The sequence below is a fragment of the Pseudomonas sp. DCB_BI genome (assembly GCF_026240995.1).
Classification (GTDB): Bacteria; Pseudomonadota; Gammaproteobacteria; order Pseudomonadales; family Pseudomonadaceae; genus Aquipseudomonas.
In genome coordinates this window covers 1-113,602 of sequence record NZ_JAPFCG010000003.1, presented here as the reverse complement: position 1 = coordinate 113,602, position 113,602 = coordinate 1, and the positions used below count along the sequence as shown (strand labels likewise).

The 113,602-nt window shown below is 62.9% G+C and carries 101 protein-coding genes, 1 other RNA gene and 1 pseudogene (1 of these 103 cut by a window edge); 44 read left to right on the top strand and 59 right to left on the bottom strand.

The window, feature by feature from the left end:
- Positions 1-455, bottom strand: partial view of an aspartate aminotransferase family protein gene (locus OO258_RS04500; RefSeq protein ID WP_266028999.1) — the start only. 907 nt of this gene lie to the left of the window's left edge; 455 of the gene's 1,362 nt are visible here — the first part of the coding sequence; the start codon lies at positions 453-455; its stop codon lies beyond the left edge, outside the window.
- A 46-nt stretch (positions 456-501) separates the two neighbouring features.
- Positions 502-1,860 carry a glutamine synthetase family protein gene (locus OO258_RS04495; RefSeq protein ID WP_009681719.1) on the bottom strand — a complete coding sequence of 453 codons (1,359 nt, stop codon included), beginning with the start codon at positions 1,858-1,860 and terminating at the stop codon, positions 502-504.
- Between the two features lie 573 nt (positions 1,861-2,433).
- Here OO258_RS04495 and OO258_RS04490 point away from each other — a divergent pair.
- Positions 2,434-3,810, top strand: coding sequence for a glutamine synthetase family protein (locus OO258_RS04490; protein WP_014592784.1), 1,377 nt, complete (start codon positions 2,434-2,436; stop codon positions 3,808-3,810).
- 152 nt (positions 3,811-3,962) lie between these two features.
- Here the strand turns inward: OO258_RS04490 and argA are convergent, their stop codons facing one another.
- Together argA and argE are read right to left on the bottom strand one after the other, a co-directional pair.
- Positions 3,963-5,261, bottom strand: a complete 1,299-nt coding sequence (gene argA / locus OO258_RS04485; RefSeq protein WP_110743333.1) for an amino-acid N-acetyltransferase — start codon at positions 5,259-5,261, stop codon at positions 3,963-3,965.
- Between the two features lie 124 nt (positions 5,262-5,385).
- The gene (argE, locus tag OO258_RS04480) at positions 5,386-6,528 is read right to left on the bottom strand and encodes an acetylornithine deacetylase (RefSeq protein ID WP_266028998.1); all 1,143 of its coding nucleotides are present in this window, start codon (positions 6,526-6,528) and stop codon (positions 5,386-5,388) included.
- Positions 6,529-6,672: 144 nt separating this feature from the next.
- Between argE and OO258_RS04475 the strand changes: the two genes are divergently transcribed.
- Positions 6,673-8,040 (top strand): CYTH domain-containing protein, encoded by a 1,368-nt coding sequence (locus OO258_RS04475; protein WP_266028997.1) that lies wholly within the window; start codon positions 6,673-6,675, stop codon positions 8,038-8,040.
- Between the two features lie 94 nt (positions 8,041-8,134).
- Here the strand turns inward: OO258_RS04475 and OO258_RS04470 are convergent, their stop codons facing one another.
- Positions 8,135-8,605: an Lrp/AsnC family transcriptional regulator gene (locus OO258_RS04470; RefSeq protein ID WP_110743336.1), complete on the bottom strand. Its 471-nt coding sequence runs from the start codon at positions 8,603-8,605 to the stop codon at positions 8,135-8,137.
- Positions 8,606-8,731: 126 nt separating this feature from the next.
- Here OO258_RS04470 and OO258_RS04465 point away from each other — a divergent pair, with 126 nt between their 5' ends.
- From OO258_RS04465 to OO258_RS04455, 3 genes are all read left to right on the top strand, one after another.
- On the top strand, positions 8,732-9,037 hold the full coding sequence (locus tag OO258_RS04465; protein WP_266028996.1) for a hypothetical protein: 306 nt from the start codon (positions 8,732-8,734) through the stop codon (positions 9,035-9,037).
- A 121-nt stretch (positions 9,038-9,158) separates the two neighbouring features.
- Entirely contained in the window at positions 9,159-10,832 is a 1,674-nt protein-coding gene (locus OO258_RS04460; protein ID WP_266028995.1) for a GspE/PulE family protein, read from the top strand.
- A gap of 87 nt (positions 10,833-10,919) precedes the next feature.
- Positions 10,920-11,234, top strand: coding sequence for a DUF2388 domain-containing protein (locus OO258_RS04455; RefSeq protein ID WP_266028994.1), 315 nt, complete (start codon positions 10,920-10,922; stop codon positions 11,232-11,234).
- A gap of 57 nt (positions 11,235-11,291) precedes the next feature.
- Here OO258_RS04455 and gcvP read toward each other — a convergent pair whose 3' ends face one another.
- The 10 genes from gcvP to OO258_RS04405 all read right to left on the bottom strand — a co-directional run bounded on the left by gcvP (position 11,292) and on the right by OO258_RS04405 (position 23,697).
- Entirely contained in the window at positions 11,292-14,165 is a 2,874-nt protein-coding gene (gene gcvP / locus OO258_RS04450) for an aminomethyl-transferring glycine dehydrogenase (protein WP_266028993.1), read from the bottom strand.
- A 175-nt stretch (positions 14,166-14,340) separates the two neighbouring features.
- The gene (gcvH, locus tag OO258_RS04445) at positions 14,341-14,724 is read right to left on the bottom strand and encodes a glycine cleavage system protein GcvH (RefSeq protein WP_266028992.1); all 384 of its coding nucleotides are present in this window, start codon (positions 14,722-14,724) and stop codon (positions 14,341-14,343) included.
- Between the two features lie 51 nt (positions 14,725-14,775).
- Positions 14,776-15,858, bottom strand: coding sequence for a glycine cleavage system aminomethyltransferase GcvT (gene gcvT, locus OO258_RS04440; RefSeq protein ID WP_266028991.1), 1,083 nt, complete (start codon positions 15,856-15,858; stop codon positions 14,776-14,778).
- 124 nt (positions 15,859-15,982) lie between these two features.
- Positions 15,983-17,563: an ABC transporter permease gene (locus OO258_RS04435; protein ID WP_266029112.1), complete on the bottom strand. Its 1,581-nt coding sequence runs from the start codon at positions 17,561-17,563 to the stop codon at positions 15,983-15,985.
- A gap of 203 nt (positions 17,564-17,766) precedes the next feature.
- Positions 17,767-18,768 (bottom strand): extracellular solute-binding protein, encoded by a 1,002-nt coding sequence (locus OO258_RS04430; RefSeq protein WP_110743343.1) that lies wholly within the window; start codon positions 18,766-18,768, stop codon positions 17,767-17,769.
- A 116-nt stretch (positions 18,769-18,884) separates the two neighbouring features.
- Positions 18,885-20,102: a 2-octaprenyl-3-methyl-6-methoxy-1,4-benzoquinol hydroxylase gene (locus OO258_RS04425; RefSeq protein WP_266029111.1), complete on the bottom strand. Its 1,218-nt coding sequence runs from the start codon at positions 20,100-20,102 to the stop codon at positions 18,885-18,887.
- A 9-nt stretch (positions 20,103-20,111) separates the two neighbouring features.
- Positions 20,112-20,594, bottom strand: coding sequence for a DUF4442 domain-containing protein (locus OO258_RS04420; protein ID WP_110743345.1), 483 nt, complete (start codon positions 20,592-20,594; stop codon positions 20,112-20,114).
- On the bottom strand, positions 20,591-21,790 hold the full coding sequence (gene ubiH / locus OO258_RS04415; RefSeq protein ID WP_266028990.1) for a 2-octaprenyl-6-methoxyphenyl hydroxylase: 1,200 nt from the start codon (positions 21,788-21,790) through the stop codon (positions 20,591-20,593). Before ubiH ends, OO258_RS04420 begins: the two co-directional genes overlap by 4 nt.
- Complete coding sequence (pepP, locus tag OO258_RS04410; protein ID WP_266028989.1) at positions 21,787-23,121, bottom strand: Xaa-Pro aminopeptidase; 1,335 nt, start codon at positions 23,119-23,121, stop codon at positions 21,787-21,789. Before pepP ends, ubiH begins: the two co-directional genes overlap by 4 nt.
- Positions 23,122-23,142: 21 nt before the next feature.
- Positions 23,143-23,697 (bottom strand): YecA family protein, encoded by a 555-nt coding sequence (locus tag OO258_RS04405; protein ID WP_266028988.1) that lies wholly within the window; start codon positions 23,695-23,697, stop codon positions 23,143-23,145.
- A 180-nt stretch (positions 23,698-23,877) separates the two neighbouring features.
- Here OO258_RS04405 and OO258_RS04400 point away from each other — a divergent pair, with 180 nt between their 5' ends.
- The 4 genes from OO258_RS04400 to OO258_RS04385 all read left to right on the top strand — a co-directional run bounded on the left by OO258_RS04400 (position 23,878) and on the right by OO258_RS04385 (position 25,262).
- Positions 23,878-24,060: a TIGR02449 family protein gene (locus OO258_RS04400; RefSeq protein ID WP_029886233.1), complete on the top strand. Its 183-nt coding sequence runs from the start codon at positions 23,878-23,880 to the stop codon at positions 24,058-24,060.
- Positions 24,057-24,377, top strand: a complete 321-nt coding sequence (locus OO258_RS04395; protein ID WP_266028987.1) for a cell division protein ZapA — start codon at positions 24,057-24,059, stop codon at positions 24,375-24,377. The genes OO258_RS04400 and OO258_RS04395 overlap by 4 nt, the downstream gene beginning before the upstream one ends.
- Before the next feature lie 17 nt (positions 24,378-24,394).
- Positions 24,395-24,574: non-coding RNA, 6S RNA (gene ssrS / locus OO258_RS04390), on the top strand.
- Positions 24,575-24,653: 79 nt separating this feature from the next.
- Positions 24,654-25,262, top strand: a complete 609-nt coding sequence (locus tag OO258_RS04385; protein ID WP_110743596.1) for a 5-formyltetrahydrofolate cyclo-ligase — start codon at positions 24,654-24,656, stop codon at positions 25,260-25,262.
- 18 nt (positions 25,263-25,280) lie between these two features.
- On the opposite strand, the gene OO258_RS04380 is transcribed toward OO258_RS04385, so the two are convergent.
- The gene (locus tag OO258_RS04380; protein WP_177410703.1) at positions 25,281-25,433 is read right to left on the bottom strand and encodes a hypothetical protein; all 153 of its coding nucleotides are present in this window, start codon (positions 25,431-25,433) and stop codon (positions 25,281-25,283) included.
- 179 nt (positions 25,434-25,612) lie between these two features.
- On the opposite strand from OO258_RS04380, the gene OO258_RS04375 reads away from it, so the two are divergent.
- Positions 25,613-26,065, top strand: coding sequence for an EVE domain-containing protein (locus OO258_RS04375; RefSeq protein WP_110743350.1), 453 nt, complete (start codon positions 25,613-25,615; stop codon positions 26,063-26,065).
- A 98-nt stretch (positions 26,066-26,163) separates the two neighbouring features.
- Here OO258_RS04375 and OO258_RS04370 read toward each other — a convergent pair whose 3' ends face one another.
- Complete coding sequence (locus OO258_RS04370) at positions 26,164-26,568, bottom strand: flagellar basal body-associated protein FliL (RefSeq protein ID WP_016712618.1); 405 nt, start codon at positions 26,566-26,568, stop codon at positions 26,164-26,166.
- Positions 26,569-26,725: 157 nt separating this feature from the next.
- Here OO258_RS04370 and OO258_RS04365 point away from each other — a divergent pair, with 157 nt between their 5' ends.
- Positions 26,726-27,703 carry an NADPH:quinone oxidoreductase family protein gene (locus tag OO258_RS04365; RefSeq protein WP_266028986.1) on the top strand — a complete coding sequence of 326 codons (978 nt, stop codon included), beginning with the start codon at positions 26,726-26,728 and terminating at the stop codon, positions 27,701-27,703.
- 80 nt (positions 27,704-27,783) lie between these two features.
- Here the strand turns inward: OO258_RS04365 and OO258_RS04360 are convergent, their stop codons facing one another.
- The 5 genes from OO258_RS04360 to trxA form a co-directional block, all read right to left on the bottom strand.
- Positions 27,784-28,434 carry a gamma-glutamylcyclotransferase gene (locus OO258_RS04360; protein ID WP_266028985.1) on the bottom strand — a complete coding sequence of 217 codons (651 nt, stop codon included), beginning with the start codon at positions 28,432-28,434 and terminating at the stop codon, positions 27,784-27,786.
- Positions 28,435-28,680: 246 nt separating this feature from the next.
- Complete coding sequence (locus tag OO258_RS04355) at positions 28,681-29,649, bottom strand: CDP-6-deoxy-delta-3,4-glucoseen reductase (RefSeq protein WP_266028984.1); 969 nt, start codon at positions 29,647-29,649, stop codon at positions 28,681-28,683.
- Positions 29,649-31,115 carry a 4-hydroxy-3-polyprenylbenzoate decarboxylase gene (ubiD, locus tag OO258_RS04350; RefSeq protein ID WP_016489755.1) on the bottom strand — a complete coding sequence of 489 codons (1,467 nt, stop codon included), beginning with the start codon at positions 31,113-31,115 and terminating at the stop codon, positions 29,649-29,651. The genes OO258_RS04355 and ubiD overlap by 1 nt, the downstream gene beginning before the upstream one ends.
- Positions 31,116-31,273: 158 nt before the next feature.
- Positions 31,274-32,533 (bottom strand): transcription termination factor Rho, encoded by a 1,260-nt coding sequence (gene rho / locus OO258_RS04345; protein ID WP_003253661.1) that lies wholly within the window; start codon positions 32,531-32,533, stop codon positions 31,274-31,276.
- Positions 32,534-32,906: 373 nt separating this feature from the next.
- Positions 32,907-33,236: a thioredoxin TrxA gene (gene trxA / locus OO258_RS04340; protein WP_054894093.1), complete on the bottom strand. Its 330-nt coding sequence runs from the start codon at positions 33,234-33,236 to the stop codon at positions 32,907-32,909.
- A 244-nt stretch (positions 33,237-33,480) separates the two neighbouring features.
- On the opposite strand from trxA, the gene ppx reads away from it, so the two are divergent.
- Positions 33,481-34,983: an exopolyphosphatase gene (gene ppx / locus OO258_RS04335; RefSeq protein ID WP_266028983.1), complete on the top strand. Its 1,503-nt coding sequence runs from the start codon at positions 33,481-33,483 to the stop codon at positions 34,981-34,983.
- Here the strand turns inward: ppx and ppk1 are convergent.
- Positions 34,970-37,225 (bottom strand): polyphosphate kinase 1, encoded by a 2,256-nt coding sequence (gene ppk1 / locus OO258_RS04330; RefSeq protein ID WP_266028982.1) that lies wholly within the window; start codon positions 37,223-37,225, stop codon positions 34,970-34,972. The genes ppx and ppk1 overlap by 14 nt on opposite strands.
- Positions 37,226-37,438: 213 nt before the next feature.
- Between ppk1 and OO258_RS04325 the strand changes: the two genes are divergently transcribed.
- Together OO258_RS04325 and elbB are read left to right on the top strand one after the other, a co-directional pair.
- Positions 37,439-38,041, top strand: a complete 603-nt coding sequence (locus tag OO258_RS04325; protein ID WP_266028981.1) for a DedA family protein — start codon at positions 37,439-37,441, stop codon at positions 38,039-38,041.
- Between the two features lie 263 nt (positions 38,042-38,304).
- Positions 38,305-38,973, top strand: coding sequence for an isoprenoid biosynthesis glyoxalase ElbB (elbB, locus tag OO258_RS04320; protein WP_266028980.1), 669 nt, complete (start codon positions 38,305-38,307; stop codon positions 38,971-38,973).
- A 27-nt stretch (positions 38,974-39,000) separates the two neighbouring features.
- Here the strand turns inward: elbB and OO258_RS04315 are convergent, their stop codons facing one another.
- A complete protein-coding gene (locus OO258_RS04315; protein WP_266028979.1) occupies positions 39,001-39,453 on the bottom strand; it encodes a YaiI/YqxD family protein in 453 nt (150 codons plus the stop codon).
- Positions 39,454-39,623: 170 nt separating this feature from the next.
- Between OO258_RS04315 and OO258_RS04310 the strand changes: the two genes are divergently transcribed.
- The gene (locus OO258_RS04310) at positions 39,624-42,473 is read left to right on the top strand and encodes a class I adenylate cyclase (RefSeq protein WP_266028978.1); all 2,850 of its coding nucleotides are present in this window, start codon (positions 39,624-39,626) and stop codon (positions 42,471-42,473) included.
- A gap of 71 nt (positions 42,474-42,544) precedes the next feature.
- On the opposite strand, the gene rnk is transcribed toward OO258_RS04310, so the two are convergent.
- From rnk to cyaY, 3 genes are all read right to left on the bottom strand, one after another.
- Positions 42,545-42,955, bottom strand: coding sequence for a nucleoside diphosphate kinase regulator (gene rnk / locus OO258_RS04305; protein WP_110743360.1), 411 nt, complete (start codon positions 42,953-42,955; stop codon positions 42,545-42,547).
- Positions 42,956-43,110: 155 nt separating this feature from the next.
- A complete protein-coding gene (locus OO258_RS04300) occupies positions 43,111-43,326 on the bottom strand; it encodes a DUF1289 domain-containing protein (RefSeq protein ID WP_266028977.1) in 216 nt (71 codons plus the stop codon).
- A gap of 1 nt (position 43,327) precedes the next feature.
- A complete protein-coding gene (gene cyaY, locus OO258_RS04295; RefSeq protein WP_110743362.1) occupies positions 43,328-43,660 on the bottom strand; it encodes an iron donor protein CyaY in 333 nt (110 codons plus the stop codon).
- 239 nt (positions 43,661-43,899) lie between these two features.
- On the opposite strand from cyaY, the gene lptM reads away from it, so the two are divergent.
- The 6 genes from lptM to OO258_RS04265 are packed head-to-tail and all read left to right on the top strand — an operon-like array spanning position 43,900 to position 48,520.
- Positions 43,900-44,112 carry an LPS translocon maturation chaperone LptM gene (gene lptM, locus OO258_RS04290; RefSeq protein ID WP_110743363.1) on the top strand — a complete coding sequence of 71 codons (213 nt, stop codon included), beginning with the start codon at positions 43,900-43,902 and terminating at the stop codon, positions 44,110-44,112.
- Positions 44,113-44,122: 10 nt separating this feature from the next.
- Positions 44,123-45,370: a diaminopimelate decarboxylase gene (gene lysA / locus OO258_RS04285; RefSeq protein ID WP_266028976.1), complete on the top strand. Its 1,248-nt coding sequence runs from the start codon at positions 44,123-44,125 to the stop codon at positions 45,368-45,370.
- A 4-nt stretch (positions 45,371-45,374) separates the two neighbouring features.
- Positions 45,375-46,205, top strand: coding sequence for a diaminopimelate epimerase (dapF, locus tag OO258_RS04280; RefSeq protein ID WP_110743365.1), 831 nt, complete (start codon positions 45,375-45,377; stop codon positions 46,203-46,205).
- Between the two features lie 13 nt (positions 46,206-46,218).
- Positions 46,219-46,929: a DUF484 family protein gene (locus tag OO258_RS04275; RefSeq protein WP_110743366.1), complete on the top strand. Its 711-nt coding sequence runs from the start codon at positions 46,219-46,221 to the stop codon at positions 46,927-46,929.
- On the top strand, positions 46,929-47,828 hold the full coding sequence (gene xerC / locus OO258_RS04270) for a tyrosine recombinase XerC (protein WP_110743367.1): 900 nt from the start codon (positions 46,929-46,931) through the stop codon (positions 47,826-47,828). Before OO258_RS04275 ends, xerC begins: the two co-directional genes overlap by 1 nt.
- Positions 47,825-48,520: an HAD family hydrolase gene (locus OO258_RS04265; RefSeq protein ID WP_110743368.1), complete on the top strand. Its 696-nt coding sequence runs from the start codon at positions 47,825-47,827 to the stop codon at positions 48,518-48,520. The genes xerC and OO258_RS04265 overlap by 4 nt, the downstream gene beginning before the upstream one ends.
- Before the next feature lie 180 nt (positions 48,521-48,700).
- Here the strand turns inward: OO258_RS04265 and sutA are convergent, their stop codons facing one another.
- From sutA to glnK, 3 genes are all read right to left on the bottom strand, one after another.
- The gene (sutA, locus tag OO258_RS04260; RefSeq protein ID WP_110743369.1) at positions 48,701-49,030 is read right to left on the bottom strand and encodes a transcriptional regulator SutA; all 330 of its coding nucleotides are present in this window, start codon (positions 49,028-49,030) and stop codon (positions 48,701-48,703) included.
- A 429-nt stretch (positions 49,031-49,459) separates the two neighbouring features.
- Entirely contained in the window at positions 49,460-50,791 is a 1,332-nt protein-coding gene (locus tag OO258_RS04255; RefSeq protein ID WP_266028975.1) for an ammonium transporter, read from the bottom strand.
- Between the two features lie 46 nt (positions 50,792-50,837).
- Complete coding sequence (gene glnK, locus OO258_RS04250; protein WP_002555808.1) at positions 50,838-51,176, bottom strand: P-II family nitrogen regulator; 339 nt, start codon at positions 51,174-51,176, stop codon at positions 50,838-50,840.
- Positions 51,177-51,671: 495 nt separating this feature from the next.
- On the opposite strand from glnK, the gene OO258_RS04245 reads away from it, so the two are divergent.
- Both OO258_RS04245 and OO258_RS04240 read left to right on the top strand, forming a co-directional pair.
- Entirely contained in the window at positions 51,672-51,938 is a 267-nt protein-coding gene (locus OO258_RS04245) for an accessory factor UbiK family protein (RefSeq protein ID WP_110743371.1), read from the top strand.
- The gene (locus OO258_RS04240; protein ID WP_266028974.1) at positions 51,939-52,292 is read left to right on the top strand and encodes a gamma-glutamylcyclotransferase family protein; all 354 of its coding nucleotides are present in this window, start codon (positions 51,939-51,941) and stop codon (positions 52,290-52,292) included.
- Here the strand turns inward: OO258_RS04240 and OO258_RS04235 are convergent.
- Complete coding sequence (locus OO258_RS04235; RefSeq protein ID WP_266028973.1) at positions 52,246-54,321, bottom strand: DUF4034 domain-containing protein; 2,076 nt, start codon at positions 54,319-54,321, stop codon at positions 52,246-52,248. The two genes, OO258_RS04240 and OO258_RS04235, sit on opposite strands and share 47 nt — an antisense overlap.
- 257 nt (positions 54,322-54,578) lie before the next feature.
- Here OO258_RS04235 and OO258_RS04230 point away from each other — a divergent pair, with 257 nt between their 5' ends.
- Positions 54,579-56,069 carry a YifB family Mg chelatase-like AAA ATPase gene (locus OO258_RS04230; protein WP_110743376.1) on the top strand — a complete coding sequence of 497 codons (1,491 nt, stop codon included), beginning with the start codon at positions 54,579-54,581 and terminating at the stop codon, positions 56,067-56,069.
- A 28-nt stretch (positions 56,070-56,097) separates the two neighbouring features.
- On the opposite strand, the gene OO258_RS04225 is transcribed toward OO258_RS04230, so the two are convergent.
- Entirely contained in the window at positions 56,098-56,466 is a 369-nt protein-coding gene (locus tag OO258_RS04225; RefSeq protein WP_110743377.1) for a response regulator transcription factor, read from the bottom strand.
- Complete coding sequence (locus tag OO258_RS04220) at positions 56,463-57,455, bottom strand: response regulator (RefSeq protein ID WP_266028972.1); 993 nt, start codon at positions 57,453-57,455, stop codon at positions 56,463-56,465. The genes OO258_RS04225 and OO258_RS04220 overlap by 4 nt, the downstream gene beginning before the upstream one ends.
- A gap of 240 nt (positions 57,456-57,695) precedes the next feature.
- Here OO258_RS04220 and OO258_RS04215 point away from each other — a divergent pair, with 240 nt between their 5' ends.
- The gene (locus OO258_RS04215) at positions 57,696-62,735 is read left to right on the top strand and encodes an ATP-binding sensor histidine kinase (protein WP_266028971.1); all 5,040 of its coding nucleotides are present in this window, start codon (positions 57,696-57,698) and stop codon (positions 62,733-62,735) included.
- Positions 62,736-62,789: 54 nt separating this feature from the next.
- Here the strand turns inward: OO258_RS04215 and ycaC (OO258_RS04210) are convergent, their stop codons facing one another.
- Positions 62,790-63,416: an isochorismate family cysteine hydrolase YcaC gene (ycaC, locus tag OO258_RS04210; RefSeq protein WP_266028970.1), complete on the bottom strand. Its 627-nt coding sequence runs from the start codon at positions 63,414-63,416 to the stop codon at positions 62,790-62,792.
- A gap of 72 nt (positions 63,417-63,488) precedes the next feature.
- Positions 63,489-63,851 carry a helix-turn-helix domain-containing protein gene (locus OO258_RS04205; RefSeq protein ID WP_110743380.1) on the bottom strand — a complete coding sequence of 121 codons (363 nt, stop codon included), beginning with the start codon at positions 63,849-63,851 and terminating at the stop codon, positions 63,489-63,491.
- A 131-nt stretch (positions 63,852-63,982) separates the two neighbouring features.
- Between OO258_RS04205 and OO258_RS04200 the strand changes: the two genes are divergently transcribed.
- The 4 genes from OO258_RS04200 (at position 63,983) to OO258_RS04185 (ending at position 68,476) form a co-directional block, all read left to right on the top strand.
- Positions 63,983-64,969, top strand: a complete 987-nt coding sequence (locus OO258_RS04200) for a GlxA family transcriptional regulator (RefSeq protein WP_266028969.1) — start codon at positions 63,983-63,985, stop codon at positions 64,967-64,969.
- A 165-nt stretch (positions 64,970-65,134) separates the two neighbouring features.
- Positions 65,135-66,922: a monovalent cation:proton antiporter-2 (CPA2) family protein gene (locus OO258_RS04195; protein ID WP_266028968.1), complete on the top strand. Its 1,788-nt coding sequence runs from the start codon at positions 65,135-65,137 to the stop codon at positions 66,920-66,922.
- A 511-nt stretch (positions 66,923-67,433) separates the two neighbouring features.
- Positions 67,434-67,727: a hypothetical protein gene (locus tag OO258_RS04190; protein WP_266029110.1), complete on the top strand. Its 294-nt coding sequence runs from the start codon at positions 67,434-67,436 to the stop codon at positions 67,725-67,727.
- 170 nt (positions 67,728-67,897) lie between these two features.
- The gene (locus OO258_RS04185) at positions 67,898-68,476 is read left to right on the top strand and encodes a PBECR2 nuclease fold domain-containing protein (protein WP_143494077.1); all 579 of its coding nucleotides are present in this window, start codon (positions 67,898-67,900) and stop codon (positions 68,474-68,476) included.
- 195 nt (positions 68,477-68,671) lie between these two features.
- Here the strand turns inward: OO258_RS04185 and ycaC (OO258_RS04180) are convergent, their stop codons facing one another.
- Complete coding sequence (gene ycaC, locus OO258_RS04180) at positions 68,672-69,301, bottom strand: isochorismate family cysteine hydrolase YcaC (protein ID WP_012274792.1); 630 nt, start codon at positions 69,299-69,301, stop codon at positions 68,672-68,674.
- Between the two features lie 198 nt (positions 69,302-69,499).
- On the opposite strand from ycaC (OO258_RS04180), the gene OO258_RS04175 reads away from it, so the two are divergent.
- Together OO258_RS04175 and OO258_RS04170 are read left to right on the top strand one after the other, a co-directional pair.
- Positions 69,500-70,411: a LysR substrate-binding domain-containing protein gene (locus OO258_RS04175; protein WP_266028967.1), complete on the top strand. Its 912-nt coding sequence runs from the start codon at positions 69,500-69,502 to the stop codon at positions 70,409-70,411.
- 204 nt (positions 70,412-70,615) lie between these two features.
- A complete protein-coding gene (locus OO258_RS04170) occupies positions 70,616-71,878 on the top strand; it encodes an OprD family porin (RefSeq protein ID WP_266028966.1) in 1,263 nt (420 codons plus the stop codon).
- Between the two features lie 121 nt (positions 71,879-71,999).
- Here OO258_RS04170 and OO258_RS04165 read toward each other — a convergent pair whose 3' ends face one another.
- From OO258_RS04165 to ycaC (OO258_RS04150), 4 genes are all read right to left on the bottom strand, one after another.
- The gene (locus OO258_RS04165; protein WP_266029109.1) at positions 72,000-73,841 is read right to left on the bottom strand and encodes an amidohydrolase; all 1,842 of its coding nucleotides are present in this window, start codon (positions 73,839-73,841) and stop codon (positions 72,000-72,002) included.
- A 350-nt stretch (positions 73,842-74,191) separates the two neighbouring features.
- Positions 74,192-75,010 (bottom strand): alpha/beta fold hydrolase, encoded by an 819-nt coding sequence (locus tag OO258_RS04160; RefSeq protein ID WP_266028965.1) that lies wholly within the window; start codon positions 75,008-75,010, stop codon positions 74,192-74,194.
- Between the two features lie 40 nt (positions 75,011-75,050).
- A complete protein-coding gene (locus tag OO258_RS04155; protein WP_108191097.1) occupies positions 75,051-75,359 on the bottom strand; it encodes a hypothetical protein in 309 nt (102 codons plus the stop codon).
- A 117-nt stretch (positions 75,360-75,476) separates the two neighbouring features.
- Positions 75,477-76,106, bottom strand: a complete 630-nt coding sequence (gene ycaC / locus OO258_RS04150) for an isochorismate family cysteine hydrolase YcaC (RefSeq protein WP_110743392.1) — start codon at positions 76,104-76,106, stop codon at positions 75,477-75,479.
- A 321-nt stretch (positions 76,107-76,427) separates the two neighbouring features.
- Between ycaC (OO258_RS04150) and OO258_RS04145 the strand changes: the two genes are divergently transcribed.
- Positions 76,428-77,855: a mechanosensitive ion channel family protein gene (locus OO258_RS04145; RefSeq protein ID WP_266028964.1), complete on the top strand. Its 1,428-nt coding sequence runs from the start codon at positions 76,428-76,430 to the stop codon at positions 77,853-77,855.
- 108 nt (positions 77,856-77,963) lie between these two features.
- Here the strand turns inward: OO258_RS04145 and OO258_RS04140 are convergent, their stop codons facing one another.
- Both OO258_RS04140 and OO258_RS04135 read right to left on the bottom strand, forming a co-directional pair.
- The gene (locus OO258_RS04140) at positions 77,964-79,250 is read right to left on the bottom strand and encodes an NAD(P)/FAD-dependent oxidoreductase (RefSeq protein WP_266028963.1); all 1,287 of its coding nucleotides are present in this window, start codon (positions 79,248-79,250) and stop codon (positions 77,964-77,966) included.
- A gap of 174 nt (positions 79,251-79,424) precedes the next feature.
- Entirely contained in the window at positions 79,425-80,915 is a 1,491-nt protein-coding gene (locus OO258_RS04135; protein WP_016712672.1) for an aldehyde dehydrogenase family protein, read from the bottom strand.
- Between the two features lie 135 nt (positions 80,916-81,050).
- On the opposite strand from OO258_RS04135, the gene OO258_RS04130 reads away from it, so the two are divergent.
- On the top strand, positions 81,051-81,941 hold the full coding sequence (locus OO258_RS04130; RefSeq protein WP_110743396.1) for a LysR family transcriptional regulator: 891 nt from the start codon (positions 81,051-81,053) through the stop codon (positions 81,939-81,941).
- Between the two features lie 127 nt (positions 81,942-82,068).
- Positions 82,069-83,463 carry a VOC family protein gene (locus tag OO258_RS04125; protein ID WP_266028962.1) on the top strand — a complete coding sequence of 465 codons (1,395 nt, stop codon included), beginning with the start codon at positions 82,069-82,071 and terminating at the stop codon, positions 83,461-83,463.
- A 119-nt stretch (positions 83,464-83,582) separates the two neighbouring features.
- Here the strand turns inward: OO258_RS04125 and OO258_RS27575 are convergent, their stop codons facing one another.
- From OO258_RS27575 to OO258_RS04115, 3 genes and pseudogenes are all read right to left on the bottom strand, one after another.
- Positions 83,583-84,305: a methyl-accepting chemotaxis protein gene (locus OO258_RS27575; RefSeq protein ID WP_416309189.1), complete on the bottom strand. Its 723-nt coding sequence runs from the start codon at positions 84,303-84,305 to the stop codon at positions 83,583-83,585.
- A gap of 132 nt (positions 84,306-84,437) precedes the next feature.
- Positions 84,438-85,481: pseudogene (locus OO258_RS27570) on the bottom strand (Cache 3/Cache 2 fusion domain-containing protein); the annotation flags it as partial.
- A gap of 247 nt (positions 85,482-85,728) precedes the next feature.
- Positions 85,729-86,655, bottom strand: a complete 927-nt coding sequence (locus OO258_RS04115; protein WP_110743399.1) for a LysR substrate-binding domain-containing protein — start codon at positions 86,653-86,655, stop codon at positions 85,729-85,731.
- A gap of 157 nt (positions 86,656-86,812) precedes the next feature.
- Here OO258_RS04115 and OO258_RS04110 point away from each other — a divergent pair, with 157 nt between their 5' ends.
- The gene (locus OO258_RS04110; RefSeq protein WP_266028960.1) at positions 86,813-88,201 is read left to right on the top strand and encodes a NorM family multidrug efflux MATE transporter; all 1,389 of its coding nucleotides are present in this window, start codon (positions 86,813-86,815) and stop codon (positions 88,199-88,201) included.
- Positions 88,202-88,306: 105 nt separating this feature from the next.
- Here OO258_RS04110 and OO258_RS04105 read toward each other — a convergent pair whose 3' ends face one another.
- On the bottom strand, positions 88,307-89,971 hold the full coding sequence (locus OO258_RS04105; protein ID WP_266028959.1) for a putative bifunctional diguanylate cyclase/phosphodiesterase: 1,665 nt from the start codon (positions 89,969-89,971) through the stop codon (positions 88,307-88,309).
- A 297-nt stretch (positions 89,972-90,268) separates the two neighbouring features.
- Between OO258_RS04105 and rep the strand changes: the two genes are divergently transcribed.
- Together rep and OO258_RS04095 are read left to right on the top strand one after the other, a co-directional pair.
- Positions 90,269-92,278, top strand: coding sequence for a DNA helicase Rep (gene rep / locus OO258_RS04100; RefSeq protein ID WP_105947259.1), 2,010 nt, complete (start codon positions 90,269-90,271; stop codon positions 92,276-92,278).
- A gap of 64 nt (positions 92,279-92,342) precedes the next feature.
- Positions 92,343-92,915: a xanthine phosphoribosyltransferase gene (locus tag OO258_RS04095; RefSeq protein WP_266028958.1), complete on the top strand. Its 573-nt coding sequence runs from the start codon at positions 92,343-92,345 to the stop codon at positions 92,913-92,915.
- Between the two features lie 102 nt (positions 92,916-93,017).
- Here the strand turns inward: OO258_RS04095 and OO258_RS04090 are convergent, their stop codons facing one another.
- The 5 genes from OO258_RS04090 to dadA all read right to left on the bottom strand — a co-directional run bounded on the left by OO258_RS04090 (position 93,018) and on the right by dadA (position 98,843).
- The gene (locus tag OO258_RS04090) at positions 93,018-94,877 is read right to left on the bottom strand and encodes an acetyl-CoA hydrolase/transferase C-terminal domain-containing protein (protein ID WP_266028957.1); all 1,860 of its coding nucleotides are present in this window, start codon (positions 94,875-94,877) and stop codon (positions 93,018-93,020) included.
- A 226-nt stretch (positions 94,878-95,103) separates the two neighbouring features.
- Positions 95,104-95,508 (bottom strand): c-type cytochrome, encoded by a 405-nt coding sequence (locus tag OO258_RS04085; protein WP_110743601.1) that lies wholly within the window; start codon positions 95,506-95,508, stop codon positions 95,104-95,106.
- 154 nt (positions 95,509-95,662) lie between these two features.
- On the bottom strand, positions 95,663-96,211 hold the full coding sequence (locus OO258_RS04080; protein ID WP_110743402.1) for a cupin domain-containing protein: 549 nt from the start codon (positions 96,209-96,211) through the stop codon (positions 95,663-95,665).
- 107 nt (positions 96,212-96,318) lie between these two features.
- Entirely contained in the window at positions 96,319-97,392 is a 1,074-nt protein-coding gene (gene alr / locus OO258_RS04075; protein ID WP_266028956.1) for an alanine racemase, read from the bottom strand.
- A 146-nt stretch (positions 97,393-97,538) separates the two neighbouring features.
- Positions 97,539-98,843, bottom strand: a complete 1,305-nt coding sequence (dadA, locus tag OO258_RS04070; protein ID WP_003253522.1) for a D-amino acid dehydrogenase — start codon at positions 98,841-98,843, stop codon at positions 97,539-97,541.
- 156 nt (positions 98,844-98,999) lie between these two features.
- Between dadA and dadR the strand changes: the two genes are divergently transcribed.
- A complete protein-coding gene (gene dadR / locus OO258_RS04065; RefSeq protein WP_003258963.1) occupies positions 99,000-99,488 on the top strand; it encodes a transcriptional regulator DadR in 489 nt (162 codons plus the stop codon).
- A gap of 2 nt (positions 99,489-99,490) precedes the next feature.
- Here dadR and OO258_RS04060 read toward each other — a convergent pair whose 3' ends face one another.
- Positions 99,491-99,844: a YkgJ family cysteine cluster protein gene (locus OO258_RS04060; RefSeq protein WP_110743404.1), complete on the bottom strand. Its 354-nt coding sequence runs from the start codon at positions 99,842-99,844 to the stop codon at positions 99,491-99,493.
- A 195-nt stretch (positions 99,845-100,039) separates the two neighbouring features.
- On the opposite strand from OO258_RS04060, the gene OO258_RS04055 reads away from it, so the two are divergent.
- Positions 100,040-101,332 carry an NAD(P)/FAD-dependent oxidoreductase gene (locus OO258_RS04055; protein WP_266028955.1) on the top strand — a complete coding sequence of 431 codons (1,293 nt, stop codon included), beginning with the start codon at positions 100,040-100,042 and terminating at the stop codon, positions 101,330-101,332.
- Between the two features lie 281 nt (positions 101,333-101,613).
- On the opposite strand, the gene OO258_RS04050 is transcribed toward OO258_RS04055, so the two are convergent.
- The 3 genes from OO258_RS04050 to OO258_RS04040 all read right to left on the bottom strand — a co-directional run bounded on the left by OO258_RS04050 (position 101,614) and on the right by OO258_RS04040 (position 104,017).
- Complete coding sequence (locus OO258_RS04050) at positions 101,614-102,009, bottom strand: hypothetical protein (protein WP_266028954.1); 396 nt, start codon at positions 102,007-102,009, stop codon at positions 101,614-101,616.
- Positions 102,002-103,402: a PAAR domain-containing protein gene (locus OO258_RS04045; protein WP_266028953.1), complete on the bottom strand. Its 1,401-nt coding sequence runs from the start codon at positions 103,400-103,402 to the stop codon at positions 102,002-102,004. The genes OO258_RS04050 and OO258_RS04045 overlap by 8 nt, the downstream gene beginning before the upstream one ends.
- Before the next feature lie 384 nt (positions 103,403-103,786).
- Entirely contained in the window at positions 103,787-104,017 is a 231-nt protein-coding gene (locus OO258_RS04040; RefSeq protein ID WP_266028952.1) for a DUF1127 domain-containing protein, read from the bottom strand.
- Positions 104,018-104,195: 178 nt separating this feature from the next.
- Between OO258_RS04040 and OO258_RS04035 the strand changes: the two genes are divergently transcribed.
- Complete coding sequence (locus OO258_RS04035; RefSeq protein WP_266028951.1) at positions 104,196-105,626, top strand: PLP-dependent aminotransferase family protein; 1,431 nt, start codon at positions 104,196-104,198, stop codon at positions 105,624-105,626.
- Positions 105,627-105,686: 60 nt separating this feature from the next.
- Positions 105,687-107,237: a phospholipase D family protein gene (locus OO258_RS04030; RefSeq protein WP_266028950.1), complete on the top strand. Its 1,551-nt coding sequence runs from the start codon at positions 105,687-105,689 to the stop codon at positions 107,235-107,237.
- Positions 107,238-107,315: 78 nt separating this feature from the next.
- On the opposite strand, the gene OO258_RS04025 is transcribed toward OO258_RS04030, so the two are convergent.
- Complete coding sequence (locus OO258_RS04025) at positions 107,316-108,455, bottom strand: MFS transporter (RefSeq protein WP_266028949.1); 1,140 nt, start codon at positions 108,453-108,455, stop codon at positions 107,316-107,318.
- Between the two features lie 141 nt (positions 108,456-108,596).
- Positions 108,597-110,090, bottom strand: a complete 1,494-nt coding sequence (locus tag OO258_RS04020; protein ID WP_010955785.1) for an aldehyde dehydrogenase — start codon at positions 110,088-110,090, stop codon at positions 108,597-108,599.
- 196 nt (positions 110,091-110,286) lie between these two features.
- Here OO258_RS04020 and OO258_RS04015 point away from each other — a divergent pair, with 196 nt between their 5' ends.
- Both OO258_RS04015 and OO258_RS04010 read left to right on the top strand, forming a co-directional pair.
- Positions 110,287-110,646 (top strand): cupin domain-containing protein, encoded by a 360-nt coding sequence (locus OO258_RS04015; RefSeq protein ID WP_266028948.1) that lies wholly within the window; start codon positions 110,287-110,289, stop codon positions 110,644-110,646.
- Between the two features lie 83 nt (positions 110,647-110,729).
- A complete protein-coding gene (locus tag OO258_RS04010; protein WP_266028947.1) occupies positions 110,730-110,933 on the top strand; it encodes a hypothetical protein in 204 nt (67 codons plus the stop codon).
- Positions 110,934-110,999: 66 nt separating this feature from the next.
- On the opposite strand, the gene rpmG is transcribed toward OO258_RS04010, so the two are convergent.
- Together rpmG and rpmB are read right to left on the bottom strand one after the other, a co-directional pair.
- On the bottom strand, positions 111,000-111,155 hold the full coding sequence (gene rpmG, locus OO258_RS04005; protein WP_003253507.1) for a 50S ribosomal protein L33: 156 nt from the start codon (positions 111,153-111,155) through the stop codon (positions 111,000-111,002).
- Between the two features lie 11 nt (positions 111,156-111,166).
- Positions 111,167-111,403, bottom strand: coding sequence for a 50S ribosomal protein L28 (rpmB, locus tag OO258_RS04000; RefSeq protein WP_003253504.1), 237 nt, complete (start codon positions 111,401-111,403; stop codon positions 111,167-111,169).
- 362 nt (positions 111,404-111,765) lie between these two features.
- Between rpmB and OO258_RS03995 the strand changes: the two genes are divergently transcribed.
- Positions 111,766-113,373, top strand: a complete 1,608-nt coding sequence (locus OO258_RS03995; protein ID WP_266028946.1) for an ABC transporter substrate-binding protein — start codon at positions 111,766-111,768, stop codon at positions 113,371-113,373.
- The last annotated feature ends 229 nt before the right edge of the window (positions 113,374-113,602 follow it).

Here is a 113,602-nt window from a genome sequence, read left to right as displayed (position 1 = left end):
TTGACCCGGCTGATGATGGTCTGCTTGTGTGGCTTGCCCTTCAGCGCCCAGTAGTGGCGGACCATGCGCAGCACAGTGTCGTTGCCTTCGGAGCCAGAGCCGGTGAAGAACACATGGGTCATGCCTTCCGGCGCCACGTCTGTGATCGCCTTGGCCAGCTCCAGCGCTGGCGGGTGGGCGGTCTGGAAGAACAGGTTGTAGTACGGCAGCTCGCGCATCTGCTTTTCGGCCGCCTGTACCAGTTCCTCACGGCCGTAGCCGACCGCCACACACCACAGGCCGGCCATGCCGTCGAGAATCTTGTGCCCCTCGCTATCCCACAAATGCACACCCTGGGCCTTGGTGATGATGCGCGGCCCCTTCTCCTTCAGCTGCTTGTAATCACTGAAGGGTGCCAGGTGGTGCTCGCCGCTCAGGGTTTGCCATTCACGGGTTTGCGGGTTGATGACGCTCATGTGCCTCTCCATTTTCCGGCGGCCGCGCGGGCGGCCTCAGGGTTGATCAGACAGCGAACAGCAGGAACTCACGCTCCCAGGAGCTGATGACGCGTTTGAAGTTTTCGTGCTCGGCACGCTTGGTGGCGACGTAACCGGTAATGAATTTCTTGCCCAGGTACTGGACGAGCGCACGGCTGTTTTCCATGCGTTCCAAGGCATCTTCGATGGTCAGGGGCAGGCGCAGGTTGCGGCGTTCGTAACCACGACCCTGCACCGGCGCGCTGGCCTCGATGCCTTCGACCATGCCGATGTAGCCACACAGCAGGCTGGCGGCGATGGCCAGGTAAGGGTTGGCGTCGGCGCCCGGCAGGCGGTTCTCGACCCGGCGGCTTTGTGGGCCGGCATCCGGCACGCGCAGGCCGACGGTGCGGTTTTCTTCGCCCCACTCCACGTTCACCGGGGCCGAGGTGTCGGGCAGGAAGCGGCGGAACGAGTTGACGTTGGGGGCGAACAGCGGCAGGGCCTCGGGGATGAACTTCTGCAAGCCACCGATGTGGTGCAGGAACAGCTCGCTCATGCTGCCGTCTGCATTGCTGAAGATGTTCTTGCCGGTGGCCACGTCGACCACGCTCTGGTGCAGGTGCATGGCACTGCCCGGCTCGCCGGTCATCGGCTTGGCCATGAAGGTGGCGGCCACGTTGTGCTTGAGCGCTGCCTCGCGCATGGTGCGTTTGAACACCAGGATCTGGTCGGCCAGGTGCAGGGCGTCGCCGTGACGGAAGTTGATTTCCATCTGCGCCGTGCCGTCCTCATGGATCAGCGTGTCGAGGTCCAGCTGCTGCAGTTCGCACCAATCGTAGACATCTTCGAACAGCGGATCGAATTCGTTGGCAGCTTCGATCGAGAACGACTGGCGGCCGGTTTCCGGGCGGCCGGAGCGGCCTACCGGTGGCTGCAACGGGAAGTCCGGGTCTTCGCTGCGCTTGGTCAGGTAGAACTCCATCTCGGGCGCGACAATCGGCTGCCAGCCCTTGTCGGCGTAGAGTTTGAGGACTTTCTTCAACACGTTGCGCGGCGACAGCTCTACCGGGTTGCCTTTTTTGTCGTAGGTATCGTGGATCACCTGGGCCGTCGGCTCGATGGCCCACGGCACAAGGAACACGGCGTTCTCGTCGGGGCGACAGATCATGTCGATGTCGGCCGGATCGAGCAGTTCGTAATAGATGTCGTCGTCGACGTAGTCGCCAGTCACGGTCTGCAGCAGCACGCTCTCGGGCAGGCGCATGCCTTTTTCGGCGATGAATTTGTTGGTGGGCGAAATCTTGCCGCGCGTGATGCCGGTCAGGTCACTGATCATGCATTCGACTTCGGTGATCTTGTGCTCTTTCAACCAATCGGTGAGCTGGTCGAGGTTGTTACTCATAAATACCTCAGGAGGTAAGGTGGTCCGCGCCTTGATTCTGGATGGAGTAGATTGCTAAAGCAAAAACCCCCGCGCAGGCGGACACTGGATACACTGAAAACAAGCGTGTCCGTATGAGTTGGAAGGGCAGGAAAACGAAATCAAGGGCGGCATGCCGCTACGAGGACGGGTCCGAAGGCGCCAAGCGTCAATTATTGCGGCCAGGGCGGCCACGCCATTGACGAAGCTTGCAAAAACGAAAGAGGTACCCGTTGGCACTGCGCAGGCAGTGCTTTCAGGTCGCGGCAAGCGGACCATGTGACCCTCGTATTATTGTGTTCTGGGTTGAGACCGAGCTTAGCCTTGTTCATTTTTTTACACAACACCCGCGTAAAAAATAAAACACGGCGAGCTTGAGATAGCCCTTTACAAGAGAAATAGCGGATAATGGCATGCCCCGATATGCAGCAAATCTGCCGTAGATGTGCCATTTCAGGGCGTCATGGGGTTGGCTTGACATCAGTATGGCTTTTCGATTGACTGGTCCTGCAAGCCCCCCTTGATTGATATTTTTAACAACAAAGGTGTTGCATCATGTCGGTACCCCCGCGTGCCGTTCAGCTTAACGAAGCGAACGCGTTCCTTAAGGAACATCCTGAGGTTCTCTACGTTGACCTTCTGATTGCAGATATGAATGGTGTGGTGCGTGGTAAGCGCATTGAGCGCACCAGCCTCCACAAGGTTTACGAGAAAGGCATCAACCTGCCGGCCTCCCTTTTCGCCCTGGACATCAACGGTTCCACCGTCGAAAGCACCGGGCTGGGTCTGGATATCGGCGATGCTGATCGCATCTGCTATCCAATCCCCGACACGCTCTGTAACGAGCCGTGGCAAAAACGCCCTACCGCCCAGCTGCTGATGACCATGCACGAGCTGGAAGGCGAACCGTTCTTCGCCGACCCGCGCGAAGTACTGCGCCAGGTGGTGAGCAAGTTCACCGATATGGGCCTGACCATCTGTGCCGCATTCGAGCTGGAGTTCTACCTGATCGACCAGGAGAACGTGAATGGCCGCCCACAGCCACCGCGCTCGCCAATCTCGGGCAAGCGTCCGCAGTCGACTCAGGTGTACCTGATCGACGACCTCGACGAATATGCCGATTGCCTGCAGGACATCCTGGAAGGCGCGAAGGAACAAGGCATCCCGGCCGATGCCATCGTCAAGGAAAGCGCCCCGGCGCAGTTCGAAGTCAACCTGCACCACGTGGCCGACCCGCTCAAGGCCTGCGACTACGCGGTACTGCTCAAGCGCTTGATCAAGAACATTGCGTACGACCATGAAATGGACACCACCTTCATGGCCAAGCCCTACCCGGGCCAGGCGGGCAACGGCCTGCATGTACACATTTCCGTGCTGGACAAAGATGGCAACAACATCTTCACCAGCGAGGATCCCGAGCAGAACGCCGCGCTACGTCACGCTGTCGGCGGTGTGCTCGAGACCCTGCCCGCGTCCATGGCGTTCCTCTGCCCGAACGTCAACTCGTACCGCCGCTTTGGCGCGCAGTTCTACGTACCGAACGCGCCAAGCTGGGGCCTGGACAACCGCACCGTAGCGCTGCGCGTACCGACCGGCTCGGCCGATGCCGTGCGCATCGAGCACCGCGTCGCCGGTGCCGACGCCAACCCGTACCTGATGATGGCTGCCGTGCTGGCTGGCGTGCACCATGGCCTGACCAACAAGATCGAGCCAGGCGCGCCGATCGAAGGCAACTCGTACGAGCAGCTGGAGCAGAGCCTGCCGAACAACCTGCGCGATGCCCTGCGCGAGCTGGACGACAGCGAGATCCTCAACAAGTACATCGATCCGAAGTACATCGACATCTTCGTCGCGTGCAAGGAAAGCGAGCTGGAGGAGTTCGAGCACTCGATCTCCGACCTCGAGTACAACTGGTACCTGCATACCGTGTAAACAAAAACGCCGCCCCCATTGTGGGAGCGGCCTTGCGTCGCGATAGGGGTGCGAAGCGCCCCCAAGATTTGCGCATCAAGCTGATATTGTCGGGGCCGCTTTGCGGCCCTTTCGCGACGCAAGGCCGCTCCCACATGAGCTGCGGTACAGGCTTACAGGGGCTTCTCGAAAATCTTCGAATTGCGCTGATAGTTGTACAGCGAAGCCCGGGCCGCCGGCAGCCGCTCCACGCCACTCGGCGCAAAGCCACGTTCGCGGAACCAGTGAGCGGTACGCGTGGTAAGCACGAACAAGGTATTGAGGCCCATGTCCCGCGCCCGGCTCTCGATACGCTCCAGCAACTCGTCCCCACGCCCACCATGGCGGTATTCCGGGTTCACCGCCAGGCACGCCAGCTCCCCAGCCTCGGAATCGGCAATCGGGTACAACGCCGCACAGGCGATGATCATGCCTTCGCGCTCGACCACGCTGAACTGCTCGATCTCGCGCTCCAGTACCTCGCGCGAGCGACGTACCAGGATGCCCTGCTCTTCCAGTGGGCTGATCAGCTCCAGCAAGCCGCCTACGTCCTCGATGGTCGCCTCGCGCACCACTTCGAACTGCTCCTGTGACACCAGCGTACCGCCACCGCCTCGGGTGAACAGCTCGGTCAGCAGGGCGCCATCCTCGGCATAACTGACAATATGGCTACGCGCCACGCCGCCTTTGCAGGCTTCGGCGGCAGCATCCAGCAGTTCGCCCTGGTAATCGCTGCCCAAACGCTGCAGGTGCGGCGCTACCTGCTGCGGGCGCAGCTCGCGTACCAACTTGCCGTCGGCATCCAGCAGGCCCGGCTCGGCGCCGAACAGCAGCAACTTGTCGGCACCCAGCTCGATGGCAGCGCGGGTGGCAACGTCCTCGCAGGCCAAGTTGAAGATTTCACCCGTGGGCGAGTAGCCCAGCGGCGACAACAGCACGATGGACCGCTCGTCGAGCAGGCGGCTGATGCCCTTGCGGTCGACCCGGCGGACTTCGCCGGTGTGGTGGTAGTCCACCCCTTCGAGCACGCCGATCGGCCGTGCAGTGACGAGGTTGCCGGACGCCACGCGCAGGCGCGAGCCCTGCATCGGCGAAGCAGCGATGTCCATCGACAGGCGCGCCTCGATGGCCAGGCGCAGGGCGCCCACGGCGTCGATCACGCAGTCCAGCGTGGCCGCATCGGTAATGCGCAGGCCACGGTGGTAGTGCGGGGTCAGGCCGCGATCGGCTAGGCGGCTTTCGATCTGCGGGCGCGAGCCATGCACCAGCACCAGGCGTACGCCCAGGCTGTGCAGCAGCACCAGGTCGTGGACGATATTGCCGAAATTGGGGTGTTCCACCCCATCGCCAGGGAGCATGACCACGAAGGTGCAGTCGCGATGGGCATTGATGTACGGGGAGGCATGACGCAGCCAGTTAACGTAGTCGGGCATGACAGGGCCTGTGGATAAGTGGACGGAGAACGGCGATTCACGGGGCGTTCAGGATCATCGTCGGAACAGGCTTGCGGTCACGCGCGGTCTCCTCTAGGCAGGAACGAATCAGTTCGATTGACGTTTAGTGCAGGCAATAGTGCCGGATCAGGTCACGCAATAGACGCACGGTAGGCTCGATTCGTGACATTTCAAGGTATTCGCCAGGTTGGTGGGCACAGGCGATGTCGCCGGGGCCCAGCACGATGGTCTGGCAACCCAGCTGCTGAAGATAAGGCGCTTCGGTGCCGAACGCCACCGCTTCGGCGCGATGGCCGGTCAGGCGTTCCGCCACTTGTACCAGTTCGGCGTCAGCGTCCTGCTCGAACGGCGGCACTTCGGGGAACAGCGGCGCGTAGTCGATCCGCACCTCATGGCGCTCGGCCACCGGCACCAGCTTTTCGCGAATGGCCGCGCGCAGTTGCTCGACGTCCATGCCCGGCAGCGGTCGCAGGTCGAACTCCAGGGCGCACTGGCCGCAAATGCGGTTGGGGTTGTCGCCGCCGTGGATGCAGCCGAAGTTCATGGTCGGGGTCGGCACGGTGAACTGCGGGTTGCGATAGGTTTGCTGCCACTGCTGGCGCAAGCCCATCAGCTCGCCCATTACCGCGTGCATGGCCTCCAGGGCGCTGCGGCCCAGGCTTGGGTCCGACGAATGGCCGCTGCGCCCAAGGATGTCGATGCGATCCATGAGGATACCCTTGTGCATGCGGATCGGCCGCAGGCCGGTGGGCTCGCCGATCACCGCTGCACGGCCCAAGGGCTGACCAGCCTCAGCCAGGGCACGGGCGCCAGACATCGAGCTCTCTTCGTCGCAGGTGGCGAGGATCAGCAGCGGCTGCTTGAAATCGTGCTCCAGCAGCGGAATGACAGCTTCGATAACCAAGGCGAAGAAGCCTTTCATGTCGCAGCTGCCCAGGCCGACCCAGCGGCCATCGGCCTCGGTCAGCTTCAGCGGGTCGCTGCTCCACAGCTGTTCGTCGTAGGGTACCGTGTCGCTGTGCCCGGCCAGCACCAGGCCGCCTGGGCCTGTGCCACGGCTGGCCAGCAGGTTGAACTTGCCGGGGGTGACTTGCTGGATATCGCATTTGAAGCCCAGGTCACCCAGCCAGCTGGCCAGCAGGTCGATGACCTGCCGGTTGGACTGGTCCAACGCAGGCTGGGTGCAACTGACCGAAGGCGCAGCGATCAAGGCGGCAAACTGGTCTTTCAGCGTCGGCAACGGCATGCGCGTACTCCTCGGAAGCGTCACCCATCATAACAATGCCTATCGTTCGCAGGGCAAGCCCGCGAAGAAGGCACCAGGATCCAACAGTCGACAGCCGACTACTGTAAACTCCTTGCCAACCACGCCCCCTCCTTCGAGTCTGTGATGCACAAAGAAACCGAACTCAAGCTCCGCGCCAGCCGCGAGACCCTTGCCGCCCTGCGCGAGCACCCTCTGCTGAAAAAGCGCAACAAGTCCGGCTGGCAGACCCGCGAACTGACCAACCAGTACTTCGATACCCCTGAGCGTGAACTGTCCGCCGCGCGTGTGGCCCTGCGCCTGCGCCGCGATGGCGATGTGGTTATCCAGACCCTCAAGTGCCGCGGTCAGAGCGTGGCGGGGCTCTCCGAGCGCAACGAGTACGAGTGGAATCTCGACAAGGCCAAGCTCGACCTGAAAAAGCTCGACGCCACCTGCTGGCCTGAGCAATTGGCGGACCTGGACAAAAAGACCATCAAGCCACTGTTCACCACCGATTTCACCCGCGAGTTCGCTGAAATCGCCTGGGGCCGTGGCAAAAGCAAGGTAGTGATCGAGGCCGCACTGGACCAGGGCTTCGTGGTCGCCGGCAAGCGCAAGGAAGAAATCTGCGAGCTGGAGCTGGAACTGCGCGAAGGTGAGCCGCAGGCACTACTGGAACTGGCTGCCGAGCTGGCCGCCAGCCTGCCGCTGATGCCTTGCGACATCAGCAAGGCCGAGCGTGGCTACCGCCTGCTGGAGCCGGACAGCTACGAGCTGGGCCTGCCAGCCACCGAGCTGGAAGCCGAAATGGCCGTGGACGACGCCTACGCCGCACTGGCCTGGCAGCTGCTGGGCAGCAGCCAGCGCCTGGCCGAGCAATTTCGCCACAACGGCCACTGGCGCCTGCTTCAGGACTGGGTCGAGTGCTTGAGCGAGCTGCGTGCCCTCACCGCCAGCCTTGGCCAGGCCGCGCCGCGTGCCACTACCCGCGAACTGCGCAGCAGCCTGGACGCCCTGCTCGAAGACTGGCGCCCGCTGGTGCACGCTGGCAACGATGACGAAGACATCCGCCGCGCCGCGCCTGAGCAGTTTGCCGAAGAACTGGAAGACGTGCGCTGGGGCCAGTTCTCGCTGGAAACCTCGCGCTGGCTGCTGGCCCGTGCCTGGACCGTGGAGCGTAAAGGCCGTGGCGAACGCCAGGGCAAGGCGCAGCTGGCCAGCTGGATGGGGCACTTGCTGGGCGAAGAAGGCCGTGCGCTGAAGCTGCCGCTGTACACCCAACGCCCGGAAGACCTGGCCGAGCAGTTGCCGCGCCTCGAACAGCTGCTGGCCTGGCTGCATCATGCGCGCCAGGTGCTGGAAGCGCCGCAGATGGACCGCCTGTATGGCGACCTGAAGAAACTGCACGAGTTGGCCGAGCTGCCGATCAGCGATGAAGTCCTGGAAGCCCGCATCGAACAGGCTCGGGCAGTGGACCAGAGCCGCGGCTGGAAGCACCTGCTCAAGGCGTGATACCGCGTCGCCTGCTTCGCGGGTAACACGCTCCTACAAAGGGTTCGCGCCAGGCGTGAGGCCGGTGTAGAAGCGGGTTTACCCGCGAATGGCCTCACCGCGACAGCGGCAGGCTGGTGGTGGACTTGATTTCGGACAGCGCCACAATCGAGTTCACCTCCTGTATACCCGGCACGTTCGACAGCTTTTCAAAGAAGAAACGCTCGTAGGCTTCTATGTCCGACGTGACGATACGCAGCAAAAAATCCACTGCCCCCATCAGCACATAACACTCCAGCACCTCCGGAAAGCCGCGGATCGCCTCGGTAAACTCGGTAAAGTTGGAACGCCCATGGGCATTGAGCTTTACCTCGGCGAAAATCTGCGTGTTCAGGCCGACCTTCTTGCGGTCGAGCAAAGTCACCTGCCCACGAATTATCCCCTCCTCCTTCAAGCGCTGAATACGCCGCCAGCACGGCGATTGCGACAGCCCGACACGCTCGGCGATCTGGGCGCTGGACAGCGAAGCGTCCTCTTGCAGCAGTTCGAGAATCCGCCGGTCGTAAGCGTCCAGCTCGCTGTGCATTTTTAAGTCTCCATATCGGCTTATGTTGGATTAAATGATTCGCTATAAATCGAATATAACTAAATCATAGCGAAAAAATACCGCCCACAACGTGCAAGAATTTCTCCGACATTTGCGGAGACCATTATGAACGCACAGCCCCGTACCGACGCCTGGGCCGCCCACAACGCCCACAGCACCGTGCATTACCGCCTGCAAGCCGACGCAGAGCCCGACACCCTTTGTCGGGTGCTCAACCTGTTCGCCCTGCAGTTCCTCACGCCGCACAGCGTGCAGGTCAGCCAGCAGGATGACTGGCTGGATATCGAAGTGGGTGTCGGCGGCCTGAGCTGGCACCGGGCCGAGGTGATTGCGCAGAAACTCCGTAACCTGGTGTGTGTGGGCGAGGTGAGCCTGAACAACCTGCAACGTCTGGAGCTGGCAGTCGTATAAGCCTGCACCGGCCCTATCGCCGGCACAGGCACAGCAAAATCCCGAAACCCTTCGCGCATGATGATCCCGCCCCACGCGGCTAGCCTTGTTCAGCCCATCCCTACAGGCACGGACGCCAATCATGCACACCCCCGAGAACCCGGCACTCGACCTCAACCGCGTGCTCCAGGCCCTGCTCGCTGACCAATGCCTGCATGCCAACGACACCCTGAACGTGCTTGAACACGCCGCCGCCGACCCCACCCGCCACCCACTGGAACAAATCGCCGCCTGCAGCCTGGAAAACCGCCAGCACCCCGGCCAGCCGCTGGACCTCGATCACCTCTGCCAATGGCTGGCGAGCAAGGTTGGCCAACCCTACCTACGCATCGATCCCATCCAGCTCGACCTGCCCCAGGTCAGCGGCCTGATCTCTCCGGCCTTCGCCCAGCGCCACGGCATCCTTATCGTCGCCGCCGACGCCACTAGCGTTACCGTCGCCAGCGCTCAGCCCTATCAGGATGACTGGCAGGCTGACCTGGCCCGCAGCCTCGGCCGGCCAATCCGTCGCGTGCTGGCCAGCCCGTTGCAGATCCGCCAGTCAGGCCAGTCGTTCCAGCGCCTGGCCCAGTCGGTGAAAGGGGCGCAACACCAGCAAGCCGCCAGCCTGGGCGAACTTGAGCAATTGCTGGAGCTGGGCAAGCGCCAATCCGAGGCCAGCGCCGACGACGCCCACATCGTGCATATCGTCGACTGGCTGCTGCAGTACGCCATCGAACAACGCGCCAGCGATATTCACCTTGAACCCCGCCGCGACCAGGGTCAGCTGCGCTACCGCATCGACGGCCTGCTGCATAACGTGTACGCCTTCCCTGCCGGGGTCACCCTGGCGCTAGTCAGCCGCCTGAAGCACCTGGGTCGCATGGATGTGGCGGAAAAGCGCCGCCCACAGGACGGCCGGCTGCAAAGCCGACTGCCAGGCGGCGGTGAGGTGGAACTACGGCTATCGACCCTGCCAACCCCGTTTGGCGAGAAGCTGGTGCTGCGCCTGTTTGACCCGAACCAGCTGCAAGATGGCTTCGACCGCCTCGGCCTGCAAGGCCAGCAGCTGGCCCAGTGGCAAGCCCTGCTGCGCCAGCGCCAAGGGATCATCCTGGTCACTGGCCCAACCGGCTCCGGCAAGACCAGTACGCTGTATGCCAGCCTCAAGCTGCTGGCGACACCCCAAGTCAACCTGTGCACCATCGAGGATCCGATCGAACGCCTGGAACCGGCCTTCAACCAGTTGCAGGTCCAGCCAGCCTTGGACCTGGGCTTTGCCGACGGCGTGCGGGCCCTGCTGCGACAGGATCCGGACATCATCATGGTTGGCGAAATCCGCGATCGCGAAACTGCCTTGGTGGCGGTGCAGGCAGCCCTGACCGGGCACCTGGTGCTGTCCACTCTGCATACCAACGACGCCTGCGCGGCAATTACCCGCCTGCAAGAACTGGGTGTAGCCGATTACCTGATAAAGGCGACGCTGATCGCCGTGATGGCCCAGCGCTTGGTGCGCACCTTGTGCACGGATTGCCAAGTGACTGCATCGGGCAATTGCCGAACCTGCCGGGGCACCGGCTTTCACGGGCGTACGGGTTTGTTCGAACTGCTCGAGCCCAGTGACAACCTGCGTGCATTGATCGGCCCGAACGCCGACCTGAACCATCTACGGCGCCAGGCAGTGCTCGACGGCCTGGTTGATCTGCGCCGTTGCGGCGAAGCGAAAGTGGCCTGTGGGCAGACGCGTGAGGAGGAGGTGCTGCGCGTCTGTAGCTGACGAAAAGCCCACTGTATTCAGGAACTTGCCTCGTTGAAAAAGATCCAACCGCGCATCTTCAACCCTCACCCTTCGAGGTGTTTCAACATGCGTCTCAAAACCGCCATCGCCGCCGCTGCCTTGCTTTCGCTGCCTATAGGCTCGGCCATGGCCGATACCTTCTGGCGTAACGTAATGACCTCCGGTGCTACTACGGCATCGAGCTACCTGACCTCGCGGGATCACAAGCTGGTAGTGGCCGCGCAGGATGACGCCAGCAGCTTCGTCGCCAGTGAAGGCGCGATCCGTGGGCCGTTCCTGGAAGCAGCCATGCGCCAGGCCCGGGCCGAGCACCCAGGGCTGCAGGCTTCGGACATGGAATTGGCCAATGCCATCCTGGCCAAGAATGCAGTAGTCGAGTAACCGCCTTGCCTGCTTCGCGGGCCTCCCCCGCGAAGCAGGCGACACTAGTCTTCTGCCCTACCGGTAAGCGTCCACCGGTACACACGCACAGAACAGATTGCGGTCTCCATACACGTTGTCCACCCGGTTTACCGCCGGCCAGTACTTGTGCTGGCGGACATGGGCACTGGGCGCCACCGCCTGCTCCAGGCTATAGGGCCTGTCCCACACGCCCAGCACATCGGCCAAGGTATGCGGCGCATGCTTGAGCGGGTTGTTCTCCGCTGGCCAGTTACCCTCCTGCACCTCGGCAATCTCCGCACGAATCGCCAGCATCGCCTCGACAAAGCGGTCCAGCTCAGCCTTGGACTCACTCTCCGTCGGCTCCACCATCAGCGTACCCGGCACCGGAAACGACATGGTCGGCGCATGGAAGCCATAGTCCATCAGGCGCTTGGCCACGTCCTCCTCGCTGATACCGGTCAGCGCCTTCAACGGCCGCAGGTCGAGGATACACTCGTGCGCCACACGCTGGTTGCGCCCGCGGTAAAGCACCGGAAACGCGCCGCCCAGCTGGCTGGCCAAGTAGTTGGCTGACAGGATCGCCACCTCACTGGCGTCGGCCAGCTGCGGGCCCATCATGGCGATGTACATCCAGCTGATCGGCAGGATGCTCGCACTGCCCCAGGGTGCGGCACTGACCGCGCTGTTGTTCGGGTCCAGGCCGGGCACTGGTACTACCGGGTGGCTGGCGACGAACGGCTTGAGGTGCCCGCGAATGCCGATCGGCCCCATGCCCGGCCCTCCTCCGCCATGGGGGATGCAGAAGGTCTTGTGCAGGTTCATGTGTGAAACATCGGCGCCGATGTCCGCCGGCCGCGCCAGGCCCACCTGGGCATTGAGGTTGGCGCCGTCCATGTATACCTGGCCGCCGTGCTGATGCACCACTTCGCAAATTTCGCGAATGCCCTCTTCGTACACCCCGTGGGTCGAAGGGTAGGTGATCATCAGGCACGACAACCGCTCGCCGGCCGCGCTGGCCTTGGCTTTGAGATCGACCAGGTCGACGTTGCCGTCATTATCGCAATCGACGATCACCACCTCCATGCCGGCCATTTGCGCCGACGCCGGGTTGGTGCCGTGGGCCGACGACGGTATCAGGCACAACGTGCGCTGAGGCTGGTGGCGGCTGCGGTGATAACGGGTAATGGCCATCAGCCCGGCGTATTCGCCCTGGGCGCCAGAGTTGGGCTGCATGCAGATGGCATCGAAGCCGGTGATTGCGCACAGCCAGCTCTCAAGCTCGTCGATCATCGCCTTGTAGCCGATGGCCTGCCCCGCCGGGGAAAACGGGTGTAGCTGGGCAAACCCGGGCCAGGTGATCGGGATCATCTCGCTGGTGGCATTGAGCTTCATGGTGCACGAGCCCAGCGGAATCATCGATTGGTTCAGCGCCAGGTCCTTGTTCTCCAGCTGCTTGAGGTAGCGCAGCATCTCGGTTTCGCTGTGGTGCAGGTTGAACACCGGGTGAGCGAGGAACGGGGTACGCCGCACCAGGCTGGCGGGGATACCTTCGGGCATGGCCAACTGATCAAGGGCGGCAATCTCCTGGCCGTGATCCACCCCCAGGAAGATATCCAGCAGGCGCAACACCGTCTGTTCGTTGCAGGTTTCGTCCAGGCTAACGCCCAGGTGGCCGCGGCCCAGTATGCGCAGGTTGATCTGCGCGGCTTCAGCGCTTTCGATTATCGCGGCCTGGGCGCCACCGACATTCAGGGTGAGAGTGTCGAAGAAATGCTGGTTGAGGCGCTGGATGCCTTTGGCTTCCAGCCCGGCGGCCAGGATGAAGGTCAGCCGGTGCACGCGCTGGGCAATGCGTTGCAGGCCTTCCGGGCCGTGGTAGACGGCATAGAAGCCGGCGATGTTGGCCAGTAGCACCTGCGCCGTGCAGATGTTGGAGTTGGCCTTCTCGCGGCGGATATGCTGTTCGCGGGTCTGTAGGGCCATACGCAGCGCGGTGTTGCCACGGGCATCACGCGATACGCCGATGATGCGCCCGGGCATGGCCCGCTTGTAGTCGTCGCGACAGGCGAAATAGGCCGCGTGGGGGCCGCCGTAACCCATCGGCACCCCAAAGCGCTGGGTCGAGCCCAAGACCACATCGGCGCCCAGCTCACCAGGTGGCGCGAGCACCACCAGGCTCAACAAGTCGGCCGCCACGCAAGCCAGGGCCTGCTGGCTGTGCAACTGATCGATCAGCGGGCGCAGGTCGCGCACTTCCCCATGGGTATCGGGGTATTGCAGCAAGGCGCCGAACACCGAATGGCTGGCCAGGTTATCCACAGAGTCGACGATCAGCTCGAAGCCAAAGCCCTCTGCGCGGGTCCTGAGTACCGACAAGGTCTGTGGGTGGCAGTGCTCATCGGCGAAGAACGCATTGCTCTTGTTGCGTGCCACCCGCTTGGCCAGGGCCATGGCCTCGGCCGCGGCGGTGGCTTCATCGAGCAGCGAAGCATTGGCCAGCGCCAAACCAGTGAGGTCGATGACCATCTGCTGGAAGTTCAACAACGCCTCCAGCCGGCCTTGGGCAATTTCAGGCTGGTAGGGCGTGTACGCAGTGTACCAACCGGGGTTTTCCAGTACGTTGCGCAGGATGACCGTGGGGGTGATGGTGCCGTGGTAGCCCATGCCGATCAGGCTGGTCCAGACCTGGTTTTGCGCGGCGTAGCCAGCAAGCTTGGCCAAGGCAGCCTGCTCGTCCAGCGCCGGTGGCAGGTCGAGGGGGCGGTTGAGGCGGATGTCTGGCGGTACGGTCTGCTCGATCAGCTCATTGCGACTGGCGATGCCCAGCGCGTTGAGCATGGCTTGTTGCTCCGAGGCATCCGGACCTAAGTGGCGACGCAGGAACGGGTTGAGCTCTTGCAGTTGGTGCAGGGATGGCGACTGGGACATGACGACGCTCTCTTCCTGGAACAGCTCTCATGGAGACTTACAAGTCTAGGAAGGGATTGCCGATTGTGCGGGGAAACTTGTTTGCAGGCCTGGCCTCTTCGCGAGGCTGCCCGCCCCACAGGTTAATCACCCGCCAGCGGCGGGCACTATCGCTGTGGGAGCGGGCGATGAGGTCTTACTCGCCGATGGCGGCCTGATAGCCAGCAGCATCAAGCAGCTTGTCCAGCTCGGCAGGGTTGCTTGGCTTCAGCTTGAAGATCCACGCAGCGTAAGGTTCTTCGTTGAGCTGTTCCGGGCTATCGGCCAGTTCTTCGTTAACGGCGATCACTTCGCCACCCACCGGGGCGTAAATATCAGAAGCGGCCTTGACCGACTCCACCACACCCGCAGCGTCGCCAGCGCCAAACACTTTGCCGACTTCAGCCAGCTCTACGAACACCACGTCACCCAGGGCTTGCTGGGCGTGGTCGCTGATGCCCACGGTCACTGTACCGTCGGCTTCCAGGCGCGCCCACTCGTGGCTTTCGGCAAAACGCAGGTCGGCGGGGATATTGCTCATGTCTTGAATTCCTCGATTGGCTCAGCGGTACGCCCGCCGGTTAAAAATTGTTCAGATCAGGATCTTTCCGTGGCGCACGAAAGTCGGTTTGACTACCCGCACCGGGTACCACTTGCCGCGAATTTCCACCTCGGCCCGGTCACCGGTCGCCATGGGCACGCGCGCCAAGGCAATGGATTTGCTCAGCGTAGGCGAGAAACTACCACTGGTGATCTCCCCTTCGCCAATGCCGGATACACGCACGACCTGATGGGCACGCAGCACGCCGCGCTCTTCCAGCACCAGGCCGACCAGTTTTTCCTGCACACCCTGCTCGATTTCCTTCAGCAGGCCGGTGCGGCCGATGAAGTCACGCCCGGCCGGCTCCCAGGCGATGCTCCAGCCCAGGTTGGAGGTAAGGGGGGTGTGGGCTTCGTCGATGTCCTGGCCGTAGAGGTTCATGCCGGCTTCCAGGCGCAAGGTGTCACGGGCGCCAAGGCCGCTGGGGGCGATGCCCGCGCCGACCAGGTCGTTGAAAAAGGCCACGGCCTGCTCACCCGGGAAGATGATCTCCAGGCCGTCCTCGCCGGTATAACCGGTGCGGGCGATGAACCAGTCGCCGTCGGTAACGCCTTCAAAGGGGCGCAGTTCGCGGATCAACGCGGCGCGTGCGGGGCTGAGCAGGGCTGCAACTTTCTCGCGAGCGTATGGCCCCTGGATGGCAAGGATGGCCAGGTCGGGGCGGACCTGGAAGCCCACGTTAAAACTGGCACGCTGCAGTTGCAGCCAGTCGAGCACCCTGGCCCGGGTGGCGGCGTTGGTGACCAGGCGATAGCCGGATTCAGTACGATAGACGATCAGATCATCGATCACCCCGCCCAGTTCGTTCAGCAGCGGGCTGTACAGCGCCATGCCGGTGCCTTCGAGGCGTGCCACGTCATTGGCCAGCAGGCGCTGTAGCCAAACGGTAGCATCGGTGCCGTCGACATCGATCACGGTCATGTGGGAAACATCGAAGACGCCGCAGTCGCTGCGCACCTGATGGTGCTCCTCGACCTGCGAGCCGTAGTGCAGGGGCATGTCCCAGCCACCAAAATCGACCAGCTTGGCGCCTAGCGCCAGGTGCAGGTCATACAAAAGCGTGCGCTGTCCCATGGGTTTCTCCTTCCGGGCGTGGCGAAGCGGCGGTGGTCGATGACGTTGATCGTCAGCTCTTCTTGTTCAACACCCACCGCGCGAATGCCGCGCATTGTAGCCGCAAGGTCGCAAGCTGGCATCCTCAGTGACTGTGACCGGGTCGACGGGCCGAACGACGGATCAGGCCGATGACCGGCAGTAAGCCCACCAGCACCAAGGTCAGCGCCGGCAGCGAAGCACGCGCCCACTCGCCTTCGCTGGTCATCTCGAACACGCGCACGGCAAGGGTGTCCCAGCCGAACGGCCGCATCAGCAAGGTGGCCGGCATTTCCTTGAGGACGTCGACGAACACCAGCAAGGCGGCGCTAAGAACACCAGGTACCAGCAGCGGCAGATACACCTTGCAAAACAATCTCACGCCACCAACACCCAGGCTGCGCGAAGCCTCTGGCAATGACGGGCGGATGCGTTCCAGGCTGCTCTCCAGTGGCCCGTAAGCGACTGCGATGAAGCGCACCAGGTAGGCCAGCAGCAACGCCGACAGGCTACCCAGCAGCAACGGTTTGCCCGCCCCGCCCAGCCAGCCGGACAGTGGGATGACCAGGTTGTTGTCGAGGTAACTGAAGGCCAGCATGATCGACACCGCCAGCACCGAACCGGGCAAGGCATAACCCAGGTTGGCCATGCCTATCCCGGCGCGAATGGCGCCGGTCGGCGCCTGGCGCCGGGCAAAAGCCAGCAGCAGCGCCACACACACCGTAACCAGCGCAGCCATCCCGCCCAGGTACAAGGTGTGCAGCACCAAGCCGACGTAGCGCTCATCCAGGTCATGCCGCCCGCGCTGCCAGAACCACACCAGCAGCTGCAGCAGGGGTATCACGAAGGCGCAGGCGAACACCAGCAGGCACCAGCCGCTGGCCAACACCGCCTTGAGCCCGCGCAGGTGATAAAGCGCCTGACCACGCGGCCGCTCGTTACCACTGCGGCTGGCCCCGCGGGCGCGGCGCTCGCCGTACAGCACCAGCATCACCGCCAACAGCAGCAGGCTGGCCAGCTGGGCCGCACTGGACAGGCTGAAGAAGCCGTACCAGGTCTTGTAGATGGCGGTGGTGAAGGTGTCGAAGTTGAATACCGCTACAGCACCAAAGTCGGCCAGGGTTTCCATCAGCGCCAGGGCGATGCCGGCGCCGATTGCCGGCCGCGCCATGGGCAGGGCCACGCGCCAGAATGCCTGCAAGGGAGAGAGCCCCAGTACCCGCGCGGCTTCCATCAGGCCCTTGCCTTGGGCCATGAAGGCAGTGCGCGCCAGCAGGTAGACGTAGGGATAGAACACCAGCACCAGAACGATGATTACCCCGCCGGTGGAGCGTACCCGTGGCAAGCGCATTGGCCCGAACACCTCACGCAACGCACTTTGCACCGGGCCGGCGAAATCCAGCAGGCCGACGAAAACGAATGCCAGCACGTAGGCAGGGATGGCGAACGGCAACATCAGCGCCCAGTCCAGCCAGCGCCGGCCAGGGAACTCGCACAGGCTGGTGAGCCAGGCCAGGCTGACGCCCAGGACAGTGACGCCGATGCCTACGCCGACTACCAGGGCCAGGGTATTGCCCAGCAGCCGGCTCATCTGGGTGTCGAGAAGGTGCGACCAGATCTGCAGGTCGACGGATTGCCAGGACAACAGCAGCACGCTCAGGGGCAGCAGCACCAAGGCGGCGATCATGGCGACCGGGAGGTACCAGCGGCGTTGGGGAGTGTGGGGCAAGGCTTGGTTCTCGATTGCGATGGCGACCGCTGCGCGGTCGTTCGCGGGACAAGCCCGCTCCCACAGGGACCGCACAAGGCATCGATCCTGTGAAGGTCCGTGGGAGCGGGCTTGTCCCGCGAAGGGGCCTGCGAAGGCCCCAGAAGGATAAAGCCTGGCGCTTAGTTGTAGCCAGCCCGATCCATCAGGCGGATAGCTTCAGCCTGGCGCTTGCCGGCAATTTCCACCGGAATGCTGTCGGCCTTGAAGCTACCCCACGCTGCCACTTCATCCGATGGCTTGACCTTCGGGTTGGCCGGGAATTCCTGGTTGATGTCGGCAAACAGCTTCTGAGCTTCTTCGCCGGTCATCCACTCCACCAGTTTCTTCGCGGCTTCCGGGTGTGGCGCATGCTTGGTCAGGCCAATGCCCGACAGGTTCACATGTACGCCACGGTCGCCCTGGTTGGGCCAGAAGATTTTCACCGGCAGTTGCGGGTTCTGCTTGTGCAGGCGGCCGTAGTAGTAGGTGTTGACCACGCCCACGTCACACTGGCCGGCCTCGATGGCCTGGATCACCGCATTGTCGTCGGAGAACACGTCGGTGGACAGGTTGTTGACCCAGCCTTTGACGATCTGCTCGGTCTTCGCCTCGCCATGGGTTTCGATCAGGGTAGCGGTCAGCGACTGGTTGTACACCTTCTTCGCCGTGCGCAGGCACAGGCGGCCTTCCCACTGTTTGTCGGCCAGCGCCTCGTAGGTGCTCAGCTCTGCCGGCTTGACCCGCTCGGTGGAGTAGATGATGGTGCGCGCACGCAGGCTCAGACCAGTCCAGTCATGGGACGAGGCGCGGTACTGTGGCGGAATGTTCTGGTCGATGATGTCGGACTTGATCGGCTGCAGGATGCCCATTTGCTCGGCCTGCCACAAGTTGCCGGCATCGACCGTCAGCAGCAGGTCGGCCACGCCGTTTTCGCCCTCGGCCTTGATGCGCTGCATCAGCGGGGCTTCCTTGTCGGTGATGAACTTGACCTTGACCCCGGTCTTGGCGGTATAGGCATCGAACACCGGCTTGATCAGCTCGTCGATGCGCGAGGAGTACACCACCACTTCGTCCGCTGCTTGAGCGGTGCCGCCGAACAAAGTCAGGGCCAGGGCGGCCAGTAGGGGCTTGCGTGGCAACATGGAAAGCACTCCTCGGAGGTTATGAGAGGTGCGAATGGTAGTGAATCCCATTTTCTGGCTCATCTACCTAGCAGTTACCGGATGTTGCAAGGGGCCGCAACGCGGCCCCGGCACGCTCAAGCCTTGGCCAGATCCGGCAGATCACCACTTAAACCCAGTGCCTGACGCACAAACAGCGCTTTGGCTTCAGGCATCTGCTCCACCAGCTTCAACCCGCTGTTGCGCAACCAGCGCAACGGCAGCGGATCGGCCTGGAACAACCTCTCGAAGCCCTCCATCGCCGCCATCAACGCCAGGTTGTGTGGCATGCGCCGGCGCTCGTAACGGCTCAGCACCTTCACATCGGCCAGCCGCTCGCCGCGCTCGCAGGCATTGACCAGCACCTCGGCCAACACCGCCGCATCGAGAAAGCCCAGGTTCACACCCTGCCCGGCCAGCGGGTGAATGGTGTGTGCAGCATCACCGATCAAGGCCAGGCCTTCATCCACATAGCGCTTGGCGTGACGCTGGCGCAGCGGCACGCACACCCGTGGGTCGGCCTGCAGCACGTCCCCCAGGCGCCCTTCGAAGGCCCGTTCCAGGGCCTGCAGGAAGGCCGCGTCATCCATCGCCATCAGCTGCTCGGCATGCTCAGGGGTGGTCGACCATACGATCGAGCACCAGTCTTGCTGGCCATCGCGGCTCAACGGTAGAAAAGCCAATGGCCCTTCATCGGTGAAGCGCTGCCAGGCCGTGGCCTGGTGCCCGCCGCTGCAACGCACGCTGGTGACGATGGCATGGTGCAGGTAATCCCACTCGCGGGTTTCACAACCAGCCAGGCGCCGCACTGCCGAGTTGGCGCCATCGGCAGCAATTACCAGCGGCGCGCGCAGTTGCCGGCCATCGGCCAGGGTCAGCAGCCATTCATCGCCAGATCGGCGCAGCTGCTCCAGCCGCGCATTGGCCAGCAGGCCAATGTCGCTGTCGTGCAGGCGCTCCAGCAGGCCGTCCTGCACCACCCGGTTCTCGACAATATGGCCGAGTACCTGGGCATGCACGCTGGCCGCCGAGAAATGAATCTGCCCGGTGCCGCTGCCATCCCATACATGCATGTCGGAATACGGCGTGGCGCGCCGCTGGGCAATGCCGTCCCAAGCGCCAAGGCGCTCGAGGATGCGCTGGCTGGCAGCTGACAGCGCGCTGACACGCGGTTCGAACGGAGCCTGGGCATCGAATGGCTTGACCGTCAGCGGGCCACCGTCGAGCAAGAGGATTTGCAAGCCACTGTGGCGCAACGCCAGGGCCAGTGCGCTGCCGACCATACCGGCACCGACAATCAACAGATCTGCGCGCATTTCCATGCTTTACGCCAGCCTCGCTTGCGGCTTGAGCCGCACATATAGGGTTTTATCGACCCGCGCCACCAACTCGCCAGCGCCATCGCGGATATCGACCTGCAAACGCGGCAGGCACTTCTTGCCGGTGGCGGTCTGCTGGCGAATGTCGTCCAGCAGCGCGTCATCGACGTGGAATTCGGCATACACCGGGCCTTTGCCCGGCGAGATGAAATCAATGCTGGCGGCCTTGTCCCAGACGATGTACTCCCGCCCCAGTTGCTCGATCAGCAGCAGCATGTAGAACGGGTCGGTCATGGCGTACAAACTGCCACCGAACTGGGTACCGACATAGTTGCGATTCCAGCGCGTCAGTTTCATCGCCACCTTGACGCTGCGCAGGTCCGGGCTGATGTGCTGCACACGAATGCCGGCGCCCAGGTAAGGTGGGTAAAGGTTCAGCAGCCAGCGCAGCATACGCGCCCGGCGCGCCAGTTTACGCGCGTTGCTCATGCCTGGCCCCGCGGGTCGGGGCGAGTGCCCAGGCCCATGGCCTGGCGGGCAAACCAGCTTTTTGCCGGTGGCAGCAGGTCGAGCCCGAGCAGGCCCAGGTTGCGCCCGGCGGCCAGCAACGGCTGGTTGCTGCCGAACAGGCGGGTGACCTGGTCGGAGAAGCCGATGGTCATGGCCTGGTCCAGGCGCTGACGCTGGTGGTAAGCCTGCAGCGTGGTCAGGTCGCCTGGCCGCTGCGGGCCAGCCAGCAGGGCCTCGGCCAGCGCCTGCACGTCACGCAGCGACAGGTTGAAGCCCTGGCCAGCGATGGGGTGCAGGCTGTGCGCAGCGTTGCCCAATACCACCAGATGCGGCCGCACCTGCTCCTGGGCTTCGATCAACGACAGCGGGTAGAGATGCCGTGCGCCGACCTGGCGAAGCGCCCCCAGGCGGTAGCCGAACTCACCCTGCAGCTCGCGCAGGAAGCTGCGCTCGTCGATGTCGGCCAGCCGCCGTGCGTCCATGCCCTGGCGGGTCCACACCAGCGCACAGCGGTTATCCGGCAGTGGCAACAGGGCCATCGGGCCTTCTGCGGTGAAGCGCTCGAATGCCTGGCCACCGTGGGCCTCGCCGGGGGTGATATTGGCGATCAACGCGCTTTGCTGGTACGGCGTATGGCGTACGTGGATACCCAGCTGTTCGCGCAAGCCGGAACGGCCGCCGTCGGCCAGTACCGCGAGGTCGCATTCCAGCTGGGTGTCGTCGTTCAGGCGCAACCGGTAGCCGCCTTCGATGGCCTGCATCGAGGTCACTTCCGCCGGGCAGCGCCAGCTCACCACGTCACTGTCCAGCCCTTGCCACAGGCATTGCCCGAGCCAGGCGTTTTCCACCACGTAGCCCAGCGCCGGCACACCCTCTTCCAAGGCATCCAGGCGCGTGGCGCCAAAGCGGCCACGGTCGGAGACGTGAATCTGCCGGATCGGTTCGGCGCGACGGCCGATGACCTGCCACAGTTCCAATTGCTGATAAATCTGCTGGGTGCCGAAAGACAATGCCGAGGACCGCGCATCGTAGCTGGGCTGGTAGCTGTCGCCGGGAGCGAAGGGCTCGATCAGCAGGATCTTCCAGCCACGCGCCTTGGCCCCGGCCTGCAGGGCCAAGGCCAGGCTTGCACCCACCAGGCCACCGCCGATGATCGCCAGGTTTACCCGGTTCATGCAGCGTCCTTGCGGGCGGCCTGCATCAGCGCCTCGATCTCGGCGACCGTGCGTGGCACGCCCGACGTCAGGATTTCACAACCTTTCTTGGTGACTACCACGTCGTCCTCGATCCTTACCCCAATGCCGCGCCACTTCCTGGCTACAGCCTGGTTGTCGGCGCCAATGTAGATACCCGGTTCGACGGTCAGCGCCATGCCGGGCTCCAGCACGCGCCACTCGCCGCCCACCTTGTACTCGCCTACATCGTGCACATCCATGCCCAGCCAGTGGCCGGCGCGGTGCATGTAGAAGGCGCGATAGGCTTCGCTGTCGATCAGCTCCTGCACATCCCCTTCGAGCAGGCCGAGCTCCACCAAGCCTGCGGTAATGACCCGCACGGTCGCCTCGTGGGCGTGGTTCCAGTGCTTGCCGGGGGCGATTTCGGCAAACGCCGCCGCCTGCGCCTTGAGCACCAGCTCGTAGATGGCCTTCTGCTCAGGCGAAAAACGGCCGCTAACCGGGAAGGTGCGAGTGATGTCACTGGCGTAGCAGTCGATTTCGCAACCTGCGTCGATCAGCACCAGGTCACCCTCCTTGAGCGGCGCGTCATTCTGCTGGTAGTGCAGGATGCAGCCATTACGCCCGGCTGCGACGATCGAACCGTAGGCTGGCATTTTTGCCCCGCCCTTGCGGAATTCGTAGTCCAGCTCGGCTTCCAGGCTGTATTCATGCAGCCCGGCCCGGCAGGCCTGCATGGCCCGCACGTGGGCCCGTGCAGAAATGTCTGCAGCCGCACGCATCACCTTCACTTCCGCTGCCGATTTATACAGGCGCATGTCATGCAGCAGATGATCCAGCGCAACGAACTCGTTCGGCGGCTGGGCGCCCAGGCGGGCCTTGGAGCGGATCACGTTGATCCAGTCCATCAGCCGGCGATCGAATTCGGGGTTGCTGCCCATGGCGCTGTACACCCGCTCGCGGCCTTCGATCAGGCCTGGCAGGATCTCGTCGATATCGGTGATGGGGAAGGCATCGTCGGCACCAAAATCACTCACCGCGCCTTCCTGGCCCGCTCGCAGGCCGTCCCACAGCTCGCGCTCGGGGTTGCGTTCACGGCAGAACAGCACGTACTCGCCATGCTCGCGCCCAGGGATCAGGGCGATCACCGCCTCCGGCTCGGGAAAACCGCTGAGGTACTGGAAGTCACTGTCCTGGCGGTACACGTGCTCGACGTCGCGGTTGCGGATGGCAACTGCGGCGGCAGGCAGGATGGCGATGCTGTTGGGGACCATCTGCGCCATCAGCGCCTTGCGCCGCCGGGCATACTCGGCCTTGGGAATGTGGCTCATGGGCAGACTACCCCCGGTTGATCAGTGCAACGATGGCTTGGGCGCGGGTGCGGCCGGCTTGGCCAGCTCGGAGAACAGCAGCAGTGGCGCCACGCGCAGGTACTCCATGACCTCCATGTAGTCGCTCTCGCCGTCTTCGGACTCCTCGAGGGCTTCCTGCACCTGGGAAATGGCTACCAGGTCCTGCAGCACTTCCTTGGCCTCGTCGGACAAGTCCTTGCCGCCGGCGTTCAAGCCAAAACCGGTGATGAAACCTTGGCACCACTGGCCCAGCGCGGTGGCGCGGTCACGCAGTGCAGCGTCGTCGGAAGGCAGCAGGAGGACAATGGCCATGTCGTCGCTGGTTAGCTCGCCCTTGACCATTTCCTGCAGGCCCACCAGGGCGTTGCGCACGGTATCACCGGGCTCGGTTTCCAGCAGTTGGGCGGCATCGGCCAGCCAGGCGTCGGCTTCGAAGCCGGCGCCGGCGCAACTGCGGCCGATCAGCAGGCCGTGCAGTTCGGCCGGGGTGACAGGATGGCCATTGCTCGAGAGCAGCATGGCGAAGGCGATGTAGGGCGATTGGGTATTGGGCATGGTCTGCTAGGCGCCAGACGGCGCAATGACTAGAATGAAGACCTTGTATCCTAGCACCGGCAGGCGCGCCAAGACCATCGGCACTGGCCGTCGCCGCCCAGGGAGCGGCATCATCGCAGGTGACTCAACGACGGAGCGAATCGAGTGCAACCCACGCAAGAGAATGACCTGCAGGCACTGATGAGCCGATTCGAGTTGCTGATCGAGCGCGTCGAGCAACTAAAACGGCAAAATGCACTCCTAGTAGCTCAGGAAAAATCCTGGCGCGAAGAGCGCGCCCACCTCATCGAAAAGAACGAGATCGCCAAGCGCAAGGTCGAGTCGATGATTTTACGCCTCAAGGCCCTGGAGCAAGACTCATGAGTTCAAGCAATAGCGTCACCGTGCAGATCCTCGACAAGGAATACTCGATCATCTGCCCGCCGGAAGAGCGCAACAACCTGGTCAGCGCCGCGCGCTACCTGGACAGCAAGATGCGCGAGATCCGCAGCAGCGGCAAGGTGATCGGCGCCGACCGCATTGCGGTCATGGCGGCATTGAACATTACCCACGAAATGCTGCACCGTCAGGAAGACCGCAGCGCTGCGCCGGTCACCAGCACCAACCGCGAACAGGTGCGCGACCTGCTGGATCGGGTGGACAAGGCTTTGTCCGACGACACGGGTACCAAAATCGACTGAGATTGGTATACTGGCGCCACTCCCTGGGGGATGCGCCAGTCGGTTATGTCCCTGAGCCGATACGCACAACCACGGGGGTTGCACGCTGGGGCCGGTGTGCATGTCCGCCCGACGGAAAGCCTTAACGCCCCCTGCAATCTCCACCTTGAACTTTCGGGTTCAAGGGCTACACCGATAGCGGTCTTGTCGGGGAGCCTGAATTTCTTGCCCGCCTTTATTGGCGGGCAATTCGTTTTGGCCGAGCTCATCGGCCAGCACCCTGGGATCGCTTGTGCCATGACCGACACCGCGCCGCTCACCCGCCCCCAGCTTCGTCGCCTGCTCCGCAATGCCCGCCGCGCCCTTACCCCTGCCCAGCAACGCCAGGCCACCCTTGGCCTGTACCGCCAGCTGGCGCAGCACCCGCTGTTTCGCCGCGCCAGGCACATTGCCCTTTATCTGCCCAATGACGGCGAAATCGACCCCTGCCTGTTACTGCGCGAAGCCCAACGCCGCGGCAAGCGCACTTACCTGCCGGTGCTGCATGCCTGGCCGCGCACGCGCATGGTGTTCCAGCGCTTCGAACAGGGCGAAAAGCTCCGGCCCAACCGTTTTCGTATTCCCGAGCCGGTTACCGAGCGCAAGCGCCAACGGCCGATCTGGGCGCTGGACCTGATCCTGCTGCCGCTGGTCGGTTTCGATGAAATGGGGGGTCGCCTGGGCATGGGCGGGGGGTTCTATGACCGCAGCCTGGCTTACCAGGCGCGTCGACAGACCTGGAAGAAACCTTTGCTACTAGGGTTGGCGCACGAATGCCAGAAGGTCGAGCGGCTGGCCCAGGCCAGTTGGGATGTACCACTGCAGGGCACGGTCTCGGACCGTGGCTGGTACCTGGCGCCGCGTTGAGCGGCACCAGCGGGCGTATCAACGTTGCGGCTGACTGGCTTCGACCGGCATTTGATAGGCGTTGTCCAGCTTGCGCTCCCAGAACCCTTGCGCATAACCGGTAGTGACCACACCCAGGCCAAAAATGAAGACCAGGATCCACAGCAGATCCGGTTTTTTACGTTGATACATGGAAGATTGCCCCCCAAGGCAAACTGTTCAGGCTCGGCGGTATTCTGGGCACCACCGGAGCATCGCGCTTTAAACGGGGCGCATTTTCCGACAACCTGCGTCTGCACGCAAACCTTGACGCCAACCGGCTGTCGGTTTCGTGCAACAGGTTATTTCAAACCTTTTCAGGAGCTGCATCCATGGCCTACTGGCTGATGAAATCCGAGCCCGACGAGCTCTCCATCGAAGCCCTCGGCCGCCTGGGCGAAGCGCGCTGGGACGGCGTGCGCAACTATCAGGCACGCAATTTCTTGCGCGCCATGAGCGTGGGGGACGCGTTCTTCTTCTACCACTCCAGCTGCCCGCAGCCCGGTATTGCCGGCATTGGCAAAATCATTCGCGCAGCCTACCCCGACCCGACCGCGCTGGACCCGCAGAGCCACTACTACGATGCCAAGGCCACGGCAGAGAAGAATGCGTGGACAGCGGTGGATGTTGCACACGTGAAGACATTCCGCCAGGTGCTGGGGCTGGGGCTGCTGAAGCAGCAGAGCGCGCTGGAGGCGTTACCGCTGGTGCAGAAAGGCACCCGATTGTCGGTAATGCCAGTGACCGAGGAGCAATGGGCGGCGATCGTTGCGCTGGCAGGGTGAGCCTGAAGCGTTCGCCTTGAGTCATGACACGTGATTGCAATCGAGCGCCGCGCGGGCGGCGCTCGACAGAACAGGCGCTACAGCTAACGCGATGGGAATTACTGCACGATCAGGTTGTTGAACAGCAGGTCTTCTACGATCGGCTTGCCCTCTTCCGCTTCCAGCACCTGCTGTACCTGCTTCAGCGCTTCCTGGCGAAGGTGTTCCTTGGCCTCGACGTTGCTCATGCTGTCTACGGTCTGCTGGGTGAACAGCGCCACCAGCTGGTTACGAATCAGCGGTTCGTGGTGCTGGACCGCCTTGGCGGCTTCGTCGCCAGTCACACGCAGGGCCACATCGGCCTTGTAAACGCGCAGGCGCGGGCCGCCATCGAGGGCATAGTTGCCGACAAAGGGCGGGCTCAAGCTGATGTAGGCGACCTTGGGCGCCCCTTCCTTGGCTTCCTCGGCCATGGCCGCAGCCGGCAGCAGCAGCGCCAGTACCATCAAGATCCACGCTTTCACGAATTCGCTCCTCAATACAGTTGGCGCCAGCTTACCCAGCACACCGCTCAAACCCAAGCCCGGGCTTATGCCGGCCCATCAGGGAGGACCATGCTCGTTGACCCGGCAAACGGCCCTCCTACACTTATCGGCCACTACCCGCAAAGGAATAGCCCCGATGAAAGCTGTGTTGTGCAAAACCCTCGGCCCGGCGCGCAACCTGGTGCTGGAAGAGGTAGCCAGCCCCCTGCCGAAGAAAAACGAGATCCTGCTGGACGTGCAGGCTGCCGGGGTCAACTTTCCCGACACCCTGATCATTGAAGGCAAGTACCAGTTCCAGCCACCACTGCCGTTCTCTCCCGGTGGCGAGGCGGCAGGTGTGGTCGCTGCGGTCGGGGAAAAGGCCGGTGCCTTCAAGGTCGGCGACCGGGTCATGGCACTCACTGGCTGGGGCGCATTTGCCGAGCAGGTGGCAGTGCCGTTCTACAACGTGCTGCCGGTCCCGACCAGCATGGACTTCACCACCGCTGCGGCATTCGGCATGACCTATGGTACGTCGATGCACGCCCTGCGCCAGCGCGGCCAACTGCAGGCGGGCGAAACCCTGCTGGTGCTGGGCGCGTCCGGCGGGGTCGGCCTGGCGGCGGTTGAGATCGGCAAGGCCATGGGCGCGCGGGTCATTGCCGCCGCCAGCAATGCCGAGAAACTGGCCGTGGCAAAGGCGGCCGGGGCGGATGAGCTGATCGACTACAGCCAGGCCAGCCTGCGCGAAGAGATCAAGCGCCTGACCGGTGGCCAGGGTGTGGACGTGATCTACGACCCGGTCGGCGGCGAGCTGTTCGAGCAGGCGGTGCGCGGGTTGGCCTGGAACGGCCGGTTGCTGGTGGTGGGGTTTGCCAGCGGGACCATCCCGCAATTGGCGGCCAACCTGGTGCTGCTCAAGGGCGCCGCGGTGCTGGGGGTGTTCTGGGGGGCGTTTGCACAACGCCAGCCCGAGGATAATGCGGCCAACTTCAAGCAGCTGTTTGCCTGGCATGCCGAAGGTAAATTGAAGCCGCTGGTGTCGCAGACTTATCCACTGGCCGAGGCAGGCGCTGCCATTGAGAAGCTGGGGCAGCGACAGGCTGTGGGTAAGTTGGTGGTGCTCGCCAGATAAGCCTCAGGTTTTCTGGTGACAGTGCTGGCCTCTGCGCAGGTAGGAGCAGGTCTACCCGCAAAGCGACCGGCACCGATCAGTCACACTTCCCGCAGGTCATGGCAACGGCGAAACCGTGCTTCGAGGTTGCGATCAGGCATCTGGTGGCTGCGCAGGGCATGCAAGGTCTGCTCGACATAATCGCGCGTGCTGCCATAGCGCCCCTTGGCACTCGCCAGGATCTGGCTGAGCAAAGTGTCTGGCAGGTTGCCGGCATAGCACGGCAAATGCCGCTCCAGCACAAAGCCCAAGGCTTGCACCTTGCTGCCATCGCCCAGGCGGCAGTTCAGCCAATGCGGCCGGTACGCCGGGTAGGGCATCTCGCGTTGCCACAGGGCCATCAACGAATCGTCCAGGTTGCTTTCATCCAGCCGGTAGGCAAAACCGCTGCAAGAGCCACCCCGGTCCAGCCCAAACACCAGGCCGGGAGTTTCAGGGGTACCGCGATGCTCGTGCGACCACAAGTACAAGCCACGGTGATAACCATGTACCCGCGCACGCTGGCGTTCCACCGAGTTGCACTCCGGGCGCCAAATCAACGAACCATACGCAAACAGCCACACCGGCCCACCCTGGTGCCGAGACATGGTTGTTTTCATGGAGTGGAACAACTGTTCGTTGGTATGTTGCTGACCGAAGTCGAGTGTCGGTGGATATGAAACTTTCCAAGACATACTTTCAAGTGCCGACATAAGCTGCCGCCATTATCCCTATGAACTACGGATGAAGCGCGATTCGATATAGAAGCAGCCCAAGGCCTGTAAACCAAGGCTGCTTACAGTAACCATAGGCCAGATTTGCAGAAATACTCAAGCCCTGACAGCAGCGTTTCATGCGCGGCCCCGACGACCGGGAAGTACTGTTTCGCAAACCGTGAAAGTTATTAGCCAAGGCGGTAACAATTACCGCCTTATACCCGTACTTGCCAACTTCGGTTATTAAGCACGCGGCGCGTAGGCGAACACATCAGCACGCATGCGGTGCGCATCCATGCCGGCTTCGACAAGGGCGTCGAGGGTGGCGTAGATCATGTTGGGCGAGCCGCTGGCATAGACATGCACGGTATTGAGATCGGCAATGTCCTCGCAAACCGCTTCATGCAGCATGCCGCAACGGCCTTCCCAGCCGCACAGGTCGCTGACCACCTGGTGCAGGAACAAGTTGGGCAGGCGCTGCCATTCGTCCCAGTGCTCGATCTGGTAGAAGTCTTCGGGCCGGCGCACGCCCCAGTACAGGTGAACGGGGTGCTTGAAACCCTTGGCCCGGCAATGCTCAACCAGGCTGTGCATCTGGCCCATGCCAGTACCGGCGGCAATCAAAACCAGCGGGGCGTCGGGCAACTCGGCAAGGTGAGTGTCGCCAAAAGGCATTTCGATGCGCGCCAGGCCGTCGCGCTTGAGCTGTTCGATCAGTTGCAGCGCACTGGGCTCACGCGCCAGCACATGCAACTCCAGCTCACGCCCGGCGTGCGGCGCGGAAGCCAGCGAGAAGGCCGCCTGCTTGCCGCCCTCACGCTCGATCATCAGGTACTGCCCGGCGTGATAGCGCAGCGGCTTGCCGGCTGGCGCGCGCAGACGTACCCGCCAGACGTCGCCACCCACGTCGACGCACTCACTGACACTGCACGCCAGCTTGCGCACTGGCAGCTCGCCCAGGGCGAGCACACCATCCCAGAGCAACACACAGTCCTCCAGCGGTTCGGCAATGCAGGTGAACAATTCGCCATGGTCGCGGACTTCGCCATTTTGGCGTACCCGGCCTTCGACCAACAACGCGGCGCAGACATGGCAATTGCCATTGCGGCAGCTGTTAGGGCAGTCATAGCCCAGCCGCCGCGCTCCATCCAGGATCCGTTCCCCGGGTTCGAGCGCCAGCACCGCCCCGGACGGCTGCAACGTTACCTGCATCAATCTATTCCCAACTGGTCCCACAGCTCATCGATACGGCGGGTGACGGCTTCGTCCTTGACGATGACCCGCCCCCATTCGCGTGTTGTCTCACCCGGCCACTTGTGCGTGGCGTCCAGGCCCATCTTCGACCCCAGCCCGGATACCGGCGACGCAAAATCGAGGTAGTCGATCGGGGTGTTATCGATCATCACCGTATCACGCTTGGGGTCCATGCGCGTGGTAATGGCCCAGATCACATCGTTCCAGTCACGGGCGTTGATGTCGTCATCGGTGACAATAACGAACTTGGTGTACATGAACTGTCGCAGGAACGACCACACACCCAACATCACGCGCTTGGCGTGGCCCGGGTACTGCTTCTTCATCGTCACCACCGCCATGCGGTACGAGCAGCCTTCCGGCGGCAGGTAGAAGTCGGTGATTTCCGGGAACTGCTTCTGCAGGATCGGCACGAACACTTCGTTCAGCGCCACACCCAGAATGGCCGGCTCATCTGGCGGTCGGCCGGTGTAGGTGCTGTGGTAGATCGGCTTCTGCCGGTGGGTGATGCGCTCGACGGTGAACACCGGGAAGCTGTCCACTTCGTTGTAGTAGCCGGTGTGGTCGCCGTAAGGGCCTTCCGGGGCCATTTCACCCGGGTGGATCACGCCTTCGAGGATTATTTCGGCAGTGGCCGGCACCTGCAGGTTACTGCCACGGCACTTGACCAGCTCGGTACGGTTGCCACGCAGCAAGCCGGCGAAGGCATATTCAGAGAGCGTATCCGGTACCGGGGTCACGGCGCCAAGAATGGTCGCCGGGTCAGCGCCCAGGGCGACTGCAACCGGAAACGGCTGGCCGGGGTTCTTCTCGCACCACTCGCGGTAGTCGAGGGCGCCACCACGGTGGCTGAGCCAACGCATGATGACCTTGTTGCGACCGATTACCTGCTGGCGGTAGATGCCCAGGTTCTGGCGGTCCTTGTTCGGGCCGCGGGTCACGGTGAGGCCCCAGGTGATCAGCGGCGCCACGTCGCCTGGCCAGCAATGCTGGATCGGCAACGCACCCAGGTCGACGTCGTCACCCTCGACCACCACTTCCTGGCATACCGCGTCCTTGACGACTTTCGGCGCCATCGACACGACCTTTTTGAAGATCGGTAGCTTCGACCAGGCGTCCTTCAGGCCCTTCGGCGGCTCCGGCTCTTTGAGGAAGGCCAGCAGCTTGCCGATTTCGCGCAGCTCATCGACCGACTCCGCGCCCATGCCCATGGCCACGCGCTCCGGAGTGCCAAAGAGGTTGCCGAGCACCGGGATGTCGAAGCCGGTGGGCTTTTCGAACAGCAATGCCGGGCCCTTGGCACGCAGGGTGCGGTCGCAGACCTCGGTCATTTCCAGGACGGGGGAGATCGGAACCTGGATGCGCTTGAGCTCGCCGCGCTGTTCCAGGCCACGGATGAAGTCGCGCAAGTCGCGATACTGCATGCAGGTGCCTCGTGTTGGCCGTATCGGTCGGGGTGCAGAGTGTAGCGCCGTTCGGGCTTTGTTTGGGGCGAAAATGCATTGGGGCCGCTTCGCAGCCCTTCGCGGACACGCCCGCGAAGGGGCGCGAAGCGGCCCCAATTACTGCCTGGTCGGGAAGCTTACTTACGCTTCATCGACAGGAAGAACTCGTCGTTGGTCTTGGTCTGCTTGAGCTTGTCGACCAGGAACTCGATGGCGGCGATTTCGTCCATCGGGTGCAGCAGCTTGCGCAGGATCCACATGCGTTGCAGTTCGTCATCGGCAGTCAGCAGCTCTTCGCGGCGGGTGCCGGAGCGGTTGATGTTGATGGCCGGGAACACACGCTTCTCGGCGATGCGGCGGTCCAGTGGCAGCTCCATGTTGCCGGTACCCTTGAACTCTTCGTAGATCACTTCGTCCATCTTCGAGCCGGTTTCGACCAGCGCGGTGGCGATAATGGTCAGCGAGCCGCCCTCTTCGATGTTACGCGCAGCACCGAAGAAGCGCTTCGGCTTCTCCAGGGCGTGGGCGTCGACACCACCGGTCAGCACCTTGCCGGAGCTCGGGATCACGGTGTTGTAGGCACGTGCCAGACGGGTGATGGAGTCCAGCAGGATAACCACATCCTTCTTGTGCTCGACCAGGCGCTTGGCCTTCTCGATCACCATTTCGGCAACCTGCACGTGGCGGGTTGGCGGCTCGTCGAAGGTAGAGGCAACCACTTCGCCGCGCACGGTGCGCTGCATTTCGGTTACTTCTTCCGGGCGCTCGTCGATCAGCAGGACGATCAGGTGGCACTCGGGGTTGTTGCGCGTAATGTTCGCCGCGATGTTCTGCAGCATGATCGTCTTACCGGCTTTCGGCGGAGCAACGATCAGGCCACGCTGGCCTTTGCCGATCGGGGCGCACAGGTCGATGACGCGACCGGTCAGGTCTTCGGTGGAGCCGTTACCGGCTTCCATCTTCAGGCGCTTGTTCGGGAACAGCGGCGTCAGGTTTTCGAACAGGATCTTGTTCTTCGCGTTTTCCGGGCGGTCGAAGTTGATGGTATCAACCTTCAGCAGGGCGAAGTAACGCTCCCCTTCCTTCGGCGGGCGGATCTTGCCGACGATGGTGTCGCCGGTACGCAGGTTGAAGCGGCGGATCTGGCTAGGCGAGACGTAAATGTCATCGGGGCCGGCCAGGTAGGACGCATCAGCCGAACGCAGGAAACCGAAACCATCCTGGAGGATCTCCAGCACGCCGTCACCCGAGATCTCTTCGCCGCTTTTCGCGTGCTTTTTCAGCAGGGCGAAAATCACGTCCTGTTTGCGCGAACGGGCCATGTTTTCGATGCCCATCTGTTCGGCCATTTCCAAAAGATCGGTAATCGGCTTTTGCTTGAGTTCAGTCAGGTTCATAAGGGGAATGACGTAATCATGTAAGAAGGGAGAATTAAGCTTTGGCTTAATGAAGCCGCGCCGCTAGATGGCGACAGGATCGCGTACTGATTCGAATTAGGGATGCTTCGGCGACGGCGTGTAGAGGGCACTGGAGAAGCAGTGCGAGGCCGAATGTAACACTTGCTTTTTTCGACGTCTAGTGGTTTTGCCCTGCCATTTTCAGCGACAGCACACTCTGCGACAGAAGTAGCCTGGTGCTGCTAAGAGGCCACCAGCCGCAGCGACCATCCCGGCATAGCCGGCCCTTTCGCAGCAGAACACTGCGTCTACAGGGGGGCTTGGCAGCCTTGCAGAGGCAAAAAAAAGCCCCGCATTCGCGGGGCTCTTCACATCACAGGTGGGCGTCGAGGAACGCGGCCAGCTGCGATTTCGACAGCGCGCCAACCTTGGTCGCTTCGACGTTGCCGTTCTTGAACAGCATCAGCGTCGGGATACCACGCACGCCGTGCTTGGCCGGGGTTTCCTGGTTGTCGTCGATGTTCAGCTTGGCGACGGTCAGCTTGCCCTCGTAGGTGGAGGCGATGTCGTCCAGAACCGGAGCGATCATCTTGCACGGACCGCACCATTCAGCCCAGTAGTCGACCAGCACCGGGCCTTGAGCCTGCAAGACTTCGGCGTCGAAGGTGGCGTCGGTGACGTGTTTGATCAGATCGCTGCTCATGGATATCTCCAGGGTCGTAAGCAAAAAAACGTGGCCCATGATAGCCGCACCCACGCTCGACAGGAAGCCGCGGACGATTGAGTGTAACTATAGTTGTGCAAGAGGCCGCGAATCGAAACTGTCATACAAGTGTCATAGCATCGAATGGCACATTGCCTTGCATCAAGGCCTGGCGTGTCACGCGTTGGCGACAGCCTGCTATCGTGGCACGATTGCCGGGTTAACGACCGAGAACAACCAGATCATGCCGCATACCATCGCGAAGAACCTGTCCCTGATCGCCGCCATCGACCTTGGCTCCAACAGTTTCCACATGGTCGTGGCCAAGGCCCACCATACCGAAATCCGCATCCTTGAGCGGCTCGGCGAGAAGGTTCAGCTTGCCGCCGGCATCGACGAAGACCGCAAGCTCAGTGAAGAGGCGATGGAACGAGGCCTGGATTGCCTCAAGCGCTTTTCCCAACTGATCAACGGCATGCCGGCTGGCTCCGTGCGCATCGTCGGTACCAACGCCCTGCGCGAAGCGCGCAACCGCAACGAATTCATCCAGCGCGCCGAGGCTATCCTCGGCCACCCGGTCGAGGTCATTTCTGGCCGTGAAGAGGCGCGCCTGATCTACCTGGGTGTATCACACACCCTGGCTGACACCCCTGGTAAGCGCTTGGTCGCCGACATCGGTGGCGGCAGTACCGAGTTCATCATTGGCCAGCGCTTCGAGCCACTGTTGCGCGAAAGCCTGCAGATGGGTTGCGTCAGCTTCACCCAGCGCTACTTCCGCGACGGCAAGATTACCCCGGCCCGCTATGCCCAGGCCTACACCGCCGCGCGCCTGGAGCTGATGAGCATCGAGAACGCCCTGCATCGCCTGACCTGGGATGAGGCCATCGGCTCGTCCGGGACCATTCGCGCGATCGGCGCCGCGATCAAGGCGGGCGGCCTGGGCAACGGCGAGGTCAATGCCGAAGGCCTGGCCTGGGTCAAGCGCAAGATGTTCAAGCTGGGCGAGGTCGACAAGATCGACTTTGACGGCGTCAAACCAGATCGTCGCGCCATTTTCCCGGCCGGCATGGCGATTCTCGAAGCAATCTTCGACGCCCTGGAACTGCAGCGCATGGACCACTGCGACGGCGCATTGCGCGAGGGCGTGCTGTTCGACCTGCTCGGCCGCCACCATCACGAGGACGTGCGCGAGCGCACCCTGAACTCACTGATGGAGCGTTACCATGTCGACCAGGGCCAGGCCGCCCGCGTCGAACGCAAGGCCCTGCACGCCTTCGACCAGGTCGCCGAAGCATGGCAGCTGAAAGACGGAAATTGGCGCGATCTGCTGGGCTGGGCAGCGAAAGTGCACGAAATAGGGTTGGATATCGCCCACTATCACTATCACAAGCACGGCGCCTACCTGATCGAACACTCCGATCTTTCGGGCTTCTCCCGCGAGGACCAGCAGATGATGGCCTTGCTGGTACGCGGTCACCGTCGCAACATCCCGAAAGACAAGATCGCCGAGCTGGGTGAGGAAGGGGTAAAACTGCTGCGCCTGTGCGTGCTGCTGCGCTTCGCCATCCTGTTCCACCACATTCGTGGCAACCAGCAAATGCCGAAAGTACAACTCAAGGCCGCCGACGACAGCCTCGATGTGGCCTTCCCGGAAGGCTGGCTGGAACAGAACCAGCTGACCCAGGCCGACTTCGCCAACGAGGCGGAGTGGCTGGCCCGGGTCGGCTTCGTCCTCAGCGTACGTTGAGGACCGGGTTGCTCAGGCGCTCCAGCAGGGTCGCCTGGGCACTGCGCGGGTTCTGGTTGCCGGTCGGTGTGCTGCGCACGTAACGCCCGTCTGGCTGCAAGGTCCAGGCGTGGGTGTTGTCGGTCAGGTAGCCTTCCAGTTCCTTTTTCACCCGCAGCAACAACTTCTTGCCCTCGACCGGGAAGCAGGTCTCGACACGCTTGTCGAGGTTACGCTCCATCCAGTCGGCGCTGGACAGGTAGATCTGCTCTTCGCCGCCATTGAGGAAGTAGAACACCCGCGTGTGCTCAAGGAAGCGGCCAATAATCGAGCGCACCTGGATATTGTGCGAAACCCCCGGTATGCCAGGGCGCAGGCAGCACATGCCGCGTACCACCAGGTCGATCTTCACGCCCGACTGGCTGGCCTTGTACAGCGCCTTGATGACCTTGGCGTCGGTCAGCGAGTTGAACTTGGCGATGATGTGCGCCGGCTTGCCCTCAAGGGCGAACTGGGTTTCCCGCGCAATCATGTCGAGCATGCCCTTTTTCAGGGTGAACGGCGCGTGCAGCAGCTTCTTCATGCGCAGGGTCTTGCCCATGCCGATCAGCTGGCTGAACAGCTTGCCGACGTCTTCGGTGAGGGCATCGTCAGAGGTCAGCAGGCTGTAGTCGGTATAAAGACGAGCGTTGCCGGCGTGATAGTTGCCGGTGCCCAGGTGCGCATAACGCACGATCTCGCCCTGCTCGCGGCGCAGAATCAGCATCATTTTGGCGTGGGTCTTGAAGCCAACGACGCCGTAGATCACAACGGCACCGGCCGCTTGCAGGCGGCTGGCCATCTGCAGGTTGGACTCTTCGTCGAAGCGCGCACGCAGCTCGATCACCGCCGTGACCTCCTTGCCGTTACGCGCAGCATCCACCAGCGCATCGACGATTTCCGAGTTGGCCCCGGAGCGGTAGAGGGTCTGGCGCACGGCAAGCACGTGCGGGTCCTTGGCGGCCTGGCGCAGCAGATCGATGACCGGGGTGAAAGACTCGAACGGGTGCATCAGCAGGATGTCCTGCTTGCCGATCACGCTGAAGATGTTGTCGGCGTTCTGCAGCAGCTTGGGGATCGCCGGGGTGAACGGCGTGTACTGCAGCTCGGGGTGGCTGTCCAGACCGGTGATGCTGAACAGGCGGGTAAGGTTGACCGGGCCATTGACCTGGTACAGCTCGCTTTCGCTGAGGCTGAACTGCTTGAGCAGGTAGTCCGAAAGGTGTTTCGGGCAGGTATCGGCCACTTCCAGCCGCACGGCGTCGCCGTAGCGGCGTGAGAACAGCTCGCCGCGCAGGGCGCGTGCCAGGTCGTCGACCTCTTCGGAGTCCAGCGCCAGGTCGGCGTTACGGGTCAGGCGGAACTGGTAGCAGCCCTTTACCTTCATGCCCTGGAACAGGTCATCGGCGTGCGCGTGGATCATCGACGACAGGAAGACGTAGTTGGCCCCCGGGCCACCCACCTCTTCCGGCACCCGGATCACCCGCGGCAACAGGCGCGGGGCAGGAATGATCGCAAGGCCCGAATCACGACCGAAGGCGTCGACACCCTCTAGCTCGACAATGAAGTTCAGGCTCTTGTTCACCAGCAACGGGAACGGGTGGGTCGGGTCGAGGCCGATCGGGGTAATGATCGGGGCAATTTCGTCGCGGAAGTAGCGGCGCACCCAGGTCTTGAGCTTGGGCGTCCAGTAACGGCGGCGGATGAAGCGGATATGGTGTTTTTCCAGCTCCGGCAACAGCACGTCGTTGAGGATGGCGTACTGACGTTCCACCTCGTAGTGCACCAGCTCGCTGATGCGCGCCAGTGCCTGGTGCGGCTGCAGGCCGTCTGCGCCAGCCTGTTCGCGGGCGAAGTTGATCTGCTTCTTGAGGCCGGCAACGCGGATCTCGAAGAACTCGTCCAGGTTGCTGGAGAAGATCAGCAGGAACTTGAGGCGTTCAAGCAGCGGGTAGTTCTCGTCCAGTGCCTGCTCCAGCACGCGGATGTTGAACTGCAGCTGCGAAAGTTCGCGATGAATGTACAGGCTGCTGTCGTCCAGGCCAGGCACGGCGATTGCCGGGGCCGGTGCAGGTGCCGGGGCCGCAGGCTCGGCCACCTGCTCCGCTGCTGGCTCCGCTTCTGGCTCGGTTGCCGGTGGCAGATCTGGCGGAGTCTGCACCATCTCTTCGGGGAGCTCGTGAGCATCCTTGATCGCGACAGGGGATAGCACTTCATTATTCATCTGGCGTTCCTGAGGACGTTAATGCCCTATCATCAATTGAGCGGCAAGATAAGCGCCCATTATGACGCCTGTGTTACACAGCAGGGCAAGCCATGACGCGTGGCGTCTGGCATTGTCGTTGTAGGAATTGTTCACGTCGAGACACATTTGGACACTTTCACGAACGCGCGCGAAGGGGTAGGCTGCGCGTTCATTTCGCCAGCACCTCAGAAAATGCTTCAACAATTCCTGCAGGATTTCGGCTACTTTGCCCTTTTTCTAGGCACCTTCTTCGAAGGCGAGACCATCCTGGTGCTTGCGGGATTCCTTGCGTTCCGCGGTTACATGGACATCAACCTGGTGTGCTTGGTGGCATTTTTCGGCAGCTACGCGGGCGACCAGTTGTGGTACTTCATGGGCCGCCGCCACGGGCGCAGGATCCTGGCACGCAAACCGCGCTGGCAGGCCATGGGTGACCGGGCGCTGGGTCACATCCGCCGCCATCCCGATATCTGGGTGCTGAGTTTTCGCTTCGTCTATGGCTTGCGCACAGTCATGCCCGTGGCGATCGGCCTGTCAGGCTATCCGCCCCGCCGCTACCTGCTACTGAACGGCATTGGCGCGGCCATCTGGGCCATTGCCCTGGGTGCGGCCGCCTACCACTTCGGCGCCATCCTCGAAGGCCTGCTGGGCAACGTGAAACGCTACGAACTATGGGTGCTCGGTGGCCTGCTGGCGCTGGGCGGCCTGCTGTGGCTGCGTCGGCGCTTCCGCGCCATGCGTGCGGAGCGCAAGGCGGCAGGCCAGGCACCAGAGGAGCGGCACGACCACCAGTAGCGCGGAGCCTGTCTTGCGTTTTGAGGTGGTGCGCGCACCGAGCGCCGCCCGCGCCTACGTTTGTTTCGGGCCAATTGTTCCTGTGGTGTTTTCGGGCGACCGCTTTGAAGCATGGCTTGCTATCGTGTCATGCGAACAAAGGCTGTAGCGCGCCTGTCACAAGCATGACGGGCCCGAATCAACCTTAGGAGCGAGCGCCAGCTCGCGATGCGCCGCGCGGCGGCGCTCGATCTCACAGGCGCTACACAACTGGAGCTTTAAACATGACAAAAAAAGTAGCGGTGATTCTTTCCGGCTGTGGCGTGTATGACGGCGCCGAAATCCACGAAAGCGTGATCACCCTGCTGCGCCTCGACCAGCGTGGGGCGCAGGTGCAGTGCTTTGCGCCGGACATTGCGCAGATGCATGTAATCAACCACCTGACCGGCGAGGAGATGGCCGAGTCACGCAATGTATTGGTGGAATCTGCACGCATTGCTCGCGGCGAGGTCAAGGACGTCCGCGAGGCCAAGGTCGAGGAATTCGATGCGCTGATCGTGCCGGGGGGCTTCGGTGCCGCGAAGAACTTGTCCAACTTTGCCGTGGAAGGCGCCAACTGCAGCGTCAACCCGGATGTGCTGGCCCTTGCCGAGGCGTTTGCCGCTGCGTGCAAGCCGGTTGGCCTGATCTGCATCTCGCCGGCGCTGGCGGCGAAAATCTACGGGCCGGGCGTGGTCTGCACCATCGGTAGCGATGCCGACACTGCGGCGGCGGTAGAAAAGATGGGCGGCACCCATGAAGTGTGCGATGTGCACGATATTGTCGAAGATACCCAGCGCAAGCTGGTGACTACGCCGGCGTACATGGAGGCGAAGTCGATCAGTGAGGCGGCTGGCGGTATCTACAAGCTGGTTGACCGGGTGCTGGAACTGACGCACGCCGACGACCAGTAATACTGGGGGCTGCAACGCAGCCCCGCATCAGGCCTTGGAGAGCCGCGCTATGATCCGGTCCAGCGCATTGGCAAACGCCTGCTTGTCGCGCTCTCCATAAGACGCCTGCCCTCCCCCCACCTGGCCCTGCTCGCGCAACTCAGTGAACAGATTGCGCGCTGCCAGCCGGTCACCCATATTGCGCTCATCGAACTCGCGCCCGCGCGGGTCCAACGCCGCTACGCCCTTTTTCACCAGGCGGTCAGCCAGGGGCACGTCACTGCAGATCACCAGCTCGCCCGGCACGGCGTGCTCGACCAGGTAATCGTCGGCCGCATCCATGCCACTGGGCACCACGATCAATCGCACGATCGCGAACGCTGGCTTGGCCACCGCCTGGCCAGCCACCATCACCACCTCGAACTTGCGCTTGAGGGCGAACTTGACGATCAGATCCTTGGCTGCCTTGGGGCAGGCATCGGCATCGATCCATACACGCATCGGACAATCTCTTCATCAACCTAATGCGCACATCATGCCTCAAGCGCAGCCAAAGCTGGAGCCATCTCGCAGGCGCTGGAAAAATGGCGTCAATATTTGATTTAGCGCTTATCCGGTCTGACCACTCAGGCTAAACTCGCGGCAGCCCCGCTGGCCTGCCCGAGTGCGCAATGAACCACCCTCACGAAATCCGCCCAGACCTGGAGGAAGGCATCGACCGCAAGGTCCTGGCGACGTTGCGCGCACGCTTCCTGGAGCTGAACCAGCGCCGCCTGCAGCGGGCAATGGAAGGTCTGTCGACACGCCAGCAACAGGTATTGACCTTGCTGCCGCTGCTGTTCCATGTGAACCACCCGCTATTGCCGGGCTATGTTTCGGGCAGCACCCCCGCAGGCGTCTCGGGTTACGAGCCAGGCGCCGAGCTGGTAGCAGAGGCCCAGCGCCTGGCCCGCTCGTTTACCTACAAACCCCGCCATGGTAATCCGCAAAGCCCGATTCACGGCCTGTTCCTGATGGGCAGCCTGGGCTCGCTGGCCCAGGCTGAGCACAGCGACATGGACTTGTGGGTATGCCATGCGCCCGGCCTGCCCGGACAGCTGCTGGATGAACTGCGCCAGAAGTGCCAGTTGCTGGAGACGTGGGCGGCCAGCCTGGGTGCGGAGGCTCATTTTTTCTTGATCGATACGCAAGGCTTTGCCCAAGGCCAGCGCGATGGCCAGCTCGGCTCCGATGATTGCGGCACCACCCAGCACTATCTGCTGCTGGACGAGTTCTACCGCACTACCCTGTGGCTGGCCGGCCGCACACCGTTGTGGTGGCTGGTGCCGGTCTACGAAGAACACAATTACCACGCCTACACGCAGACCCTGTTGTCCAAGCGCTTCATCCGCAGCCAACACGCGCTCGACCTCGGCAACCTGGCGCACATCCCGCCCGGCGAATTCGTCGGTGCTGGCCTGTGGCAACTGTTCAAAGGCATCGATTCACCCTACAAGTCACTGCTCAAGCTGCTGCTGACCGAGGCCTATGCCAGCGAACACCCGGCCGTACGCTGCCTGAGCCTGGACTACAAGCAGGCGGTGTTCGCCAACCAGCTCGACCTGGACGAGCTGGACCCGTATGTCATGGTCTACCGGCGCATCGAACGTTACCTGCTGCAACGCAACGAGCCCGCGCGGCTGGAGCTGGTACGGCGCAGCCTGTACCTGAAGGTGAACAAGAAACTCAGCAATCAGGGCCGCAGCAATGGCTGGCAACGCCGCCTGCTGCAGCGCCTGGCCGACGAGTGGGGTTGGGACGAACGGCAGCTGGCCCTGCTCGACAGCCGTAGCCAATGGAAAGTGCAGCAGGTCGCCGTCGAACGCCGCGAGCTGGTGGCCGAGCTGAACCATAGCTACCGCTTCCTGAGCCAGTTTGCTCGTACCCGCAACGCCATCAGCCGCGCCGATCAACGCGACCTCAATGTACTGGGTCGGCGCCTGTATGCGGCTTTCGAACGCCGCGCCGGCAAGGTCGAGGTGATCAACCCAGGCATCGCACCGGACCTCGCCGAAAGCACCCTGACGCTGGTTCAGGCACCCAACCGCAAAGAGCCGGGCAGCTACCACTGGGAGCTCTACAGCGGCAATCTGAGCACCCATGAGGTGGAGCACTTCAGCCCGATAAAGCGCTGCCGCGAGCTGCTCGAGCTGCTGGCCTGGGCCCACCGCAACGGGGTCATCGACAGCAGCACGCGCCTGGCGCTGCACCCGGGTGCCAGCGACCTCGGCGAGTTCGAACTCTTCAACCTGCTGGGCTGCCTGCAGCAAAGCATCCCCCTGCCCTTGCCAACCGTCAGCGAAGTGCGCCTGCTACAGCCCAGTGTTGCCGACGAGGTGCTGCTGCTGGTCAACGTCGCCATCGACCCGCTGCGTCATCACCGCGACCTGAACATCCTGATGACCACCGAGCGCACCGACTCGCTGAGCTACGCAGGCGTACGCGAGAACCTGGTGCTGACCCTGGACCAGGTGACCCTCAACAGCTGGAACGAGGTGCTGGTCCAGCGCTATGACGGCGAACATGCATTGCTACGCTGCCTGCGTGACTTCCTCAACAGCCCGGTGCTGCGTGGCCACAGGCCACGGGTGCGGGTGCGCTGCTTCTGCCGCAGCCGCGCCCAGGCCATCAGCCAACGCGTGGAGGAAATTTTCGATACGGTGCAGTTGCTGCTGGACCAGGGCGTGAATCACCGCTACCTGCTACAGGTGGCCCAGCACACCCATGTGCTGGAGCTGTTGGCCGGGAATGTACGCCTGGCCACCTTGGCCGAACACGACTCGCTGGTGGCCCATCTGGGCGAGGAGCGTAGCGCCTACAGCCCGCTGTATCTGGATCACAACGCCCTGCTCGACCACGACCTGCGCCTGGTGCTGGAACAAGGCCGCCCGGCTTGTATCCAGGTGTTCTACCGTCTGCTAGATGGTTGGGCCGAGTTGTATGTGCTGGATGAATACAATGCCCTGTGGCAGCAACGCCTGCCCCTGCATGACGAAGCTCACCTGCTGCTGCCGCTGCAGCGGTTCCTGCGTTCGGTGGTGATGCGCCGCGATGCCAGACTGCCGCTGGAGACTCAGCGCGCAGCCTCACTGGACATCCACTACGCGCAATTGTTGCCTTCCGGCGCAGGCAGGGCGCGTAGCATCGAACCGCGCTTGGCCCCGGTCGAAGGCAGCGACCAGCCTTACTATGAGGTGCAAGCCATCATCCAGGCGGGTGTGGAGGGTGCGGCGCATGTGACGCTGTACTGCGACCAGCAAGAGTTTTCCGAGCTGGAGCATGGTGACCAGCTTTATGCGGTGGTGGCCCGGCAGATCATCGGACAGCGCCGGGGTGCCGGGCGCTACCGCTGCTACATCACCGACCTGGATTTGTCTGAATTGCTGGATGACCGGGTGGGGGCGACGCAGGTCTACCTGAGCTACAAGCGGGTGCTGGAGCAGGCGCTGAATGAGGGGTTGGAGCAGGTGCAGAGTGAGTGACCGAGGGCTGCTGTGCAGCCCTTGTGGGGCTGGCTTGCCGGCGATGGGCCGCACCGCGGCCCCACTGAACATTACAGGTCGAAATCACCTGCGGCTTCCGGCTGATACTCCACCTCCAGCAGCTTCAGCTTGAGGGTCTTGCCGCCCGGCGCCGGCCAGTCGATCTGCTCTCCCACCGACAACCCCAGCAAGGCACAACCAATCGGCGCCAGAATGGAGACCTTGCCTTCCGGCCCGGCATCTTTCGGGTAGACCAGGGTCAGGTGATAGTCCTTGCCGCTGGCTTCCTCGCGGCAGTGCACGCGGGAGTTCATGGTCACCACGCCCGCTGGCACTTCCTCGTGACCGACCACCTCCGCGGCGCGGTCCAGCTCGTCCTGCAGGGCGAGCACACCCGGCGTACTCTCGTCGAGGCTGTCGATCAGACGCTCCAGACGCTGTACGTCCAATCGGGTGAGGGTGAGGGCAGGCTTGGTGCTCATGATCCAGTCAGACTCCTTTGAACAGGCAGTTTTCAATGTGCAGATAAAGCAAAACCCCGCCCAAGGGCGGGGTTTGAGAAGGCTTTGGCGTCACCGACGCAGAACCCGACACTACCACAGCCGGGCAAATACTCAAGCCCCTGCGTTCAGTGTGCCTAAGCCTGCTCGCGCAAAGCCTGGGCCTCGCGGCAGATCTGCCGGCGCCGTTCATCATCGGCCGAGCGCCATTCACGGATGTGCTCGACATGTCGGTGGCAACCGGTACACACCCGGTGTTCATCCAGCCGGCAGACACTGATGCACGGTGACGGCACCGCAGGGCTGACATTACTGTAAAGCGGCTTGGGCGGCCGAGCCTGGGCGCTGCTCATGTCAGATCTCGTCGAAGTCCAGCTTCTCGCCGGCCCGCTCCCAGACGATGCGCTCAAGCATTTCGCCCAGCAGCTCCTCGCTCTTCTCGCACACCCACTTACCGGTGTCTTCGTCGTAATCGAAGTGGAAACCACCGGAGCGGTCGGCCAGCCACAGCTGACGCAGCGGCTCCTGGCGGCTGAAGATCAACTGGGCGCCGCCCTCGAACTTGACGGTGAGGACGCCGCCGGAGTTCTCCATGTCCAGGTCCAGGCCGCTCTCGTCGAACAGGTCTTCCAGGGCCTGTTGGGTAGCGTCGACCAGATCATGGAAACGCGCTTCACTCAAACTCATTGCAGGAACCTCGAAATTGGCTGCGTTACAGGCAAGCCGGGCAAGATACGGGCGCTTGCCGCCGAATGCAAAAGTTTAGCCGTTGCCTTCACTGGCCTCTTTGCAGGCAAGCCCGCTTGCACCGGGGCTTTTCCAGGCGATAAGGATAGCCCGCCCGGCGGACCGGCCCTTGCATAGGCAAGCCGCCGGTCGCTCGGTATACTCGGGCGCAATACTGCATTTTTCTAAGGATTTCACCCATGAAGCGCCTGATTTCCTCCTTCGCGGCGCTGGTCGCTGTTGCCTGCCTCGTTTCGGCCTGCGGCCAGAAGGGCCCGCTGTATCTGCCTGAAGACGGCGATAACGGCAAGGCACACAAGTCGCACCAGCACCAGCCGAAAGCCAAGCCGGCCCCGGTACAAGAGCAGCAGCCAGAGCCGGAGTCCGAGCTCGAGCAGTCGCCAGCGCAGTAAAGGAAACCAGATGAACGCTTTCAACTACCGCGACGGCGAGCTGTTCGCGGAAGGCGTGGCCCTGTCGGCCCTGGCCGAACGTTACGGCACGCCAACCTACGTGTATTCGCGCGCCCACATCGAGGCCCAGTACCGCAGCTACACCGACGCCCTGCAAGGCGCCGAGCACCTGGTGTGCTTCGCCGTCAAGGCCAACTCCAACCTCGGCGTGCTGAACGTACTGGCACGCCTGGGCGCAGGTTTCGATATTGTCTCTGGCGGCGAGCTGGAGCGCGTGCTGGCTGCAGGCGGCCGTGCCGACCGCGTGGTGTTCTCCGGCGTGGGTAAAACCCGCGAAGACATGCGCCGCGCCCTGGAAGTGGGTGTGCACTGCTTCAACGTCGAGTCCACCGACGAACTGGAGCGCCTGCAAGTAGTGGCCGCCCAAATGGGCAAGGTCGCCCCAGTGTCGCTGCGGGTCAACCCGGACGTCGACGCCGGTACCCACCCGTACATCTCCACCGGCCTCAAAGAGAACAAGTTCGGCATCGCCATTGCCGACGCCGAAGCCATCTACGTGCGCGCCGCTCAACTGCCGAACCTGGAAGTGGTCGGGGTCGACTGCCACATCGGCTCGCAGTTGACCACCGTCGAGCCATTCCTCGACGCCCTGGACCGCCTGCTGGTGCTGGTCGACCGCCTGGCCGAGTGCGGCATCCACCTGCGCCACCTGGACCTGGGTGGTGGTGTTGGCGTGCGCTACCGCGATGAACAGCCGCCGCTGGTAGCCGACTACATCAAGGCCATCCGCGAGCGCGTGGGCCACCGCGACCTGGCCCTGGTGTTCGAACCGGGCCGCTACATCGTGGCCAACGCCGGCGTCCTGCTGACCCGCGTGGAATACCTCAAGCACACCGAACACAAGGATTTCGCCATCATCGATGCGGCAATGAACGACCTGATCCGCCCGGCCCTCTACCAGGCCTGGATGGGTATCAGCGCGGTCAAGCCACGTGCAGGTGAAGGCCGTGCCTATGACCTGGTCGGCCCGATCTGCGAGACCGGCGACTTCCTCGGCAAGGACCGCGTACTCAATCTGGCCGAAGGTGATTTGCTGGCCGTGGAGTCGGCGGGCGCCTATGGTTTTGTCATGAGCTCCAACTACAACACCCGTGGCCGTTGCGCTGAAATCCTGGTCGACGGCGACCAGGCGTTCGAAGTACGCCGCCGCGAGACCATCGCCGAACTGTATGCTGGCGAAAGCCTGCTGCCGGAGTAAGCCCATGCTGCTGCGTTTTACCAAGATGCATGGGCTGGGCAACGACTTCATGGTCCTCGACCTGGTCAGCCAGCACGCGCACATCCAGCCCAAGCACGCCAAGCAATGGGGTGACCGCCACACCGGCATCGGCTTCGACCAGTTGCTGATCGTGGAGGCGCCGAACAATCCGGAAGTGGACTTCCGCTACCGCATTTTCAATGCCGACGGCTCCGAAGTGGAGCAGTGTGGCAACGGTGCGCGCTGCTTCGCCCGCTTCGTACTGGACAAGCGCCTGACCGCGAAAAAACGCATCCGCGTGGAAACCAAGAGCGGCATCATCGTGCTGGACGTGCAGAACGACGGCCAGGTGAGTGTCGACATGGGCCCGCCACGCTTCATCCCTGCCGAAATCCCCTTCGTAGCCGACGCGCAGGCGCAGCACTACCCACTGGAAGTCGACGGCCATGTGCATTCGATTGCCGCCGTGTCCATGGGCAACCCGCATGCGGTGCTGCGTGTCGACGACGTGCATACTGCCCCCGTGCATGAGCTGGGCCCGAAGATCGAGCACCACCCACGCTTCCCGCAGCGGGTGAATGCCGGTTTCCTTCAGGTCATCGATCGCCACCGCGCCAACCTGCGCGTATGGGAACGCGGCGCTGGCGAAACCCAGGCCTGCGGCACCGGTGCCTGCGCCGCGGCCGTGGCCGCGATCAGCCAGGGCTGGATGGACTCCCCGGTGTCGCTGGACCTGCCGGGTGGCCGCCTGCACATCGAGTGGGCGGGTCCCGGCAAGCCCGTGGTGATGACTGGCCCGGCCGTACGCGTCTACGAAGGACAGGTTCGTCTCTAAGCGAGTAACCGCCATGACCGATCAGCCCAAGGTTGTACCCCAGCAGTCCGCCGAGCTCGATGCCGAGGTGGTGGTCGCCTATCTGCGCGCCCACCCCACGTTCTTCGCCGAGCACGACGAGTTGCTGATCGAACAGCACATCCCGCACCAGCGTGGCGACAGCGTGTCGCTGGTGGAACGCCAGCTCAAGCTGCTGCGCGACCGCAACATCGAGATGCGCCATCGCCTTTCGCAACTGATGGACGTGGCCCGCGACAACGACCGGCTGTTCGACAAGACCCGCCGGCTGATCCTCGACCTGCTCGATGCCAGCAGCCTGGAGGAAGTCGTCATGGCGGTCGAAGACAGCCTGCGCCAGGAATTCCAGGTGCCCTTCGTCAGCCTGATCCTGTTCGGCGACAACGTCGCCCCGGTCGGGCGCTGGGTCAGCAACGCCGAGGCGCAACAGGCCATCGGCGCCCTGCTGGGCGGCGGCAAGACGGTCAGCGGTAACCTGCGCGAGCACGAGCTGGCGTTCCTGTTCGGTGAAGAGCAGCGCCGCGAAGTCGGCTCCAGCGCCGTGGCCGCCCTGGAGTACCAGGGGCTGCACGGGGTGCTGGCGATCGGCAGCCGCGACCCGCAACACTACAAGAGCAGCGTCGGCACCCTGTTCCTCGGCTACATCGCCGAAGTGCTCGGCCGCGTTGTACCTCGCGTCACCCAGACCCTGCGTTCGGTACGCTGATGGAACGCCAGCTGGAAGCTTATTGCGCACACCTGCGCAATGAGCGCCAGGTGTCGGAGCACACCGTGCTGGGCTACCGGCGTGATTTGAACAAGGTCATTGCCTACTGCAAGGAACACGCTATTGCCGACTGGCAGGCGTTGCAGATCCAGCAGTTGCGCCAGCTGATCGCCCGCCTGCATCACCATGGCCAGTCCTCGCGCAGCCTGGCGCGTCTGCTGTCGTCTGTACGCGGCCTGTACCGCTACCTCAACCGCGAGGGCCTGTGCCAGCACGACCCGGCCACTGGTTTGAGCGCACCCAAGGGTAAGCGCCAGCTGCCCAAGGTGCTGGACACCGACCGTGCCCAGCAGTTGCTCGATGGCGGCGTCGACGACGATTTCATTGCCCGCCGCGACCAGGCGATGCTCGAACTCTTCTATTCGTCAGGCCTGCGCCTGTCCGAACTGACCAACCTCGACCTCGACCATCTCGACCTTGCAGCCGGCCTGGTGCAGGTACTGGGCAAGGGCGGCAAGGCCCGCGTGCTGCCGGTTGGCCGCAAGGCCCGCGAGGCGTTGCAGGAATGGTACCGCCTGCGTGGCATCGGCAACCCGCGTGACCGTGCGGTGTTCATTACCCGCCAGGGCAATCGCATCAGCCCCCGCGCCGTGCGACAAAGGGTAAAGGCCGTCGGTGAGCGCGAGCTGGGCCAGCACCTGCACCCGCACATGCTTCGCCATTCCTTCGCCAGCCATGTGCTGGAATCGTCCCAGGACCTGCGCGCGGTGCAGGAGATGCTCGGCCATGCCGACATCAGCACCACGCAAATCTATACCCACCTGGACTTCCAGCACCTGGCTGCGGTGTACGACAGCGCCCACCCTCGGGCCAAACGCAGCAAAGGCACAGACTCATGAGCATCAAGCTGATCACCTTCGACCTCGACGACACCCTGTGGGACACCGCCCCGGTCATCGCCAGCGCGGAAGTCGTGCTGCGCGACTGGCTAGAAGCCAATGCCCCAATCCTGGGGGGCGTGCCGGTGGAGCACCTGTTTGCCATTCGCGAGCGCCTGGTACAGGCCGAACCCGGCCTCAAGCACCGCATCAGCGCCCTGCGTCGGCGGGTGTTGTTCCATGCCCTGGAAGAGGTCGGCTACAGCGAGAAGCAAGCGCAGGCGCTGGCCAACGAAGGCTTTGAAGTGTTCCTGCATGCTCGCCACCAGGTAGAGATCTTCCCCGAGGTGCAGCCGGTGCTGGAGATCCTGCGTCACCATTACATTCTGGGCGTGGTGACCAACGGCAACGCCGACGTGAGCCGGTTGGGGCTGGCCGACTACTTCCGCTTTGCCCTGTGCGCCGAGGACCTGGGCATCGGCAAGCCGGACCCTGCCCCCTTCCTTGAAGCGTTGCGCCGCGGCGAGGTGGACGCGGGTGCGGCGGTTCACATCGGCGATCACCCTGGCGATGACATTGCCGGTGCCCAGCGCGCCGGTTTGCGCGCGGTGTGGTTCAACCCGCAGGGCAAGGCGTGGGCAGGCGAACAGGCGCCGGATGCCGAGATCCAGCGCCTGTCGCAACTGCCAGACGTGCTCGCGCGCTGGCGCTGAAGGGGGCCGCTTTGCGGCCCATTCGCGGGCACGCCCGCTCCCACAGGACCGCGCAGGTCCTGAACCCTGTGGTGATCCTGTGGGAGCGGGCATGCCCGCGAAGAGGCCGTTAGAGGCAACACAAAACCCACAGGCACAAAAAAGCCCGCAGCGACGGCGGGCTTTTTTGCGTTCAGCCACTCAGATAGGGCGGCTGCCGTACTTGTTGTCCGGCTTTTTGGGCGGGTCGGCGACCACGTTGGCCTCGACTTCCTGCACCTTGCCACCGCGCGACAGGAACTCTTCCATCGCCTTGGCCAGGGCATCACGCTCTTTCTGCTTGGCTTCCATGCTCGGCATCTCGTCTACCGAGACCGCCGCCTTGGATTTGCCCTTGGCAGTGGGTGCCGGGCTGCTGTCGTCGTCGCCAGCGTCTTCGGCGCCATCGTCAGCCGCCGCTTCGAGGCCTTCATCAGCCTCGTCATCGTCGCCTACTTCGAGGTCATCATTTTCCAGATCGTCGTCGCTCATGTTCTACCTCATGACTTGCGAAAAGCAGGTTAGTTATAGACCAGTGCAGCCGTAGACCGGCAGCCACCAGTGAAAATTCAACTGGCCGTGGGTTAGGCCACTGCCCTTGAGTCTGCGCTCCTGATGGGAGGCGGCACCCAGCAGGCCCTGCTCCTGGCAGGACCTGACAAATCCATTAGCCCCTGCTGGCCACACGCTATTGGCAAGCCTAGCAAAGGCTGGCGAAGTGTGCGGACTACTCATCAAACACCCTTCGGCGCGCATTCTAGCGCGCTCGTGGAAAAAGCAAAGCACCATAAATGCCCCACGACTTGTAAGTTTTCTGCCTACGTCGCGAACGTGCCAGATAAACCGTTTGCCGAGCGGGAAATGTTAAAAATCTGACAAAAAAATGCCCGGCAAGCCGGGCAAGTTTTTACCGCGTCGCAGTTACAGGTTGTAGCCGCGCTCGTTGTGTTGAGCCAGGTCGAGGCCGACCGACTCTTCTTCTTCGTTGACCCGCAGGCCCATGACCACATCCAGCACCTTGAGGATCACGTAGGTGACGATGGCGGTGTAGACCACGGTGAAGATCACGCCCTTGGCCTGTACCCAGACCTGCATGCCGATATCGGTGACGGTGCCGAAGCCGCCCAGTGCCGGGGCTGCGAACACGCCGGTGAGGATGGCGCCGATGATGCCGCCAACACCATGCACACCAAAGGCGTCCAGCGAGTCGTCATAGCCCAGCTTGCGCTTGAGGGTGGTGGCGCAGAAGTAGCAGATCACACCCGAGGCCAGGCCGATCACCAGGGCGCCCATCGGGCCCACGGTACCGGCAGCCGGGGTGATGGCGACCAGGCCAGCAACCACACCCGAAGCAATGCCCAGGGCGCTCGGTTTGCCGTGGCCGATCCACTCGGCGAACATCCAGCCCAGCGCCGCAGCAGCTGTAGCGATCTGGGTGACCAGCATGGCCATGCCCGCGGTGCCGTTGGCGGCAGCGGCAGAGCCTGCGTTGAAGCCGAACCAGCCGATCCACAGCATGGCGGCGCCCATCAGGGTGTAGCCGAGGTTATGCGGAGCCATCGGGGTGGTCGGGTAACCCTTGCGCTTGCCCAGCACCAGGCAGCAGACCAGGCCCGCGATACCGGCGTTGATGTGCACCACAGTGCCGCCAGCGAAGTCCAGTACGCCCCAGTCCCACATCAGCGCACCGTCACCGCTCCACACCATATGGGCGATCGGCGCGTACACCAGGGTGAACCAGATGCCCATGAACACCAGCATGGCGGAGAACTTCATGCGCTCGGCGAAGGCACCCACGATCAGTGCCGGGGTGATGATGGCGAACGTCATCTGGAAGGTGATGAACACCGCTTCAGGGAACAGCGCGGCGGCGGAAGTCAGGCTCTGGGGCGTGACGCCGCTGAGGAAAGCCTTGGAGAAGCCGCCGACGAAGGAGTTGAAGTTGAGCACGCCCTTTTCCATACCCGTGGTATCGAAGGCCATGCTGTAGCCGTAGACGACCCAGAGAATGCTCATCAGGCCGGTGATTGCAAAGCACTGCATCATCACCGACAGCACGTTCTTGGAACGCACCATGCCGCCATAGAACAGGGCCAGGCCCGGAATGGTCATGAACAGCACCAGCGCCGTTGCGGTCAGCATCCAGGCGGTGTCGCCGGAGTTCAGCGCTGGGGCAGCTTCGTCTGCCAGGGCGAGCCCGGGCATTACGAGGGACAATAGGGCTCCTAGCCCTGCGATCTTACGCAGAGTCATGTTGTTTTCTCCTGGGGCGTTGGGTTTGGTGAGGCTTTGTTGCTGCTTAGATCGCGTCGGTATCGGTTTCGCCGGTACGGATACGGATCGCCTGCTCCAGATTCACCACGAAAATCTTGCCGTCACCGATCTTGCCGGTGTTGGCTGCCTTGGTGATGGCTTCGATTACCCGATCAAGGTCCTTGTCATCGATGGCGACATCGATCTTCACCTTGGGCAGGAAATCGACCACGTACTCAGCACCGCGATACAGCTCGGTGTGGCCCTTCTGCCGACCGAAACCTTTGACCTCGGTAACGGTGATGCCCTGCACGCCGATTTCCGACAGCGACTCGCGCACGTCGTCCAGCTTGAACGGCTTGATGATGGCTGTGACTAGCTTCATGAAACTCTCTCCCGATTTGGTGGACTTGCCCCAGGAAAACAAACCCGTCTCAAGTCTAAGCGCAGCGGTTGGCTTTGTAACGCGTCGTCGGCATCCGGCTCCGCGTGCGCACTGCCTGGTCACAAGGAACTGCATCAGTGCATGGCTCGTACAGGTCTTTGCAGAATCCTTGCCAGTTCCGACAAAGCGCCGAAAAACAGAGCGTTATGTGATTTAGTCGGGATTGGCCAGTCGCCAGCATGGAAAACATGCACAGTTTCGGTGCGCAGCAGCGGGGGAAGTTGCGCGAAAAATGTGCAACCGATGAAAAACCGCCAGCGATCTTTTGTGGGTGCGGGCTTGCGTTGCGATGGGTGTGCGAAGCGCCCCACGATTTGCCTTGATGGTGATATTTCCAGGGCCGCTGTGCGCGCTCCCAAAGGCCAATGTGCACTCAAGCGCCAGGTGTGTGCGTGCTACACTGCCGGCCATTTCTCCGTTTCAGTGGACAGCCCCATGCTCGCGCCCAAAGCCCTCCTTGATGCCCTGAGCGACCAGGCCTCGCGCCTGTTCAGCAGCGATACCGCCCAGCCCCGCGCTGAACTGGAAAGCCAGTTCAAGGTGCTGATGCAAGGCGCTTTCAGCAAACTGGACCTGGTCAGCCGCGACGAATTCGACAGCCAGATGGTCGTGCTGGCACGCACCCGTGCACGCCTCGAGGCCCTGGAAAAGCAGGTCGCCGACCTGGAAGCGCGGCTGAACCCAACTTCACAGGATGAGTGAATGCAGCCCTCCAGCGCATACCCGGTACTGTTGTTTTCCTACGGCACCTTGCAGGATAAAGCCGTGCAACTGGCCAATTTTGGCCGTGCTCTGAGCGGCCAGGCCGACCGTATGCCGGGCTACCGCCTGGACTGGATCGAGATCACTGACCCGGACGTACTGGCGACCAGCGGCAAGTCCCATCATCCCATCGTTTCCCCCAGCAGCCAGGCCAACGACAGCGTGGCAGGTATGGTCTTCCAGATCAGCGAAGACGAACTGGCAGCGGCGGACCGCTATGAAGTTGCCGACTACAAGCGTGTCGCCGTCACCCTCGCATCGGGCCTGACAGCCTGGGTTTATGTGCGCGCCTAAGCCCCTCCGATGCAGGTTGAACCCGTAACGACTCGGCGTGGGTAAAGGCCTGTTTCGGTGGTAGCTCACTTGCATGCAAGCTGCCGCGGAACAACGCCGCCCCGCACTGAATAAACAACGTCTTCACCCGGTTGTGCGAATTGAGGATCTGGGCCTGGATAGCACCAATGGCCGAATCCCTTGGTTGCAAACTGGCCGCTCGGTTGACCCATTCGATGGCGGCAAAGCGGCTTTGCTTGCGGGTGCCATGCCCCTGCATCCAGGCCAGCCCCAGTTCGGCGCTGGCACGCCCTGCAAGCCACGGGTCCGGGTGCTCGACCAGGCTCAGCAGGTAAGCAACCGCCTCACTTCGCTCCTGCGCCTCACCAAACCGGCGTAACAAAATCCCCAGGTGCAACCTCGCACACGCATTGGTCTGCCCGTTGCCCAGCGCGTCGACAAGCAGGCGCCTGACCGCCAGCATGGCACTGCGCTCGTTCAAATCCTCATCGCTGTCCATGCGCAGGCAGGCCAGGTTGTATTTGGCCTGCCTGCTGCCCGCCTCCACCGCACGCTGCAGCCAGTACCCGGCGGCCTCGTCATCCAGGTAATGCGCCGGGGTATTGTCCAGGTCGCCATGGTGCAGCTCGTACAAGGCCAGGGCAGCACCCGGCAGGTTCAGTTCGGCGCAGCGTTCATACAGGTAGCAGGCAACTTCATGCCGATTGGCTGCCCACAGCACCCGTGCCACTTCAAGCACTTCGAACCCCGGTGCCTGGCCCGCGCACTGGCGATTCACCGCCCGATGCAACCATAGCCTTGCCTGCTCGGCCGAGCGTGGCAGCGCCCACAGCCCGAAACGGTGCCCGACCGCGCGTAGAGCACAGGCAGCAGCATGTGAACGGCCGTCGCAAAGGCGCTCAATAGCCCCGTGTAACAGTTGCCTCTCATCTACCATGCCATCGCGCAGTATCAGCTCGACCAAACAGCGAAACGGCACACCCATGGCGCGAATGGCGCCGAGATCGGCATTGCACGCCAAGCTCGCGGCAAAATCGCGCATAGCGCCAGCATGGTCGCCCAATGCCCTGCTGTGCAGCGCCCCCCGCCATGCCAGAACGACAGCACGTTCCCTGGACCTCAACGGGCGTTGTGACCAGTCTTCGAGCACGTCCTGCCAGTCGGCGACGGCCTGCAACGGATCAGCCTGTCGCAGCATCAGCCGGCCTTCGACGGCCATCCAGTGCAGCGCATTACGCAAACGCTCGTCCCAGGTTGCGCACAGCGGGCCATTGATCAACAGCTCAAACGCATCGAGGCTGTCGCGCCAGCGGGGCAGCAGGTACACAGCAAGGGCCTGGATCGCTTCGAAGCAGCCGGGGCGGGCGATCAGCGCATGGCGCAGCCAGTAATAGCAAGGGTCCTCGTTTTCATGGTCGACCCGCTTGCCCAGGTAGCGCGGCAGCGACTGTGGCAGCTCGGCCAAGGGCAACAGCCCATGCCTCACCAGCAACGGCGCTGCAGCTTCCTGTACCTCTACATCGGCATGGGCACTGGGCCTGAAGCGTGCAGGCTCCCCCTGAAACAGTTGCAGCAACCAACCAGGCTCATGGAACTGCGCACTGATGCGCAGCATGCCAATGGCCGCTGCCACGGGGTGCGCAGAGCGGTCCATTGCACGCAACAGGTGCGCGGTGGCGGATTCACAAATTTGCGCAACAGCCAACAAGCGCGCAGCGTTGCGTGGGCCATCAACCTGCACCTGGCAGGCCCGGTGGAAGCAGTGCATACCCATTACCACTTGTGGGTGGTAAGCCCTGGGGCACGCGTCAACCCAGGCTCTGAGCACTTGGCTCAGGGCCCTGTCGCCCTGGTTTTCCTGGTCGAGCAGCATGTGCCCTTCAATGGCCGCCAAGTAGGCCGGGAACTCGCCGGGCGGGGCTTGGCGCCATTGAGCCTCAAGCTTGTCAAAAAAGCGATTGAGTTCAACGAATGCACTGGCCTGCACCAGTTCGCGGATTACCTGGCGCGTGCGGGTGAGCGTTTGCACGGAGCAATACCTCAAGTCCATTTGAAAGAAGATGCGGTGCCATCCCATGGCAACTGCAGTTGCTCAATAACACTAAGCCATAGCAGGTACCTGCGCAAAGAATATTGGATCCATTTTTTGCTTCAAGGATGAAAAACACAGGAGAAAACCCTGCCCTGTAAAACCACGACGCACACTTCTAGCGCCTGCCATGGCAGCACTGGCTATTCTTTGCCCTGCCGCAGGAAGCGGCATTTTCCAGCAACAACGGAGTGTTCATGTCCCTAGCCCTCGTCCACAGCCGCGCCCAGGTAGGCGTGCAGGCACCGGCGGTCAGCGTCGAAACCCACCTGACCAATGGTTTGCCCCATCTCACCCTCGTCGGCTTGCCGGAAACCACGGTCAAGGAAAGCAAGGACCGGGTGCGCAGCGCCATCGTCAACTCCGGGCTGAACTACCCGCAACGACGCATTACCCAGAACCTCGCCCCCGCCGACCTGCCCAAGGATGGCGGCCGATATGACCTGGCCATTGCCCTGGGCATCCTCGCCGCCGATGGCCAGGTGCCGATTGCCACCCTGGCCGATATGGAATGCCTGGGCGAACTGGCGCTTTCGGGGAAATTGCGCCCGGTCCAGGGTGTGCTCCCTGCCGCACTGGCCGCGCGCGAAGCAGGCCGGGCGCTGGTGGTACCACGGGAAAATGCCGAGGAAGCCAGCCTGGCAGGCGGGCTGGTGGTGTATGCGGTGGGCCACCTGTTGGAGCTGGTCGCACACCTGAACGGCCAGGTGCCGTTGCCGCCCTACGCCGCCAACGGTCTGATCCTGCAGCAACGGCCCTACCCCGACCTGAGCGAAGTGCAGGGGCAACTGGCAGCCAAGCGTGCCTTGCTGCTGGCTGCGGCCGGGGCGCACAACCTGTTGTTCACCGGGCCGCCCGGCACCGGCAAGACCTTGCTCGCCAGCCGCCTGCCCGGGCTGCTGCCACCGCTGGACGAACACGAAGCGCTGGAGGTGGCAGCCATCCAGTCGGTCAGCGGTAATGCGCCGCTGAACAGCTGGCCACAGCGACCCTTTCGCCACCCCCATCACTCTGCCTCCGGCCCCGCGCTGGTCGGTGGCAGCAGCCGACCGCAACCAGGAGAAATCACACTCGCCCATCACGGCGTGTTGTTTCTCGACGAGCTTCCGGAGTTTGAACGGCGCGTGCTGGAAGTGCTGCGCGAGCCACTGGAGTCAGGTGAAATCGTAATTGCCCGAGCCCGCGACAAGGTGCGTTTCCCCGCGCGCTTCCAGCTGGTGGCGGCGATGAACCCCTGCCCTTGCGGCTACCTGGGCGACCCCACTGGCCGCTGCCGCTGCAGCACCGAGCAGATCGCACGCTATCGCAACAAACTCTCCGGGCCACTGCTGGACCGCATCGACCTGCACCTGACCGTGGCTCGTGAGACCACCACGTTGAACAACCAGCCATGCGGGGAAACCAGTGCCGATGTCGCCGTCAGGGTGGCTGAAGCGCGGGAGCTGCAGCACAGGCGACAAGGGTGTGCGAATGCATTTCTCGACCTTGAAGGGTTGCGGCGCCATTGTGGCTTGGCACCAGCGGACCAAGTCTGGCTGGAGGGGGCGTGCGAGCGATTGACCTTGTCGTTACGGGCAGCGCACCGGCTGTTGAAGGTGGCGCGGACACTGGCGGATCTGGAGGGGTGCGCTGCGATAGGCCGGGCGCACCTGGCCGAGGCCCTGCAGTACCGGCCGGGGAGCAGCTAGGCGATGGCGGTCAAGGCGTACAGGCACATTACTGGCCGCCAGCCAAAGCCTCTTCAACCGCCTTCAGCAGCACCTCTTCGGAAAACGGCTTGCCCAGACAGGCCTGCGCCCCTTGGCCCGTTGCTGTACGCACCGCGCCATCATCCCAATGCGCCGACATGCAGATCACCGGTAACGCCCACTGCAGCCGCGCGAGCTCGCGCTGCACCTCCAGCCCGTTCATTCCCGACATCTTCAGGTCGAGCAACACGCAACCCGCCTGCCGCGCCAGCTCAGAGGCCAGGAACACCTCTCCGCCAGCGAACGACAAGGTCTCGAACCCGGCCGAGCGCAGCAGGTTGGCCAGGCTTTTGCGCACCGAAGCATCGTCATCGACGATGCATACCCATCTGCTCATGCGCCGGCCAGGCCCTCGGGCTGTGCACCAAGCACGTTGTGCATGGCGACCAACTCCACCAGCGAGCGGGACTGCATCTTGTTCATGATGTTCTTCTTGTGCACTTTGGTGGTCACCTCGCTGGTGCCAATCTGCCTGGCAATCTGCTTGTGGGAAAGGCCATCGACCACCAGCGAGAACACCTGGCGCTCACGCGGGGTCAGGCGCTGGTACTTCTCCTCTACCTGCCGCGCGTGGCGCCATTTGCGCCCATCGGCCACGGCACGCAGGCGCACAGCCTGCAGCAGCGTCAGCAACTGGTCTTCCTCAAAGGGCTTGGTCAGGAACTCCACGGCGCCGGCACGCATGGCCTGCACGGTCATCGGAATGGTGCCGAAGCCGGTCATGAACACGATCGGCCAAGGCAAGGCCAGCCGGCGCAGCGCTTGCTGCACTTCGAGCCCGGTGGTATCGGGCAGGTGCATGTCCAGCAACAAGCAGCCATAGGGGGTTGCGAGGCGAGCCTCGAACAACGCCTCGGCACTGGCAAACAGATGGTGCGGAATATCCTGCGAGCGCAGCAGGCGGCCCAACGCCGTGCGTACCGAGGGGTCGTCGTCCACCACCAGCACCGGCACGTCCAGGCTGTGGCCTGATGGCTCTGGCGTGTCGACGCCACTCCACAACGGCAAGTGCTCATGGGCACGACCAGGCGCATCAAAGCTGATCTCGGCGGCCAGACGATAGCCGCGCCGTGGCACAGTCTGGATCAGCCCACGGTCACCAAACGCCTTGCGGAGCAAAGACACCTGCACCTGCAGGTTGTTGTCCTCGACCACCGTGCCGGCCCACACCTGGCTGAACAACTCGTCCTTGCCAACCACCCGGCCCTTGGCCCTGATCAGCGTGGCCAGCACCTCGAAAGCTCGACCGCCCAGCAGCATCGGCTTGCCATCGAGAAACACTTCTCGCCGCTCCAGCGACACCTGGGCATTGCCTATTCGGATCATGGCTTCCTCGCATGGGCGTGAGCGTTTGCGCAGCCCCGGGCAGCCTAGGCCAGCATACGCGTTCAGACAATTATCCCGAGGGATAGGTTGGCCACTGCACTATACAAGCGCCAGGCACAGGCCAGGGGGCGATAACGGACAACAGCGTCCCCGTTCCTGCCAAGCGGGCTGTAACCCGCGTCCGCACTGGGCCCGCTGCGTATACTCGCGGCTCGGGATGTCGCTAGCAGGGGGTGCCATATGCTTGATGAACGCCTTGCCCACAGGCCTTTGGATTACGATCAGTCCGTCGACGAGGGCTGGCTGAACCGCTGCGACATCACTGCATTGGGGCAGGAAGGCGAGCTCAGCTACTTTCGTCTGTGCGACCCCGCTACCCAGCAAACCTGGGTCGCAGTGCGCGCGCCGCTTGAGGCCCCCTCCGCCTGTCAGCGCCTGGAGCGCGACTACCGGCTGGAGCTGGACCCGCAATGGGCCGTAATCCCCTGCGCGTTCGTGCGTTCAGCCGAAGGCCCACTGTTGGTGTACCCGGCCGGCCACTGCATCGCCGACCTGCTAGCCGAAGGCCCGCTGGCCCTTGAGCCATTTCTCGACATCGCGGTGAACGCTGCGACTGCATTGGCCCAGGCCCACAAACGCAATGTGCTTCACGGTGCCCTTCAGCCAGCACATGTGTATTTGCAGGGTAACCAGCGGGTGCGGTTGGGCTGCTTCCGCGCTACCCCCACGCAGCTGATCAGCGAACAGGGCACGCCGCTCGGTAACTGGACCTACCTGGCCCCCGAACAAGTCTGCCCGCACGGCAGCACCAGCGACCAGCGAAGTGATATTTATGCGCTGGGTGCAATTCTCTACCAGCTGCTGCTCGGCGAGCTGCCGCTGGCAGGGCGCGACACCCAGCACTGGCGCCAGTTACATGCCGGTGTACAGCCAAGGGCGGCCTGCGAAGTGGACAGCAAGGTGCCGCAGCCACTGAGCAGAGTGTTGAGCAAGGCCCTGGCCAAAGAGCCGGGCGCCCGCTACCAGAGCGCCCACGCGCTGGCGGTGGACTTGGCCTACTGCCAGCGGCAATGGGCTGACAGCGGGCACATGGCGGCTTTCGAGCCAGGTTGCGCCGACCCGGTTGCCGCCAATGACAGCCGCCTGTATGGCCGCGGTGCAGAGCAGAAGGCCATCGCCCTGCTGCTCAAGGGCATGCGCCGCGACAGTAAGCCACAAGTGCTGCATATCAACGGCGCCGCCGGCATGGGCAAGTCGAGCCTGGTCGAGGCGGCACTCAAGGCCAATGCCGAAGGGTATTGGGCCGTCGGCAAATGCAACAGCCTGACCCAGGCTGCACCCTACGCGCCCTGGGTGGGAATCCTCGGCGCGCTGACCACCCAACTGCTGGCCAAGAACAGCCAGGATCTCGACACCCTGCGGCGTGACATCCTGCGCCGCATCAAAGGCCACGGCCGCTTGCTTGGCAAGCTGGCGCCAGACCTGCAGCTGGTTGTCGGCCCACTGCCTGACCTGCCAGCCAAACCCACACGCCTGGCATTGCAGAAAGAATTGCGCGCAGTCGTGGAATTTTTCCAGGTGTTCAGCCGCCCTGGCCTGCCGCTGGTGCTGTTCCTCGATGACACGCAGTGGGTCGATGACGCCTCTCGGCAGTTGCTGGCACAACTGTTGGCCAACATGCCCGATAACCTGCTGCTGATCTTTGCCCGGCACAATGACGGCAACGCGCCACTTGCCGTCCCCACCTCGGTGCGCAGCACCACCCTAAACCTGCGCCCCTTGGCCGTGGGTGCAGTGGCCGAGCTGATCGTGGAACGCTATCACGTCGACCCCGGCCCGGCGTGGCAACTGGCCGAGCAGGTACATGCCAAAACGGCAGGCAACCCATTCTTCATCCACCAGATTCTCTGGGCCATGGTCGAGGACCAGCTGTTCACCTTCGATACCCAGGCCATGCGCTGGTCATGGTGCCTGAAGGCAGTGGCCCGGCACCGCTACTCTGACAATGTCGCAGACCTGATGATCCACCGCCTGGCGCGCCTGCCCGCGCCGCAGCGCGACGTGCTGCGCGTTGCCAGCGCAGCGGGCAGTCGATGTGATGAACGCGTGTTGCAGCGGGTCCTCGCAAAACCCCTGGGCGATCCGTTGCAGGCTCTGATTGGCGCGGGTTTCCTGCTGTCGAGCCAGGACGGCCTGGGCTTCGTTCATGACCGGGTCATGGAAGCGGCTTATCAACTGACGCCGGTGCACGAGCGCGAATCGTTGCATGCGCGCATTGCCCTGGCCATGCTCCGGGCCTGGCCAGAACGTGTGCAGCAGCTGCCGTTCGAGATCGCCCACCAGCTGCAACGCGCCAGCCCACGCGGGTTTGCCGCGGATGACAGCGCAGTCTTCCTGCAGCTTTTACCCGAAGCCGCACTGCGTGCGCGTGACAGCGGCGCCCATGAGCAGGCCGCCGGGTATCTGCGCACAGCCGAACAACTGCTTGACCACGGCAGCACGCTGGAAAACCGCGCCACACTTGGCTTTGCCATCGCCAGCATGGCGGCGGAGTGCGAGCTGCAGCTGTCGCGCATGGCCGCCGCCGAGGCCCGGCTCGGCGAATGCCGCCAGCGCGCACGCTCAATGCTGGAGCGGGCCAGGGTGTGCCAGTTGCAGGCTCGCCTTGATACTCTGCGGGGCGACTATCAGGCAGCCATTGATAGTGCACTGTGCGGCCTGCAGATGCTGGGTATCTGCCTGGCGCCGGGACTAGACCCGCAACAGGTGGCTGCCAGCCATGCCCGCGTGCAAGCCTTGATCGAGCAAAAAGGCCGTCACTGCCTGGAGTCGCTGCCCCGCACCGACTCGGAAGAAGTGGCCCTGGCAATGGGTTTGCTGGCCACCCTGTCGTGCTCATTCCTGGTGCAGGACGACCTGTGCTTCCTGCACCTGGCCAAGCTCATGGAGCTTTCGCTGTTGCACGGTGTTGCCCCAGGCAGTGCCTACGGCCTGGCCTGGTACGGGGTGCTGTGCGCCGAACGCTTCGGCACCTACCACGATGGCCACGCATGCTGCCTGGCGGCGCTCAAACTGATCGAGCGCCACGGCCTGGAGGCAGACCTGAGCAGCGCCCTACTGGCCCTGGACCAGGTCAGCGCCTGGACTTCACCCATGGAATTGGCCCGCCGCACAGCCCTGGAGGCTGTCGACTCGGCGCACCTGAGCGGTGACCTGGCGATGAGCTGCCATGCCTGTAACCACCTGGTTTCCGACTCGTTGATCATGGGCCGCTACCTGCCGGAGGTGGACGATGAAATAGCACAAGGCCTGGCTACCGTGCGCCGCCATGGCTACCACGATGTCGAACAAATCCTGCTGGCCCAGCAAGCGTTCGTTGCCAGCCTCGGCGGCATGCCCTGCCCGGTTTCAGCTGCGCCCTCGAACTCGCCCACCACACGGTTCTTCCAGCACCTGTTTGCCGGCATGTGCGCCTTCTACCTGGGCAACCACCCGCAGGCCATGCGCAACCTGACCTTGGCAGGCGATTACACTTGGGCCGCGCCGGCGCATATCAACCTGGCCGACTTTCACCTGTTCCGCGGCTTGGCCCTGGGCAGCCCTGAAGCCCCCGGCAGCCTTGCCGACAAGCTGCGTGAACTGCAGGCCCTGCGTGAGCGCTTCGTGCACTGGGCAGGCTTCAACCCGGTCACGTTCCGCAACAAGCTGCTGCTGATCGAAGGGGTCATCGCCAAGCTCGAGGGCGACGGGCTGGCAGCCATCCGCTGCTTCGACCAGGCGCAGATCGCCGCCACCGCCGCCGGTTTCATCCATGAACAGGCGCTGGCCCACGAGCAACTGGCTGAAGTGTGCATCCCCAGCGGCCTGATTTCCGGCGCCAACCTGCACCTGCGCATCGCGCGGGACTGCTTTCATATCTGGGGCGCAACCGGCAAGGTGCACCAACTGGAGACACTGCACCCGTTTCTGCGGACCCAGCCAATCCAGGAGACCCAGCGTGCCACCCACCAGGCCAGGCTAGACCTTGAGGCCGGTATCCAAGCCGCACGGGCGTTGTCCGAAGAGGTGCTGCTTGAGGGCCTGATCGAAAGCCTGATGGGCAACCTGACCCAGCATTCCGGCGCCGACCATGGTGCGTTGCTGATCGTCAGTGGCGCCGAATTCCAGATGGCCGCCCTTGCGTTCATCGACGATGCCGGGCTGCATGTGAGCATGGACAACTGCCAGAAATTCATGACCCAGGCACCGCTGTCGGTCATCAACACCACCATGCGCACGCGCAAGCCACTGGTGCTTAATGATGCCCAAAGCGATTGCCCCGAGGCTTTTCGCCAGGAACTGAACTTACGCAACGCTCGCTCGGTACTGTGCCTGCCTCTGGTGATCCAGGGGGTGCTGATCGGCCTGGTGTACCTGGAAAACCGGCTGGTGCCCAACCTGTTCGGCAGCCAGCGCCTGGCCATGCTGGAAATCCTTGCATCGCAGGCAGCTGTGTCGCTGCAGACGGCCAAGTTCTATACACGCCTGGCCGAAGACAACCAGAGCCGCGCGCAGATGGAGGCAGAACTGCGCCACTCGCGTGCAGAGCTCGCGCGCACGGCGCACCTGCAAGTGATGAACGAGCTGTCGGCATCGATTGCCCATGAGATCAGCCAACCGCTGCTGGGCATCACCGCCAATGCCGCTGCCAGCCTGCGTTGGCTGAAACGCGCAACGCCCAACCTGGACGAAGCGATTGCCGGCCTGGAGGACATCCGCAACGACAGTGAGCGTGCCGCCAACATCGTGCGGGCGCTGCGCTCGCTGGCCCGGCAGTCACCGATGCAACTGAAGGCAGTGAAGCTGGACGAGCTGATCCGCGAGGTCGTGCGTTTGACATCCGCCGATGCCACCAGAGGTGCAGTGGACGTGCAGACGCAGCTACAGGCAGGGGTCAGCGTGATGGCCGACCCGGTGCAGTTGCAGCAGCTGGTGTTCAACTTGATTACCAATGGCCTGGAGGCGTTGGCAGGGTATCGCAGCAATGGCGTGCTGCGGATTGCCTCGGCACAGGCTGGAGAGCGGGTGGAAATCTGCGTGGACGACAACGGGCCGGGGATCCCGCCCGAGGAACGGGAACGGGTGTTCGGGGCGTTCTACACCACCAAGAGCAGTGGCATGGGCATGGGGCTGGCGATTTGCAGTTCGGTGGTGCAGGCCCATGGTGGAGAACTGCAGGCGCTGGTGTCGGAGCTGGGTGGATGCCGGATTCGTTTCAGTCTGCCGGTGAGTCATTCGTAGCCTGGGCCGGCCTGTTCGCGGATAAGACCGCAAAGCGGCCGGCACAGGGTTGAATCACCGTGAGGTCAACGCCGTGTAGCTGTTCATCAGGTTGCGGTAGTTGGGGATACGCTGCGACAGCAGGTTGCCCAGCCCTTCGATGTCGTTGCGCCAGTCGCGGTGCAGCTCACACGCCACCGAGAACCAGTTCATCATCTGCGCACCCGCCTGGGTCATGCGCACCCACGCCGCCTGCTGCACGGTTTCGTTGAAGGTGCCCGAGGCATCGGTGACCACGAATACTTCAAAACCCTCCGCCAATGCCGACAGGGTCGGGAACGCCACGCACACGTCGGTGACCACCCCGGCGATGATCAGTTGCTTGCGGCCAGTGGCCTTGATCGCCTTGACGAAGTCTTCGTTATCCCACGCGTTGATCTGGCCAGGGCGGGCGATGTAGGGGGCGTCCGGGAACATCTCTTTCAGCTCGGGCACCAGCGGGCCGTTCGGGCCCTGCTCGAAGCTGGTGGTGAGGATGGTTGGCAGGCCGAAGAACTTGGCAAGGTCGCCCAGGGCCAACACGTTGTTCTTGAATTCGTTGGGTGAGAAGTCCTGCACCAGCGAGATCAGGCCGGTCTGGTGATCCACCAGCAGGACCACGGCGTCGTCTTTGTTCAGGCGCTTGTAATCGGGTTGGCTCATCGGGGTGACTCCTTGGGTTGGGAAAGCGGCCGGCACTGCCCGCAAGGGGGTATACCAGAGGATAGCTTCGGCTTAAGGAATGGCGTGCGCCTGGCGCCAGGCGTTCGGCGGTTGGCCGACCAGGCGGCTGAAGGCGCGGGTGAAATGGGCCTGGTCGCAAAAGCCGCACTCCAGGCTGACGTGGGTGATCGGCGCCTCGGTCGCGAGCAGGCGCTTGGCCTTTTCCATACGTGCCAGCAGGCGCCACGCCTGGGGCGATAGGCCGGTATTGACCTTGAAGGCGCGGGAAAAATGGCTGCGGGTGAGGTTGCACACGCCAGCGATCTCGATGATCGACAGCGAGCTGCGCAGCATCAGCTCCTTGGCCTGGCGCAAGCGCGCTGGCGTCAACGCACCAGGGGCTTGCAGCGGTGGTTGGGGTGTCCCAGGGGGCATGACGACTCTCCTGTTCAGTGAGAAAAGTCTCGCCCCTGGCTCATGACAAAGTCCTGAGCCAAAGCTGAATTGTTCTTAATCGTGCAGCGCTGCCCTAAGATGCGTGCTCAGGACACTTGGGGTTATGAGGTATGCAGGAAAATCGCGCTCATCGAACCGTGGCCATGGTGCTGTTCAACGATGTGCTGTTGCTGGACGTGACCGGGCCAATGGACGCCTTTGCCATTGCCAACCGGTTCTTGCCTGAAGACAAGCAGTACCGATTGCTCACCGTAGCCGAGGGCCATCAGGCGATCCGCGGTTCGTGCGGCCTGAACGTCCTGGCCGACCTGCGCCTGGAGGCACTGCCCGCAGGCGTGGATCTGTTGCTGGTACCGGGCGGCCCAGGCGCCTATGACGTCGCCCTGCCTGGGCTGGAGCGGTGGCTGCCGCAGGCGGTGCGCAGTGCCAGACGCTTTGGTGCCATCTGCACCGGGGTATTCCTGCTGGGCAGGGCGGGGCTGCTGGATGGCTATCGCTGCACCACTCACTGGAACTACGTCGAGCGCCTGGCGCAGGCGTTTCCCGAGGCCAAGGTAGAAACCGAGCAGATCTATGTCATCGACCGCTGCCTGATCACCTCGGGCGGAATCACCGCAGGCATCGACCTGGCATTGGCGGTGGTCGCTGAAGACCACGGCAAGGCGCTGGCCCTGGAAGTGGCCAAGGTGCTGCTGGTCGCCCGCCATCGCCAGGGTGGGCAGACACCCTATGGGCCCCTGCTGGCGGCGATACCACGCGATGATTCACCGATTGCCCGGGTGCAGGCATACATCGTCGACCATATCGAGCAGGTGTTCACCGTGCAGAAGATGGCCGACCTGGTGGCCATGAGCGGGCGCAACTTTGCCAGGACGTTTCAGCGTGAGGTGGGCATTACACCGCTGCAGTACCTGCAGAATGCGCGCATCGATCGCGCGCGCAAGCTGCTCGAATGCGGTGACCTGCCGATGAAGGTGGTGGCGGCGCAGTGTGGGTTCGGCAGTGACCGGCACATGCGCAAGGTATTCTGCGAGCGGATTGGCATGACGCCAGCGCAGTATCGGGCGCAGTTTGGTGGCGGTGAACAGTCGGATTAGCGCTGCTTTTTCGCGAGCGTGCCCAGGTAATGGACGGCACCGATTGTCACCCTGACCAGGACAATGTTTCTTCCCGTCAGACGATTGTCTGGCGCCACCCCGCCCCTCAGAATTGTCCGTCAAACTGTTCGAACGCTGCCCCGGCAGCTCATGGAGTACGAGCCAATGCCACACGAAGGCAGCCTTCTGCAAACCGCGGTGATCTTTCTGCTCGCCGCAGTCCTCGCCGTCCCCCTGGCAAAGCGCCTGCAACTGGGCGCGGTGCTCGGTTACCTGCTGGCCGGCGTGGTCATCGGCCCGCAAGCACTCGGCCTGATCCGCGATACCGAAAGCGTGGCGCACATTTCCGAGCTGGGCGTGGTCCTGCTGCTGTTCATCATTGGCCTGGAGTTGTCGCCCAAGCGCCTGTGGCTGATGCGCAAGTCGGTGTTCGGCGTTGGCACCGCCCAGGTGCTGCTGACCGGCGCGCTGATCGGTGCCATTGCCCTGTTCGGCTTCAGCCAGACGCTCCCAGCAGCCATCGTGCTCGGCCTGGGCCTGGCCCTGTCATCCACCGCCCTCGGCCTGCAGAGCCTGGCTGAGAGCAAGCAGCTCAATGCACCGCACGGCCGCCTGGCGTTCGCCATCCTGCTGTTCCAGGACATTGCCGCCATTCCGCTGATCGCCCTGGTACCACTGCTGGCCGCCAGCGGCCCGGAGACCAGCCACGGCGACAGCCTGCAACACGGCTTGAAGGTATTCGCCAGCATCGCCGTGGTAATCATCGGCGGCCGCTACCTGCTGCGCCCGGTGTTCCGCACCGTTGCCCGCACCGGCCTGCCGGAAGTGTCTACCGCCACCGCGCTGCTGGTAGTGATCGGCACCGCCTGGCTGATGGAGGAAGCTGGCATCTCCATGGCTCTGGGTGCCTTCCTCGCCGGCCTGCTGCTGGCCGACTCGGAATACCGCCACGAGCTGGAGTCACAGATCGAGCCATTCAAGGGCCTGCTGCTCGGGTTGTTCTTCATCAGTGTCGGCATGGGCGCCAACCTGCGCCTGCTGCTGGAAATGCCACTGGTGGTGCTGGGCCTGACCCTGCTGCTGGTGGCGGTGAAGCTGGTACTGCTGGTGGGCGTCGGCCGCCTGGCGGGAGGCCTGAGCGGCGCCAGCGCGCTGCGCCTGGGCATGGTGCTGGCGGCCGGTGGCGAGTTCGCTTTCGTGGTGTTCAAGCTGGGCAAGGACCAGGGCCTGTTCGACACCCAGACCTACGACCTGCTGCTGATGACCATCACCCTGTCGATGGCCATTACCCCGCTGCTGATGATTGGTTGCGCCCGCGCCCTCAAGCGCCCACAGCCGGCGCGTGAGGTACCCGAGCAGTACAAGCAGATCCGCACGGATACGCCACGGGTGGTGATCGTCGGCATGGGCCGCATGGGCCAGATCGTCGCGCGCATCCTGCGGGCTCAGAAGATCCCGTTCATTGCCCTGGAAACCTCGGTGGACACGATCGAGATGACCCGCATGTTCGAACAGGTGCCAGTGTTCTACGGCGACCCGCTGCGCCCGGAGGTGCTGCACGCCGCCAAGGTGGGTGAAGCGGAGTATTTCATCATCACCATTGATGACCCAGAAGCCGCCATTCATACCGCCGAACGGGTGAAGCGCCTGTACCCACACCTGAAGGTGCTGGCCCGGGCGCGTAACCGCCAGCATGTGCACAAGTTGGTGGATGTGGGTGCCGAGCCGATTCGCGAAACGTTCTACTCCAGCCTGGAAATGACCCGCCGGGCGCTGGTGGGGTTGGGCTTGAGCGATGAGCAGGCGGCGGACCGCATTGCGCGGTTTACCCAGCATGACGAAGAGGTGCTGGAGGCCCAGGGGCAAGTGCGTGATGACCGGGCCAAGGTGATGCAGACGGCCAAGGAGGCGCGGGTGGAGTTGGAAAGGTTATTTGATTCGGATGCGGATTGAGGGCTTGTGGCGCATGTCTTGAGGGTTGTAGTGCGTGTGAGATCGGGCGCCGCCCGCGCGGCGCATCGCGAGCTGCGCTCGATCTCATGGGCGCCCAAAAACTACCGCCAGGCACCTGGAGGCCATCCGCAACCTCCTGACGATCACCTCGCTGCCATTACGCGAACACACAAAAACCATCACAAAATCGTCTAATTCTCAGCTGGGTCCTACTTCCCCGCGAACCATTTCCTACGTTCACGCCAATCCCAAGGATTTATCCTACACACCGTGTCGACGCCCGTCTGATTGTCCGGGGAAGGCCTGCTCTCTAGGCTAACCGGGTCGCTGTCGGTTCAGCGATCGGGTGTGGAAACCCGTCTCGGTCTGAGGTGCTGTCTTCAATGGCAGTTGTGCGCGGGAGGCCGTATGGCCTACCGGGTTGCCTCTCACCGGTTTTCCACCCCGCGTACAACTGCCACCCTTCGCGTGGAAACGGATGGTTGCAGTACAACCTAGAGAGCTTACTGCAATGAAAAAGATTGTTCCGGATCCACCCCTCCCCAACACCACACAACGCTCTTTCAGCCGCTGCGATGCCGGCCATCCCCCATTGTTCACCGTAAACCCCGACGTCTCGGCCCACGATGCCCTGGTGCATGTCGCCCAATACCTGCGCGGCGCCTACGACTGTGGCTACAAAGCCTTGGAGCATCTGGATGACACAGGCAAGAGCCTGTTCTGGAGCAACCTGAACGCACTCGAAATGGCAGAAGGGTTGGTTGAGGCATTGCTGGATGGGATTGAGTCACAGCCAGTAAGTTGAAGTGATTTACATCAGCCCTGAGCAGGCTGCAATGACTAGCCTGCTCTGCCCAAATGCCGGAAATACCCTACACAACGCGTCACCCTCCGTCTGATTGTTAGGGGGCCCCCTTCGCCATAGGCTTACCTGGCCGCCGCCACATCAGCGACTGTTCCCAGTCAGGTATTTCATTGACCCCCAACAGCCCAGCCGCGAAAAATGCCGAAAAGAAAGGCCAGAACTCCTGGCTGGACGAACAATTACCCGACCTCAGAACACTTGCGCGTGAACTACGCGCCCAGGCTATCGAAGAACTAGCGCCTGCTGATTCGCATGACGCTGCAGTCGAGGTTGCTGCACGGCATCTGGGCTTGGACAGCGAAAACGTTGAGGTAGTCAGCATCAGCAGCCCACTGGGCGACATCCGGATTCAGCGCAGCTGTATCTACCACATCGTCGAGAAGAGACAGGACGCCCGGGAACGCTATGTAAAGGTAGCGCTGGATACGTTAATCGGACCATTTGAGGTATGGCAGGTCGCTTACACCAATGACACTTTCAGGCTGGCCTTCATCGGCGTCTACGAAACCAGGCGCCAGATGCTGGTAATCGTGACCCTCGACAACGGCAAAACGCTGTGGAATTTCATGCAGTGCGATGCAAAAGCACTGAACAAACATCGCCACGGGCTGCTGCTCTACAAGCGGTACAATTTTCTGCCAAGAAAAGAAAAGGGCCACTGTCACCAGTGGCCCTGTATTTGCGCTTGATATTCATATACACACCCTCAAGCAGGGGTGTGGAGGTCTCACCCGACGCTGATGATTCAGCCATCGACGGGGTTCCTACGCCAGCTTTTACCGCTGAATGGCAGCTGGTTTCGCGCTCAGTTCAAACGCTAACAACACTCTACGATCAAGTCAACGGTAGCCCCAAGGGGAGGCTACCCATCAGGTTACTTAGTGTTACTTACCCGCAGTCAGCGCGTTATAGCTGGTCATCAGGTTGCGATAATCCGGAATGTGGTTGGAGCAAAGTGCAGCCAGCCCTTCGACATCGTTGCGCCAGTCGCGGTGCAGCTCGCAGGCCACGCCGAACCAGGTCATCAGTTGGGCACCCGCCTGGCTCATGCGGTCATGCGCAGCATCGCGGGTCATCTCGTTGAAGGTGCCGGAAGCATCAGTCACCACGAACACGTCGAACTCTTCTTCCAGGGCCGACAGGGCCGGGAAAGCTACACAGACCTCAGTCACCACACCGGCAATGATCAGTTGCTTCTTGCCAGTCGCCTTCACCGCCTTGACGAAATCCTCGTTGTCCCAGGCGTTGATCTGACCTGGGCGGGCGATGTACGGGGCATCAGGGAACAGGGCTTTCAGTTCCGGCACCAGCGGGCCGTTAGGGCCTTGCTCGAAGCTGGTGGTGAGGATGGTCGGCAGGTTGAAGAACTTGGCCAGGTCAGCCAGCGCCAGCACGTTGTTCTTGAACTTGTCCGGTTCGATGTCGCGCACCAGCGACAGCAGCCCAGCCTGGTGGTCGACCAGCAGTACGGCAGCGTCGTCTTTGTTCAGGCGGTTGTAGGTGAATTTGCTCATGGTCTGTGCTCCTAAGGGTTATGAATTTTTCAGCAATCCGGGGTGTTTCGCGTTGATGGGCACAGATTAAAATCATCACCTTTGCGGCGGTAGTTAGCAGAATCTGGCTTTAGCGTTCCGATTTATGAACGATGGATTGGCGTTGGTCTTGCCGGCCCCTTCGCGGGTACAGGCCAACAGATAACCGGAGACCGATCATTGGAAGACCTCAACTCTCTCTACTACTTCACTCAGGTCGTGGAGCACGGTGGCTTCGCCCCGGCCGGGCGGGCGCTGGACATGCCCAAATCAAAACTCAGCCGGCGTATCGCTGACCTTGAGGACCGCCTGGGCGTACGCCTGCTGCACCGCACCAGCCGCCACTGCTCGCTCACCGAGATCGGCCAGGCCTACTACAACCGCTGCCTGGCCATGCGCGTAGAGGCCGAAGGCGCGGCGGAGATCATCGAGCGCAACCGCAGCGAACCGCGCGGGCTGGTGCGTATCAGCTGCCCGACCACCCTGCTCAATTCCTGGGTCGGGCCGATGCTGACCCGCTACATGCTCAAGTACCCGCAGGTAGAGCTGTTCATCGAAAGTACCAACCGCCGTGTCGACCTGTTGCACGAGGGCTTCGATATTGCTCTGCGGGTGCGCTTTCCGCCGCTGGAGAACACCGACATGGTGATGAAGGTGCTGAGCAACAGCACCCAGTGCCTGGTCGGCCAGCCTCAATACCTGGCGCAACTGCCCAAAGGGTTTGACCCTCAGCAGCTGGGCACACTACCCAGCGTGCATTGGGGTAGTGCCCAGCGCGAGTACCAGTGGGAACTGTTCCAGGGTGAGGACAACAGCCGCAGCATCGTCATCCCGCATACACCACGCATGGTGACTGATGACCTGTTTGCCTTGCGCCATTTCGTGGTAGCCGGAGTGGGGATCGCACACTTGCCGCGGGTGGCGGTGCGTGAGGACCTGGCGGCAGGACGTCTGGTTGAGCTGATTCCAGACTGGCACCCGCGTTGCGGCATCGTGCATGCGATCTTCCCATCGCGACGTGGGTTGCTGCCTTCGGTGCGAGCGCTGATCGATCATCTGGCTGAGGAGTTCGCCATCAGCGACATGGCATGAGTGCCTGGCTGGCTGAGCCGGCCTCTTCGCGGGCATGCCCGCTCCCACAGGTGTTGCACAAGGCTCGGGGCCAGTGGCGAACCTGTGGGAGCGGGCGCGCCCGCGAAAAGGCCGGTACAAGTAAAACACCCCCCCAGCACACCCTTACAAGACCGCTGGCCTACGCTTGCTCCACAGTCCCGGATCATCCCCCCCGGAGCCTTCATGATCCGCGCCACTCACGGACCGGGCCGCGCCCTGCTCGCCACGCTCGCCTTGTGCCCCACATTCAGCCAAGCCGATGAACCCGGCTGGTCGCTGCTCAGCCGCAACTATTTCCTGCACAGCGACTTCCGCTCACCTTCCGCCAGCGGCCAGAACTACCGCCAGGAATGGGCCCAAGGCTTCATCGGCGAGGTACGCTCCGGGTTCATCGGGGGCGCTGTTGGGCTGGGCATCGATGCCCACGGTTTTATCGGCCTCAAGCTCGACGGCGGCCGCGGCCATGCCGGCACCGGCCTGCTACCACGCGACAGCGATGGCCGCGCCGAGTCCGACTATTCCAGCGCTGGTGCCGCACTCAAACTTCGCCTGGGCAATACCCGCCTGCGCTATGGCGAGATGATGGTGGAAACACCGGTATTCGATACCGGCGACAAACGCCTGCACCCCGAATACGCCACCGGCTGGCTCGTGGAGAACACCGACCTGCCCGGCTGGCGCCTCCAGGCCGGGCGTTTCACCGCCTTCAACAACCAGGACAACAGCTCTACCCATGACGACTTCAGCGGCTACGGCGCCAGCACTCACAACCGTGCAATCAGCCTGGCCGGCGCCACCTTCGCGCCCGCAGGCCCGTTCGGCGGCGCGCTGTATGCCGGGCAGTTGCAGGACACCTGGCGCCAGGCCTACCTGAACCTGAACCTGGCTGAAGGCAACTGGCGCCTGGACGGCAACCTGTACAAAACCCGCGACACCGGCAACGCCAGCGCGGGCGCAATCGACACCCTCGCCTACAGCCTTCTGGCCAAATACAGTTTCGGCGCCCAGGCGCTGAGCCTGGCCTACCAGAAGGTCGAGGGCGACACCCCGTTCGACTTCGTCGGTGGCGATTCCATCTACTTGGCCAACTCGATCAAGTACGCCGACTTCAACGGGCCCGGCGAGCGCTCGTGGCAACTGCGCTACGACCTCAACTTCGCCACTTTCGGCATGCCTGGCCTGAGCCTGATGGGCCGCTACGTCAGTGGCCGTGGCATCGACGGCAGCCACGCATCGGCGGGCGGCGCGTACGTGAACCAGTACGGCGACGGCGGCAAGCACTGGGAACGCGACATCGACCTGAAGTACGTGGTGCAGTCGGGCGCCGCCAAGGACCTGAGCCTGTCGTTCTCCCACGTCAGCCACCGTGCCAACCAGGCCCAGGCCGGCGATGACATCGACCGCATCTACCTGATCATCGAATACCCACTCAAAGGCAGCTTCTGACATGAGCACCTCCCCTTCAGGCGCCTGTCACCCTTGATGCTGTCCTTTGCCCGCGAAAGGGCCGGCACTTGAGACACAAAAAAGGGGCCAGATCTTGGCCCCCTCTTTACATCAGCTCAGCTTAGAAGGCGAAGCACGAACAGCCCAGCGCCCCCCAGAAGCCCTGGAAGTCATTGACCGGAACACTCGATTTACGCGCCTTGTCATGGCTGTGTGCGTGCACCCCGCACGGTCCCGAGCACTGGTGCACGGCCGCCGCCAGCGACGGCGTACCCACACGCCAGTGGCCCGGCACCTTGGCCACCGGAGACCACTCGGGCAAGACCGGCACCTGTGGTGGGCCGAGGCGATCGAATTCACCCGCTGCATACACCACTTTGCCGTCGACGATGGTCAGCACCGACTCGATGCCCTTTATCGCCTCTTCCTCGACGCTGAAGAAGTCCAGCGACAGCGCCGCCAGGTCAGCCAGCTGGCCGACCTTGATCTGGCCCTTCTTGCCTTGCTCGCTGGAGAACCAGGCACTGCCTTGGGTAAACAGCTGCAAAGCAGTGTCGCGGCTGAGGCCTTCCGGGTACAGCTCCATGCCACCAACGGTCTTGCCGCTGACCAGCCAGTACAGCGAAGTCCACGGGTTGTAGCTGGACACCCGGGTGGCATCGGTACCGGCACCGACCGGCACGCCCATGTCGAGCATGCGCTTGATCGGCGGGGTCTGTTCGGCAGCCTTGGCGCCGTAACGATCGACGAAGTACTCACCTTGGAAGGCCATGCGATCCTGAATGGCAATACCGCCACCCAGCGCCCGCACGCGCTCGATGTTCTGGGGGGTGATGGTTTCGGCGTGGTCGAAGAACCACGGCAAGCCATTGAACGGGATGTCACGGTTGACCTTTTCGAACACGTCGAGCATGCGCGTGATCGACTCGTTGTAGGTGGCGTGCAGGCGGAATGGCCAGCGTTGCTCGACCAGGTGGCGCACCACCGGCTCCAGCTCCTCTTCCATGGTCTGCGGCAGGTCCGGGCGCGGTTCGAGGAAGTCCTCGAAGTCGGCGGCGGAGAACACCAGCATTTCGCCAGCGCCGTTGTGGCGCAAGAAGTCGGTGCCGCTGTGCAGCTTCACGCTGGACGTCCACTTCTTGAAGTCGTCCAGCTCTTCCTTGGGCTTCTGGGTGAACAGGTTGTAGGCGATGCGCACGGTCAGCTGGTTGTTGTCGGCCAACGCCTGAATCACCGAGTAGTCATCGGGGAAATTCTGGTAGCCACCGCCGGCATCGATGGCGCTGGTCAGGCCCAGGCGGTTGAGTTCGCGCATGAACTGGCGGGTGGAGTTGACCTGGTACTCCAGCGGCAGCTTCGGCCCCTTGGCCAGGGTGGCGTAGAGGATCATTGCGTTGGGGCGGGCGATCAGCATGCCGGTCGGGTTGCCGAACTTGTCACGCTGGATTTCGCCACCTGGCGGGTTCGGGGTGCTCTTGTCGTAGCCGACGGCCTTGAGCGCAGCGCGGTTGAGCAGCGCGCGGTCGTACAGGTGCAGCAGGAATACCGGGGTATCGGGCGCAGCCTGGTTGATTTCTTCCAGGGTGGGCATGCGTTTTTCGGCGAACTGGAATTCGTTCCAGCCACCGACTACCCGCACCCACTGCGGGGTTGGCGTACGCGCGGCCTGGTCCTTGAGCATGCGCAGGGCATCAGCCACCGACGGCACGCCTTCCCAGCGCAGTTCGAGGTTGTAGTTCAGGCCACCGCGGATCAGGTGCAGGTGCGAGTCATTCAGGCCCGGAATCACCGTGCGTTGCTTGAGGTCGATGATTTGCGTGGCGGCGCCCTTGTGGGCCATGGCCTCGGCGTCGTTGCCCACGGCGACGAAGCGGCCGTCCTTGATGGCGACGGCGGTCGCGGTGGGCTTTTCGCGGTCAACGGTGTGCAGCTTGCCGTTGAACAGAATCAGGTCGGCGGTCATGGAACCTCCTTGGCTGGATGCGTGAGCGGAACCGGCTTGGCCGGTGAAGGGCAATGCGGACCAGAGCGCGCCGGCGGCACCGAGCACGGTGCTGGTGGCGAGGAACTGGCGACGAGTCTTGTCGTTGCGGTCCTGGGACATAGGCTTCTCCGACGAGGGCCGGCAGGGGGACTGCGAAGCATGCCGGTTGATGCAAGGCTTGGGCTTGGATGGATGTGCGGTGGGTTGAAGAAGGTTAGCCCTGGTCAAGCTTTTTGCTGTCTGGGCCGGCCTCTTCGTGGGTAAACCCGCTCCTACAAGGGACTGCGAATGTCTGTAGGAGCGGGTTCACCCGCGAATGTTTCCCACAATTACCGCTGAAGGAACGCCAGCAAGTCCTCATTCAGCTGCTGCGCATGGGTCACTGCAAAACCGTGCGGCGCCCCGGCATACACCTTCAACTCCGCCCCGCGAATCAGCTCTGCGGCCTGCTTGCCGGTGGTCTCGAATGGCACGATCTGGTCGTCATCGCCATGAATCACCAGGGTCGGCACATCGACCTTGGCCATGTCCGGGCGGAAGTCGGTTTCGGAGAACGCCGTCACGCAATCCAGGGTGCCCTTGATGGACGCCATCAGCGCGATGTTCAGCGTCTGCGTCTGCACGCCCTGGGACACCTGCTGGCCATGGTTGATGCCATAGAAAGGCGCGGCAAAATCGGCGATGAATTGCGCTCGGTCGGCACGCAGGCCGGCGCGGATACCTTCGAACACCGACAGGTCGACACCTTCAGGGTTGTCGTCACGTTTGCCGAACACTGGGGTTACCGCGCCCAGCAGCACCAGCCCGGCCACCCGCTCGCTGCCGTGGCGGGCGATATAGCGACTGACGTCACCGCCCCCCATCGAGAAGCCCACCAGGGTGACTTCGCGCAGGTCGAGGTACTCGATCAGCTGGGCGATGTCATCGGCAAAGGTATCGTAATCGTAGCCGTTCCATGGCTGGCTGGAACGGCCGAAACCCCGGCGGTCGAAGGCGATGGTGCGGTAACCGCGGCTGGCCAGGAATTCCATCTGCGAATCCCACATGTCGGCGTCCAGCGGCCAGCCGTGGCTGAACAGCACAGGCTTGCCACTGCCCCAGTCCTTGAAATAGATCGACGTGCCATCGCGGGTAACGAACGTGCTCATAACGGTATCTCCTTGAACGTTTCGAGGTATAGGCGTCGGCTCAGCCGCGCAGCCAGTTGGCGCAGCGGCGGGTTACCCAAGGCATGATGTAGAACACCACGGGCAGGATGACGAACAGGTTGACGATCAGGTTGCCGGTGATCACGCCGCCCAGCTGCGGGAAGCGTGCGAACAGCGGCGCCAGCAGTTGCGGGACGACCATGGTCATCGGGCAGATCACCAGGTAGGTCAGCAGCGCCTGCTTCCAGCGCGGCGGTTGCGCTGCCGGGGTGCCCGGCGAGCTATCAAGCACCTTGTGTTGCAGGCATACGGTCACCACTTCGCGGTTGTCATGGAGTGCGGTGTTCATCGGCGTTCCTTGGGATGAGCTTGCCCGCATCCACTGTGCAACGGCGGACGGGCGCTGGATTGGATAGGTGTGCTGCCCTGGGCGGGCACCGATTGGCGGTGCCCGCGGCGTTTGCGCTTATTTGTTGGCGTTGAAGGCGTTGTAGCTGGTCATCAGGTTGCGGTAGTCCGGGATGTGGTTGGAGCACAGCGCGGCCAGGCCTTCGATGTCGTTGCGCCAGTCGCGGTGCAGCTCGCAGGCCACGCCGAACCAGGTCATCAGTTGCGCACCGGCACGGCTCATGCGGTCATGGGCGGCGTCGCGGGTCATGGCATTGAAGGTGCCGGAGGCATCGGTCACCACGAACACGTCGAACTCTTCTTCCAGGGCGGCCAGCGCCGGGAAGGCTACGCACACTTCGGTCACCACGCCGGCAATGATCAGCTGCTTCTTGCCGGTGGCCTTCACTGCCTTGACGAAGTCTTCGTTGTCCCAAGCGTTGATCTGGCCTGGGCGGGCGATGTACGGGGCGTCCGGGAACAGTGCTTTCAGCTCGGGTACCAGCGGGCCGTTGGGGCCTTGTTCAAAGCTGGTGGTAAGAATGGTCGGCAGGTTGAAGAACTTGGCCAGGTCGGCCAGGGCCAACACGTTGTTCTTGAAGGCGTCCGGCTCGATGTCGCGGACCAGGGACAGCAGGCCCGCCTGGTGGTCAACCAGCAGTACGGCGGCGTCGTCTTTGTTCAGGCGGTTGTATTTGAAGTTGTTCATGGGGGTAGCTCCTAAGGGTTTTGATGTTCAGTAAGTTGGGTGTTTCGCGTTGATGGGAGAAGATTAAAACCATCACCTTTGGAGCGGTAGATAGCGGTTTTTGGCTTTAGCGTTCTGTTTTAGGAACGATAGATTGGCGTTGGTTTTGCTGGCCTTTTCGCGGGCTCGACCGTTCCCACAGAGATCGCACAAGATTCAAAACCAGCGCTTTACCTGTGGGAGCGGGCACGCCCGCGAAGGGGCCAGCACAGGCTTGCATTGCCTGCCCGGCAAACCTGCTCTATTACTACCCACAGCCCTCTCCTCACCCCCGAGACCACCATGCTGGCGTTCATCCAGTCGTCCCCGTTGTTGCTCGGCACTACCCTCATCCTGCTCGACCTTGTGCTCTGGCAAGTCATCCCCATCCAGCGCCATGCCTGGCGCATCAGCGCGCGCCTGGTGATCTTCCTGCTGTTCAGCTCGGTGCTGGTGGCCGCCGGCATGAGCCCGCTGCAACCGCCTCCTTGGCCCGACGATGTTCCCCGCAATTTGATGGCCACGGTGCTGACGATTGGCTGGTGGCTGTTCGGCGCGCGCACGGTAACCGTGGTATTCGGCCTGCTGCTGGTAGCCCGTGGCAGCCATGGCGGGCGCTTGCTGCGGGATGTGCTAGGCGCGTTGATCTTCCTCGCCGCCGTGGTCGCGGCCGCAGGCTATGTGTTGCAACTGCCGGTGAAGGGCCTGTTGGCCACGTCCGGGGTGATGGCCATCGTTATCGGCCTGGCCCTGCAAAGCACCCTGGCAGATGTGTTCAGCGGCATCGTGCTGAATACCACGCGGCCCTATCAGATTGGCGATTCGATCTCGATCGACGGGACTGAAGGCAAGGTGGTGGATATCGACTGGCGGGCGACGCGCATGATTACCGGCACCGGCAGCCTGGCGGTCATTCCCAACTCGGTAGCGGCCAAGGCCAAGCTGCTCAACCACAGCCGACCGGCCGACCGCCACGGCGTGGCCATCAGCGTCGTGGTACCGGCCAAGGTGCGCCCGAGGAAGGTATTCGATGCGCTGGAAAAGGCCTTGCAGGGCACAACTGCCCTGCTCGCCTCACCTGCGGCCAAGGTATCGGTGAAAACGTCCACGTTGGAGTCTGTGGAATACGAAGCCAGTGGCTTCATTGCCGAGGCTGCACGCAAGACCGAAACGCGCAACCAGCTGTTCGACCTGGCGCACCGCCACCTGGAGGCCAGCGGGGTGATGTGGAACGTCGACTTGACCCTGCCTGCGCGCAGCCGCCAGCGCGAGGTCCTGGACGAAGTGCGGGTGTTCCGCTCGCTGAGCGATGAGGAACGGGATGCGTTGAGCCAGCGCATGACCGCAGTGGAGTACCTGGCGGACCAGGTGATCCTCGGCGTGGGTGAGCATTCCGATCATTTGTTGGTGATTGGCAGCGGTGTGGTGTCGGCATCGGTGCGCGATGGCGAGCAGCTGCTGGAAGCCGGGCGCATGGGACCGGGGGAGGTATTGGGGGTCGAGGGGATCATCGACGAAGACAATTCGTTTGCCGAGTTCCGTACGCTGACCAGTTGCGTGCTGTACCGGATCGACAAGGAACAGGTGAAGACCTGTTTGCAGCAGCGTGGCGACGTGCAGACGGCGCTGAGCAAATTGCAGCGGTTCCGGCGGCAGAGCCGGGAGTCGTTGTTGCTGCAAAAGCCGACCTTGATCAAGAAAGGCGGCTTCCTCAGCTGGCTGCACAAGTAAGTCTGCGCCGGCCTCTTCGCGGGCATGCCCGCTCCCACAGGGATCGCGCAGATGCTGAAACCTATGGGGTTCTTGTGGGAGCGGGCGTGCCCGCGAAGAGGCCAGTACTTACAACACAACCCTCAGGCACTGCCCCGCGTGGTACAGCGAGAACCCAGACTCATAGAACGCCGTCCGTAGAGAAGGCGCGCTCACGCCGCTCATCGGCGAAAACGGAATCGGCAGGCTGTCCGCCTCACCCTTCAGCAGGAACTCGGCAAACGCCCGGCCAATCACGGTGCCGGTGGTATTGCCGCGCCCATTGTACCCGGTCACTGCCACCAGCCCAGGCGCCGGCTCGAACAGGCGCATCAGGTGGTCGGGGGTGAAGTCGATGCAGCCGGTCCAGTGCATTTCCCACTCGACCTTGCCCAGCTCCGGGTAGTAATGACTCTGGATGCGGTCAGCCCAGCTGCGCACGAACCAGGACGGTTTGTTGTCGACTCGGCCCAGGCTGCCGAGCAGCAGGCGGCCCTGGTCGTCACGGCGGATGCTGCTGAGCACGGTGCGGGTGTCCCAAGAACCTTGCCCGTGTGGCAGCACCTTGTCGGCCGCCGCACCCTGCAGCGGTTTGGACGCCACCTGGTAGTAATAGCCGCGGAAGAACTGCTTCTGCAGGTTGCTCCAGTCGCCTTCGGTGTAAGCACCAGTGGAAATCACCACCTTGTCGGCGCGCACCGAGCCACGTGCCGTCTTCACCCGCCAGGCGTCGCCATCACGCTCCAGGCCTTCGACCGAGGACTGCTGGAACAGCTTGCCACCCAGGCGTGCCACGGCAGCTGCCAGGCCCTGGGTGTAGCCCATCGGGTTGATGGTGCCGGCGCGGCGGTCGAGCAGCGCGGCGGAAATCTTGTTGGTACCGCAGTATTCCTGGCATTGGGCGCCGGTCAGCAGCTCCACGTCGGCACCGCGGCGACGCCATTGTTCGTGGCGGGCCTCGAGGTCGGCGATGCCGGTGGCGTTGTGCGCCATGTGCAGCGTGCCTTTGTGCTGGGCCTGGCAGTCGATGCCGAGCCGCTCGATCATGGCGAACACTTCAGCCGGGGCTTCGCCAAGCACCTTGTTCAGGCGGCTGCCCTGCTTCTGGCCAAGGGTGGCCTCGACGTCGTCGGGGCGGATCCAGGTACCGGCGTTGACCAGGCCGACGTTGCGCCCGGAGCCACCGTGGCCGATCTTCCAGGCCTCCAGCAGGATCACTGACTTGCCCTGTTCGAGCAGGTGGATGGCCGCCGACAGGCCGGTAATACCGCCGCCGATCACACAGACATCGGCCTTGTGCTCACCGGCCAGGGCCTGGGCGGCGACGGTCGGTTTGCTGACGTGTTCCCACAAGCATTGTTGACGCAGTTCGGACATGGCCGGCTCCAGCAGTGTTGTTCTTGTAGCGGTTGGAGCGGCGCTGCCGCCCATTCGCCGGACAAGCCCGCTCCCACAGGGACCACACAGGCCTGAAGGCCAGCGGAGATCCTGTGGGAGCGGGCTTGCCCCGCGAACCGGGGGCCAGGCCCCCGGCCATGCAACATCAATACATCAGTCGAACACGATACCCTGCGCCAACGGCAGTTCACGCGAGTAGTTCACAGTGTTGGTCTGGCGACGCATGTAGCCTTTCCAGGCATCCGAGCCCGACTCACGACCACCGCCGGTTTCCTTCTCGCCACCGAACGCACCGCCGATCTCAGCGCCGCTGGTGCCGATGTTGACGTTGGCGATACCGCAATCGCTCCCCGAAGCACTCTGGAAGCGCTCGGCTTCACGAATGTCGGTGGTGAAGATGCACGACGACAGGCCTTGTGGCACTTCGTTGTTCAGGCGCAGGGCCTCTTCGAAGTCGTCATAGGCCAGTACGTAGAGGATCGGGGCGAAGGTTTCGTGGCGTACCACGTCGCTTTGCGCCGGCATTTCGGCAATGGCTGGCGACACGTAGTAGGCGTTCGGGTACTGATCGGCCAGCTGACGCTCACCACCAAACACCTGGCCACCTTCGTCGCGGGCCTTGGCCAGCGCGCCCTGCATGGCGTCGAACGACAGCTTGTCGATCAGCGGGCCAACCAGGTTGTCCTTGCGTGGGTCGCCGATGCGTACTTTGCCGTAGGCGGCTTTGACGCGGGCAACCACTTCGTCCTTGATCGAACGGTGCACGATCAGGCGGCGCAGGGTGGTGCAGCGCTGGCCGGCGGTACCTACCGCAGAGAACAGAATGCCGCGCACGGCCAGGTCGAGGTCGGCGCTCGGGGCCAGAATCATGGCGTTGTTGCCGCCCAGTTCGAGGATGCTGCGGCCGAAGCGGGCAGCCACACGCGGGCCGACTTCGCGACCCATGCGGGTGCTGCCGGTGGCGCTGACCAGCGGTACGCGCGGGTCGTCGACCATGGCTTCGCCGGCTTCACGGCCGCCGATGACCAGTTGCGCCAGGCCAGCCGGAGCGTCGCCGAAGGCTTTCAGGGCTTTTTCGAACAGCGCCTGGCAGGCCAGGGCGGTCAGCGGAGTCTTCTCGGACGGCTTCCATACCACCGAGTTGCCGGCCACCAGGGCCAGGGCTGTGTTCCAGGCCCACACGGCAACCGGGAAGTTGAAGGCGCTGATAACACCGACCACGCCCAGCGGGTGCCAGGTTTCACGCATGTGGTGGCCCGGGCGCTCGGAAGCGATGGTCAGGCCGTAGAGCTGGCGCGACAGGCCGACGGCGAAGTCGCAGATATCGATCATTTCCTGGACTTCACCCAGACCTTCCTGGGTGATCTTGCCGGCTTCGATCGAGACCAGCTCGCCGAGGTCGGCCTTGTGTTCACGCAGCACTTCGCCAAACAGACGCACCAGCTCGCCACGGCGTGGGGCCGGCACAGTGCGCCAGGCTTCGAAGGCGCTCTGGGCCTGATCGATGCGGGCGATGGTCTCGGCTTTGCCGAGCAGTTTCACCGAGGCGATCTGGCTGCCGTCGATCGGCGTGTGAACAGGGTAGTCGCCCTGGGTGTAAGCCTCGGCGGCAACGCCAAGGCGCTCGAGCAATCCAGCAACCATTTGTGCATCTCCTACATCGGTGATGGGGTGGAAAAATGATGTGGATCAGTATTAATCCGATCACATGAGTACAACAAACGACCTTTATTCCGCATATCATTCCGCCAGGTAATGATTTGAGCCGCAGAGACCACTATGTCCAAACGCCTGGTGCCCTCCATGACCGCCCTGCAGTGCTTTGAAGCTGCAGCCCGCCATTTGAGCTTTACCCGTGCCGCCGAAGAACTGCACCTCACCCAGAGCGCCGTCAGCAAGCAAGTGGCGCAGCTGGAAGACATGCTGCGCCATCACCTGTTCCTGCGCATCCGCCGGCGCTTGCAGCTAACCCCAGCCGGCAGCCTGTACCTGGCCGAGGTCAACAAAATCCTCACCCAGGTGGACATGTCCAGCCGCTACGTACTCACCTACGGCGAGCAGACCGAGATATTGAAGGTAGCCACTCAGCCGAGTTTTGGCGTGCGCTGGTTGATCCCGCACCTCAAGGGGTTCGGCAAACGGCACAGCAATATCCACCTGGATATCCGTAACGAGATGGAACCGTTCGCCCTGCTGCAGGGCTCGGCTGACGTGGTGTTCTTCTATGGCCAGGGCACCTGGCCGGGGGCTACCTGCGTGGAACTGTTCCGCGAAGAAGTGGTGCCGGTGTGCGCGCCGGAGCTGCTGGCCGGGCGTGAGCTTGGGGGTGCCGAGGAGCTGGCCGAGCTGGTACTGCTGCAAAGTACATCGCGGCCGGAGGCCTGGCATGAATGGTTCCTGGAGCAGGACCTGCAGAGCGTCAGCGCCTACCACGGCCCGCGCTTCGATACGTTCTATATGGCGTTGAGTGCGGCGCAGGCGGGGTGCGGGGTGGCATTGGTGCCGCGTTATCTGGCCGCGAAGGAATTGGCGGACGGTAGCCTGGTGGTGCCGTGGAACCATGCGATGCGCAGCACCGGGGCGCATTACCTGGCGTATGCTGAGCATGCGGCGGAGGTACCCAAGGTGCGGGCGCTGGTGGAGTGGATTCACGAACAGCTCCAGGCTTGAAGGATCTAGCCCCGAAGGGTTCTGAGGTCGATCAAAAAAGGAATGACACGCTCACTTTTTTTCGCTTGTGAGCCAAGTGCATTCCCAGCTTTCATGTAAGCGTCCAAACCTAACCAGGAAGCTAGCGATGCCCGCCCATGATTTCGTCAGCCCCGACAGCATTCGCGCGCAGTTCTCTGCCGCCATGTCGCTCATGTACAAACAGGAAGTGCCGCTGTACGGCACGCTGCTGGAGCTGGTGAGCGAAATCAACCAGCAGGTCATGGCCCAACAGCCCGAGGTCGCCCAGGCCCTGCGCTGGACTGGCGAAATCGAGCGCCTGGACCACGAGCGCCATGGCGCCATCCGCGTTGGCACCGCCGAGGAACTGGCAACCATCGCCCGCCTGTTCGCGGTAATGGGCATGCAGCCGGTTGGCTACTACGACCTCAGCTCTGCCGGCGTGCCTGTGCATTCCACTGCCTTCCGCGCCGTGCACGAGCAGTCACTGCACGTCAGCCCGTTCCGCGTGTTCACCTCACTGCTGCGCCTGGAGCTGATCGACAACCCGCAGCTGCGTGAGCTGGCACAGGGCATCCTGGCGAAGCGCCAGATCTTCACCGCCCGCGCCCTTGAACTGATCGCCCAGTGCGAGCGTGACGGCGGCCTGAACGCCGCAGACGCCGAAGCGTTCGTGCAGGAAGCGCTGCACACATTCCGCTGGCACCATGACGCCACCGTCACGGCCGAGCAGTACCAGCAGTTGCACGACCAGCACCGCCTGATTGCCGACGTGGTGGCCTTCAAGGGCCCGCACATCAACCACCTGACCCCCCGCACGCTGGACATCGATGCGATTCAGGTCGGCATGCCGGCCAAAGGCATCCCGCCAAAGGCTGTGGTCGAAGGCCCGCCCACCCGCCGCCACCCGATCCTGCTGCGCCAAACCAGCTTCAAGGCCCTGCAGGAAAAGGTCGCCTTCAGCGACCAACAGGGCAGCGAAGGTAGCCACACCGCGCGCTTTGGCGAGATCGAGCAACGGGGTGCGGCACTCACGCCGAAAGGCCGTCAGCTTTACGACAAGCTGCTCGATGCGACCCGCGCGGCCCTCGGTGGTGCACCGGCCGAAGCGAACGCCGAGCGCTACATGGCATTGCTGAAGGAAAGTTTTGCCGAGTTCCCGGATGACCTGGCGCAGATGCGCGAGCAGGGCCTGGCCTACTTCCGCTACTTCGCCACCGAGAAAGGCCTGGCTGCGCGGGACCTGGCTGGCCGCCCGACTACCCTGGAGGGCTTGATCGAGGCGGGCCATGTGCACTTCGAGGCACTGGTGTACGAGGACTTTTTGCCGGTGAGTGCGGCGGGGATCTTCCAGTCCAACCTGGGTGACGATGCGCAGGCCGAGTACGGCAGCAATGCCAACCGCGATGCATTTGAAGCGGCGTTGGGGCTGCAGGTGCAGGATGAGCTGGCGCTGTATGCACAGAGCGAGCGGCGCTCGCTGCAGGCCTGCGCGCAAGCATTGAACCTGGGTTCGATGTAAGCCTGTAGAGGGGCCGGGGGCGCCTGTGGGAGCGGGCGTGCCCGCCTCCACCAAGGTTTCTCAAGCCTCAGCGCTTGAGCACGAACGTTGCCCCTACAGGTACCATGCAGGCGGCTGTTTCAGCGGAAGCGGTCCACTTCCTGGCGCAACTGCGCCGCCAACCCTTCCAGTTCCCGTGCGGTAAACGCCAGCTCATTGGCCACCTCACGTTGCTCGCCGTTGGCTTGGGCAATGCTCTGCAAGTTGCGGCTGAGTACGGTCGCCGTGCTGCTCTGCTCCTGGGTCGCCGTACTGATCACGGCAAACTGCTCGCCCGCCACGCGGCTTTGCTCGTCGATACGCGCCAGCGCCTCTGCCACCTTGTCGTTACGCTCCAGACCTTCCTGCATCAGCTGGTTACCCTGCTCCAGCGTGGTGATGGCATGCCCGGTCTGCTGCTGGATGCTGGTGATCATCCCAGAGATCTCATCGGTGGCCTGGCGGGTTCGTGCTGCCAACCCACGCACCTCATCAGCCACCACCGCAAAGCCACGCCCCTGCTCACCGGCGCGGGCCGCCTCGATGGCCGCATTCAACGCCAACAAGTTGGTCTGCTCGGCAATTGCGGTGATCACGCTGATGATGCCGCCGATTTCTTGCGAACGGGCCCCCAGGCTATCCATCACCGTGGCGGTACCACCAAGGGCCTCGGCAATCTGCTTCAGCGAGCGCGATGCCTCATCCATGGCGCTGCGGCCGATGCGGGTCTGCTGGGCGTTATCGCGCGCCATACGCTCGGTGCCCGCCATGTTGTCGGCGATGTTCATCGAAGTGGCGCTGAACTCCTCCACCGCGCCGGCCATGCTGGTGATTTCGCCGGACTGCTGGTCCATGCCCTCGCAAGCACCAGCAGACAAGCCGGACAGCGAACGGGCGCGGGTGCTCACTTGCTCGGAAGCGCTGCGGATATGCTCGACCATGGTCGACAACGCCTCACCCATCTGGTTGAAGCTACGGGCCAGCTGGCCGATTTCGTCATGGCTGGTCACGCTCAGCCGCGCGTTCAGGTCGCCAGCTCCAAGCGCTTCGGCCTGACGCACCAGGTCGTCCAGCGGGCGTAACTTACGCCGCAGTAACCACAGCGTGGCCGCCACAGCCAGCAGCATGGCCAGCAAGCTGCCAATGGCCAGGCGCAGGCCGACGCTCCAGGTCACCTCGCGAATTTCCGCCATCGGCATGCTCGCCACCACCGTCCACGGGCCTTCGGCAAAGGGCGCGGTGACCCTGTACAGCGGCTGCTCGGCATTGGCGGGCGGTACCAGCCATTGGCCCTTCTCGTCCTGCAACGCCAGCGAACCAGTCTGGCCGATGCGGAAGCGCTTGAGGTTGGCAAACTGGGCGTTCTGGGCGTCGGTGTAATCGAAACCGACGAACAACACGGCGATCACGCGGCCATTGCTGTCGCTCACCGGCACGTAGCGGGTCATGTAATTGCGCTCGAACAGCACGGCGCGGCCAACGTACATTTGCCCGGCCAGAAGCTTGGGGTAGGCCGGGTGCTGGCGATCGAGCTGGGTACCGATGGCGCGGCTGCCATCCTGCTTCTTCAAGTTGGTGCTGATGCGCACGAAGTCGTCGCCACTGCGCACGAACAAGGTGGCAATGCCAGCGGTCATCCGCTGGAATTCGTCCACCTGCTGAAAGTCGTTGTTCAGCAGGTGATCGCCTTGGTACAAGGCCGGCGTGGCTTGCCCGGCGACCTGCACGGTCTCGCCAGCATGCAGCGACAGGCCCGAGGCGAAGCGGCTCTCGAACAGGCCGCTCAGGCGCTGGGTATTGTCCTTCAGCGAGCTGTGGAACGTGTCGAGCTGGTCGGCCAGCAGGCGCGCTTCACTGGCCAGGTGGGCCTGGCGCGTGGCGAGGTTGGCATCGTCCAGCGAACGCAGGGCGAACAGGGTACTGCCGGATATCACCAACGCCAGCACGATGGCGAGGGCGACACCGAGTTGCGAGGCGATGCGGGCACGCGGTTGAGACATGGGAAGCTCCTGGCAAGAGGCCGGGATCATCCTGATCACGCTGACCGCCCGCATTCTTTTAGACGGGAAGCGCGCCCTCTTCCGGGACGCTGGTGCCAATGGATCGGCGTCGCTGACAAATACTTGAGTGTCGGACCGGGATATTCGCAAACGTTTTCCATCGTCTGTTCCGGCCTTCCCACAGGCACTGCGCAGGGTCGGGGCATGCACACGGCTGCTCCTACAGGAGTTTGGCCTGTGCAGAAGATCAGACGGGTGGCAGGATTTCCACGTCGGGCAAGTCCATCGCCGCCACCTCCTGCTCAAGAAACGCGCTCAACCGCCGCAAGCGCTCCCCCCCGCGCCGGGTCCGCGGCCACACCAGGTAGTAATCCATGCCACTGGGCACTGCCGTCGGCCAAGGCAGGCTCAGGCGATTCTGCGCCACATCCTCGGCCACCATCAGCAAGTCGCCCATTGAAATCCCGTAGCCACGCGCTGCGGCAATCATGCCCAGCTCCAGGGTGTCGAATACCTGGCCCCCCTTGAGCGACACCTTGTCACTGAGGCCCATGCGCTCCAGCCATTCACGCCAGTCGCGTTTATCCACCGTGGGGTGCAACAGCTCGATGCCGGCGAGCCTGCAGACGTCCCAAGGTTCTTGGTCGAGCAGGTCTGGGGCACCGACGGGGATCAACAACTCCGGGAACAGCTTGCGCACCTCCCAGTCCGGCGGGAACACCCCGTCGCTGAGCAACACCGCACAATCGAACGGTTCCTGGCTGAAGTCCACATGGTCGACGTCCATCCAGGCGCTGGTCAGCTGCACCTCGTTACCCGGCTGCAGGTGGCGAAAGCGGCTTAGGCAGGCCAGCAACCAGCGCATGGTCAGGGTCGAAGGTGCCTTCATGCGCAGGATGTCATCTTCGCCACACAAGGTTTCGCAGGCCCGCTCGAACGCTGCAAACCCTTCACGCACGCCCGGCAGCAACACTCGCCCCGCCTCGGTCAGTTGCAGGCTGCGCCCGCTGCGCACGAACAGGCGACAGGCAAAATGCTCTTCAAGCGTGCGGATATGCCGGCTTACGGCACTTTGGGTAATCGACAGTTCTTCGCCAGCGCGGGTGAAGGAGCTGAGCCGTGCGGCAGCTTCGAATGCGCGCAGGGCATACAACGGTGGTAGCTGGCGTGGCATGAGGCACCTGCAAAATGGGCGTGAGGGCTGAATCACCAATGAGCATACATGCATGAGTTTAAATCATGGCAACCATCGCTTTTATCCTTTTGTGCAAAGTTGACCGAAGCCTCAGAATCGCCCTTCGGTCATCACCCCAGGAAGAAGGACAGCCCTCATGCACGTTGCGCCCACCACAGAACTCAAGGCTTTGCTGCGCCTGGCCGGGCCGCTGATCGCCTCGCAGTTGGCGCACATGCTGATGGTACTGACCGACACCTTGATGATGGCTCGCATCAGCCCGCAAGCCCTGGCCGGTGGTGGCCTGGGGGCGGCAAGTTATTCGTTCGTGTCGATCTTTTGCCTGGGCGTGATCGCCGCGGTCGGCACCCTGGTCGCGATTCGCAAGGGCGCCAACGACATCGAAGGCGCCACGCGCCTGGCACAGAGCGGCCTGTGGCTGGCTTGGGGCCTGGCACTGTTCGCCGCGCTGGTGCTGTGGAACCTTGAACCGGTGCTGCTGCTGTTCGGGCAAAAGCCCGAGAACGTGGCTTCGGCTGCGCAGTTCCTGACCCTGCTGCCGCTGGCCCTGCCGGGCTACCTGACCTTCATGGCCTTGCGCGGCTTCACCAGCGCCCTGGGCCGCTCGACCCCGGTGATGGTCATCAGCCTGGTAGGCACGGTGCTCAACTACCTGTTCAACGTGGCGCTGATCGAGGGCATGTTCGGCCTGCCCAAGCTGGGGCTGATGGGCATCGGCCTGGTCACCGCAGTGGTGTCGATGGGCATGGCCATCGCCCTGGCCTTGTACATCCGCTGGCACCCGGCCTACGCCGCCTATCCGCTGCGCAAGGGGCTGTCGCGCCCGTCGCTGCCAGCGCTGCGCGAACTGTGGCGGCTGGGCCTGCCGATTGGCGGCACGTACATGGTGGAAGTGGGCCTGTTCGCCTTCGCCGCGCTGTGCATGGGTGTGCTGGGCAGCACCGAACTGGCGGCGCACCAGATCGCCCTGCAGATCGTGTCCACGGCGTTCATGGTGCCGACCGGGCTGTCTTACGCAGTGACCATGCGCGTAGGCCTGTACTACGGCGCCGGTAACCTGCTGGCGGCGCGCAGCGCCGGGCGGGTGGGCATTGGCTTTGGCGCGACCATCATGTTTGCTTTCGCAGCGCTGTTCCTGCTGCTGCCCGATGCACTGGTGGGGTTGTTCATCGATCGGAATGACCCAGGCTTTGCAGCCATCTATCACCTGGCGGTGCAATTGGTGATGGTAGCCGCGTGGTTCGAGTTGTTCGATGGCATGCAGACCATTGCCATGGGCTCTATCCGCGGGCTGAAGGATGCCAAGACCACCTTCCTGATCGGGCTTTGCTGCTACTGGCTGGTGGGCGCGCCGAGTGCCTGGCTGTTCGCCTTCAACCTGGGTGGTGGGGCGGTCGGGATCTGGTGGGGCTTGGCGCTGGGGCTGGCGTGTGCGGCGGTGGCGCTGACGTTTGGCTTTGAGTGGCGGATGAAGCGGTTGATGAGAAAGGCTGGTGTGTCTGACAGGTCCGCAGTGCCAGTGTGATAGTCGGGGCTGCTCTGCCGCCCTATCGCAACACCAGGCCGCTCCCACATGGCATGGGGGAGCGGCCTGGTGTTGCCATGGAGGGCCAAGCTCTCCCCTGCGATGTCACAGGCTAACCAGCTTCGGCCTGCTGCAATCCACTAGAAAATCGATCAACTCCCCCACCGGCAGCGGCTTGCTGACCAAAAAGCCCTGCACCTGGTCACACCCAAACCCGCGCAGCAATGCCAGCTGCTCTTCACTTTCCACCCCTTCAGCCACCACCTCGAGGTTGAGGTTGTGCGCCAGGTTGATCATGGCGTGCACCAGCTTGCGATTCTCTTCGCGCATCTCCATCTCGGCAACGAAGCTACGGTCCACCTTGAGCAAGGTAATCGGCAGGCTGTTGAGGTGGACGAACGACGAAAAACCGGTGCCAAAGTCATCCAGCGAAAAGCGCACGCCCAACCGGCCGAGAGCGTCCATGGTCTGGCGCACCAGTTCGTTGCGACGCATCACCGCCGTTTCGGTCAGTTCGAATTCCAGCCAGCGGGCGTCTACGCCGTGCTCGAGGATCAGCCGGCTCAAGGTGGCCAGCAACTGGCTGTCCTGAAACTGGCGGAAGCTCAGGTTGACCGCCATGTGCAGCGGCTCCAGGCCGCGCTCGCACAACGCCTGCATGTCGCGCAGGGCGCGGGAGATCACCCAGTAGCCCAACGGTACGATCAGCCCGCTCTGCTCGGCCAGCGGCACGAACTCGCTGGGCGGCAGCAACCCGCGCTCGGCATGCCGCCAGCGCACCAGCGCCTCAAGGCCGACGATACGCCCGTCAGCCAGGTTCAGCCGCGGTTGGTAGTGCAGTTCCAGTTCGTCACGGCGCAGGGCGCGGCGCAGCTCGCTTTCCAGGTCGGCGAGGCTGCGGGCGTTGCGGTTGATACGTTCATTGAAGACATGGAAGGTGCAGCCCTGGCTGCCCTTGGCCTGGCGCATGGCGATATGCGCGTGCCACATCAACGGGTCGGCGCCGCCCTGGGCACGCGCATGGGCCAGGCCCAGGCTGCAGCCTAGCAGCAGGCTTTCGCCGTCGATCCAGTAGGGTTCGGCCAAGGCCTCGACGATACGCTCGGCAATCCACTCGGCGCGGTTGGCGTCGCGGCGGGTGTCGATGAGCAAGGCGAACTCGTCGCTGCCCAGGCGTGCCAGTTGGTCGCCCGCCTCCAGCTGGTGCTTCAGCCGCGCCACCACCTGCAGGATCAGACGGTCGCCGCTTTGATGGCCAAGGGCATCGTTGACGTGGCGAAAGTTGTCCAGGTCGAGATGGCCAAGGGCAATGCCACGGCCTTCATTCTCAGCCAGGCGTGCGGTAAGCAGGGCCTGGAAGCCTTGGCGGTTGGCGATGCCGGTCAGCGGGTCTTGCTCGGCCAGGCGTTGCAAGGTAGCCACCAGCACGCCGCGCTCACGCACATGGCGCAGTGAGCGGCGCAGGGTATCGGCGTTAAGCTGGCCACGTACCAGCCAGTCGCTGACACCGCTGGGTGCAGCCGCAGGCTCGTGGTCGAGCAGCAGGATCGTCGGCAGCTCGCAGCGCCCGGGCGCTGGTTGCAGTGCCGAGGTTGCCAGGATCACGGCTTGGCGGTCGTGGCTGAACAGGCTGTCCACCGCTTCCCAGTTCGGTGCGGTCAACAGCACTGCGCTGCCGTCCAGTGCCTGCACGCAATCGCGCAGCAGCACGGTCCATTCCGGCTCATCAGCCAACAGCAGCAAACGCAGAGGTTCGACAGGCGTGGACAAGCGGGCTCCTTAGGGCTTTACGGTGCTACGGGAGAGGTCGGGTATGCTACTGCATTAATGAAAATGATTTACACTTTTATACATGCAGTGAAGGGTGCTGCATCCCGACGTATTTTGTCGTGCATCCTGCGCGAAACCTGACCGGTCGGCAAATACGATTTTTCCAGTACATGGCATTAGTCTGACTAATACTCACGGCTGCACAAAAGTCTGACTCAGACGTCAGACGGTCGCGCCACAACCGCCCCATGCCTGTTAGAATGCGCGGCTATTTTCTGGCGACCCCCGGTTTCTAGCATGTCCCGACTCAATCCCCGGCAGCAGGAAGCCCGTGACTACGTCGGCGGCCCTCTTTTGGTGCTCGCCGGTGCAGGTTCGGGCAAGACCAGCGTAATCACGCGCAAGATTGCCCACCTCATCCAGAACTGCGGCATCCGTGCCCAGTACATCGTCGCGATGACCTTCACCAACAAGGCCGCGCGCGAGATGAAGGAGCGAGTCGGGACTTTGCTGCGTCCGGGGGAAGGCCGCGGCCTGACGGTGTGCACGTTCCACAACCTGGGCCTGAACATCATCCGCAAGGAGCACGAGCGCCTGGGCTACAAGCCGGGTTTCTCGATCTTCGACGAGTCCGACATCAAGGCATTGCTGTCGGACATCATGCAGAAAGAATATTCCGGCGACGACGGCATCGACGAGATCAAGAACATGATCGGTGCCTGGAAGAACGACCTGATCCTGCCGCCAGAAGCCCTGGAAAAGGCGCGCAACCCGCGCGAGCAGACCGCCGCCATCGTCTACACCCACTACCAGCGCACGCTCAAGGCGTTCAACGCGGTGGACTTCGACGACCTGATCCTGCAGCCGGTCAAGCTGTTCCAGGAGCACCCCGAAGTGCTGGAGCGCTGGCAGAACCGTGTGCGCTACCTGCTGGTGGACGAATACCAGGACACCAACGCCAGCCAGTACCTGCTGGTAAAAATGCTGATCGGCATGCGTAACCAGTTCACCGTGGTGGGCGACGACGACCAGTCGATCTACGCCTGGCGTGGTGCGCGCCCCGAGAACCTGATGCTGCTCAAGGAGGACTACCCCTCCCTGAAGATCGTCATGCTCGAACAGAACTACCGCTCCACCAGCCGCATCCTGCGCTGCGCCAACGTGTTGATCGCCAACAACCCGCATGCGTTCGAGAAGCAACTGTGGAGCGAAATGGGCGTGGGCGACGAGATCCGCGTGATCCGCTGCAAGAACGAGGAAGCCGAAGCCGAACGTGTGGCCATGGAAATCCTCACCTTGCACCTGCGCACCAACCGCCCGTACAGCGATTTTGCCATCCTCTACCGCGGCAACTACCAGGCCAAGCTGATCGAGCTGAAGCTGCAGCACCACCAGGTGCCCTATCGCCTGTCGGGCGGTAACAGCTTCTTCGGCCGCCAGGAGGTCAAGGACCTGATGGCCTACCTGCGCCTGCTGGTGAACCCGGACGATGACAACGCCTACCTGCGGGTAATCAACGTACCGCGCCGCGAGATCGGCTCCACCACCCTGGAAAAGCTTGGCAACTATTCCACCGAGCGCGGCATTTCGATGTACGCCGCCAGCGAAGAGCTGGGCCTGGGCGAGCACCTGGACGCGCGCTACACCGAGCGCTTGCAGCGTTTCAAGCACTGGCTGGACGGGGTGCGCCACAAGGTTGCCCTGGAAGACCCGATTGCCGCACTGCACGAGATGATCCGCGACATCGACTACGAGAACTGGATCCGCCAGCAGACCGCCAGCGACAAAGCTGCCGAGTTCCGCATCAGCAACGTCTGGTTCCTGGTCGAAGCGCTGAAGAACACCCTCGAGAAGGACGAAGAGGGTGACATGACCATCGAGGACGCCATCGGCAAGCTGGTGCTGCGCGACATGCTCGAGCGCCAGCAGGAAGAGGAAGAGAACGCCGAGGGCGTGCAGATGATGACCCTGCACGCCTCCAAGGGCCTGGAATTCCCTTACGTGTTCATCATGGGCATGGAAGAGGAAATCCTCCCGCACCGCTCCAGCATCGAGGCCGACACCATCGAAGAAGAACGCCGCCTGGCCTACGTGGGCATCACCCGCGCGCGCCAGACCCTGGCCTTCACCTTCGCTGCCAAGCGCAAGCAGTACGGTGAAATCATCGACTGCACGCCCAGCCGGTTCCTCGACGAACTGCCGCCGGACGACCTGGCCTGGGAGGGCCTCGACGATGCGCCGGTCGAGGTGAAGGCCGCTCGCGGCAATAACGCCCTGGCCGATATCCGGGCAATGCTCAAACGCTGATCAACCATTACTCTTTAACTTTGCCGCCTCCAGCGGCAACCTTTGTTACATCGAGGAAATCACAGTGGAAGCACTGCATCAGAAGATTCGCGAAGAAGGCATCGTGCTTTCCGATCAGGTTCTCAAAGTCGACGCGTTTCTCAATCACCAGATCGATCCGGCGCTGATGCAGCTGATCGGTGACGAGTTCGCCCGCCTGTTCGCCGATGCCGGCGTGACCAAGATTGTCACCATCGAAGCCTCGGGCATTGCCCCGGCCGTAATGACCGGTCTGAAGCTTGGCGTACCGGTGATTTTCGCCCGCAAGCACCAGTCGCTGACCCTGACTGAAAACCTGCTGACCGCCTCGGTGTACTCCTTCACCAAGCAGACCGAGAACACCGTGGCCATTTCGCCGCGTCACCTCAACAGCAGCGACCGCGTGCTGGTGATCGACGACTTCCTGGCCAACGGCAAGGCCTCGCAGGCGCTGATCTCGATCATCAAGCAGGCTGGCGCCACCGTGGCGGGCCTGGGCATCGTGATCGAGAAGTCGTTCCAGGGCGGCCGTGCCGAACTGGACGGCCAGGGTTACCGCGTTGAATCGCTGGCCCGGGTGAAGTCGCTGGAAGGTGGTGTGGTCAGCTTCATCGAATAAACGCGGCACTGCTTCGCGGCCCCGCCCGCGCCCACAGGTACAGCACAGTTATCGAACGGTGTGCTGTGCCTGTGGGCGGGGCCGCGAATGGCAGCACCCGTTTCATCTGGTTGCCGCCAGCCCCGCCAGCAACAAGCGCTGGTAAAGTTCTTCTTTCAGCCCCTGCGGCTGCCCCAACTGCATACGCTCCAGGTGGCGCTCGTACCCCTCTGGCCCCGGCGCATCCAGCGCGGCCTTACCCAGCTCCAGCACCTCGCTCAGCTTGAACTTGCTCTTCAACCAGTTCAGCGCCCGCAACAGATCCCGCTCCTCGGCCGTAAAGTCCGTGCCCATCGGATACTCCGGGAACAGCCGCGCATGCTGTGCCCTGATCGCCTCCAGGCGTTGCGGGGTGTTGTCGGTAAAGCGCGCCTCCAGCTGAAAGTCGTTGGCAAGCTTGCCAGCTTCTTTGGCCTGCTTGATCAGGCCCGGCTGGAACCGCGAATCGCTCACCGCCAACAACCGCGCGATCACTTCGCTGTCAGTCTGCCCACGCAGGTCGGCAATGCCGTATTCGGTCACCACGATATCGCGAAGGTGCCGGGGGATGGTGCAGTGGCCATAGGTCCATAACAGGTTCGAGGTGACCTCTCCGCCCGCTTCACGCCAGCTGCGCAACAGCAGAATCGAGCGCCCGCCCTCCAGCGCATGGCCCTGGGCAACGAAGTTGTACTGCCCGCCCACACCACTGAGCACGCGGCCGTCTTCCAGCTGGTCGGCCACTCCGGCGCCGAGGAGGGTCATGCCGAACGCAGTGTTGATGAAGCGCGCATCGCGACGCTGTCGGCGCTTGAGTTCCTCCTGCCCATAGAGCTCGTTGATGAAGCTGATACGGGTCATGACAAATTGCGCACGCTGCTCCAGCGGCATCTCGCGCAAGCGCTGGTAGAACGCTTGCGGGCCGAGGAAAAAGCCGCCATGCAGTATTGCCCCCTGCTCGTCCGCCGGGCGTCGTAGCAGCCCTGCTTCGGCCAACACCAGCAGGCCGTTGACGAACATCTCGCTGCAGCCATACAAGCCCTGGGCGAAGGTATCCAGGCCTCCTTCCCGCTCGATCAGTGGCTGCCACGGGCCGACATCCAGCGCCTTGAGCACCGCACGGTAACCGGCGTTGTCGCCCTGGCGTGCCAGCAATGCCGCCGCAACTGCATCGCCCATGGCACCAATGCCGATCTGCAGGGTGCCGCCGTCACGCACCAGGCTGCTGGCGTGCAAGCCGATGCAGTGATCCTGGATGCCGACCGGCATGTTCGGCGTGGAGAACAGGCGGCGTTGTTCCGCCTCATCCAGCAGCAGGTCGAAGGCATCGATGGGCAGCTCGGCATCGCCTGGCATGTAAGGCAGTTCGGCATGCACCTGGCCCAGCATGAGGATGGTTTCGCCAGCTGCCCGGCGCTTGGCAATCATCGGCAGCAGGTCGAGGGTGATGTCGGGGTTGCAGGCCAGGCTCAGGTGGACAGGCTTTTCGGGGGTGGCGGCCACCAACTGGGCAATCAGGTTCAAGCCCTCGGCGTTGATATCACGTGCGGCGTGGCTGTAGTTGCTGCTGACGTAGTCCTGCTGGGCCGATTCACTGTGCAGCAGGCTACCGGGCTGCATGAAGAACTGCTCGACACGGATGTTCGGTGGCAGGCTGTCGTTGCGCAGGTCTGCGAGGTAGCTGAGTTCTTCGTAGTCAGCGAAGACACGCTCGACGAAGGGTTCGAGAAAGCGCCGTTGCAAGCCATCGCCCAGCGGCGGGCGGCCAAGGGACAGGGCGGTATAGAGGGTCAGGCGACGTTCGGGCAGCTCGCGTACACGGGCATAGAGCGCGTTGACGAAGGCATTGGGTTTGCCCAGGCCCAAAGGCAGGCCCATATGGATATGGGTTGGCAGGCGGGACAAGACCTGCTCGACAGCCTGGTCGATGGAGCAGAGGTGCATCAGGGCCTCCTGAAACATCCATGGGTTCAGGGGTTGGACATAGGGCTGAAGTAATTGGTTGCCTGTACCTGCCCTTTCGCGGGCAAGCCCGCTCCCACAGGATTAACACACCCTTCAGGTCCTGTGGGGTACCTGTGTGCGGGCTTGCCCCGCGAAGGGGCCAGTGCAGGCGCCACAAAAACAAAGCCCGCCATCAACGGCGGGCCTCATGCAATTCAGCTGTGAATCACAGCCCGGACATTTTCTTGATTGCCCCTTTCAGGTCTTCATCCGAGCAGTCGGCACAGGTGCCCTTCGGCGGCATGGCGTTGATACCGGTAATGGCCTTGGCCAGGATGCCATCCAGGCCGCCCTGGTGGTCGGCGCGTTCTTTCCACGCGGCGGCGTCACCAATTTTAGGCGCGCCGAGCAAGCCGCTGCCATGGCAGGCGTTGCAGTGCTTGGCGATGATCTCGTCCGGCGTCTTGGCACCTCCGCCACCAGCAGTTGCAGCCACTTCCATGCCTTTGCATTCCTGGCCCTGCACGCACACCTGGCCAACCGGTTCCAGGCGTTTTGCGATGTCGTCATTGGTCGCAGCGGTTGCGCTCATTGCCCAGAGGGCGAATACGGCTGCTGGTACGGCCAGCATCTTCTTGATTTGGTTCACGCGAACACCCTCATGGTGGCTAATCACGCTCGCGGCCACGGAACGGCGAGCGTTGAAAAGTATAGCGGGAACCCAGAGGCCGTGAAACGACCCTACACTGGAAAGGGGTATTGCCGAATCAATGCACTGCGCTGGATCAAAAGTTTGAAGGCGTCGCCGCACTGATCAGCCGCGCAGGCTGGTCAAACGGGTTGCGGAAGCGATGCGGCCGGGTGCTTTCGAAGTAGTAGCTGTCACCTTCTTCAAGGATGAATATCTCATTGCCGACCACCAGTTCCAGGCGGCCTTCCAGCAGGATGCCGGTTTCTTCGCCGTCATGGGTAAGCATCTCGGCACCGGTATCGGCCCCCGGCGGGTACACCTCGGTCAGGAAAGCTATGGCGCGATTGGGGTGCGATTTGCCGACCAGTTTCATGGTGACCGCACCGTCCGAGATATCGATCAGTTCGTGCGCCTTGTAGACGATCTGCGCCGGGCTCTCCGTCTCCAACTCGACCGAAAAGAATTCGACCATCGACATGGGAATGCCGCTCAGCACCTTGCGCAGCGAGCTGATGGAGGGGCTGACGCTGTTCTTCTCGATCATCGAGATGGTGCTGTTGGTGACCCCGGCTCGCTTGGCGAGTTCGCGCTGGGACAGGCCCTTGAGCTTGCGGATGGCTTGCAGTCGTTCGCCGACGTCCAAAGCTGGAGCCTCCTGAAACGGTGAAAGGGGGTGGATGTGAACGATATCATGGCAATGCCGTTCAGTATTTACAACACACCGCCCCTCAACCTGTCCGCTTCAGCGTGTCATTCGCCGACGTAGTCCCGTGGTACCCGCTTCAGGTTGCAGAAGATCTGGTACGGAATGGTGCCCGCATGCGCGGCCACTTCACTGGCCAGCACCTGCTTGCCCCACAGCTCGACCGGGCTACCGACGGTGGCTTCAGGCACGTCGGTGAGGTCGATGCAGAGCATGTCCATCGACACCCGGCCGATCAGCTGGGTACGCTTGCCGGCCACCAGCACCGGGGTGCCGTTGGGTGCCTGGCGCGGGTAACCATCGGCATAACCCATGGCAACCACGCCTACCCGGGTTGGCCGGGGGCTGACGAACTTGGCACCGTAGCCCACCGGCTCACCGGCGGGCAGCTCGCGTACGCTGATGACCCGCGATTGCAGGGTCATTACCGGTTGCAGGCGTTCGGCCTCGGCCTGGGCCCCGTCGAACGGCGAAGCACCGTACAGCATCAGGCCTGGGCGCACCCAGTCGCTGGGCGCTTGCGGCCAACCCAGAACGCCGGGGGAATTACGCAAGCTGCACTCGGCAGCCAAGCCCTGTCGGGCGGCTTCGAACACAGCGATCTGCTGCGCGGTGGCATCGGCGTCCAGCTCGTCGGCGCGGGCGAAGTGGGTCATCAGCACAATGCGCGAAACCTTGCCGCTGGCCAGCAGGCGCTGGTAGGCCTCGTGGTAGTCCTTGGGGTGCAGGCCGGCGCGGTGCATGCCGCTGTCCAGCTTCAACCAGACGGTCAGCGGCTTGTGCAGCTGGGTCTTTTCGATGGCTTCCAGCTGCCAAAGCGAGTGCAGCACGCACCACAGGTCGTGCTCGGCAATCAGCGCCAGCTCGCTGGCTTCGAAGAAGCCTTCCAGCAACAGGACCGGGGCCTTGATACCCGCGGCGCGCAATTCCAGCGCCTCTTCGATGCAGGCCACGGCAAAGCCGTCGGCTTCGGCCTCCAGGGCCAGGGCACAGCGCACCGCGCCGTGCCCGTAGGCGTCGGCCTTGATCACGGCGAGGGCTTTGGCACCGGTCAGTTCACGGGCCAGACGGTAGTTGTGGCGCAGGGCCTGGAGGTCGATCAGGGCGCGGGCGGGACGCATGGCGGCTGCCTTATGGTGGTTCACAAGTTGGAAACAGTGTTGGATTCTTCGCGGCTAAAGCCGCTCCCACAGGGGACCGCACAATGTCCATGAACACGCGATCCTTGTGGGAGCGGCTTTAGCCGCGAATGAGCCGGCACAGGCTATTACTGCTGGTGAGCCGGCGCGCTTTGCCCGTGCTTGGCCACTTCCCGGCTGTTGCCATAACGGGAAATGTCCAGGCCTTCGGCACTGATCTGCGGCTTCTTGCGCGCAATCAGGTCGGCCAGCAGGCGGCCAGAGCCGCACGCCATGGTCCAGCCCAATGTGCCGTGACCGGTGTTCAGGAACAGGTTGCGGAAGGCCGTGGCACCGACGATCGGCGTACCGTCCGGGGTCGCCGGGCGCAGGCCGGTCCAGAAGCTGGCCTGGCTCAAGTCACCGCCGCGAGGATAAAGGTCGTTGACGATCATCTCCAGTGTTTCGCGCCGACGCGGGTTCAGCGACAGGTCAAAACCGGCGATTTCAGCCATCCCGCCAACGCGGATGCGGTTGTCGAAACGGGTGATCGCAACCTTGTAGGTTTCGTCGAGAATGGTCGAGGTCGGGGCCATGTCGGCGTTGGTGATCGGCACGGTCAGCGAATAGCCTTTCAATGGATACACCGGGGCCTTGATGCCCAGCGGCTTGAGCATCTGCGGCGAGTAGCTGCCCAGCGCCAGCACATAGCGGTCGGCGGTTTCCAGCTTGCCATCGATCCACACGCCATTGATACGGTCACCCGCGAAGTCCAGACGTTGGATGTCCTGGCCGAAGCGGAACTCCACGCCGAGCTTCAGCGCCATGTCGGCCAGCTTGGTGGTGAACAGTTGGCAATCGCCGGTCTGGTCATTTGGCAGGCGCAGGGCGCCCGCCAGGATGTCTTTCACGCCCGCCAGGGCTGGTTCGACGCGGGCGATGCCGTCGCGGTCAAGCAGTTCATAGGGCACGCCGGACTGCTCGAGCACGGCAATGTCCTTGGCAGCAGCATCGACCTGGGCCTGGGTGCGGAACAGCTGGGTGGTGCCCAGGCTGCGGTTTTCGTAGTTGATGCCGGTTTCGGCGCGCAGTTCGTCGAGGCAGTCACGGCTGTACTCGGACAGGCGCACCATGCGCTCCTTGTTCACCGCGTAACGGCTGGCGGTGCAGTTGCGCAGCATCTGGGCCATCCACAGGTACTGATCGACATCGCCCGTGAGCTTGATCGCCAGAGGGGCGTGGCGCTCCAGCAGCCATTTGATGGCTTTCAGTGGCACGCCGGGGGCAGCCCACGGCGAGGCATAGCCGGGCGAGATCTGGCCGGCGTTGGCAAAGCTGGTTTCCATGGCCACCGCTGGCTGGCGGTCGACCACCGTCACTTCGAAACCTTGCCGGGCCAGGTAGTAGGCACTGGCGGTTCCGATTACGCCGCTACCAAGTACCAGAACTCGCATCGTTGTATCCCTCATACGCGGCACGCCGCAGACTTTTATTGAAATGGCATGAATGGGCGCAGTATAAAAATTTGAGACCAGTGCAATTCACTATATAAAAGCCTATTATTGGCGAGAATTCTCGGCAAAAACGCCTTTCACGGAGGGGCATCCCCTATGAGAACCCAGCACCAGAGCAAGCGTGAACTGGACAAGATCGACCGTAACATCCTGCGTATCCTGCAGAATGACGGGCGTATTTCCTTCACCGAACTGGGCGAGAAAGTTGGGCTTTCCACCACCCCTTGCACCGAGCGGGTTCGCCGCCTGGAGCGCGAGGGCATCATCATGGGCTACAACGCCCGCCTGAACCCGCAGCACCTCAAGGGTAGCCTGCTGGTGTTCGTCGAAATCAGCCTGGACTACAAGTCCGGCGACACCTTCGAGGAGTTCCGCCGCGCGGTGCTGAAGCTGCCGCACGTGCTGGAATGCCACCTGGTTTCCGGCGATTTCGACTACTTGGTGAAAGCGCGCATTTCGGAGATGGCTTCGTACCGCAAGCTGCTTGGCGATATCCTGCTGAAACTGCCGCACGTGCGCGAGTCGAAGAGCTACATCGTGATGGAAGAAGTGAAAGAGAGCCTCTGCCTGCCGATCCCGGACTGAGGCTAGACCAGCACCTGGCGGGTGGTGGCAATGAACTGGTGCACCAGTTGCTCGGCAGCAGGGTCGATCATCGGTTCTGGGCCACGGCCACGTGGGCAGGCCAGGCGCGGGGTAGTGCCAAACAGGCGGCAGATCATCGGCCGCTCCTCGTACACAGTGCACCCGTTGGGGCCCAGGTGCACGCAGTCCAGGCGCTCCAGGGCGGCGTCCTGCTCGGCCTGGGACTTACGTGGCAGACGGGCCATTTCTTCCGCCGAGGTAGTGACCGGACCGCAACAGTCATGGCAGCCGGGTTCGCACTCGAATGAAGGGATGAGTTCGCGCAGGAAGTGGATCTTGTGGCGGTTGCAGGACATGGCTGAGTACAAAGTTGGAAACTGAGGTTGGATTATAGGGCCAATCGCCGGCAAGCCAGCGCCCACAGCCACACCACTGGTCTCAGGCATTGCACAGACCCTGCAACGCTAGGTTGCAGGCGATGAGGCCGGTTGCCCACCCTAAAGCCCCGGCTTATCCTCCTCCCCTCGCCCACCAGCCACAGGACCGACGCAATGATCCACAGCGCGCAGCACGCCGCCTCCTACTACGCCGCCAGCAGCGCGCCACACCCGGATCATTCGTTTCTGCAAGGCGAACACAGCGCCGACGTATGCATCGTCGGCGGTGGCTATTCAGGCCTTAACACTGCCATCGAACTGGCCGAGCGCGGCTTCTCAGTTGTCCTGCTGGAAGCGCGCAAGCTCGGCTGGGGCGCCAGTGGGCGCAATGGCGGGCAGCTGATTCGCGGTGTCGGCCATGGCCTGGAGCAGTTTCTACCGGTCATTGGCGAGGACGGCGTGCGCAGCATGAAGCTGATGGGCCTGGAGGCCGTGCAGATCGTCCGCGAGCGGGTTGAAAAGCACGCCATCGCCTGTGACCTGACCTGGGGCTACTGCGACCTTGCCAACAAACCCGCCGAACTGCTGGGCTTTGCCGAAGACGCTGAAGCGCTGCGCAGCCTGGGCTATGCACACGAATTGCGCCTGGTCGGCAAGGACGATATCCACAGTGTGGTGGGTGCCGACTGCTATGTGGGGGGGCTGGTCGACATGGGCTCTGGGCATCTGCACCCGCTCAACCTGGCACTGGGCGAAGCCGCCGCAGCCGCCCGCCTGGGCGTGAAGTTGTTCGAGCAATCCGAAGTCACCCGCATCGACTATGGCACTGAAGTGCAGGTGCATACCGCCCAAGGCCGGGTGCGCGCCAAGACCTTGGTGCTGTGCTGCAACGCCTATCACAACAACCTCAACCGCGAACTGGGCGGCAAGGTGTTGCCAGCCGGCAGTTATATCATCGCCACCGAGCCGCTGGGTGAGGAGCGCGCCCGCAGGTTGCTGCCGCAGAACATGGCGGTGTGCGACCAGCGTGTGGCGCTGGACTACTACCGCCTGTCCGCCGACAACCGCCTGCTGTTCGGGGGTGCGTGCCATTACTCAGGGCGTGACCCGAGCGATATCGCCGCCTACATGCGGCCGAAGATGCTCAAGGTGTTCCCGGAGCTGGCCGACGTGCGTATCGATTACCAGTGGGGCGGCATGATCGGCATCGGTGCCAACCGCCTGCCACAGGTCGGCCGACTGGCCAGCCAGCCGAACGTGTATTACGCCCAGGCCTATTCGGGCCATGGGCTCAATGCCACCCACCTGGCGGCGCGCCTGCTGGGCGAAGCCATCAGTGGCCAGGAGAGCGGGCGTTTCGACCTGTTCGCCAAGGTGCCGCACATCACCTTCCCGGGCGGCAAGCATCTGCGCTCGCCGCTACTTGCGCTGGGGATGCTCTGGCACAGGCTGAAGGAACTCACCTAACTGCTGCGCAGCCATCGCCGGCAAGCCGGCTCCCACCGGTAGTGTGCATACCTGGATCTTGCGGAAGCTAGCAGAGACCTTGTAGGAGCAACCGTCTTGCGCAAAATTTAAAAACCGTGCGCGATCCCTGTGGGAGCGGGCTTGCCCGCGGTACAAACCGGAGACATCGTTTACATTTTAAACCGGGTTGAATTCTTCGCGGGTGCACCCGCTCCCACAGATAGGGCGTTGCCGTCACGGGTTTTGTTCCGTGACTGGTTGCGAATCTTCTTCGAGACTGATCAACCCTCATTTCTTATCATGACATAGGCAATGATTAGCCAGCTCACACTGATTAAATTCAACCATACCACCGCATTCAATTTTCGCTTCAGCCTCCACGGAAATCGCTTAAGTTCTACCTCATCCAGTCGACCCTTCCGTAAGTGCATTGAAGGAAAAGTAACCAACACGCTGACCGTAACCAATAGTAGGAAGCGCGACTTCAAACTCCCACCGCCCCAAACAATTTTCATTTGCTCCAAGTAGGGATTGCTATTTATAGAAGTAATTGCGATATGAAAATCTCGTGAATATACGATCAGCAGATTAAAGGCAACACCCAGCATAGCCAGTACGAACGGAACAATCACAAATGAAATTTGCAACCACGGTGACCAATCTTCAAAATCAGTCATTGGCCACCTCATAAATTTTTGTACCGGACCATTCTCCGAGTGCCGAAGTCGCTACAACACCTCCTGCAGAACCAGCCCCCACTAGAACAATCGCACACACCGGTGCACCTAAACCGGCAGTGCCTATGGAAAACGCACCGCACATCATCATCGCTGCGGCCCCTCCTGCCCAAGCGCCCGCTATCCCTCCGCTCACACCACCAACAAAGCTACCCGTCTCGGTCAAACGAACCTTTTTGCAAGCCTCCGCCTCACCCGCACGGCAAACCTCCTGGACCTTTAAATAAGAAGAAGCCCCACCCACCCCAATTGCCGCATACCCCCCATATTGAAGATACTTACCAAGCCGCGCCACCTTATCCAGATGCGTCGCATATCCTGGCATCTGCCCCGGCCCGCCCGCTTTCGACCAATGATGCACAAGACTTTTGGTCGAAATATTCAAGCTTTTTTTGAGCCGTTCATAACTCCCCAGATTCAGCTGTTTATTGAGAAACGCCACTTTCAGCTGACTGTCCAGTTGCTGCAGCAGCTGTCGCCGCTCAGCAAAGAAAGCTGCACTGTTCAAGTGGCCATGACGCAGAAACTCCCGTTGATGCAGTTGCTCGATACTGCTCAGTGTATGGCTGACCTGTTTCAACCCCTGATCCATCATGTCCTTGCCAACGCCCATGGCCAGACTGGCGTCGCTGAGCAAACCGGCGATTTCTGCCTGGTACTCCATCATGAAATCCGCTTCGGCGAAACTCAGCACCTCCAGGGCACGGCGTGCGTTTTGCGCTGCGGCCATCAATTGCCCTTCTTCGCGAGTGCAGGCGTCGCCGTTGTCAGGGTCACCGATCACAAAAATCTCCCCGGCTTTGAACCCTTGCTCGAACGTGGGATTAAGCCGTTGTAACCGGGAAATCGGCAGCGTGGCATCGTGTTCGGCCAGCTTCAACAGCACCTGGGGGAATGACATTTGCCGGGGGATTACATAAAACCCAGGCTCTAGCGTCTCAGGCAGCGCACTGACTGCCGACCGGAAGAGCTGATCGGTTTGTGGGCCGATCTTGGCTTCGGCCAAGCGGGTACTCGCAGGCGTTTCCGTGGGCAGGACAGAGGACCGTGATTCATGCAAAGGGGCAATTACGCGGTTGCTGCCCGGAGGGCAGCCACAGATCACCAGCGCACCGTCCATGGCAACGCGCTGACCTGCAGATATGAAGAAAGCCGAGCCTTCTGCAACAATTCCGGCCTGCCCACAAAGCGGGCATGGCGTCGTGGGGTCGCCTTCGCGAAGCACCATTCGGCCATTGTCTCGATAACTGGCGCCTGTGGCGATGCAGATAGCTCCAGTCGTGGTGAGGTCACCGTCTAGCGCCTGACCTTTGCCTGCTAAATTAGCCCGCATCTACTAATTCCCTGTGATTTGGTTCGGGATTTGAACCTAACACCGAGGGAAAGAATTTCAGTGTCTGGGGCTGAAAATCGGAGGTTTCCTACAGGAGATTGGACTTTATCACTTGCACGAATCCAACTGCGTTGCAGCCGGGCGCCGGCGGGTTCCGCACACCAGCGGGATCATAGATACCTCACGCGAGGCCAGGCCTTGTTGCTGTGCTACTAAAGTTTTGGGTTGGAGCGACATTGAACCGCGTGCGCGGGGCCTTCTCGGCACAGTGTCGCCCTTATCTCCCACAGGATAAAAGCCAACGTACATAGCTAGCAGGGACCCTGTGGGAGATTCAATGGTTTTAGGGAAGTCTTTAAGCGGCATAGGCCTAAGTCTCACCGCTTAATCTTTCCAAAACGCTTTGCGCCCTTCTGTACGGGCCTGCTCCCAGCTCAACCCTACATCCCGCAACTCATCATTCGTCAACTGCAGCAGCGCCCTGCGGGTATGCCAGCGATGCAGCATCAGCCCCCAACGCCCCAGCCCCGCCGGCGCGTTGAACACCTTGGCCTGCTGCCCGGCGTCCAGTTCCTTGGCCAACAGTTGCAAGCGCACATCGCTCATACCACCCATCACTGCACTCTCCCGTTCAGTTGATACCATGGAGAAAGCATGCGCGTCGGCAATACCGGCAATACAGATCCAATACAGCCTTATTATTCCCATACAGAATTGGCCGACGGCCTACTGAATGCTGTATTTTCACTTCAACTGTACCGGTCGCTGTCCCAAGGCAGCGCAGGAGTATGCCGTGACCCTCTACCTGAACCTCGCCGAACTGCTCGGCGCCCGCATCGAACAGGGCCTTTACCGCCCCGGCCAGCGCCTGCCGTCGGTGCGCGCCCTGAGCGTCGAGCACGGGGTCAGCCTGAGCACCGTGCAACAGGCCTATCGCATGCTCGAAGACAGCGGCATGGTCTCGCCGCGGCCCAAGTCCGGTTATTTCGTCAGCGACCAACGGCAGTTGCCGGCACTACCCGCAGTCAGCCGCCCGGCCCAACGCCCAGTGGACATTTCGCAGTGGGAGCAGGTGCTGGAACTGGTACGAAGCAACCCGCGCCAGGATGTGGTGCAGCTGGGTCGCGGCATGCCCGATATCGACAGCCCCACCCTCAAGCCACTGCTGCGCAGCCTCGCGCAGTTGAGCCGCCGGCAGGACATGCCTGGCCTGTACTACGACAACATCCACGGCAACCTGGCCCTGCGCGAACAGGTAGCACGGCTGATGCTCGATTCCGGCTGCCGCCTGGGTCCGGCCGACCTGGTGATCACCACCGGCTGCCATGAAGCGCTGTCGTGCAGCATCCGCGCAGTGTGCGAGCCAGGCGATATCGTCGCAGTCGACTCGCCCAGCTTCCACGGCGCCATGCAAACCCTCAAGGGGCTGGGCATGAAAGCGCTGGAAATCCCTACCGACCCGGTCACTGGCATCAGCCTGGAGGCGCTGGAACTGGCCCTGGAGCAGTGGCCGGTCAAGCTTGTCCAGATCACCCCCAGTTGCAACAACCCGCTCGGCTACATCATGCCCGAAGCGCGCAAGAAGGCCCTGCTGAGCCTGGCCCAGCGCTACGATGTGGCCATTCTGGAAGACGATGTGTACGGCGACCTGGCCTACACCTACCCGCGCCCGCGAACCCTCAAGTCGTTCGACGACGATGGCCGCGTGCTGCTCTGCAGTTCGTTCTCCAAGACCCTCGCCCCCGGCCTGCGGGTTGGCTGGGTGGCGCCCGGCCGCTACCTGGAACGAGTACTGCACATGAAGTACATCAGCACCGGGAGCACGGCCAGCCAGCCGCAGCTGGCCATCGCCGACTTCATCGCTGGCGGGCACTACCAACCTCACGTACGGCGCATGCGCAGCCAGTATCAGCGTGGGCGCGACCTGATGAGCGACTGGGTAACCCGCTACTTCCCGGCGGGCACCCGGGTCAGCCGGCCGCAGGGCGGCTTCATGCTCTGGGTGGAATTACCCGAACATTTCGATACCCTGCGGCTGAACCGCGCTTTACTGGAGCAGGGCGTGCAGGTTGCCGTAGGCAGCATCTTCTCGGCTTCGGGCAAGTTTCGCCATTGCCTGCGCATGAACTTCGCCCCGCGGCCTACGCCGCAGATCGAAGCGGCCGTGCGCAAGGTAGGTGAAGCCGCCCTTCGTCTACTGGATGAAGAAAACGCCGACGCGTAACTTTGCACCGCCCGCCACGGTCCAACCCCTAGAGCCCATGCTGCACAGGACGATCCACCCTTGAGACTCCAGCGAGCCTTGCCTTTGCTGCTGATGCTGCTCGGCCTAGCCGGCTGTGCCAGTGTCAGCATGCACCGCGAAACCAGCCAGGCGCTGCCCGCCAACGACTCGGCCTTTGGCCGCTCGGTGCTGCGCCAGGCCGCCCCCTACGGCGGTCGTTCGGGTTTTCGCCTGTTGCCCAACAGCAACGAGGCATTTCGCGCCCGTGCCGAGCTGATCCGCAACGCTCAAGGCAGCATCGACCTGCAGTACTACATCGTCCACGACGGCCTCAGCACCCGTGCCCTGGTGCATGAACTGCTGCGCGCCGCCGACCGCGGGGTGCGCGTGCGCATCCTGCTCGACGACACCACCAGCGATGGTCTGGACACCATCATGGGAACGCTCGACGCCCACCCGAATATTCAGATCCGCGTGTTCAACCCGCTGCACCTGGGCCGCAGCACCGGGGTGACACGTGCCGTTGGCCGGCTTTTCAACCTGTCACGCCAGCACCGGCGCATGCACAACAAGTTGTTCCTGGTGGACAACAGCATGGCCATCGTCGGCGGGCGCAACCTGGGTGACGAGTACTTCGATGCCGAGCCCAACCTCAACTTCACCGACATCGATCTGCTGGGTGTTGGCCCGATTGCCGAACAGCTCGGGCACAGCTTCGACCAGTACTGGAACAGCGCCCTTGCCCGGCCGATCACCGACTTCCTCTGGCATGACCCGGACGCCAGTGACCTGCGCGCCAGCCGCCACCGCCTGGAGGTGTCGCTGGCCGAAGCCAGGACCCAGCGCAAGGCCCTGTACGATCGCCTGATGGCCTATCAGTCGCGACCGCACCTGGATGTGTGGCGCAACGAGCTGATCTGGGCCCACGCCCAGGCGCTGTGGGATGCCCCGAGCAAGGTGCTGGCCGACGATGAGCCAGACCCGCAGTTGCTGCTGAGTCAGCAATTGGCGCCAGACCTGGCCAGTGTGAAGCTCGAGCTGATGCTGACCTCGGCCTACTTCGTGCCGGGTGAACCGGGGCTGCTGTACCTGACCGGCCGTGCCGACGCCGGGGTTTCGGTCAAGCTGCTGACCAATTCGCTGGAGGCGACCGACGTGCCTGCGGTACACGGCGGTTATGCGCCCTATCGCCGGGCCTTGCTTGAGCACGGTGTAGAGCTTTACGAGCTTCGCCGCCAACCCGGTGACCCCAGCGCGGGCCGCCTGAGCTTCCGTGGTAGCTCGGATTCGAGCCTGCACACCAAGGCGATCGTGTTCGACCGGCGCAAGACCTTTATCGGCTCGTTCAACTTTGACCCGCGCTCGGTACTGTGGAACACCGAGGTCGGGGTGCTGGTGGACAGCCCGGAGCTGGCCGAATACACCCGCGAACTGGCCCAGCAGGGTATGGCGCCAGCGTTGAGTTACCAGGTGAAACTGATGGGCGACAAGCTGGTATGGGCGACCGAGGACAATGGCCAGCAGCATGTACTGACCTCTGAGCCGGGCGGGATGTGGCGCAGGTTCAACGCCTGGATCAGCAAGGCGGTTGGCCTGGAGAAGATGTTGTAGCGGCATTTTCCGGGGGCATTCCACCTTTGTGGGGGCAGCCCTGCGCCGCGATCGGGCCGCAAAGCGGCCCCAGAATCTTCAGGCAGACACTGCCTCGAAAGCCCCACGCCGCTGGGTCAGCACCACCAATCCTGCAGCACCTGCGGCCATCAGCAGCAGCAACGCATGCCCGCTGATCCACTGGCTCCCCGCCCCCGCCAGCAATGGCCCGAGCAGGCAACCAATCCCCCAGAGCTGCGCCACATGGGCGTTGGCCCGCACCAGCTCGTCATCACGGTAGCGCTCGCCAATCAACACCAGCGACAGCGTGAACAGGCCGCCGGCACTGGCCCCGAACAATACCCACAAGGGCCAGATCACCGGCGTGTGCAGCAACAGCGGAATCGCCAGGCTGGACACCATCAAGACCACCGCACAACCGGTGAACAGCGCGCGTCGCGACATGCGGTCAGCCAGCGCGCCAATGGGCAGCTGCAGCACCGCGTCGCCGACCACCACGGTACTGACCATGAACAGGGCGATTTCAGTGGTAAAGCCTTGCTGCAGACAATAGACCGGCAACAAGGTCAGGATCATCGCCTCGAATGAGGCAAACAGGGCAATGGCCCAGGCAATGACTGGCAAACGCCGGCAAAAGCCGAACAGGTCGCCGAAACTGACGCTGCAGGCTTCGGTGCTCGGCGCACCGCCACGCCCCAGCAGCACCAGCGGCGCAAGCAGCAACAGGCCAGTTGCGGCCCAGAAGCCGAAGTCGTCGCCGGAACCGAGGAAGCCCAGCACCAGCGGCCCTGCCAGCTGGCTCAAGGCGTAGCTGCTGCCATACAGCGCCACCAGCCGGCCGCGCCATTGCTCGACCACCAGTTGGTTGATCCAGCTTTCGCCAAGGATGAACACCACAGTCAGGGACATGCCGATCATCAGCCGCAGCAGCAACCACAATGGATAGCTGGGCAGGAGTGCGACCAGGCCGATCGACAACGCCCCGCCCCACAGGCATATGCGCATGGCCGAAGGCACACCGACCCAGCCGGCCAAGCGGCTGGCCAGGCTGGCTCCGGCCAGAACGCCCAGGGCTGGCATCGCCGCCATCACGCCGATGGCGAAGCTGCCATAGCCCCAGGCCTCCAGGCGCAGGGATACCAGTGGCATGCTCACACCCAGCGCCAGGCCCACACTCAGCACCGAGGCCAGTACGGCGAAATAGGTACCCCAACGCATTGCAGCCTCCCAGCCAGGTTTTTCCAGGCCCATTCGTGGGACAAGCCCGCTCCCACAGGCCCCCCTGGCTTTTCAAAGGCAGCGGGACCTGTGGGAGCGGGCTTGTCCCGCGAATGGGCCGCAAAGCGGCCCCTGCTGGAATTACAGCTTGATCCAGGTCGCCTTCAGCTCAGTGTACTTCTCGAGTGCGTGCAGCGACTTGTCACGGCCATTGCCCGACTGCTTGAAGCCGCCGAACGGCGCGGTCATGTCACCACCGTCGTACTGGTTGACCCAGACGCTGCCTGCGCGCACGGCACGGGCGGTCTTGTGGGCCTTGGAAATGTCCGAAGTCCAGATACCAGCCGCCAGGCCATAGGGCGTGTCGTTGGCAATGGCCACAGCTTCTTCGGCAGTGTCGAAGGCGATGACCGACAGCACTGGGCCGAAGATCTCTTCCTGGGCAATGCGCATGGCGTTGGTCACGCCGTCGAAGATGGTCGGCTCGACGTAGGTGCCGCCGGTTTCTTCCAGGGTACGCTTGCCGCCAGCCAGCAGCTTGGCGCCGTCCTTGTGGCCTGCCTCGATGTACGACAGCACGGTGTTCATCTGCTGGGTATCGACCAGGGCACCGACAGTGGTCTGTGGGTCCAGCGGGTTGCCTGGTTTCCAGCCTTTCAGGGCCTCTACCACCATCGGCAGGAACTTGTCCTTGATCGAACGCTCGACCAGCAGGCGGGAACCTGCGGTGCACACTTCGCCCTGGTTGAAGGCAATGGCGCTGGCAGCAGCCTCAGCGGCAGCTTGCAGGTCTGGGGCGTCGGCGAAGACGATGTTCGGGCTCTTGCCGCCGGCTTCCAGCCAGATGCGTTTCATGTTCGACTCACCCGCGTAAACCATCAGCTGCTTGGCGATCTTGGTCGAACCGGTGAACACTAGGGTGTCCACGTCCATGTGCAGGGCCAGGGCCTTGCCGACGGTGTGGCCGTAGCCTGGCAGCACGTTCAGCACGCCAGCCGGGATACCGGCTTCGATCGCCAGCTGGGCAATGCGGATGGCTGTCAGCGGCGATTTTTCGGACGGTTTGAGCACCACCGAGTTACCGGTGGCCAATGCAGGGCCGAGCTTCCAGCAGGCCATCAGCAGCGGGAAGTTCCAAGGTACGATGGCACCGACCACACCTACCGGCTCGCGGGTAACCAGGCCAAGCTGGTCATGCGGGGTCGGGGCAACTTCGTCGTAGACCTTGTCGATGGCTTCGGCAGTCCAGTGAATGGCTTGGGCCGCACCTGGGATGTCGATGCTGGAGGAGTCGCCAATCGGCTTGCCCATGTCCAGCGTTTCCAGCAGCGCCAGCTCTTCGACGTTCTTGCGCAGCAGGTCGGCGAAGCGGATCAGCTTGGCTTTGCGCTTGGCCGGGGCCAGCTGCGACCAGACGCCGGAATTGAAGGTGGCACGGGCGTTTTCTACAGCGCGGTTGGCGTCGGCCAGGTCGCAGCTGGCAACCTTGGCCAGGAAGCGTCCGTCGACCGGGCTCAGGCACTCGAAGGTTTCACCGGATACGGCATCGGTGTATTCGCCGTTGATGAAGGCACGGCCTTCGATCTTCAGTTGCTGGGCACGTTGTTCCCAGTCCGCACGGGTCAGGGTGGTCATACGAAACTCCTCCTCTTGTTTAGGTGCAACGCCGCACTGAGGACTCACAGGCGTTGTCAGAATTCTGGCCGGGCGACGAGCGCACACTGGCAAGCGATACCCTAAACCAGCCCGTATAAACTATCAATATATTTGACACGAAAGGCCTAAAAGCCTACTGATGTTCATTTTATTAAACAACAACAGGAGCCGCACCATGAGCATCGACAGCATCATCGACTTCGCACAGGTCATCACCGAGGCCGAACGTTACCGCCCGGCCGCAGAAAAAATCCTCAAGGGTGAGCCCGACCAGGCCGTCTACAACCATTACTCCAGCCCATGCGGGCAGTTTGCGGCTGGCGTCTGGGAAGGTGAGGTGGGACAGTGGACGGTGGGCTACACCGAGCATGAATACTGCGAGATCGTTCAGGGCGTTTCGGTGCTGCGCGACCAGGACGGCGGCGCGAAAACCCTGCGTGCCGGCGATCGGTTTGTCATCCCCGCCGGCTTCAAGGGCACCTGGGAGGTGCTGGAGCCGTGCCGCAAGATCTATGTGATGTTCGAGCAGAAGTAACTATGTAGCGCAGGGGGTTTGCAGCCATGCGTGAGGATGACCCTGCCCGTTTCGGGCCATTCAGCCTCACAAGGAAAATCGGCATGACCAACGAAGAAGTCCTGCAAACCCTCGCTCACCTGCTCGGCACCCGCTACGTGCCGGAGCTGAAAGGCACCATCTGCGCCCTCACCGGGCGCACTCGCGTGGTTGGCCCCAACGAGATATCCACCCGCGACTACGACGCCGAGCGCATCCAGATCAAGGCCGACGCCGACCTGATGATCCAGAGTTTCGCCTTCAACTGACCCTGCTGCAGCCAAAAAAAAACCCGCGTCCTTTCGGATGCGGGTTTCTTGCAGGTCGCCGATCAATTACTTGATCTTGGCTTCCTTGTACACCACGTGCTTGCGAACAACCGGATCATATTTCTTGATCTCGATTTTGTCCGGGGTGGTGCGCTTGTTCTTGTCGGTGGTGTAGAAGTGGCCGGTACCGGCACTCGAAACCAGACGGATCAATTCACGCATGATGCTCTCCCTTAAACCTTGGCGCCAGCTTTACGGATGTCAACCAGAACGGCGTCGATGCCGCGCTTGTCGATGATACGCATGCCTTTGGCGGAAACGCGCAGACGCACGAAACGCTTCTCGGATTCAACCCAGAAACGGTGGTGCTGCAGGTTCGGCAGGAAACGACGACGGGTTTTGTTGTTTGCGTGGGAAATGTTGTTCCCGGTTACTGGACCCTTACCAGTAACTTGACAGACTCTCGACATGACTCAGCCCTCTAAAACCACATGCCCAACCCGGCATGGGTTGGCCGCTTAATCTCTCAGTCTTTGGCGCCTGGGCGCCGTGATTCTGGAGGTCTTATCGACCGGATCCGCTGATGCGACAGGCCGAGCCCCTAGAAAAGAGCGCTGCTTTATACCAGAAAGACTTGATTGCAACAACAGTAGATGTGCATTGCCGCAAGCCAGAACGCGCCGGGCCAGCATAGCGGCAGGCCCCGTCAGCCGTCGACCGCTCGTCGCCAGATTTGTAAAAAAGGGTGTGGTCATTTGCCAGCGGGCGCACTAGGGTAAGCCTTTTCCAGACTGCACTGGCAGATGGGCCATTTGACAGCCAAGGAGCCACGATGCGTGCCGCCGCCCTTTCGTTACTGTTCAACTCCCTGTTCGCCGCTGGCGCCCTGTTCACGGCCAGCGTTGCCCAGGCTGCGCCACTGAGCGTTTGCAGCGAGGCCAGCCCCGAAGGCTTCGATGTGGTGCAGTACAACTCGCTGACCACCACCAATGCCACCGCCGACGTATTGATGAACCGCCTGGTAGAGTTCGACGCGGCCCAAGGCAAGGTGGTACCCAGCCTGGCCGCCAGCTGGACGGTATCGGCCGACGGCCTGGTGTATGATTTCACCCTGCGTGACGGCGTGAAGTTCCACAGTACCCCGTACTTCAAGCCCAGCCGTGAACTGAATGCCGATGACGTGCTGTTCAGTTTCCAGCGCATGCTCTACCCGGCGCATGCCTGGCACAAGACCGCGCCGGGCGGCTACCCGCATGCCCAGTCGCTGCAGCTGGGCAGCCTGATCAAGGCAATCGAGGCGCCGGCACCGAACACCGTACGCTTCACCCTCAGCCACCCGGATGCCACCTTCCTGGCCACCCTGAGCATGGGCTTCGCCTCGATCTACTCGGCCGAGTATGCCGACAAGCTGCTCAAGGCAGGCACGCCAGAAAAGCTCAACAGCCAGCCGATCGGCACCGGGCCGTTCGTGTTCCAGCGCTTCCAGAAAGATGCCGTGGTCCGTTACCGCGCCAACCCGGACTATTTCGCGGGCAAGCCGGCCGTCGACCCGCTGATCTTCGCCATCACCACCGATGCCAACGTGCGGCTGCAAAAACTCAAGCGTGGCGAATGCCAGGTTGCCCTGTCGCCGAAGCCGCTGGACATTGCCGAAGCGGGCAAGGACGGCAACCTCAAGGTGGCCACCACGCCGGCATTCATGACTGCCTTCGTCGCCATCAACAGCCAGCACCCGCCGCTGGACAAGCCGGAAGTGCGTCAGGCGATCAACCTGGCCTTCGACAGGCAGGCCTACCTCAAGACCGTGTTCGAAGACTCTGCGGTGGCTGCCAACGGCCCCTACCCGCCTAATACCTGGAGCTACGCCAAGGACCTGCCCGGCTACCCGCTGGACCTGAAGAAAGCCAAAGCCCTGCTGGCCAAGGCCGGGCTGGCCGACGGCTTCAGTACCACCATCTGGACCCGGCCCTCGGGTAGCCTGCTCAACCCCAACCCCAGCCTTGGCGCGCAGATGCTGCAAGCCGACCTGGCGAAGATTGGCGTGAAAGCGGAGATCCGCGTGATCGAGTGGGGCGAACTGATACGCCGCGCCAAGGCCGGCGAGCATGACTTGCTGTTCATGGGCTGGGCGGGCGATAACGGCGACCCGGACAATTTCCTCAGTCCGCAGTTTTCCTGTGCGGCAGTGGAATCGGGGACCAATTTCGCGCGCTTCTGCGACAGCCGCCTGGACCAGCTGATCAGCGCCGGGCGCACCACCAACGACCAGAGCGTGCGTAGCCGGCTGTACCAGCAGGCGCAGACACTGATCCAGCAGCAGGCGCTGTGGGTGCCACTGGCGCACCCGACGGCGGCGACCTTGCTGCGCCAAGGCGTCGAGGGGTACCAGGTGAGCCCGTTCGGGCGGCTGGACTTCAGCAAGGTGACAGTGACCAAGTGAGTTTTGGGGCGCCTGCCTTAAGCGTTGTGGCGGGGGTGGTGTAAGCGGGGCCCCCCCGGGCCCCGCCGGGGGGGGGGCGGGGGGGGGCGGGGGGGGGGGGGGGGGGGGGCTGGGGGGGGGGGGGGGGGGGGGGGGGGGGGGGGGGGGGGGGGGGGGGGGGGGGGGGGGGGGGGGGGGGGGGGGGGGGGGGGGGGGGGGGGGGGGGGGGGGGGGGGGGGGGGGGGGGGGG

Coding starts and splice junctions, on each gene's coding strand:
- OO258_RS04495 (WP_009681719.1), bottom strand. CDS start 1,860: ATGAGTAACAACCTCGACCAGCTCACCGATTGGTTGAAAGAGCACAAG.
- OO258_RS04490 (WP_014592784.1), top strand. CDS start 2,434: ATGTCGGTACCCCCGCGTGCCGTTCAGCTTAACGAAGCGAACGCGTTC.
- argA (WP_110743333.1), bottom strand. CDS start 5,261: ATGCCCGACTACGTTAACTGGCTGCGTCATGCCTCCCCGTACATCAAT.
- argE (WP_266028998.1), bottom strand. CDS start 6,528: ATGCCGTTGCCGACGCTGAAAGACCAGTTTGCCGCCTTGATCGCTGCG.
- OO258_RS04475 (WP_266028997.1), top strand. CDS start 6,673: ATGCACAAAGAAACCGAACTCAAGCTCCGCGCCAGCCGCGAGACCCTT.
- OO258_RS04470 (WP_110743336.1), bottom strand. CDS start 8,605: ATGCACAGCGAGCTGGACGCTTACGACCGGCGGATTCTCGAACTGCTG.
- OO258_RS04465 (WP_266028996.1), top strand. CDS start 8,732: ATGAACGCACAGCCCCGTACCGACGCCTGGGCCGCCCACAACGCCCAC.
- OO258_RS04460 (WP_266028995.1), top strand. CDS start 9,159: ATGCACACCCCCGAGAACCCGGCACTCGACCTCAACCGCGTGCTCCAG.
- OO258_RS04455 (WP_266028994.1), top strand. CDS start 10,920: ATGCGTCTCAAAACCGCCATCGCCGCCGCTGCCTTGCTTTCGCTGCCT.
- gcvP (WP_266028993.1), bottom strand. CDS start 14,165: ATGTCCCAGTCGCCATCCCTGCACCAACTGCAAGAGCTCAACCCGTTC.
- gcvH (WP_266028992.1), bottom strand. CDS start 14,724: ATGAGCAATATCCCCGCCGACCTGCGTTTTGCCGAAAGCCACGAGTGG.
- gcvT (WP_266028991.1), bottom strand. CDS start 15,858: ATGGGACAGCGCACGCTTTTGTATGACCTGCACCTGGCGCTAGGCGCC.
- OO258_RS04435 (WP_266029112.1), bottom strand. CDS start 17,563: ATGATCGCCGCCTTGGTGCTGCTGCCCCTGAGCGTGCTGCTGTTGTCC.
- OO258_RS04430 (WP_110743343.1), bottom strand. CDS start 18,768: ATGTTGCCACGCAAGCCCCTACTGGCCGCCCTGGCCCTGACTTTGTTC.
- OO258_RS04425 (WP_266029111.1), bottom strand. CDS start 20,102: ATGCGCGCAGATCTGTTGATTGTCGGTGCCGGTATGGTCGGCAGCGCA.
- OO258_RS04420 (WP_110743345.1), bottom strand. CDS start 20,594: ATGAGCAACGCGCGTAAACTGGCGCGCCGGGCGCGTATGCTGCGCTGG.
- ubiH (WP_266028990.1), bottom strand. CDS start 21,790: ATGAACCGGGTAAACCTGGCGATCATCGGCGGTGGCCTGGTGGGTGCA.
- pepP (WP_266028989.1), bottom strand. CDS start 23,121: ATGAGCCACATTCCCAAGGCCGAGTATGCCCGGCGGCGCAAGGCGCTG.
- OO258_RS04405 (WP_266028988.1), bottom strand. CDS start 23,697: ATGCCCAATACCCAATCGCCCTACATCGCCTTCGCCATGCTGCTCTCG.
- OO258_RS04400 (WP_029886233.1), top strand. CDS start 23,878: ATGAGCCGATTCGAGTTGCTGATCGAGCGCGTCGAGCAACTAAAACGG.
- OO258_RS04395 (WP_266028987.1), top strand. CDS start 24,057: ATGAGTTCAAGCAATAGCGTCACCGTGCAGATCCTCGACAAGGAATAC.
- OO258_RS04385 (WP_110743596.1), top strand. CDS start 24,654: ATGACCGACACCGCGCCGCTCACCCGCCCCCAGCTTCGTCGCCTGCTC.
- OO258_RS04380 (WP_177410703.1), bottom strand. CDS start 25,433: ATGTATCAACGTAAAAAACCGGATCTGCTGTGGATCCTGGTCTTCATT.
- OO258_RS04375 (WP_110743350.1), top strand. CDS start 25,613: ATGGCCTACTGGCTGATGAAATCCGAGCCCGACGAGCTCTCCATCGAA.
- OO258_RS04365 (WP_266028986.1), top strand. CDS start 26,726: ATGAAAGCTGTGTTGTGCAAAACCCTCGGCCCGGCGCGCAACCTGGTG.
- OO258_RS04360 (WP_266028985.1), bottom strand. CDS start 28,434: ATGTCGGCACTTGAAAGTATGTCTTGGAAAGTTTCATATCCACCGACA.
- OO258_RS04355 (WP_266028984.1), bottom strand. CDS start 29,649: ATGCAGGTAACGTTGCAGCCGTCCGGGGCGGTGCTGGCGCTCGAACCC.
- ubiD (WP_016489755.1), bottom strand. CDS start 31,115: ATGCAGTATCGCGACTTGCGCGACTTCATCCGTGGCCTGGAACAGCGC.
- rho (WP_003253661.1), bottom strand. CDS start 32,533: ATGAACCTGACTGAACTCAAGCAAAAGCCGATTACCGATCTTTTGGAA.
- trxA (WP_054894093.1), bottom strand. CDS start 33,236: ATGAGCAGCGATCTGATCAAACACGTCACCGACGCCACCTTCGACGCC.
- ppx (WP_266028983.1), top strand. CDS start 33,481: ATGCCGCATACCATCGCGAAGAACCTGTCCCTGATCGCCGCCATCGAC.
- ppk1 (WP_266028982.1), bottom strand. CDS start 37,225: ATGAATAATGAAGTGCTATCCCCTGTCGCGATCAAGGATGCTCACGAG.
- OO258_RS04325 (WP_266028981.1), top strand. CDS start 37,439: ATGCTTCAACAATTCCTGCAGGATTTCGGCTACTTTGCCCTTTTTCTA.
- elbB (WP_266028980.1), top strand. CDS start 38,305: ATGACAAAAAAAGTAGCGGTGATTCTTTCCGGCTGTGGCGTGTATGAC.
- OO258_RS04315 (WP_266028979.1), bottom strand. CDS start 39,453: ATGCGTGTATGGATCGATGCCGATGCCTGCCCCAAGGCAGCCAAGGAT.
- OO258_RS04310 (WP_266028978.1), top strand. CDS start 39,624: ATGAACCACCCTCACGAAATCCGCCCAGACCTGGAGGAAGGCATCGAC.
- rnk (WP_110743360.1), bottom strand. CDS start 42,955: ATGAGCACCAAGCCTGCCCTCACCCTCACCCGATTGGACGTACAGCGT.
- OO258_RS04300 (WP_266028977.1), bottom strand. CDS start 43,326: ATGAGCAGCGCCCAGGCTCGGCCGCCCAAGCCGCTTTACAGTAATGTC.
- cyaY (WP_110743362.1), bottom strand. CDS start 43,660: ATGAGTTTGAGTGAAGCGCGTTTCCATGATCTGGTCGACGCTACCCAA.
- lptM (WP_110743363.1), top strand. CDS start 43,900: ATGAAGCGCCTGATTTCCTCCTTCGCGGCGCTGGTCGCTGTTGCCTGC.
- lysA (WP_266028976.1), top strand. CDS start 44,123: ATGAACGCTTTCAACTACCGCGACGGCGAGCTGTTCGCGGAAGGCGTG.
- dapF (WP_110743365.1), top strand. CDS start 45,375: ATGCTGCTGCGTTTTACCAAGATGCATGGGCTGGGCAACGACTTCATG.
- OO258_RS04275 (WP_110743366.1), top strand. CDS start 46,219: ATGACCGATCAGCCCAAGGTTGTACCCCAGCAGTCCGCCGAGCTCGAT.
- xerC (WP_110743367.1), top strand. CDS start 46,929: ATGGAACGCCAGCTGGAAGCTTATTGCGCACACCTGCGCAATGAGCGC.
- OO258_RS04265 (WP_110743368.1), top strand. CDS start 47,825: ATGAGCATCAAGCTGATCACCTTCGACCTCGACGACACCCTGTGGGAC.
- sutA (WP_110743369.1), bottom strand. CDS start 49,030: ATGAGCGACGACGATCTGGAAAATGATGACCTCGAAGTAGGCGACGAT.
- OO258_RS04255 (WP_266028975.1), bottom strand. CDS start 50,791: ATGACTCTGCGTAAGATCGCAGGGCTAGGAGCCCTATTGTCCCTCGTA.
- glnK (WP_002555808.1), bottom strand. CDS start 51,176: ATGAAGCTAGTCACAGCCATCATCAAGCCGTTCAAGCTGGACGACGTG.
- OO258_RS04245 (WP_110743371.1), top strand. CDS start 51,672: ATGCTCGCGCCCAAAGCCCTCCTTGATGCCCTGAGCGACCAGGCCTCG.
- OO258_RS04240 (WP_266028974.1), top strand. CDS start 51,939: ATGCAGCCCTCCAGCGCATACCCGGTACTGTTGTTTTCCTACGGCACC.
- OO258_RS04230 (WP_110743376.1), top strand. CDS start 54,579: ATGTCCCTAGCCCTCGTCCACAGCCGCGCCCAGGTAGGCGTGCAGGCA.
- OO258_RS04225 (WP_110743377.1), bottom strand. CDS start 56,466: ATGAGCAGATGGGTATGCATCGTCGATGACGATGCTTCGGTGCGCAAA.
- OO258_RS04220 (WP_266028972.1), bottom strand. CDS start 57,455: ATGATCCGAATAGGCAATGCCCAGGTGTCGCTGGAGCGGCGAGAAGTG.
- OO258_RS04215 (WP_266028971.1), top strand. CDS start 57,696: ATGCTTGATGAACGCCTTGCCCACAGGCCTTTGGATTACGATCAGTCC.
- ycaC (WP_266028970.1), bottom strand. CDS start 63,416: ATGAGCCAACCCGATTACAAGCGCCTGAACAAAGACGACGCCGTGGTC.
- OO258_RS04205 (WP_110743380.1), bottom strand. CDS start 63,851: ATGCCCCCTGGGACACCCCAACCACCGCTGCAAGCCCCTGGTGCGTTG.
- OO258_RS04200 (WP_266028969.1), top strand. CDS start 63,983: ATGCAGGAAAATCGCGCTCATCGAACCGTGGCCATGGTGCTGTTCAAC.
- OO258_RS04195 (WP_266028968.1), top strand. CDS start 65,135: ATGCCACACGAAGGCAGCCTTCTGCAAACCGCGGTGATCTTTCTGCTC.
- OO258_RS04190 (WP_266029110.1), top strand. CDS start 67,434: ATGAAAAAGATTGTTCCGGATCCACCCCTCCCCAACACCACACAACGC.
- ycaC (WP_012274792.1), bottom strand. CDS start 69,301: ATGAGCAAATTCACCTACAACCGCCTGAACAAAGACGACGCTGCCGTA.
- OO258_RS04170 (WP_266028966.1), top strand. CDS start 70,616: ATGATCCGCGCCACTCACGGACCGGGCCGCGCCCTGCTCGCCACGCTC.
- OO258_RS04165 (WP_266029109.1), bottom strand. CDS start 73,841: ATGACCGCCGACCTGATTCTGTTCAACGGCAAGCTGCACACCGTTGAC.
- OO258_RS04160 (WP_266028965.1), bottom strand. CDS start 75,010: ATGAGCACGTTCGTTACCCGCGATGGCACGTCGATCTATTTCAAGGAC.
- OO258_RS04155 (WP_108191097.1), bottom strand. CDS start 75,359: ATGAACACCGCACTCCATGACAACCGCGAAGTGGTGACCGTATGCCTG.
- ycaC (WP_110743392.1), bottom strand. CDS start 76,106: ATGAACAACTTCAAATACAACCGCCTGAACAAAGACGACGCCGCCGTA.
- OO258_RS04145 (WP_266028964.1), top strand. CDS start 76,428: ATGCTGGCGTTCATCCAGTCGTCCCCGTTGTTGCTCGGCACTACCCTC.
- OO258_RS04140 (WP_266028963.1), bottom strand. CDS start 79,250: ATGTCCGAACTGCGTCAACAATGCTTGTGGGAACACGTCAGCAAACCG.
- OO258_RS04135 (WP_016712672.1), bottom strand. CDS start 80,915: ATGGTTGCTGGATTGCTCGAGCGCCTTGGCGTTGCCGCCGAGGCTTAC.
- OO258_RS04130 (WP_110743396.1), top strand. CDS start 81,051: ATGTCCAAACGCCTGGTGCCCTCCATGACCGCCCTGCAGTGCTTTGAA.
- OO258_RS04125 (WP_266028962.1), top strand. CDS start 82,069: ATGCCCGCCCATGATTTCGTCAGCCCCGACAGCATTCGCGCGCAGTTC.
- OO258_RS27575 (WP_416309189.1), bottom strand. CDS start 84,305: ATGGCCGGCGCGGTGGAGGAGTTCAGCGCCACTTCGATGAACATCGCC.
- OO258_RS04115 (WP_110743399.1), bottom strand. CDS start 86,655: ATGCCACGCCAGCTACCACCGTTGTATGCCCTGCGCGCATTCGAAGCT.
- OO258_RS04110 (WP_266028960.1), top strand. CDS start 86,813: ATGCACGTTGCGCCCACCACAGAACTCAAGGCTTTGCTGCGCCTGGCC.
- rep (WP_105947259.1), top strand. CDS start 90,269: ATGTCCCGACTCAATCCCCGGCAGCAGGAAGCCCGTGACTACGTCGGC.
- OO258_RS04090 (WP_266028957.1), bottom strand. CDS start 94,877: ATGCACCTCTGCTCCATCGACCAGGCTGTCGAGCAGGTCTTGTCCCGC.
- OO258_RS04085 (WP_110743601.1), bottom strand. CDS start 95,508: ATGCTGGCCGTACCAGCAGCCGTATTCGCCCTCTGGGCAATGAGCGCA.
- alr (WP_266028956.1), bottom strand. CDS start 97,392: ATGCGTCCCGCCCGCGCCCTGATCGACCTCCAGGCCCTGCGCCACAAC.
- dadA (WP_003253522.1), bottom strand. CDS start 98,843: ATGCGAGTTCTGGTACTTGGTAGCGGCGTAATCGGAACCGCCAGTGCC.
- dadR (WP_003258963.1), top strand. CDS start 99,000: ATGAGAACCCAGCACCAGAGCAAGCGTGAACTGGACAAGATCGACCGT.
- OO258_RS04060 (WP_110743404.1), bottom strand. CDS start 99,844: ATGTCCTGCAACCGCCACAAGATCCACTTCCTGCGCGAACTCATCCCT.
- OO258_RS04055 (WP_266028955.1), top strand. CDS start 100,040: ATGATCCACAGCGCGCAGCACGCCGCCTCCTACTACGCCGCCAGCAGC.
- OO258_RS04050 (WP_266028954.1), bottom strand. CDS start 102,009: ATGACTGATTTTGAAGATTGGTCACCGTGGTTGCAAATTTCATTTGTG.
- OO258_RS04045 (WP_266028953.1), bottom strand. CDS start 103,402: ATGCGGGCTAATTTAGCAGGCAAAGGTCAGGCGCTAGACGGTGACCTC.
- OO258_RS04040 (WP_266028952.1), bottom strand. CDS start 104,017: ATGGGTGGTATGAGCGATGTGCGCTTGCAACTGTTGGCCAAGGAACTG.
- OO258_RS04025 (WP_266028949.1), bottom strand. CDS start 108,455: ATGCGTTGGGGTACCTATTTCGCCGTACTGGCCTCGGTGCTGAGTGTG.
- OO258_RS04020 (WP_010955785.1), bottom strand. CDS start 110,090: ATGACCACCCTGACCCGTGCGGACTGGGAACAACGTGCCCAGCAACTG.
- OO258_RS04015 (WP_266028948.1), top strand. CDS start 110,287: ATGAGCATCGACAGCATCATCGACTTCGCACAGGTCATCACCGAGGCC.
- OO258_RS04010 (WP_266028947.1), top strand. CDS start 110,730: ATGACCAACGAAGAAGTCCTGCAAACCCTCGCTCACCTGCTCGGCACC.
- rpmG (WP_003253507.1), bottom strand. CDS start 111,155: ATGCGTGAATTGATCCGTCTGGTTTCGAGTGCCGGTACCGGCCACTTC.
- rpmB (WP_003253504.1), bottom strand. CDS start 111,403: ATGTCGAGAGTCTGTCAAGTTACTGGTAAGGGTCCAGTAACCGGGAAC.
- OO258_RS03995 (WP_266028946.1), top strand. CDS start 111,766: ATGCGTGCCGCCGCCCTTTCGTTACTGTTCAACTCCCTGTTCGCCGCT.